The following is a 114,356-nucleotide window of genomic DNA, read 5'->3' on the forward strand; positions in this document are numbered from 1 at the left end:
CGTTGAGCGAGATCATCAGCGAGGCGTTGGTGCTCTCCGAGCTGCCGGCCACGGCAGTGCAGGTCGTCGCCACCACGGACCGCGCCGCGGTCGGCGAGCTGATCGCGATGCCGGAATTCGTCGATGTGATCATCCCGCGCGGTGGCAAGAGCCTCATCTCGCGTATCTCGCGTGATGCACGCGTGCCAGTCATCAAGCACCTCGATGGCATCTGCCACGTCTATATCGATGCCACGGCAGACCTGGCGATGGCGGTCCGGATCGCCGAGAACGCCAAGACCCATCGCTATGGCACCTGCAACACCATGGAGACCCTGCTGGTCGATGCGCCGGTTGCCGCCGAGGTCCTGCCGCGTATCGCCGAGCGTCTGGCGGCACATGAGGTCGAGATTCGCGGTTGCGAGCGTACTTGCGAAGTGCTGCCGCAGGCCGTGGCTGCCAATGCAGAAGACTGGGATACCGAATATCTCGCGCCGATTCTGGCGGTTCGCGTCGTGGATGGCGTCGACGAGGCGATGGCGCATATCGAGCGTCACAGCTCCGGGCACACCGAGGCCATCATCACCGAGAACTATGCGCTGGCGCGCCGCTTCATGGCGGAGGTCGATTCCAGCTCGGTGATGGTCAACGCCTCCACCCGCTTCGCCGATGGCTTCGAATATGGCCTGGGTGCCGAGATCGGCATCTCCACCGACAAGCTGCATGCGCGTGGCCCGGTCGGGCTTGAGGGCCTGACGACCCGCAAGTACATCGTGTTCGGTGATGGGCAGATTCGCCAGTGAAGGATCAGGTCTCACCCGCCGATGATCAGGTCACGCCCGAGCAGACCTTGACGAACGAGAAGGCCCTGTCGCCCGAGGCGCTGGAGGACACCCAGCGTCCCTTGAACGCTGATGGTCTCGCGCAGGAGCGTGAGGCCGTGCATCACGGCACCGAGTCGTCACATGACTCGCGCTCAAGGACTGATGCATCAGCGGAGCCGGGCTTCGAGGGCTGCCTCGGCCCGGTACCGCGTGTCGCCATGCTCGGTGGTACCTTCGATCCCATCCATCACGGCCATCTGCGCAGTGCCATCGAGCTGCGCGAAGCGTTGGGGCTGGACCATGTGCTGCTGGTGCCTTCGCATCAGCCGCCGCATCGCGCCGCGCCCGGCGTCAGCAGTGACCAGCGGCTGGCGATGCTGGAAGCCGCGATAGAGGCAGAGCCAGGCCTCAAGGCGGATGGGCGTGAGCTGCTGCGCGATGGGCCTTCCTACAGTGCCGACACCCTGGCCAGTCTACGCGCCGAATACGGCCCGCAGGCGCGGCTGGTGATGGCCATCGGCCATGACGCCTTCCTCAAGCTCGGGGAGTGGCATGCCGCCGATCGTCTGTTCGATGACGCCCATGTGGTGGTGATCGAGCGGCCGGACCATGATGCACCGCTGCCCCGGGCGCTCGAAGCGTTGATCCAGGGGCGCGAGGTCGACTCGGTGGCGGCCTTGATGGCGCGCCCGGGTGGCCACCTGTTGCGCCTGTCGCTGCCGACACGCATGGCCATCAGCGCCACCTTCGTGCGCGAGCGTCTCGCGCTGGGTGACAGCGTGCGCTACCTGCTGCCGGAAGCGGTGATCCGTCATATCGAGGCGCATGGCCTCTACTGTCCGTCATCGAGCTGAGCCCATCATCGAGCTGAGCGTTGTGGCTCTGAACGTCCTGTCGCGTGCGAGCGTGGCATCATGAGAGGGGCGTCACTGCCGCGATCCCGCATCGCCGTGCGTGGCGCCCCTTTGGCGAGTAAATGACGATGCCCATAGGCGCGCGCATCGCCAACGGGTAGAATGCGCCCCCTGCCGAACAAACTCCCGAGGAATCATGCAGACCGAAGCTCTTAAAAACCTGGTTGTCGACGCCCTTGAAGAACTCAAGGCCCAGGAAATCAGCGAGATCAATGTCTCCAAGCTGACCAGCGTCACCGATGTGATGGTGATCGCGACCGGTACGTCCAGCCGCCATATCTCCGCGCTGGCCAACAACGTGCAGGTCACCGTGAAAGAAGCCGGCTTCAAGCCGTTGGGCTGTGAAGGCGACAACGGCTCCGACTGGGTGCTGCTGGATCTGGGCGATGTCGTCGTCCACGTCATGCTGGCCGAAACCCGTGCCCTGTACGACCTCGAGCGTCTGTGGAGCGATCTGCCCCGCGAAACGCGTGAAGAGTACGAGCAGAGCCACTGATCCTGCCAGCCTGACCCGACGGGTTGCTCGTCGGGGCACGCCAACCGCGCGTTACGTCCTTGCCGGTCGCGATGTCGCGGGCAGGGAGTATCCGATGGAAGGACTGCGGGTTCGCCGGTCGTTCTGACACAGCACGGGACAGGACATGAAGATCCGAGTTTTGGCGGTCGGGCAGAAGATGCCGGACTGGGTGGAGAAGGGTAGCCGGGAATATCTCAAGCGCATGCCGCGGGATTTTTCGCTTGAGTTCATCGAACTGGCGCCCGGCAATCGCGGCAAGAATGCGGACATCGCCCGTGCCATGGCCAGTGAAGGCGATCGGATGCTTGAAAAACTCAAGGGAAATGAACATGTTGTCGCCCTTGATGTCCTAGGTAAGGCTTGGAGCACCGAGCAGCTTGCCCAGCATGCCGATGATTGGCGGCTGGGAGGGCGAGACGTGGCCATCCTCATCGGTGGCCCGGATGGGCTCGACCCACGTCTGCTGGCACGTGCCGATCAGCGCTGGTCGCTCTCGGCACTGACGCTGCCGCACCCTCTGGTGCGCATCGTGCTGGCGGAACAGCTTTACCGCGCCTGGACATTGCTGGTCGGGCACCCCTATCACCGGTAAGCGCCTGCCGCTTGCGACACGACACTGGTTGCGAGACCCGCCATGCGCCAACGCCGGGCGACGATAAAGAATCCTCAACAGGAAGTGCGGATCTTTCGCCTTCGCAGCATCGTGGCTGCCGGCCTCGTGCTGGTGCTGGCCGGATGTCTGCTGGCGCGGCTGCTCTTCCTGCAGGTCGTGGAACACGACATCTATACGACGCGCTCGGACAAGAACCGCGTGCGTGTCGAGCCCTTGCCGCCTACGCGTGGCTTGATCTATGACCGCAATGGTCAGCTGCTCGCCGAAAACCGCCCCAACTACAATCTCACCATCGTGCGCGAACGCGCCGGTGATCTCGAGACGACGCTTGAACGCCTGGTCGAGATTCTCGATCTGCCACCCGATGAGGTCGAAGACTTCAAGGAACGCTCGCGTCAGCGTCAACGTCCCTATCAGCCTGCCCTGTTGATGAGTGAATTGAGCCAGGAGCAGATAGCGCGTCTGGCCGTCAATCGCTATCGCCTGCCCGGCGTCGAGGTCGAGGCGCAGCTGCTGCGCTACTACCCGGACGCCAAGCCGCTGTCGCATACCCTGGGGTACGTGGGGCGCATCAATCAGGCCGAGCTCAAGACTCTCGACAAGGGCAACTATTCGGGCACCCACTTCATCGGCAAGACCGGTATCGAGCGCTTCTATGAAGAGGAGCTGCACGGCCAGGCCGGCCTGCGCAAGGTGGAAACCAATGCGCGGGGTCGCGTGCTGCGTGAGCTGTCGCGGATCGACCCGGTGCCGGGCAAGGACCTGACGCTGACCATCGACCGCGGCCTGCAGGATCTCGCCTATCGGCTGCTCAAGGGGCGGCGTGGTGCCATCGTGGCCATCGAGCCCGAGACGGGTGACATCCTGGCGATGGCCTCCGTGCCGGGCTTCAACTCCAATGAGTTCGTCACCGGCATCAGCGTCAAGAGTTATCGCGCGCTGCAGAATGATATCGACCTGCCGCTGTTCAACCGTGCCATTCGCGGCCAGTACCCGCCGGCCTCGACCGTGAAGCCCTTCATGTCGCTGGCGGGGCTGGAGAACGGTGTCATCACCACCAGCACTTCCTTCTACGATCCCGGCTATTTCCAGCTGCCCAATGACAGCCACAAGTACCGCAACTGGCTGCGCTGGGGGCATGGGCGCGTCAACATGCGGCGTGGCATCGCGGTCTCCAATGACACCTTCTTCTACAACGTTGCCTATCGCCTGGGGATCGACCGCATTAGCGAGTACATGCACAAGTTCGGTTTCGGTGAGCAGACGGCGCTGGACGTGCAGGGCGCGCTGCCCGGTCTGATGCCGTCCAAGGAATGGAAGCGCAATCGCTACGACAAGCCCTGGTACCCCGGCGAGACCATCTCCATCGGTATCGGTCAGGGCTACTGGCTTGCCACACCGTTGCAGCTCGCCTCGGCGGAGGCCGTGCTGGCCAATCGCGGCAGGCACGTGACGCCTCACCTGGCCAAGCGCATCGGCGACGAGACGGTATTGCTGCCCAGAAGCGAGGAAAAACCGGATGTGGTGCTGGACAATCCGGCGTGGTGGGACGATGTCATCGCCGCGCTCGAGGACGTGGTCAGCGGGCGAGAAGGCACGGCGCGCAAGTATGTCGGGCCCGGTCTCAAGTACCGCATGGCCGGCAAGTCCGGTACCGCCCAGGTCTTCACCCTCGGGCAGGACCAGAAATACAACGGCAAGGAGCTCGCGGAGCGTCTGCGTGACCACGCCCTGTTCGCCGCCTTTGCGCCGGTCGAGCACCCGGAGATAGCCGTCTCCGTGGTGATCGAGAACGGCCAGGGCGGCAGCTCCGTGGCGGGTCCGATGGCACGGGCCGTCACCGATTACTGGCTGTTGCCGCGCATTGACCCCGAAGCGCGTGAGGCGGCGCTCACGCTGGCTGCCGCTCTGGCACCGCCGGAGGCACCGGCGGGCGAGGGTGAGCAAGGAGAGAACGATGCCGACTGATTATCAGCGCTCGATGCGTGGTGTAGGTGGGGATCTCAGTCATCGCCGCCGCACCAGTCTATGGGAGCGTATCCACCTCGACCCCTGGCTGCTGCTGCTGCTGTTGGCCGTGCTCGGCTGCGGGCTGATCGTGCTCTATAGCGCCAGCGGTCAGGATATCGATTTCACGCTGCGCCAGGCCTCACGCCAGGCGCTGGCGCTGGTGATCATGATCGGGCTCGCCCAGTTGTCACCCGCGACGCTTTACCGTTGGGCGCCGGTCGCCTATGGCGCTGGCTTCCTGATGCTGGTGGCGGTGGAGGTGCTGGGGGATGTCGGCATGGGCGCCCAGCGCTGGCTGGTCATCCCAGGGGTGGTGCGTTTTCAGCCCTCTGAGCTGATGAAGCTGGCGATGCCGATGATGGTGGCCTGCTGGCTCGGGCAGCGCCCGTTGCCTCCACGCTGGCGAGATCTGGTCATCTGCGCCGTGATCATCGTCGCGCCGGTGCTGCTGATCGCGCGCCAGCCGGACCTCGGCACCTCGTTGCTGGTTGCTGCGGCGGGGGTATTCGTGATCCTGCTGGCGGGGCTTTCCTGGAAGCTGATCGCCTTCTTCGGTGCCTTGATCGCCTCGGCATTGCCGCTTCTGTGGATGGTGATGCACGACTATCAACGCCGCCGTGTGCTGACATTCCTCAATCCGGAGTCTGACCCGCTTGGCGCGGGCTGGAACATCATCCAGTCCAAGACGGCCATCGGCTCGGGCGGCATCTTCGGCAAGGGCTATACCCTGGGGACCCAGTCCCAGCTCGAGTTTCTGCCGGAGCGCCATACCGACTTCATCGTCGCGGTCATCGGGGAGGAGTTCGGGCTGATCGGCATGAGTTTCTTCCTGGGGCTCTATGTGCTGATCGTGCTGCGCGGGCTGGTGATGTCCAACAATGGCCAGGACAGTTTTGCACGGCTGACGGGGGGCGCGATCATCCTGACGTTCTTCGTCTACGTCTTCGTCAACATCGGCATGGTATCGGGTATCTTGCCGGTCGTTGGCGTCCCGTTGCCGCTGGTCAGTTATGGTGGGACCTCCAGCGTGACCTTGCTGGCAGGCTTCGGTATTCTCATGAGCATTCATACCCACCGGCGCCTATTGTCGCGATGACGTGACGGCCAGTTGCCGAGTGGCAAGGACATTCGCGAGCCCAAGCTCGCAGACAGGCAAGGAGAGAGTCGATGACGGTGATCAATGCGTGTGGGCAACGTCTCAAGCACTGGGGCGCAGCCCTGGTGATGGTGGCACCGCTGCTGGGAATGTCAGGCGTGGCCAAGGCGGCGCCTGATGGCTTCGCCCCGGCGACTCACCCGGAAACGGCCAGGCTGGTCGACGAGCTGGTGGCCAAGGGGCTGGATCGCGATCGTGTGACCGAGCTGATGAATCAGGCCGATTACAGCCAGAAAGTTCTGGATGCCATGTCGCGTCCGGCGGAAGGTCATCTGCGCTGGGACCAGTACCGCGCCATCTTCATGAAGCAATCGCGCATCGAAGCCGGTGTGAAGTTCATCGCCGAGCATCGTGAGACCTTCGATCGTGCCCAGGCCGAGTATGGTGTGCCGCCGGAAGTCATCGCCGCCATCATCGGTGTCGAGACCTTCTTCGGCAAGCACACCGGGACTCACCGCGTGATCGATTCACTGTCCACGCTGGCCTTCGATCACCCGCGTCGCGGCAAGTTCTTCCGTGGCGAGCTGGCAGCCTTCCTGCAGCTGACGATAGAGCAGGGCATCGACCCGCTCTCCATCAAGGGCTCCTACGCCGGTGCGATGGGCTATCCGCAGTTCATCCCGACCAGCTATCAGGCCTATGCGGTCGATTTCGATGGCGATGGCGTGCGTGATCTGTGGCATAACCCGGTCGATGCCATCGGCAGCGTCGGCAACTACTTCGCGCGTCATGGCTGGAAGGCCGGTGCGCCGGTGGTCAGCGCCGCGGACGGCCCCGGGACGCCACCGTCCTCCGTCACCTTCAACAAGACGAAAAAGCCGTACATGAGCGTTTCCGCGCTCGAGGCGGCCGGCGTCCAGGTGGCAGACGACGTGGCCGGCAATACCCAGGTGATCCCGTTGGCGCTGGACCTGAAACAGGGCTACCGCTACGCCGTCGGCTACGACAACTTCTACGTCATCACGCGCTACAACCACAGTCACATGTACGCGATGGCCGTGGATGAGCTCTCCCGTGCGATCAAGCGTCGTCTCGAGGACGGAGGTGCGGGATGAGCTGGTCACGCGCGCTACCGCTGACCCTCGCGCTTGCCCTGCTGGCTGGCTGTGCCAGCAGTGGGGGCGGCACCCAGGTCAGTGATGGTGCCTCGGCGAGCACCGGCAAGAAGGCGGGCAAGAACAGCCGCTACGAGTTGGACAGCGATGCCTATCCCGATGATGCGCCGGATGTCTCGGCGGTGCCCGATGAGGTACCACGTGTCGAACCCTATACCCGCAGCGGCAATCGCAGCGAGTATGAGGTATGGGGCAAGACCTATCGCGTGATGGATGACCCGCGCGGTTACGTGGCCGAGGGCACTGCTTCCTGGTATGGCAAGAAGTTTCATGGCTACGCCACCGCCAGTGGCGAGATCTATGACATGTACACCATGACGGCGGCTCACAAGTCGCTGCCATTGCCGACCTATGCGCGTGTCACCAATCTGGACAACGGCAAGCAGGTCATCGTCAAGGTCAACGACCGTGGCCCCTTCCATGAAGATCGTCTGATCGATCTGTCCTACAGCGCGGCGTGGCGCCTGGACATGCTGGGTCATGGCACTGGGCACGTGCGTGTCGAGACCCTCGATGCCACGACCTGGAAGCCGGGCCCGAGCCCGACCCAGGGCACGGCAGAGTCCGAGCGTCTGCTGGCGCGCAGCCAGGCGGTACGCCGCGAACAGGGCATTGCCGGACTTGACGCGATGGAGGCAACCGGCGGTTCCGTGGCCTCGAGCGCTTCCGGCGCGAGCGTTGCCGCCAAGCCCGTGGTAGCCTCTGCTGCGCCGAGCAGCACGCCCTCAGTGGCGAGCGGGGAAGCCACCTTCCTGCAGGTCGCGGCGGTCAGTGATCTGAGCAAGGCCGACAGCATTCGTGCCAGTGTCAGCTCCCGTCTGGGGCGACCGACTCGCGTGCTGGGTAGCGGCGACCTCTACAAGGTTCAGGTCGGTCCGCTGGAAGACAGTGTCCGTATTGAATCGCTCAAGTCGGCGCTGGCCGATGCTGGCTATGCCGGGGCCTTCAGCGTCACGGCAGAGCGATAAGGGCCGCAGGCCCGTTTTCATCCATCATGCGCTTCGTGAAGAGGCGCAACATGGCCGAGGCGCAAGCCTCGGCTTATGCATGAGTGTCAAAGAGATTCCAACATGTCCCTGAAAGCCCGACTTCTTCCTCTTCGGCGTCGATTCTCCGCGCTGATGGCGGCCAGCGGCATTGCGCTGTTCGCAGGCGTTGCCGCCACCCCGGCCCATGCCATCGAGACGGATACCCTGATTCCGGCGGCGCCGCAGCTGGCGGCGTCTTCCTGGATCCTGATGGACGCCAATTCCGGGCGCATCCTGGTCGAGCACAACGCCGACAAGCGCCTGCCGCCGGCCAGCCTGACCAAGATGATGACGGCCTACCTGGTCGAGAGCGAGATGGACGACGGCAAGCTGAGCCCGGACGAGAAGGTCCGCATCAGCGTCAATGCCTGGAAGACGGGCGGCTCGCGCATGTTCATCCGCGAAGGCACCAGCGTTACCGTCGATGACCTGCTTCACGGTGTCATCATCCAGTCCGGCAACGACGCCAGCGTCGCGCTGGCCGAGCGCATCGGCGGCAGCGAAGGTTCCTTCGCCGACCTGATGAACCAGCACGCCAAGCGTCTGGGCATGAAGAACACCCACTACATGAACGCCACTGGCCTTCCGCACGCGGAGCATTACTCCACGGCCCACGACCTGGCGATTCTGGCGCGCCGCATCATCAAGGACTACCCGGATCACTACGAGATCTACTCCCAGAAGTACTTCACCTGGAATGGTATCAAGCAGCCGAACCGCAACAAGCTGCTGTGGCGTGACAAGGATGTCGATGGCCTGAAGACCGGCCACACCGAAGAAGCCGGCTACTGCCTGGTGGCATCCGCCAGGAAGGAAGATACTCGCCTGATCAGTGTCGTGATGGGCACCAAGTCCGAAGAGGCGCGTGCGCAGGAATCCCAGAAGCTTCTGACCTATGGCTTCCGCTACTTCGAGAGCAAGAAGCTCTATGACAAGGGCGCGGTGCTCAATCAGGCGCGTGTCTGGGGTGGCGAGAAGGACCAGGTGCGTCTGGGCATGGCTCAGGACGTCTTCCTGACCGTACCGAGTGGCCAGGCTGACAAGCTGACCGCGCGTCTTGATCTCAAGGACACCATCAAGGCTCCGGTCCAGGCCGGCGAGCAGTACGGTACCCTGCAGATCAAGCTGGACGACAAGGTGCTGGCCGAAGAACCGCTGGTCGCACTGGAACCGGTGGAGCAGGGCGGCCTGTTCAAGCGTCTGTGGGATGCCCTGATGCTGTTCTTCCACGGCCTGTTCAACTGAGTCAGTTCTTGGCTGTGTGACGTGACGCAGCCGAAGGCATGATTCAGTGATGGCAGTGGGACGCGCGTGCTGGCGGTGCCAGGCGCGCGCCCCTGAATATCGCGGTCGTGTACTCAACAAAGGGCGATCCGGCTGACGGATCGCCCTTTGTTGAGTAGAATGGTCGGAAATAGAGTTACCTGAAGGGCTATCCCCATGGCCAAGACGCCAACAGCTGGTGGGCAGACGCCCCCGATGATTGAATTCCCGTGTGATTTCTCCCTCAAGATCGTCGGCACCGCCGCAGAAGATCTCGTCGAGGTGGTCTGCAATATCCTGGAAGTGCATGCGCCGGGCTTCGATGCGACAGCCATCACCTGGCAGGACAGCAAGAACGGCAACTACCGCAGCATCCGAGTGGTGATCCGTGCCACCGGTACCGATCAGCTGGATGCGCTGCACCGTGACCTCAAGGCCACCGGTCGCATCCACATGGTGCTGTGATCCAGGCATGAAACGCTGGATTTCCTTGTCTTGCGCCTTGATGACAGGAGCGCATGCATGAACACGATTCACGTCTACCACCTCGGCCTCAAGGCCTATGATGAGGTGTGGTCGGCCATGCGCCACTTCACCGATACGCGTGCGGCCGATGCGCCGGACGAGCTGTGGGTGGTGGAGCACCCGCCGGTCTTTACCCAGGGCCAGGCGGGCAAGCCGGAGCATCTGTTGATGCCGGGCGACATTCCGGTGGTGCAGACCGACCGTGGCGGCCAGGTGACCTATCATGGGCCCGGCCAGCTGGTGCTCTACCCGCTGCTCAACGTCAAGCGAGGCGGCATCGGCGTTCGCCAGCTGGTGACGGCGCTGGAAGAAACGGTAGTGGCAGCGATGGCCGAGCATGGCATCGAGGCCTATCCGCGTCCGGACGCGCCAGGCGTCTATGTGAAGAAGGCGGCGCAGCGTGGTGATGACCCGCGTCGTTCGATGGAAGAGGCCAAGATCGCCTCGCTGGGACTGCGCATCCGGCGTGGTTGCAGCTTCCACGGCGTGGCGATCAATCTGGACATGGACCTCGCGCCCTTCGGGCGCATCAATCCCTGCGGCTATGCCGGCATGGCGATGACCCAGCTGCGCGATCTCGTTCGCGCACCGGTGGATCTCGCCAGCGAGCGTGACCGCCTGGTGCGTTGTCTGGGCGCAAGCCTGGGCGATGTGACCCTGACTCCGGTGAGCGGCCTGCCCGCGGCACTGGCTGACATTTCTCGAACAGCAGGACAGAACTGATGACCGAGACCATCGCTACCACGAAGCCCGCTCCCTCCGCTGCTCCTGCCCGTAAGGAGCGTGGCGTGAAGCTGCGCGGCGCCGAGAAGGTTGCCCGCATTCCGGTCAAGGTGATTCCCACCGAGACCTTGCCCAAGAAGCCGGACTGGCTGCGTGTGCGCATGCCGGCCTCGCCGGAAGTCACCCGCATCAAGCAGACGCTGCGCAAGCACGGTCTGCATACGGTCTGTGAGGAAGCCTCCTGCCCGAACCTGGGTGAGTGCTTCAGCGGCGGTACCGCCACCTTCATGATCATGGGGGATATCTGCACCCGTCGTTGCCCGTTCTGTGATGTGGCGCACGGTCGTCCCAACGCATTGAACGCCGACGAGCCGCGCGAGCTGGCCGAAGCCATCGCCGAGATGCGCCTGAATTACGTCGTCGTGACCTCCGTCGACCGTGATGACCTGCGCGATGGTGGCTCCAACCACATCGCCGAGTGTATCCGCGAGATCCGCGAGAAGTGCGACGGCACCGAGATCGAAGTGCTGGTGCCTGACTTCCGTGGTCGCATGCAGGTCGCGCTGGATGTGCTCGAGCAGACGCCGCCGGACGTCTTCAACCACAACCTGGAAACCGTGCCGAGCCTTTACCGTCGCGTGCGTCCGGGCGCCGACTACCAGTGGTCACTTGATCTGCTCAAGGGCTACAAGGAGCGTCGTCCGGAAGTGAAGACCAAGTCCGGTCTGATGCTGGGGGTCGGCGAGACTGACGAGCAGGTGCTCGAAGTCATGCAGGACCTGCGCAACCACGGTGTCGACATGCTGACCCTGGGTCAGTACATGCAGCCGTCGCGCAACCACCTACCCATCGACCGCTGGGTGCACCCGGACACCTTCGATTGGCTCGGCCAGAAGGCGCGCGAGATGGGCTTCTCGCATGTCGCCTCCGGCCCGCTGGTGCGCTCTTCCTACCACGCCGACAAGCAGGCGCACGGTGTGGAAGTGAAGTAAGTCGCACTGCTGACATGCCGTCAGTTGTCTGAACGAAAAAACCGCCATGGAGCTTGTCTCCATGGCGGTTTTTTCATGTGGCCTGCGCCATCAGGACGCTATGTTCATTGCTCGGTTGCCAGCGGCAGGCAGGCCACGCTGTGCCCGGGGATGGGCTCCATCGGCGCGCTGAAGTGAGCATTGAGCTCCGGCAGCAGCTCGCGCACGAAGCGCAGGAACAGCTCGGTGACCGGCGTGGGGTAGCGGTCCTTGGGATAGACGGTGCACCAGCTGCGCCTGAGCGGGAAGCCCGGCAGCGAGGGGGAGGCCAGCAGGCCTGAGGCCAGCTCGAGCTGAACCGACAGTCGCGGCAGGATCGCCACGCCCAGGTGCGCCATCACGCCTTGCTTGATGGCCTCATTGGAGCCCAACTCCAGCGTATGACGCAGCGAGACACGCTCGCGTGCGGCGAACTCCTCGAAGGCGGTGCGCGTGCCCGAACCGGGTTCACGCATCAGCATGTAGTACTGCGCGAGGTCTTCCAGGGTGATGCCCTTGACATCCAGCAGCGGATGACCGGGCCAGACGACGGGGATCAGCTCGTTGTCGAGAATCGGCATGAAGGCCAGATTGGCGTCATCCGGCACCATGCCCATGATCACGAGATCATCGCGCCGCTCGGCGAGGCGCTCGAGCGCTTGACCGCGATTGCAGACGCGCAGGCGCACCGACACTTCCGGATACCGCGCCCGAAAGCGCGCCAGAATATGCGGCACCACGTACTGTGCGGTGGACACGGCCGCCAGGTTGAGCTCGCCGCGGATGGTGCCGGCGATCTCCGACAGCTCCATCTGCAGGCTCGAGACCTCGCCGAAGATCGACTGCACCGAGTTTGCCAGGGCGTCAGCCGCCGGCAGGATATGCAGCGTCTTGCCGGCATATTTGAACAGCGATTGCTCGAGTGCCTGCTCCAATTGACGAATCTGGGCACTGACGGCGGGTTGCGTCAGGCCAAGTTGCTCGGCCGCACGGGAGTAGGACTGCTGGCGATGAACCGCTTGGAACACCTGTAACTGTCTGAAAGTTAAGCGATTCAACAAGTTTGGACGCGACATGACACACCCAGTCATAAGGTTTTACTTATAGATTGGCAAAAAAATATCAACTTTTCTATTGGTCTCTCGCTGGGTAGCGTGGAACGCATGCTACCTCGTGTCTGTCAGCGCCGTTGTCGCGTCTGGCGGTCAATGACAAGCGCACGACCAGAGCACCACAACAAGATCACGCGTCACGTCCGGGAGAGTCACCATGTTTCGCAAGTTGCTGATTGCCAACCGAGGGGAAATCGCAGTGCGCATTGTACGCGCCTGTGCCGAGATGGACATCCGCTCAGTCGCTGTCTACACCGAACCTGACCGTTTCTCCTTGCACGTCAAACGCGCCGATGAAGCGCATTTCATCGGCGAAGACCCGCTGGCCGGCTATCTGGATGCCCGCCGCCTGGTCGATCTCGCGCGCGAGACCGGCTGTGACGCCATCCATCCGGGCTATGGATTCCTGTCGGAGAACGCCGAATTCGCGGCCATCTGTGAAGCGGCGGGAATCGCCTTCGTAGGGCCGGCCAGCAGTGTCATCGCTCGCATGGGCGACAAGACACAGGCCCGCGATGCCATGAAGGCGGCCGGCGTGCCGGTGACACCGGGCTCGGCCGGCAATCTGGCCGATGTCGAGGAGGCGCTGAGTGTCGCCGAGCAGGTCGGCTACCCCGTCATGCTCAAGGCTACCTCAGGCGGTGGGGGACGCGGTATCCGGCGTTGTGATGATGCTCATCAGCTCGAGCAGGCCTGGGGGCGCGTGATCTCGGAAGCCACCAAGGCCTTCGGCAGTGCCGATGTGTTCCTCGAGCGCTGCGTGGTCGACCCGCTGCATATCGAGGTGCAGATCCTCGCTGACAATCACGACAACGTGATTCATCTGTTCGAGCGTGACTGCTCCATCCAGCGTCGCAACCAGAAGCTGATCGAGATCGCCCCCAGTCCGCAGCTGACACCGGAGCAGCGCTCCTACGTCGGCGAGATGGCAGTACGTGCCGCCCGCGCCGTCGGCTATCGCAACGCCGGTACCGTGGAGTTTCTGGTCAAGGGCAACGAGATCTACTTCATGGAGATGAACACTCGCGTGCAGGTGGAGCACACCATCAGCGAGGCCATCACCGGCGTGGACATCGTGCGCGAGCAGATCCGCATCGCCTGGGGCCACAAGCTGGCCTTCCGTCAGGAAGACATTCGCCATCACGGCTATGCGATCCAGTTCCGCATCAATGCCGAGGACCCCAAGAACGACTTCCTGCCAAGTTTCGGGCGCATCACTCGCTACTACGCGCCGGGCGGGCCTGGCGTGCGTACCGATACCGCGATCTATACCGGCTACACCATCCCGCCGTATTTCGATTCCATGTGTCTGAAGCTCATCGTGTGGGGGCTGACCTGGGAAGAGGTCATCAATCGTGGCTCACGTGCCCTCAATGACATGCGTCTGCAGGGCGTCAAGACCACGGCGCCTTACTATCAGGAAATCCTCAAGCACCCTGATTTCCGCAACGCACACTTCGATACCGGCTTCGTGGCCGCCCACCCGGAATTGACCCAGTACTCGGTCAAGCGCCTGCCGGAACAGACGGCGCTGGCGATCGCGGCGGCCATCGCGGCCCACGCCGGACTCTGATGCACACCTGATGCTCCTGATGCCGTGAATCTTCCCTGATCTTCACCCGGTTCACGTAGCCAACAATTAGAAGGACCCCAGACATGACAGCTGCAACTCCCAACACCAGCGCCATCGATCACTTTGATCGCGTCAAGGTCACCGAAGTCGTGCTGCGCGACGGCCACCAGTCGTTGATCGCGACCCGCATGCGCACCGAGGACATGCTGCCGATCGCCGCGCGTCTCGATCAGGCCGGCTTCTACAGTCTCGAAGTGTGGGGCGGCGCGACCTTCGATGCCTGTGTGCGTTTTTTGAAGGAAGACCCCTGGGCGCGTCTGAAGGCGCTCAAGGAAGCCATGCCCAATACCCCGCTGCAGATGCTGCTGCGCGGCCAGAACCTGCTCGGCTATCGTCACTACGCCGATGATGTGGTGGAGGCCTTCGTCGAGCGCGCTGCGGCAGGTGGCATCGATATCTTCCGAGTCTTCGATGCCTTGAATGACCTGCGCAACATGGAAACCGCCATGCGCGCGGTCAAGAAAGCCGGCAAGCACGCCCAGGGCACCATCTGCTACACCGTGAGCCCGGTGCATACGCTGGAAATGTATGTCGAGCAGGCGCGCAAGCTGGTCGCGATGGGGGCCGACTCCATCGCCATCAAGGACATGGCCGGCCTGCTGACGCCGTACGCCACCTATGATCTGGTCAGCGCGCTGGTCGAGGCGGTCGAGGTGCCGATCCACCTGCACAGCCACGCCACGGCGGGCCTGGCGCCGCAGTGCCAGATCAAGGCTGTCGAGGCGGGCTGTCGTCACATCGACACCTGCATCTCGGCCTTCGCCGGCGGCACCAGCCATCCGGCCACCGAATCCTTCGTGGCCTCGCTGCGCGGCACCCAATGGGATACCGGCCTTGAGCTGGAGTCGCTGCGTGAGATCGGTGATTACTTCCACGAGGTGCGCAGCAAGTACTCAGCCTTCGAGAGCGAATTCACCCGCGAGGATGTCTCGGTCCAGATCAGTCAGATCCCCGGCGGCATGATGTCCAACCTGGCCAGCCAGCTGAAGGAGCAGAACGCCCTGGAGCGCATCCGCGAGGTCTTCGATGAGATCCCGCGTGTGCGTGCCGATCTCGGCTATCCGCCGCTGGTTACCCCGACCTCGCAGATCGTCGGCACCCAGGCGGTACTCAACGTGCTGACCGGCGAGCGCTACAAGAGCATCACCAACGAGGTGAAGCGTTATCTGCAGGGCGGCTATGGTCAGGCGCCGGCACCGGTCAACGAAGAGGTCCGCTCGCGTGCCATCGGTAATGCGCCGGTGGAAGTCGGGCGCCCGGCCGACCTGCTCTCCCCGGAGATGACGCGTCTCACCGAGGAGCTGGGCGAGCTGGCCGAGTCCCCCGAGGACGTGCTGACCTTCGCCATGTTCCCGGAGCTGGGACGTGACTTCCTCAACGAGCGCCGCGCCGGCACGCTCACACCGGAAATCATCCCCCAGGGCGAGGCGGAGCGCCCGGTGACCTCTGGCGTGCCGACCGAATTCGTCATCGACGTGCACGGCGAGTCCTACGCGGTGCAGATCACCGGCGTCGGCGGCGCCAAAGGCAGCAAGCGTCACGTCTATCTGACCCTGGACGGCATGCCGGAAGAGGTGGTGTTCGAGGCCAAGGACGATTACGTGGCGGGCGGCCAGAGCGGCGGACGTGCCAGCGCCTCGGCGCCGGGCCATGTCACCACCGCGATGCCGGGAAACATCGTCGAGGTGCTGGTCGCGGTCGGTGACAGCGTCACCGCGGGCCAGTCGGTGCTGATCAGTGAGGCGATGAAGATGGAGACCGAGATCGCCGCGCGTGTCGACGGTACCGTCAAGGCCATTCATGTCGCGCGTGGCGATCGTGTCACGCCGGGGGAAGTGCTGATCGAGATCGCGTGATGCCAGCGGCGGCGAGGTTGCAATATCTGGCCGCCGTCACCATCTGACAGCTATACGATCACCAAGGGCGGCCGGGCACCTTCGAGGCTCTGCCGTCCTTTCCTTTGCAAGGACCAACATGACAACACATTTCGAGCAGGTCCCCGGCCTGAGTGAGCAGATCGACCCGGCCACCCGTGGCTACGTCTTCAACCAGACCATGTTGCGCATCAAGGACCCCGAGCGCAGCCTGGATTTCTACACCCGCGTGCTGGGCATGCGTCTGGTGCGCAAGCTCGACTTCCCGGAAATGCAGTTCAGCCTCTATTTCCTCGCCTATCTGGATGACGACCAGGCCAGTGAAGTGCCCAGTGATGATCTGAAGCGCACCACCTACACCTTCGGGCGTGAGGCGATGCTGGAGCTGACCCATAACTGGGGCACCGAGAATGACCCGGACTTTGCCTACCATGACGGCAACGCCCAGCCGCAGGGCTTCGGCCATATCGGGGTCAGCGTGCCGGATGTCTACGCGGCTGCCGAGCGTTTCGAGTCGCTGGGCGTCGAGTTCGTCAAGCGCCCCGACGATGGCAAGATGAAGGGTCTGGCCTTCGTGAAGGACCCCGATGGCTACTGGATCGAGATCCTGCGCGCCGATACCTTCGAGCGTCAGGCCAACGGCGAAGCCTGAGGCAGGCGGCCGCTGTAAACAACCGCCACCACCGGCATGCCCGGGGTGGCGGTTTTTCGTTCATCCGACACCCCGCGTTGCAGGGGTATCGGCGGCACTCGCTTGCTGCAATGATAGTGTCTGACTGACACTCGCAAGGCGCTCATTATTGATGGCCCTTGAGGTCGATCGCCCATGATGAAAGAGGAGATAGCCATGTCGGAGAATGCACAGCGGTTGAGCGGCAAGGTGGCGGTAGTCAGTGGGGCTTCACGCGGGATCGGCGCCGGGATCGCGCAGCGCCTGGCGGCGGACGGCGCTCACGTCATCGTCAACTATCGCAGCGACAGTGATGGTGCCTTGCAGGTCGTGACGGATATCGAGTCGCGGGGCGGCAAGGCGGTCGCCGTTCAGGCCGATGTCGGTGTCAGCAACGACGCGGCACAATTGTTCACCGAAGCCCAGCGCGTGTACGGCGGGGTGGACATCCTGGTCAACAATGCCGGCATGAGCATCTACAAGCCCATCGCCGATTTCACGGATGACGACTTCGCCAACCTGATGCAGGCCAATCTGACCGGTTCCTTCAATCTGATGCGTGAGGCGGCGCGGCATCTGCGTGATGGCGGGCGCGTGATCAACATGTCCACTTCGGTGACGCGGCAGATGTTCGCGACCTATGGCCCCTATGCGGCTTCCAAGGCCGCAGTGGACCAGCTGACGCGGGTGCTGGCGAAGGAAGTCGGCGAGCGAGGCATCACGGTCAATGCCGTGGCGCCGGGCCCGACGGACACCGGCCTGTTTCGTCATGGCAAGAGTGAAGAGACCATCGAGCGCCTCAAGGGCATGGCGGCGCTGGGGCGCATTGCGGACCCGCAGGATGTCGCAGCCGTGGTGGCCTGGCTTGCCAGTGAAGATGCCGGCTGGGTGAGTGGCCAGGTCATCGGTGCCAATGGCGGCTTTGCCTGAGGTCGCTGAGGTGGGTTTTGCCTAACACCGCCCATGTTTGCGGCTATGCTGTTGTCAGGATGAGGTTTGTTCAGACATTGGCATGAGGGGCTGGTATGAAGGTGACAGCTAGCGAAGTCCACGGCGATATCTCGCCGCAGGGCGTGATCCCGGCTCCCGATGGTTTGCGCGTGGGCTATCCCGGGCACCTTGGGGGGTACTCGCGCGAGTGCGCGCTCAAGCTCTATGCCAACGACGCCCAGCTCAAGGCTTACGCAGGCATCGACGAAGTCATCAGGGCGCTGGCGGAAGGCGAGATCGATACCGCCGTGGTGCCCTGGTCGCGTGGGCATCAGCGTCCGGTGCGCACCACGCATCAGGCGCTGGCATTCTGGACGGGCATCTGCGTCGAGCGGCGCGTCTTCCGTGCCATCAGTCTCAGTCTGCTGGGGCCGCCCGGGGCTTCACCGTCAGCAGTGAGGCGTATCGTGGCGCGTGAGGCCCTGTTTGAAGAGTGCGATGCCTGGCTGCAGCAGAACCTGCCGGAGGTCGAGCGGGTGGAGTGTCTGCACATGGCGGATGCACTGGACATGGCAGAAGGTCGCAGCGATACGCTGGCCATCGCGCCGCCATCACTGGCGCGCCGCCCGGGGCTTGTGTGCCTCGCGCAGCGCATCGAGGATGATCCCGGGCGAGTCGCGCAATTCGCGGTACTGAGGCGTGATCACGCACGGGTGCGCGGCCAGTGCTTTTCCTGTGAGACCACGGTGGATGAAGGGCAGGGCAACGCCATGCTGTCCGGGGCCAGCGAGCCTACCGGGTGAGGGTCGCCGCTCGGCCCTGAGTTCCGTTATGCTGAAGGCCATTCGTCATCAGAGGCCTTTGCATGGTGTCTTCCGACCAGCGCTCATCCGCTCCCTCCGTATCCTCAGCATCCTCTATATCAGAGACGCAGGGCGCCGTGGCTTCATCCAATGTCGCGGCGTCCTGCGTGGTGCAACGCATTCCTGCCACTCCCGCCGAGTGGATCACCCCCGGTGAACTTGATGCCCGCCTGCCGGTGCGGCCGGCCGTGGTGCTGGTCTCGCTGTCGACGGCCGGGCTGATCATCGTCGATGAGATCAATGGCTTCTGTCAGGTCGCAGGAGGCGCTCTGGCGCCTCAGGCGACCAATGCTCAGGTCAGCAGGATGATCGCACTCAGTGATACGCTGGCGCGGACCTTCAGTGAGCGCAGACGCCCCATACTGGCCTTCATCGATTCCCACGCGCCGGGCAAGCCGGAGCCGCCTTATCCCGCCCATTGTGAGCAGGGCAGCGGCGAGGATGAGCTGGTGGCGGAACTTGCCTGGCTGGAGGAGGAGCCGCAGGCCACGCTGGTGCGCAAGGACTGCATCAATGGCTATGTCGGCGCGATTGATCCCCATACCCAGGTCAATGCGCTGCAGGATTGGGTGAGCGACGAAGGGCTGGAAACCCTGGTCGTGGTAGGCATCTGCACCGATATCTGCGTGATGGACCTGGTATTGACGTTGCTGTCGGCGCGCAATCACGGCCTGCTGGGCAAGGTGCGTGACATCATGGTGCTGGAGCCCGGCTGTGCCACCTACGACCTACCGGCCCAAGTGGTTGAACAGCTCGGGCTTCCCGATACGGCGACGCATCCCCAGGCAGACAGTCATCACATCGGGCTTTACTGCATGGCGTCGCGCGGTGCGGTCATCGCCAGTCAGCTTGAGCTGACCTCTTGAGCAGATGTCGTGGGCTGCTGTCATGGGTTGAGCCGCATCTCTCGAAAAGTGTCGCCGCACAGAGGAATAGACGAATAGAAGGGTAGGCGAATAGAGAGATATTGAAGAGAGAGGAGGGCGACGCCAGGAAGGCGAAATTTCGCCACATGTCGCGCAGGCAATACCGCCCGTCTGCGCAAAAGGTAGTTTGATTACAACATCTGGCCATGAAAACGCCGCCTCTCTTGCGAGCAGGCGGCGTTTTCATGGGGCGACAGCCAGCGTCATTCAGGCGCGGGTGCTGACCCAGTCATTGGCGTCCGGCACGGCCACTTCGACTTCCTCGGAGATCAACTTCGAGTGGAAGAGGAAGTCCGCGCTGGCCGCATTGCTGGCGACCGGCACGTTCCACAATGCCGCCAGGCGCAGCAGCGCCTTGACGTCAGGATCGTGCGGCATCGGCGCGAAGGGGTCCCACAGGAAGACCAGCAGGTCCAGATTGCCTTCGGCGATACGCGCGCCGATCTGCTGATCACCGCCCAGCGGGCCGCTCAGCAGGCCCTCGACCTCGAGGCCCAGCTCCTTGCTGATGCGGCGGGCAGTCGTGCCCGTGCCCAGCAGCTGGTGACGGGACAGCTCATCGCGCCAGCGATTGGCCCACGCCAGTATTTCATCCTTCTTGCCATCGTGCGCCACCAGCGCAATGCGCTTGCGTGCTGGCAGGGTGCGCCGTGCCTGGCGCTTGGGTCGTTGTTCGCTCATTCCCTGGCCTCCTGAGGATGGGGCAATGTCGCTGGCCTCCCGCCCCGAAAGGCCTGGGGCGGGAGGCCAGCGAGGCCGATCAGTCGATGGTGCTGCCGACAGTGACGATCTTCATGGTGTTGGTGCCGCCATGTGCGTTCATCTGGTCGCCACGGGTCAGGATCACCAGGTCACCGCGAGTCGCGATGCCGCGAGCTTCCAGTTCCGCGATGGCGCGGCGGTTGATTTCCGCCGCCGGCAATTCGCTGGAATCGAAGGGCAGTGACACCACGCCACGGTAGAGCGCCATGCGACGCTGGGTCTTCTGATCCTGTGCCAGGCCGACGATTGGCAGGCCGGAGCGGATGCGCGAGGCGATCAGCGGGGTATAGCCGGATTCCGTCATGCACACGATGGCCACGACACCGGTCAGGTGGTTGGCGGCATACATCGCGGACAGCGCGATGGTCTCGTCGGTCTTGCTGAAGCCTTCGTGGATGCGGTGCTGGGATTCCTGCGCGGCACGCTCACGTTCGGCACCCAGGCAGACGCGATCCATGGTCTCGATGGTCTCGACCGGGAAGTCGCCAGCGGCGGTCTCGGCCGACAGCATCACGGCGTCGGTGCCGTCGAGCACGGCATTGGCGACGTCGAAGACTTCTGCGCGGGTCGGCAGCGGCGCGCTGATCATGGATTCCATCATCTGGGTGGCCGTGATGACCACGCGGTTGAGGCTGCGCGCGCGGCGGATCATGCGCTTCTGCACACCGATCAGCTGAGCATCGCCAATCTCGACGCCCAGATCGCCACGCGCCACCATCACGCCTTCACTGGCGAGGATGATGCCATCCAGCACGGCGTCGTCGGCGACGGCTTCGGCGCGCTCGACCTTGGCGATCAGGCCGATGTCACGGCCTTCCTCGCCCAGCAGTTCACGTGCCAGCTGCATGTCGGCGCCGCTGCGCGGGAAGGACACGGCCAGATAGTCGACACCGATATCGATGGCGGTCTTCAGATCAGCCTTGTCCTTGTCGGTCAGGGCTTCGGCAGACAGGCCACCGCCTTGCTTGTTGATGCCCTTGTTGTTGGACAGCTTGCCGCCGACCTTGACGGTGGTGTGGATCTCGTTGCCCTTGAGCTCATTGACCTCGAGCACCACACGGCCATCGTCGAGCAGTAGCACGTCGCCCGTGGCAACGTCATCGGCCAGTTCCTGGTAGTCACAGCCGACGCGCTCGGCGGTGCCTTCATCTCGGCCCAGGCCGATATCGAGGATGAACGACTGGCCTTCGCTCAGCTTGACGGCGGTATCCTTGAAGCGCGCGATGCGGATTTTCGGACCCTGCAGGTCGCCCAGCACGGCGACGCTGCGGCCCTGGGCGGCGGCGGCCTGGCGTACGGCCTCGGCGCGCATGCGGTGATCTTCGGGGCTACCGTGGGAGAAGTTGAGGCGTACCACATCGACTCCGGCACGAATCATCGCGTCGAGCACACCCGGCTTGTCACTGGCAGGGCCGAGAGTGGCGACAATCTTGGTGCGGCGGATCGGGCCGTTGAACGCGTGCGGCATGAAAGCATACTCCTTGAACACTGGCGTGATGGACTGGCTGAAAACGCAAACCAGGTTGTTGTCATTTTACTACATTGAAGGCTGAAAGGGAGCCTGTCGAGTATCGTCGGCTGTCGTTGTCCATTCTCGTGATCACGATCGGGACTGCAAGGGGGGCGTGAAGTCTGCCGAGAGATTGTTGCGAATACGTTGCCGTGGGTACGCGGACACGGGCTGGGGCCTAAGGGTCTGTCGCGCTACGTCATGCGGGGCGGCCCGCCATTTCGACGCCTGACAGCCAGGCGACGCAGGCTCTGCGGCAGCGTCGTGGTGACCGCCCCGTCACGCCAATGTCCGCTGGCTGGCTTTCACTGACAGCCATTCCAGTGCTACCTATATAGTGGCAATACCCTGCTGAGCGAAATTTCCGCTCATCGGCCCAACGCAGGCCCCTGTACCGGACCCGTTGACCGCGGTCATGTGCTGGTGACCTATGCTCAAACCCGGCTCGGAGGCCGGATTGCCCGCGACCACATGCCTGACGGCTGTCGATGTCATTCGGCGCAAGCCGCATGCTGACGTGGCGGGTGGCAGGGCATGTCTCGAGGCTGTCGCAGAGGCACCCTGTCGAGCCGTCCCGTCGAGGCGTCAGTCTCAACATTGCTGGTCAGCGCTGAAATGCTGGGGTAGGGTAGGCGCATTTTTCGGCTGGGACAAAACCCAGCGCGACGAGTCATTCGCCGGCGCAATCAGCGCCGGCCAGGAGATGCGAGCAACCATGGGCAAGTCACTGGTGATCGTCGAGTCGCCTGCCAAGGCCAAGACCATCAACAAGTATCTCGGCAACGACTTCGTGGTGAAGTCGAGTGTCGGGCACATCCGCGACCTGCCGACCAGCGGTAGCGGCAAGCAGGCCACCGACCCCAAGGAACGTGCCCGTCAGGCGGCGGAGACTCGCAAGATGTCGCCCGAGGCCAAGGCGGCTCACAAGGCACAGAAGGCCAAGACCCAGTTGATCCGCCGCATGGGGGTCGACCCGGAGAATGGCTGGGAGGCGCATTATGAGATCCTGCCCGGCAAGGAGAAGGTCGTTTCCGAGCTGACGCGTCTGGCCGAGAAGGCCGACACCATCTATCTCGCGACGGATCTTGACCGCGAAGGTGAGGCGATTGCCTGGCACCTGCGCGAGACCATCGGTGGCGACGATTCGCGTTACAAGCGCGTGGTGTTCAACGAGATCACCAAGAAGGCGATCACGGCAGCCTTCGATGAGCCGGGTGAGCTGAAGATGGACCGCGTGCATGCCCAGCAGGCGCGCCGCTATCTGGATCGCGTCGTGGGCTTCATGGTCTCGCCGCTGCTGTGGGCCAAGGTCGCCCGTGGTCTGTCCGCCGGTCGTGTGCAGTCGGTCGCCGTGCGTCTGATCGTCGAGCGCGAGCGCGAGATCCGCGCCTTCATCCCCGAAGAGTTCTGGGATGTCCACGCTGAGCTGGCCGCCGCCAGTGGTGAGGCGATCCGTTTCGAGCTGGCACGTCAGGATGGCAAGGCCTTCCGTCCGACCAGCGAGAAGGAGACGATGGATCGCATCGCGGCGCTGCGCACCGCCAGACTCGCGATCACCAATCGTGAAGACAAGCCGACGCGCTCCAAGCCGAACGCGCCATTCATCACCTCCACCCTGCAGCAGGCGGCCAGTGGTCGTCTCGGCTTCTCGGTCAAGAAGACCATGATGATGGCCCAGCGTCTCTACGAGGCGGGTTACATCACCTACATGCGTACTGACTCGACCAATCTGTCGGCGGACGCGGTGGCCACGGCGCGCGACTTCATCAGCGAAGAATACGGCAGCAACTACCTTCCTGAAGCGGCCAACGTCTACTCCAGCAAGGAAGGCGCCCAGGAAGCGCACGAAGCGATTCGTCCTTCCGAAGTGTCGCGCCGTGCGACGGATCTCGTCGGCATGGAGCGTGACGCCGAGCGTCTGTATGAGCTGATCTGGCGCCAGTTCGTGGCCTGTCAGATGCTGCCGGCCGAATACCTGTCGTCCACGCTGACCATCGAAGTGGATGGCTATGAGCTGCGCGCCAAGGGCCGTGTGCTCAAGTTCGACGGCTACACGCGTGTCATGAAGCCGATGGGCAAGAAGGAAGAGGACCAGTCGCTGCCGGATCTTGCCATCGGCGAGAAGCTGGACCTGGTCGAGCTGCAGCCGCTGCAACACTTCACCAAGCCCACGGCGCGTTACACCGAGGCCAGCCTAGTCAAGGAGCTGGAAAAGCGTGGTATCGGTCGTCCGTCCACCTATGCCGCCATCATCTCCACCATCCAGGACCGTGGCTACGTGGCGCTGGAAAACCGCCGCTTCTATGCCGAGAAACTGGGCGACATCGTCACCGATCGCCTCAGCGAGTCCTTCAAGGATTTGATGGACTTCGGCTTCACGGCGCGCATGGAAGACTACCTCGATGAGGTGGCCAACGGCGGGCGCAACTGGCGCGAGCTGCTGGACACCTTCTACGCCGAGTTCAAGGCCGAGCTGGACCACGCCCAGTCCGAAGAGGGCATGCGTCCGAACCAGCCGGTGCCGACGGACATCGCCTGCCCGACCTGCGGGCGTGAGATGCAGATCCGTACCGCCTCGACCGGGGTGTTCCTGGGCTGTTCCGGCTACAACCTGCCGCCCAAGGAGCGCTGCAAGACCACCATCGATCTGCTGCCGGGCGATGAGGCCGTGGCGGCCGATGCCGGTGAAGATGCCGAGACGGATGCGCTGCGCGCCAAGCGTCGCTGCCCGATCTGTGCCACCGCGATGGACAGCTACCTGATCGATGAGCAGCGCAAGCTGCACGTCTGCGGCAATAGCCCGGACTGTGTCGGTCACGAGGTCGAGGAAGGTCAGTTCCGCATCAAGGGCTACGATGGCCCGGTGATCGAGTGCGACAAGTGCGGTTCCGACATGCAGCTCAAGACCGGGCGTTTCGGCAAGTACTTCGGCTGCACCAACGAGAATTGCAAGAATACCCGCAAGCTGCTCAAGTCCGGTGAAGTGGCGCCGCCGAAGATGGACCCGATTCCGATGCCGGAACTTGCCTGCGTCAAGGTCGAGGACCACTACGTGCTGCGCGACGGCGCCAGTGGCCTGTTCCTGGCGGCCAGCCAGTTCCCCAAGAATCGCGAGACGCGCCCGCCGCTGGTCAAGGAGCTCAAGGCGCACGCCGACGAGTTGCCGGAGAAGTATCACTTCATTCTCGAGGCCCCGGATCAGGACCCGGATGGACGTCCTGCACAGATTCGCTTCTCGCGCAAGGTCAAGGCTCAGTACGTCATGACCGATGAAGATGGCAAGGCGACCGGCTGGAAGGCGACCTACGACAACGGCCGCTGGGTCGTCGAGGACAAGCGCAAGGGAGCCAAGAGCTGATGAGCCAGCGTGCCCGTACCAATCAGCTGCTGTATCAGGCCGAGTTGCTGCTGGCCCAGTCAGCGGTCTCTGGCGACGATGAGCATGCCGTGGCGCGTCGCATGGCCGGTGAAGAGGGCGCGCTCGCCCTGCTGGAGCTGGCGCTGGCCTCATTGCTGGAAGAGTGTGCCGTGACGGCGCGCTGGCCGCAGGGGAGCTGGCGCGAGCGCCTGGCCACACCACCGACGCCCATTGCCGAGGTCGAGCAGCTGCGCAGCCTGCTGGAACGTCCTGACAGCTGGTTGTCTGAGCTGATCGCGGATGTGACCCGTCTGCATGAAGAGGGTGGCGTCGCTCGCCGCGAGGAATCGCGTTCGCGGGGTGATGGTCTGATCATCGCGGCAGCCTCGAGCGACTCGCTGGCCGAGCGTCTCAGCGCCGCCATCACGGCATTCAAGGCGCTGCTGCCGCAGCTGCGCGAGTCGAGCGTCGAGTGGTAGGTCAAGGCGCTGATATGGCGCTGCACGCTGGTGATGACTGGCGCATGGCGATCGGGTGACGTTTCGCCTTCACGGGTGCTAGACTGATCGCATTGTGGCAAGCCCTGCACTCTCCGGTACGACCATGGCTCTGGCTGTGGTCGTACTTTTTTCTGCGTCGCTGATGGCAACGCGGTGCCGGGCTTGCCAGCCGTCGCGCTGACGATTACAACGACGCCGGTATCTCACGAGGTGCCGTGCAGGAGGAATGACGTGTCCGATCCCGCCGTACTTGAAATTGTGCAAATGGAAGATGGTGAAGTGATTCTGCGCGCCGCGGAAAGCGAAGGTGAGCCGCTGCTCAGCATTCGCATTTCAGACGAGGCCGCTGATCTGCTGCGTGACAATCGTTTCGAGGTCGCGCGTGAGATGATCGACCACGCCATCACCCGGACTCGCCTCTGGGATGGCGAAGAAGACGAGGATGAGCAGTCAGAAGGCATCGTGCACTGATGCATCGCTCGCGCTTCGCGCACAAAAAACCCGCCTCGAGGCGGGTTTTTTGTGCAATGCGTACGGCTTTCCTGTTGCCCAGGGCTCTGCGAGAAAAGCTCTGCGAGAAAAGCCCTGATGGAAAAGTGCTGCTGGGCAACGCTAGGTTGCTCAAAGTGCAGCTGGTCAAGACCTCAGTGCAGGCCACCATCGCGGATGACACCTACCCCGAGGCCCTCGATCTCCAGGCTGTCCGTGCGCAGGTCGACCTTGATCGGTGAGAAGTCCTCGTTTTCGGCTTCCAGCCACACATAGTGCCCGTCACGGCGGAAGCGCTTGACGGTGACTTCATCTCCCAGGCGTGCCACCACGATCTGCCCGTCACGCACGCTGGTGGTGCGATGCACGGCCAGCAGGTCGCCTTCCAGAATTCCCACATCCTTCATCGACACGCCGCGCACACGCAGCAGGTAGTCGGCAGCCGGCGAGAAGTAGTCGCTCGGCAGCGGGCAGTGACGGTCGATATGCTCGCTGGCAAGAATCGGGCTGCCGGCGGCCACTTCCCCGATCACCGGCAGACCATCGTTGGCGCTGTCGTCGACGTCAGCCAGCGACGGCACGCGAATGCCGCGTGAGGTGCCCGGCACCATCTCGATGGCGCCCTTGCGCTTGAGGGCACGCAGATGCTCCTCGGCGGCATTCGGCGAGCGGAAGCCCAGCGCCTGGGCGATTTCGGCCCGCGTCGGCGGGTAGCCAGAGGACTTGATGGTCTTGATGATGAAGTCGAAGACATCCTGCTGGCGCGGAGTAAGCGGCTGGGTCATGGCATTGCCTTTGGCCTGGGCGGCATCTTGAGCTGACGGCACGGGGTGTGCATCCATACAACTGTCATTGTATCCAGTCATGGCAGTCATGCAAGGCATCGTGGCTTGTGTGGAGGCCTCAAAGGGCAGGTAGTCGTCGAGATATCGCTGTCTGCCGACTTGGCTTGTCGATATCCAAGGCAAGCTGTCGAGAGGGCAATCCGGTGTGGCCCTGCGGGGTGGTCTGTCACCGAGCACGGCGAGTCCTTGAATCGGAACGGTCTGCATTGAAGGAATATCAGGCTCGACTAAACCTTTGGCGTTTGAAACGCGAGAGAATTGTCAGTCGTGACATGGCGCGCTAGAATCAAAGTGTTTCAAACGAATGTTCGCCGATGGCAGGGCTCGGATGTGTCGTACTCACGTGTGTCGTGAACAAACGAGCCGATATGGTACGTGGCCTTCCGGTGTACCTGCACCACCTCATGAGAGAGTCGCCGCGCGGCGCTTGCGTCGTGACCTACGACTCCAGTCCTCTTCTACCTGACAAGGGTTCCGCCCATGGCCCAGACCGATACCGTTACCCGCATCCTCGATACTGCCGAGGTGCTGTTCGCCGAGCGTGGTTTCGCCGAGACCTCACTGCGCAACATCACCAGCAAGGCCAAGGTCAATCTGGCGGCGGTGAACTACCACTTCGGGTCCAAGAAATCGCTGATCCAGGCGGTCTTCGCGCGCTATCTCGATCCGTTCAGCGAGCGTTTCCACGCGGCGCTCGACAGTGTCGAGCAGCAATACGCCGGGCGTCAGGTGCCGCTTGAGGTCCTGCTGGAGGTGATGGCGCGTACCGTGCTGGAGGTGCCGGCCGAGCGCAACAGCCTGCGCACCTTCATGCGCCTGCTCGGGCTTGCCTACACTCAGGGTCAGGGCCATATGCGGCGCTATATCCGCGAGCATTACGGCACGGTCTTCAGCCGCTTCGCCGAGCTTCTGAAGCTTGCGACCCCTGATCTGCCGGACAACGAGCGCTTCTGGCGCCTGCACTTCATGCTCGGTAGCGTGATCTTCACCTTCTCGGGCCTGGATGCACTGCGGGATATCGAGGAGGCCGAGTATGGCCATCACACCACGGTGCGTGAGCTGATCCAGCACATGCGTCCGGTGGTGGTCGCGGCGATGGCAGCGCCGTTGCCGGCCTCGCTCGGGGATGGTGAGGCGGTCACCCAGGCGGCCAGCTGATGGCCTGCTGGGTAGCGGTGGATCTCTCGCGCCAGAGCCTTGAGATACGTAATGACGCGCCGAGTGGCAGTCGTGATGCGCCGCCCTGCGCGGCTGCCCCTGACGCGCTGGTGCACGCCTGCGCGATCTCCAGCGGCCTCAACGGTATCGGCGAGCTCGATGGCAGCGGTTGCACGCCAACCGGCTGGCATGTGATTCGTGCCGCCATCGGGGCGGGCAATCCGCGTGGCGCCGTCTATCGCGGACGGCGCTTCACGGGCGAGGTATTCACCCCCGAGCTTGCCGAGGAGCATCCAGAGCGTGACTGGATCCTGACGCGCATTCTATGGCTCAGTGGCCGCGAGCCGGGCATCAATCGCGGTCGCAATGCCCGCGGTGAGCGGGTCGATAGCCTGCGCCGCTACATCTATTTTCATGGCACGCCCAGCACGGAGCCCATGGGGATAGCGGCGTCCCACGGCTGCATTCGCTTGCGCGATGATGACCTGCTGCGACTCTTTGCCGAGGCTGTGCCAGGCACTCCGGTGCTGCTGCATCCCTGAAGGCGTTGGTGTACGAGTCTGATACCCTCCATGAGCTGCCGCCGGAACCTGGGTGACAGCCCCTTGCCGGGGCGCAGCTGGCCGCGACTGTTCGATAGGGGTTCAGTCGGCTAGAATTGCGCCTTTCCTCGCGCTGGCAGCCTGATTCATCGTGTTTCTTCCAGGCTGCCGAGCCCCGTAAAAGACATGAAGTCCCGGCGGTCGTGAATCCTCTCTTCACGGGATATCACTGCCGCAGGCCATGGACAGGAAGGATGACATGACACAGCCACTGGGCTCCGTAATGGTCGATGTTGCGGGGCTGACCCTCGCCCGCGACGAACGTGAACTGCTGGCACGCCCTGCCGTCGGGGGCGTCATCCTGTTTGCGCGCAACTGTGCCTCTCCCGAGCAGGTACTGGAGCTGAGCCGCGAGATTCGCAGCGTCAATCCCCACCTGCTGATCGCCATCGATCAGGAAGGCGGGCGCGTCCAGCGCCTGCGCGAGGGCGTGACACGCCTGCCGTCGATGCGCAGCCTGGCGCAATGCTGTCTCGGGCGTGACTGTGATGGCTGCGGCGAAGACGCCCAGGCCGCAGGCCTGGGTCTGGCACGCGATGCCGGCTGGCTGCTGGGCATGGAAATGGCAGCCATCGGCTGTGATATCACCTTTGCGCCGGTACTGGATATCGATGTGGCGGGCTCGACCATCATTGGCGATCGCAGCTTCGGCGCCACGCCGGAAGACGTCATCGCGGTGGGCGGTGCCTTCATCGACGGGCTGCAGGAGGCGGGCATGTCCGCCGTCGGCAAGCACTACCCGGGGCATGGTGGCATCTCGGCAGATACCCACCTGGAGCGCGTGGTCGACCCGCGTCCGTTCCGCGAGCTGCGCGAGCATGATCTCAAGCCCTTCGCGGCCCTCGCCGAGCGCCTGGGCGGCGTGATGCCGGCGCATGTGGTCTATCCGGATTTCGATGCACGTCCCGCGGGCTTCTCGCCCAGCTGGTTGGGCCTGCTGCGCGAAGAGTTCGGCTTCAAGGGCGCCATCTTCTCCGATGATCTCGGCATGGCGGCGGCCGTCGCGGAAGGCAGCCCGGCAGAGCGTGCGCGCCTGGCGCTGGACGCTGGCTGCGACATGGCGCTGGTCTGCAATGACCCCGCCGCCGCGCGCGAAGTGCTCGACAGCCTCGATGATGATGAGCAGCGCCACCGAGGCAAGCGCCAGGCGCGACTGCGCTATGCACGGGCTCGCCCGACGCTTGATGGTCTGGTGGGGCTGTCACGCTGGCGGCGCACCCACGCGCGGCTCGAATCGATGGCGGCCAGTCAGGCATCACAGCAGGTCGCCATGCCTTCGGGCACGCTAGGCAGCACCGAGGCGTCTGATGCACGGTCGGCCTCTGAGTCCGGTAACGCGTAATAATCAGGCACGCGGTGCCTTTTTCGAGTCGAAGACTGGCAAGGAATTCCCATGGCTGAGCAATCCGCCACCGAGGCTGCTGCCGACAAACTGGCAGCGCCTGCCGAAGAGATGATCAATCAATGGGTCGAGCCGCTGCGGCAATGGGTCGAGCAGACCTTTGGCCTGCCGCTGTGGGGCATCAATCTCGCTCTGCTGCTGCTGGCGGTGCTGTTGCTGCACCTCATCGAGCGAGTGGTGCTCACCCGTCTGGCGGCGCATGCCGAGAAGAGTCGCAACCTGTGGGATGACGCCCTGGTACATGGCCTGCGTCATCCCTTGTCATTCTGGCTCTACAGCATGGGGGGGTTGCTGGCGCTCGGCATCATCGCCGGCCAGTTCAGCCTCGGCGAGGCCGAGAATTACCTGGGCACGGCGCGCCAGATCGTGACCCTGCTGGCGCTGGCCTGGGCGTTGATCCGCATGGTCAAGCGCTTCGAGGCGCTGCGCACCATGCCGCCGCCCGGCACCAACGTCAACGCGATGGATGCCACCACGGCCTCGGCGATCAGCAAGCTGCTGCGTGCGGTCGTGGTCGTGCTGGTGGGGCTGGCCATCCTGCAGAATCTCGGCGTCTCGCTGTCCGGGGTGCTGGCCTTCGGCGGTGTCGGCGGTATCGCGGTCGGCTTTGCGGCGCGGGATCTGCTGGCCAACTTCTTCGGCGCCCTGATGATCCATCTCGACCGGCCCTTCAAGGTCGGCGACTGGATCCGATCACCGGACCGCGAGATCGAGGGCACCGTCGAGGATATCGGTTGGCGCCTGACGCGCATCCGCACCTTCGACATGCGGCCCCTCTACGTGCCGAACGCCATCTTCACCAGCATCTCGGTGGAGAATCCGTCACGCATGTACAATCGCCGCATCTTCGAGACCGTGGGGCTGCGCTATGAGGATGCCGCCCAGATCGGCCCCATCGTTGCCGCGGTACGCGAGATGCTGGAAGGCCATGACGAGATCGACCAGACGCGCACCCAGATCGTGAACTTCACCACCTACGGTGAGCACTCGCTGAATTTCTTCGTCTATGTCTTCACGCGCACCACCGACTGGGTGAAGTACCACGCGATCAAGCAGGATGTCCTGCTCAAGGTGCACGACATCATCCGTGAGCATGATGCCCAGGTGGCGCTGCCTGGCCAGCGTCTGCATTTTGCCGATGTGCTGTCCTTCGAAGGGCACAACCATGAACACGACGCCGAGGCAGAGCATGCCGCGGCGTCATCAGACACGCAGACGCGCGGGTCCCGCCGCCGTTCTGATTCAACCGCCGCTGCTACATCCTCCTCTGCGCCCGTCCGGCGTGGAGATGAGGCCAGTGACACCCAGGAAACTCCCGATGCTGACTCCGACGCCTGAGACCCTCACCGCCCTGCATGACGAAATGCGTGAGGTGATGGACAATGCCGATTGCCTGATCCCGCAAGCTGACCTTGAAGTGGCACTCGACCGCATGGCCGTTGAGCTGACGGAACGCCTCGGCGATCGCATGCCGATCTTCTATTGCGTGATGAACGGCGGGCTGATCACCGCCGGCCAGCTGTTGACCCGCCTCGACTTCCCGCTGGAAGTCGATTATCTGCACGCCACTCGCTACCGTGGCGCGATGCGCGGCGGCGAGCTGTTCTGGCGCGTCAACCCGGAGCTGCCGATGGCCGGTCGCGACGTGGTGATCGTCGATGACATTCTCGATGAAGGCGGCACCCTGGCCGCGATCCTCGAGTATTGCCGTGAAGCCGGTGCGCGCAGCGTGTCCAGCTGTGTGCTGGTCGACAAGAAGCATGACCGCAAGGCCTACCCGGGCTTCAAGGCCGACTTCTGTGGCCTCGACGTCGAAGACCGCTTCCTGTTCGGCTTCGGCATGGACTACAAGGGCTACTGGCGTAACGCGCCGGGCATCTATGCGCCCAAGGGGCTGTAGCCCAGGGGCTGTAAGCCAAGTGTCTGTGACATGAGTCGCCGGATGGCAGTCGCCATCGCCTGCTGTCATCGCCATCACTTGCACTAGGCATCGTCACCGCTGGCACTCTTCACCACCCGCCCGGGCAACCGCGGCGGGTGGTGTCGTTTCCGGGGCCTTTTCTGTTCTCCTGGTGCAGAGCATGACGATTGTGCTTGTCGTTGTCGGTCGGCTCGGAGTAGCGTTCGCTGAGGGTCGGAGTGTCCGGTCCCGGGAGATTCCTGCACACGGGTGACAAGGAGGCGGGCGATGCTGGCGGTGATCGGTGGCACGGGGTTCGGTAGTTGGTCAGACATGGAAGTGCTAAAGCGCGGCGGGCAGGAAACGCCTCTCGGGGCGGCATCCTGTGGCGTCGTGGAAGGGTGTCTGAATGGGCAATCGCTGCTGTTTCTGGCGCGTCATGGTCAACCACACAAGGTGCCGCCGCACCGCATCAACTATCGCGCCAATTTATGGGCGCTCAAGCAGGCGGGTGCGACCCACGTGGTGGGGGTCAACTGTGTGTCCGGCATCGACCCGACGCTGGCCCCGGGCACGCTGGTGGTGCCGGACCAGTTGATCGATTACACCACCGGCCGTGAGGGGTCGTTCTTCGATGGGCGTTTCAAGCCGTTCCAGCATGTGTCGTTCGCCTGGCCGTACCACCGGGTCTGGCGTGAGGAGCTGCATGCGGCGGCGGCCGATGCGGGCCTGCCTCTCACGGCCGGCGGGGTGCTGGGCGTGGTGCAGGGGCCGCGGCTGGAAACGGCCGCCGAGATCCGCCTGATGGCCCGTGATGGCAATACCCTGGTCGGCATGACGGGCATGCCCGAGGCCGTGCTGGCACGCGAGCTCGAGATGGAATACGCCAGCCTGTGTCTGGTGATCAGCCATGCCGCGGGCGTCGGTGAAGAGGAGCCGACCCGTGCGGGCACGGAATCCGTGATCGTGGCCGGCATGCCGAGGGTGCAGTGCTTGCTGGCAGCGCTGTTGGCGCGCCGTGCCTGAGCTATTTGACCTCAGGAGGAGCGTGGGGGATGCGGTGGTTCAGGTAGGGGAGTGAAGAGGGTTTAGAGCAGGTAGTGGGTATGCTTGCACGAAATAACGGCCTGCATTCGCGATGCAGGCCGTTTTCATTTTTCGTTCAAGCTCTAGCTCACGCTCACGTGCATGCCCAGGCGCCTGACAGCGCAGGGCGCGTCAGGCCGCCTTGGTCTTGGCGTTGAGCAGGTCCAGCAAGGTCTCGCAGAAGCTGAAGCGCTTCTCGGCGTCATCCATGTCGGTGGCGAAGCGCAGCGTGTCGGCGCCTTCCAGCTTGTAGACGTCTGACTGGCGCTGGATCAGGTTGACCAGTGTCAGCGGATCGACCGGCGTCTGGGCGCCGAAGATGATGCGACCACGCCCGGCGCCAGCTTCCAGCTTGATGATGCCCAGCGCCTGGGCGCGCTGGCGCAGCTGGGTCTGGCGGAACAGGGTCTTGACCGGTTCCGGCAGCAGGCCGAAGCGGTCGATCATCTCGACCTGCAGCTCGCGCAGGTCGCTTGCGTTCTCGGCGTTGCTGATGCGCTTGTACATCATCAGGCGCTGCTGGACGTCGTGCAGATAATCGGCCGGAATCAGTGCCGGCAGGTTAAGGCTGACCTCGACGCCTTCATCCAGTGGCGACTCGATATTGGGCGTCTTGCCCGCCTTGATGGCCTTCACGGCGCGATCCAGCATCTCCATGTACAGCGAGTAGCCGATGGTTTCCATCTGCCCGGACTGCTCGTCACCCAACAGCTCACCCGCGCCGCGGATCTCCATGTCATGGGAGGCCAGCGTGAAGCCGGCACCGAGGTCCTGGGATTCGCTGATCGCCTCCAGACGCTTGACCGCATCGCGGGTCATCGCCTTGGGATGCGGGGTCAGCAGGTAGGCATAGGCCTGGTGATGCGAGCGCCCGACCCGGCCGCGCAGCTGGTGCAGCTGGGCCAGGCCGAACTTGTCGGCGCGCTCGATGATGATGGTGTTGGCGCTCGGAATGTCGATGCCGGTCTCGATGATGGTCGAGCACACCAGCACGTTGAAGCGTTTGTGATAGAAGTCCGACATGCGCCGCTCCAGGCTGCGCTCCGGCAGCTGGCCGTGGGCGACGCCGACATTGGCCTCAGGCACCAGCTCCGCGATGCGGGCGGCGCTCTCCTCGATGGTCTTGACCTCATTGTGCAGCACGTAGACCTGCCCGCCGCGCAACAGCTCACGCAGGATGGCTTCCTTTACCACACCGTCGTTGCGCTGCTGGACGAAGGTCTTCACCGACAGGCGGCGCGCCGGTGGCGTGGCGATGATGGACAGGTCGCGAATGCCGCTCATCGCCATGTTCAGCGTGCGTGGTATCGGCGTGGCGGTCAGGGTCAGGATGTCGACCTCGGCGCGCAGGCTCTTGAGGCGTTCCTTCTGGGAGACGCCGAAGCGGTGCTCCTCATCGATGATCAGCAGCCCCATGTTGGGCAGTTCCAGCGACTTGGAAAGCAGCTTGTGGGTGCCGATCACGATATCGGTCTGGCCGCCCTTGATGCGCTCGAGAGAGGTTTCCTGGCCCTTGCCGCTGGTGAAGCGCGACAGCAGGGAGATCTCCACCGCGGTGTCGGCGAAGCGATCGCGGAAGTTGTCGTAGTGCTGCTGGGCGAGCAGAGTGGTGGGCACCAGCACCACTACCTGACGGCCGGAGTTGACGGCCAGGAAGGCGGCACGCATCGCGACCTCGGTCTTGCCGAAGCCGACATCGCCACATACCACGCGGTCCATCGGCTGGGGTGCGCACATGTCCTGGATCACCGCGCCGATGGTCTGTGCCTGGTCCGGGGTTTCCTCAAAGGGGAAGCTGGCCGCGAAGCGTGCGTAGTCCTCGGCGGGGAAGTCGCAGGCATGGCCGACACGCGCCTCGCGGCGTGCATAGACGTCCAGCAGCTCGGCGGCGGTATCGCGAATCTTCTCGGCCGCCTTGCGCTTGGCCTTCTCCCACTGCTCGGAGCCCAGCTTGTGCAGCGGCGCCAGCTCGTCACTGGCGCCGGAATAGCGCGAGATCAGATGCAGGCTGTCCACCGGCACGTAGAGCTTGGCGCCATCGGCGTATTCGAGCGCGAGGAACTCGGCCTCCTGACCACCGGCGTTGATGGTTTCCAGTCCCAGATAGCGGCCGACGCCATGGGTGTGGTGAACCACCGGTGCGCCTTCACGCAGCTCCGAGAGGTGGCGCACGGCCAGCTCGTTGTCATCGGTGGCGCGCGCCTGGCGGCGGCTCTGTCGTACCACTTCGCCGTAGAGCTCGGTCTCGGTGATGACCACCAGCCCCTTGTGGCTGTCGGTATCATCGCTAGACAGGGCATCTTCTGTCTGCGCACTGGCCACCCAGGTGCCATGCGTCAGGCCACCGACGGTCAGGCCGACGGCGGCTGGACTGTCCACGAAGTGCTCGAAACTTGCGAAGTCATCCAGGCTACGCAGCCCGAAGCCACGCAGCAGCGGGGTGAGCTGCTCCTCGACGACTTCGCGGCGACCCTGGGTCTCGGCGACGAACAGCACGCGCTGGGCATGTCTGCCGTTCAGGCGTTGCTTCAGGAAGCTGGCCAGGGCCTGAGTCGGGTCGGCGCTGCGCGCATCGATGGCCAGGCTCGGCAGTGTCTGGTGACCGAATTCGATGGCGTGGGCATTGGGCTCGCGTACCAGCTCGATGCGTTCGTGCTGCTTGATCTGGCCCAGCAGCTCATTGACCGGCACGAAGGCCCGGTGCGGTGGCAGCAGCGGGCGTGTCGGATCGACGCCCAGATTGGCGTAGCGGGTGGTGATGGCGTCCCAGTGGCTCTCGGCCGCCTCGCGTACCCCGGGCAGCATGGCGATGCGCAGTTCATCGCCCATGTGATCGAACAGCGTCGCGGTCTCGTCGAAGAACAGTGGCAGATACTGCTCGAGCCCCGGCGAGGGGATGCCCTTGATGGCGTCGTTGTAGAGAATGCACTGGCGAGGGTCGACATCGAACAGCGTCTCGAAGCCCTCGCGGAAGCAGGCAATGGCGCCACGCGTCAGCGGGTATTCATGCGCGGGCAGAATCTCGATCGCCTCGACCTTGTTGCCACTGCGCTGGGTGTCAGGGTCGAAGGCCCGCAGGGTGTCGATCTCGTCATCGAACAGATCGATGCGCAGTGGTTGCTCGCTGCCCATGGGGAACAGGTCGATCAGCGCGCCGCGCAATGCATATTCGCCTGGCTCATAGACCGTCTCCACTGCACGATACCCGGCCCGCGACAGGCGTGAGCGGAAGTCTTCGCGATTGAGGATGTCGCCCTTGGCGAGACTGAAAACCTGGCCTGCGATGTAATCCACCGGCGCGAGGCGCTGCATCAGCGTGTTGACCGGCACCGGCACGATGGCGCGACGGCTGGTCTGCAGGGTGCGCAGGGTACGCAGCCGCTCCGAGACGATGTCCTGATGTGGCGAGAAGCTGTCGTAGGGCAGCGTTTCCCAATCGGGGAAGGGCAGCAGGCGCTCGGGGTGGCGCGTATAGAAGCGCAGGTCGGCTTCCAGGCGCTGGGCGCTGGCAGTGTCCGGTGTGATGACCATCAGCGGCGCTTCATCGGCATCGGCCAGGCGCGCCAGCGCCAGCGCCGCGGCGCTGGGGTCATTGAGCATCCAGAAGGTGGTTTCGCGGCGCGAGCGCGGCAACGGGGGCGTCAGCGGGGTCTCGAACATGGGCTCTGGTGTCTTGTGTCCTGGGCTTGGGCGCAACGCCTTGTGGCGTTCACGGCACGGGATGACGTCACGGGCAGGGCCCGAGTGAATAAGGTGCTGGGTCAGTCGCTCACGGTGAGCGGCCCACGCAGGCAGATGACGCTGAGCGACTCATGGACGCAAGGTAGTCTCTCGAGTGCATGGCACACCGGTGAGCACACGGCGCGCACATGAGTGCACGACACGCTCAAGAGAGCGACAAGGCAGGCGCGATGCCTCGGCTTGCAGGCGAGCTTCACCGCAAGCTGTCGCAGCGCAAGGCGCTGAAGCGTCATTCCTCGCCATGAAAGGAGTCGCGCTTGATCATAGCAAGTCAGTCGCTACATGGGGGCAAGTGATCCTCTTTTCAGCACCGTTGACACCGATGGCCGAGCGCGGGATGGGGGAGGGCTTTTGTAGTCAAATCGTTGATTCTGTAGCACTACTACCCTGCGTGCGACCATCCTTTCATTGTGGTGCATAGCCGCGTTACGCATACTCAGCTGGCCTTGTCCGGCGTCGCCAGACGATCGGTGACGACCATCATTATTTGCCCGCACGTGAGAGGATGCACCCGTGAGCCAAGAGAATCTCGAAGCCTGTTTCAAGCAGTGGCAGGACAATGAAGCCCTCGCGGAGCAGATGATCCCGCTACTGGGAGATCTCTACCGCCGCTTCAATGTCGTGCCCTCCATCTACGGGCGTTCGCTGATCAATCGTTCGATGGTGCGCATCCTCAAGAACCACCGTTGGGTCCGCAAGGCCGAAGGCGTCGAGCTGTCAGTGGAAGACACCTTCCCGCTGGTGCGTGCGATGATCGAGCTCAACCTGGGCCCGGCCCACGTCGATATCGGCAAGCTGGCCGTCGCTTTCAAGCGCTCTGACGAGACGGACATCACCGCCTTCCTCAAGCGTGAGCTGGCCGACATCGTCGGTGGCTATGTCGAGGGCGGCATGGGCGGCGATCCGAAGGATGTCGTCCTGTATGGCTTCGGGCGCATCGGTCGTCTGTTGGCGCGCATCATGATCGAGAAGGCCGGCGGCGGTAACCTGCTGCGTCTGCGTGCCATCGTGGTGCGTGGCAGCAAGGATGATCTGGAAAAGCGGGCCAGCCTGCTGCGTCGCGACTCGGTGCACGGTCCTTTCGAGGGCAGCATCACCGTCGATGAGGAAAACTCGGCGCTGATCGTCAACGGCAACTACATCAAGATCATCTACGCCAATTCGCCCACCGAGATCGATTACACCGCGCACGGCATCGACAACGCCATCGTGGTCGACAACACCGGCAAGTGGCGCGATGAAGCTGGCCTGGGGCAGCACCTGGAGTGCAAGGGCGTGGCCAAGGTGCTGCTGACGGCACCGGGCAAGGGCGATCTGAAGAACATCGTCTACGGCGTCAACCATACCGACATCAGCGATGATGACCGCATCATCTCCGCGGCTTCCTGTACCACCAACGCCATCGTGCCGGTGCTGAAGGTGCTGCACGACGAGTACGGCGTCAGCCAGGGCCACGTCGAGACGGTGCACTCCTACACCAACGACCAGAACCTGATCGACAACTTCCACAGTGGTGATCGTCGTGGCCGTGCCGCGGCGCTCAACATGGTGTTGACCGAGACCGGTGCCGCCAAGGCCGTCGCCAAGGCGCTGCCGGAACTTTCCGGCAAGTTGACCGGCAACGCGATCCGCGTGCCGACGCCCAATGTCTCGATGGCGATCCTCAACCTGACGCTGAACACCGCAAGCGACGCCGAGCGCATGAACGACTTCCTGCGCACCGCCTCGCTGCATTCCTCGCTGCAGAAGCAGATCGACTACGTCGATTCCTGTGAAGTGGTGTCGTCGGACTTCGTCGGCAACCGCCATTCCGGCATCGTCGACGGCCAGGCAACCATCGTCACCGACAAGCAGGCCGTCGTGTACGTGTGGTACGACAACGAGTTCGGTTACAGCTGTCAGGTGGTGCGTATTCTGCAGCACATGTCCAACGTGCGTTTCAGCTACTTTCCGACGCGCTGAGTCAATGCGCCGCGTCTGTGGCGTGACTGACGGAAAATTGAAATAAATACCTGCTGTTACAACGCCCCCGCCCTCACTGATGGCGGGGGCGTTGGCGCTTTTGGCGTGTGCTCCACTTTAGTGTCGTATGGTCTTTCCGGCCTCGCATCTTTATAATGAGCCGGATTTTTTTGGGCCGGTCCAATCTCTGGGCTACACCTCCAACCGTCTGATAAGAAAAGCATTCACATTGCCTGATACGCGAAAATCGCGAGGTTGCCTGGTCAATTATCGGCCTCGAGGCGTATCTACGATGGGTGATCTTTCCTGAACAACATCAGATCCGACAATTGGGCGAGTCTATGATCGAAGTCAAACGTGGCCTGGATCTCCCCATCGCCGGGGCGCCGGAGCAGCGTATCGAGGATGCGCAGCCCGTTCGTCGCGTAGCGATCCTGGGTGTTGACTACGTCGGCATGAAGCCGACGATGGAAGTCCGCGAAGGGGACAAGGTGAAGCAGGGGCAACTCCTGTTCACCGACAAGAAGACCCCGGGCGTCCGTTACACCGCGCCTGCTGCCGGCACTGTGGTCGAGATCAATCGTGGCGAGAAGCGCAAGCTTCTGTCCGTGGTCATCGAGATCGACGCGCAGGGCGAAACTGTGGAATTCACTGCACATGGCGACGCCGCCATTGCAGGTCTCGAACGTCAGGTCGTGGTCGACCAGCTGGTCGAGTCCGGCCTGTGGACGGCGCTGCGTACCCGCCCGTTCTCGCGCGTGCCGGCACTGGATGCCAAGCCGGCAGCCATCTTCGTCACCGCCATCGATACCCATCCGCTGTCCGCGGATCCGGCCGTGGTGCTCAAGGGCCAGGAAGCCGCTTTCCGTCAGGGCCTCGTCGCACTGACGCGTCTGACCGAAGGCAAGGTGTTCCTGTGCCAGGCACCGGGTGCTGATATTCCGGGTGGCGACGTTTCCGGTGTGGTCAGCGAGTCCTTCAAGGGCCCGCACCCGGCAGGCCTGCCGGGCACGCACATCCACCACCTCGCACCGGTCAGCCTGCAACGTCAGGTCTGGCATGTCGGTTATCAGGATGTGGTCGCCATCGGTACGCTGCTGGCGGAAGGTCGCCTGGACACCACACGCGTCATCGCCGTCGGTGGCCCGCGTGCCACCAAGCCGCGTCTGCTGCGCACCCGTCTGGGCGCCAGCACCGAAGAGCTGCTCAAGGGCGAAGTCGAACAGCCGGAAGACACGCGTGTCATCTCCGGTTCGGTGTTCTCCGGCCTGACCTGCGAAGGGGCGCTGCGTTTCGTCAGCCGCTACCACAATCAGGTGAGCCTGCTCGAGGAAGGCAACAAGCGTGCCTTCATGGGCTGGCTGTCGATGGGCGCCAAGCGTCACTCGGTGCTGGGTATCTACCTGTCGAAGCTGACCGGTCTGACCGATTACCGCCCGAACACCTCCACCAACGGCTCCGAGCGTGCCATGGTGCCGGTGGGCGCGTACGAGGCGGTCATGCCGCTGGACATTCTGCCGACGCAGCTGCTGCGTTCGCTGATCGTGGGTGATATCGAGACCGGCATGCAGCTCGGCTGCCTGGAGCTTGATGAAGAGGACCTCGCGCTGTGCACCTACGTGTGCCCGGGCAAGTACGAGTACGGTCCCATCCTGCGTGACAACCTCACCACGATCGAGAAAGAGGTCTGATGATGGGCATTCGACAGACTCTGGATAACCTGGAGCCGCACTTCCACAAAGGTGGCAAGTACGAGAAGTTCTACGCGCTCTACGAAGCCGTGGACACCATTTTCTATGCGCCGGCGAGCGTCACGCGCAGCACCACCCACGTGCGCGATGGCATCGACCTGAAGCGCATCATGATCACGGTCTGGATGTGTACCTTCCCGGCCATGTTCTTCGGCATGTACAACGCCGGTCTGCAGGCCAACGAGGCCATCGCTGGCGGGTACAGCGCGCTGGGCGGCTGGCGTGAAGCCATCGTCATGCTGCTGGCGGGCAGCCACGATGCCGGCAGCGTATGGGCCAACTTCATCCTTGGCGCCACCTACTTCCTGCCCATCTATCTGGTGACCTTCGCGGTCGGCGGGTTCTGGGAAGTGCTGTTCGCGATGCGTCGCGGCCACGAGGTCAACGAAGGCTTCTTCGTCACCTCGGTGCTGTTCGCCCTGACACTGCCGGCGACCATTCCGCTGTGGCAGGTCGCGCTCGGTATCACCTTCGGTGTGGTGATCGGCAAGGAAGTCTTCGGTGGTACCGGCAAGAACTTCCTCAACCCGGCACTGTCCGGTCGTGCCTTCCTGTACTTCGCCTACCCGGCCAGCATTTCCGGCGACGCGGTATGGGTACCGGCAGACGGCTTCACCGGTGCTACCGCGCTCTCCACTGCCGCGCAGGACGGCATGGGTGCCCTGATGCAGCAGATGAGCTGGACCGACGCCTTCCTCGGCTTCATTCCGGGCTCGGTGGGTGAGGTCTCCACACTGGCGATCTTCCTCGGTGCTGCAGTGCTGCTGTGGACGCGCATCGCCTCGTGGCGAATCATGCTGGGCGTCCTGCTGGGCATGATCGCGACCTCGGCGCTGTTCAATGCCATTGGCAGCGACACCAATGCCATGTTCGAGATGCCGTGGTACTGGCACATGGTCATCGGCGGCTTCGCCTTCGGTATGGTCTTCATGGCCACCGACCCGGTTTCCGCGTCCATGACCAACAAGGGCAAGCTGGTATTCGGTGCACTGATCGGCGTGATGACCGTGCTGATCCGTGTCGCCAACCCGGCCTTCCCGGAGGGCATCATGCTGGCGATCCTGTTCGCCAACCTGTTCGCTCCGCTGATCGACCACTTCGTCGTGCAGGCCAACATCAAGCGCCGCTTCAAGCGCGAGACTGCCGGCATCGCGAACGAGGAGACCGTCTGACATGGCCAGCAACAACTCCATCAAGAAAACCCTCGGCGTCGCGCTCGGGCTGTGCATCGTCTGCTCGGTGGTGGTTTCCACCGCAGCGGTCGTGCTGCGCCCGATGCAGATGACCAATGCCGAGCTGGACCGCAAGAGCAACATCCTCGCGGTCGCCGAGCTGCTGCAACCGGGTGAGGACATCGGTCAGCAGTTCCGTGACAAGGTCACCGCCAAGGTGGTGGACCTGGATACCGGTGAATACGTCGACGACATCGACCCGGAGAAGTACGACCAGGCCAAGATGTCCAAGGACCCGGCCACCTCACGCACCCTGTCCGGTGACGAAGACCTGCCGGGCATCAAGCGTCGTGAGCAGTACTCCGTGGTCTATCTGGTCGGCGATGTCGAGCAGCCGGACGAGATCATCGTTCCGGTGCGCGGCAACGGCCTGTGGTCAATGATGTACGGCTATCTGGCACTGAAGGGTGACGGCAACACCGTGGTCGGTCTCTCCTTCTACCAGCAGGGCGAAACTCCGGGGCTTGGCGGCGAAGTCGACAATCCGAAGTGGAAGGCCCAGTGGGATGGCAAGAAGATCTATCCCGAAGGCAGCATGGACCCGGAAGTGCACCTGAAGAAGGGCGGCGTGAATCCGTCTTCTCCGGATGCCAAGTACCAGGTCGATGCGCTGTCAGGGGCTACCCTGACCAGTAACGGCGTGACCAACCTGTTGCAGTTCTGGATGGGTGAGAATGGCTTCGCCAAGTACCTGACCCAGTTCCGTGACGTCAAAGGAGCGTAATGATGGCAGCCGAAACTCCTAAAGGTGTCCTGACGACGCCGATCTTCAAGAACAATCCCATCGCGCTGCAGATCCTTGGTATCTGCTCCGCGCTGGCGGTGACCAACTCGATGAACACCGCCCTGATCATGGGTATCGCGGTGTGCCTGGTGACAGCGTTCTCCAGCATGTTCATCTCGTTGATCCGCAATCACATCCCGTCGTCCATCCGTATCATCGTGCAGATGACGATCATTGCCTCGCTGGTCATCGTGGTCGACCAGTCGCTGAAGGCCTTCGCCTTCGAGACGTCCAAGCAGCTGTCGGTCTTCGTCGGCCTGATCATCACCAACTGCATCGTGATGGGTCGCGCTGAAGCCTACGCCATGCAGAATGGCCCGACGATGAGCTTCATCGACGGTATCGGCAACGGTCTCGGCTACACCGTGATCCTGCTGGTGGTCGGCTTCGTGCGTGAGCTGTTCGGTTCCGGCTCCCTGTTCGGCGTGACCATCCTGCAGACCGTCAACGACGGTGGCTGGTACATCCCGAACGGCCTGATGCTGCTGCCGCCGTCCGCGTTCTTCGTCATCGGTCTGTTCATCTGGGTGCTGCGCAGCATCTACCCGGAGCAGGTCGAGAAGGCGGAGTACAAGATTACCGCCAACACCAAGATCAAGGAGGCTGTGTAACATGTTCGAACACTATCTGAGCCTGTTCATCAAGGCCGTGTTCGTCGAGAACATGGCACTGGCCTTCTTCCTGGGCATGTGTACCTTCCTGGCGGTGTCCAAGAAGATCCAGTCCGCGATCGGTCTGGGCGTGGCCGTCATCGTCGTGCTGGCGGTGACCGTTCCGGTCAACAACCTGATCCTGAACTACCTGCTGCGTGAAGGCGCGCTGACCTGGACGGGTCTGGAAGGGGCGGAGAGCATCGACCTGTCCTTCCTGGGCTACCTGTCCTACATCGGTGTCATCGCGGCGATCGTCCAGATCCTCGAGATGTTCCTCGACAAGTTCGTGCCGGCGCTCTACAACGCGCTGGGCGTGTTCCTGCCGTTGATCACGGTCAACTGCGCAATCCTCGGTGCGGCCCTGTTCATGGTACAGCGTGACTACACCTTCGGTGAGTCCGTCATCTATGGCGTGGGTGCCGGCTTCGGTTGGGCACTGGCCATCGCTGCACTGGCCGGTATTCGCGAGAAGCTCAAGTACTCTGACGTGCCGGCTGGCCTGCAGGGCCTGGGCATCACCTTCATCACCGTTGGCCTGATGTCACTGGGCTTCATGTCCTTCTCCGGCGTCCAGCTGTAACGCAACCGAGCATAAGGAAATCGAAATGGTAGATACCTCCATCATCGTGCTCGGCGTCGTCATGTTCACCGTGGTCGTTATCGGCCTGGTGCTCGTGATTCTCGCGGCACGCAGCAAGCTGGTCTCGAGTGGTGACGTCCAGATCGAGATCAACAACGACCCCGCCAACACCCTGACGACCCAGGCCGGCGGCAAGTTGCTGCAGACCCTGGCCGCCAATGGCATCTTCCTGTCCTCCGCCTGTGGTGGTGGTGGATCCTGTGCTCAGTGCAAGTGCCGGATCTCGGAAGGCGGCGGTTCCATCCTGCCGACTGAAGAGTCCCACTTCACCATGGGTGAGAAGAAGGAAGGCTGGCGCCTGTCGTGCCAGGTCCCGGTCAAGCAGGACATGAAGATCGAAGTGCCGGAAGAGATCTTCGGCGTGAAGAAGTGGGAGACCACCGTCACCGCCAACCCGAACGTCGCGACCTTCATCAAGGAGCTGAATCTGCAGCTGCCGGAAGGCGAGGAAGTCAACTTCCGCGCCGGTGGTTACGTGCAGCTGGAAGCGCCGGCCTACGACATCAAGTTCTCCGACTTCGACATCGAAGAAGAGTATCGTGGTGACTGGGAGAAGTTCGGTCTGTTCAACGTTCAGCACAAGAACGAAGAGCCGGTCATCCGCGCTTACTCCATGGCGAACTATCCGGAAGAGTACGGCATCCTGAAGTTCAACATCCGTATCGCCACTCCGCCGCCGAATTCCCAGCATCCGCCGGGTCTGATGTCCACCTACGTCTTCTCGCTGAAGCCGGGTGACAAGGTGACCGTGATGGGGCCGTTCGGTGAGTTCTTCGCCAAGGACACCGACGCCGAGATGGTCTTCATCGGTGGTGGTGCCGGCATGGCGCCGATGCGTAGCCATATCTTCGATCAGCTCAAGCGTCTGAATTCCAAGCGCAAGATGTCGTTCTGGTACGGTGCGCGCTCCATGCGCGAGTCGTTCTACAACGAGGAATACGACAAGCTGGCCGAAGAGAACGAGAACTTCGAATGGCACCTGGCGCTGTCCGATCCGCAGCCTGAGGACAACTGGGAAGGCCCGACAGGCTTCATCCACAACGTCCTGTACGAAAACTACCTCAAGGACCATCCGGCGCCTGAGGATTGCGAGTACTACATGTGCGGGCCGCCCATGATGAACGCCGCCGTCGTCAAGATGCTCACCGACATGGGTGTAGAGCCGGAGAACATCCTGCTCGATGACTTCGGTGGTTGATCGATGATGTCACGCGTCGCAAGACGACTGGCAGGGCCGGCCCTCATGGGGCTGGCCCTGCTGGTTGCAGGCTGTGAAAATTCCAGCAACCCTGAGTTGCATCGCTTCGCCGGCCCCATCTTCGGCACCGGGTTCCATGTCACGGTGGCGGCGGACCTGGACGCCGATGAGGTGGCATCGCTCAAGCAGGCGAGCCTCGAGGCGCTCGACAAGGTCGACTGGCAGATGTCGACCTACAAGGACGCCTCGGAGCTCTCGAAGCTGAATCAGGCGCCGCTGGATACGCCGGTCACGCTATCGGATGGCCTGGCGCAGGTGCTGGCCGAGTCGCAGGATATCGGCAAGCGCTCCGACGGGGCCTTCGATATCACCGTCGGCCCGGCCGTCAATCTGTGGGGCTTCGGTCCGGATGAGCGTCTTGACAAGGCACCGAGCGATGAACAGATCGCGCAGGCGCTCGAGAAGGTCGATCATCTGGCGCTGGAGCTCGATGGCAATACGGTGATCAAGCGCAAGCCGGTGTATGCCGACCTGTCGGGTATCGCCAAGGGCTATGGAGTGGACCGGGTCGCCGATGTGCTCGAGGCCAATGGCATCGAGAACTATCTGGTCGAAGTCGGGGGCGAGATCCGCGTCAAGGGTGAGAAACCCGGCCACAAGCCGTGGCGAATCGCCATCGAAGCGCCGAAGTCCTTCGAGCGCTCGGTGCAGCGGATCATCGATCCCGGCAACGCTGCGGTTGCCACCTCCGGTGATTACCGCAACTATTTCGAGCAGGACGGCGTACGTTACTCGCACACGATCGATCCACGTACCGGGCGACCGATCCAGCACAGTCTGGCCTCGGTCACCGTGATCACGCCGGATTGCGCGAGTGCGGACGCTTGGGCCACGGCACTCAACGTGCTGGGTGCCGAGAAGGCAATGACGATCGCAGATCGTGAGAACATTGCCGCCTATTTCATTGTCAAAACGGATGATGGCTTCAAACAGTCCTGGAGTCCGGCATTCGCGCCCTACCTGAAGGACGCGCCGGCGACAGGCGACACGAAGCCCGCAGATGAAGCCGGTGCCTGACTCTGGTACCGAGAGCCGGTCTGCCGAGAGGCAGCCGGTCGGGCTTTTTCATCTGCCATCTGGCGAGACACGCCTCCGACAGGGTCGGTCGCTCGGATTGCATGGCATCTTCTGGGTGCTGTCCTGAATGATCCACAGGATCGACAGGGTGCAAGCTGCGCCGTGCTGACCCGCTCGAGAGGTTCACAATGGGGCCATGCCCCGGGAGGAATGACATGACGATCTGGTTACTGGTATTCGCCGCGATGTTGCTGCTGATTGGCGTGATGGCCGTCGGTGTCCTGATGGGCCGCAAGCCGATCGCCGGCTCCTGCGGTGGTCTCAACAACCTCGGCCTCAAGGATGGCTGTGACATCTGTGGCGGCAAGGACGAGGAATGCGAGAAGGAGCAGGATCGCCAGCGTCTGATGGCAGAGAGTGGCGGCAAGCCGGCCAGCGATCTGGCCTACGACGCCGCACGTCGCTGATTTCTGCTCTGATGGCTCAGAGCCCGCCGGCCGCAAGGCCTGCTACCGGCCCTGACATGGCAGTGTCACCGCGAGGTGAGACCGTACGTGTCAGGGCCGGTCTACGAACAATCAAGGAGCAAAGCGAGTCTCATGGCAGTCTATAACTACGATGTCGTCGTGATCGGTACCGGCCCGGCAGGGGAAAGCGCGGCAGTCAACGCGGCCAAGCATGGCAAGCGTGTCGCCGTGATCGAGGCTCAGTCTTCCGTGGGCGGCAACTGTACCCACAAGGGCACCATCCCTTCCAAGGCGCTGCGCCACGCGGTCAAGCAGATCATCGAGTTCAACACCAATCGCATGTTCCGCGATATCGGCGAGCCGCGCTGGTTCTCCTTCCCCAAGGTACTGGAGCGTTCACGCCGCACCATCGAGCAGCAGGTCGAGATGCGTACGCGCTTCTACGCCCGCAATCGCATCGATGTATTCTTCGGTACCGCCCGCTTCAAGGACGAGCACACCGTCGTGGTGCGCGATGCCCATGAAGGGGTCGAGGAGCTGCATGCGGAGAAGGTCGTGATCGCCACCGGCTCACGTCCTTACCGCCCGGCGGACGTCAACTTCCGCCACCCGCGCATCTACTGCTCCGATACCATCCTGGGCCTGTCGCACACACCGCGCACGCTGATCATCTACGGCGCCGGTGTCATCGGCTCCGAATACGCCTCGATCTTCTCCGGCCTTGGCGTCAAGGTCGACCTGATCGATACGCGTGATCGTCTGCTGTCCTTCCTGGATAACGAGATTTCCGACGCGTTGTCCTATCACCTGCGCAACAACGGCGTGCTGGTGCGTCACAACGAGGAATACGATCGCATCGAGGGCGACGAGTCCGGCGTGGTCGTACACCTCAAGTCCGGCAAGAAGCTGCGTGCAGACGCCTTCCTGTGGGCCAACGGTCGTACCGGCAACACCGACAGCCTCGGTCTCGAGAATGTCGGTCTGCAGGCCAACGGCCGCGGTCAGCTGACCGTCGATGATCAGTACCGCACCGAGCTGGACCACGTCTATGCGGTGGGCGATGTGATCGGCTGGCCGAGCCTGGCATCTGCCGCCTACGATCAGGGCCGCTTCGCGTCGGCCAACCTGCTGGGGGAAGAGTTCAAGTTCGTCAATGAGGTGCCGACCGGCATCTACACCATCCCCGAGATCAGCTCGGTGGGGCGTGGCGAGTCCGAACTGACCGAGGCGCGCATCCCCTACGAAGTGGGGCAGGCGTTCTTCAAGGACACCGCCCGCGCCCAGATCACCGGCGATACCGTCGGCATGCTCAAGATCCTGTTCCATCGCGATACGCTGGAAATTCTCGGCATCCACTGCTTCGGTGACCAGGCCTCCGAGATCGTGCACATCGGTCAGGCCATCATGCAGCAGAAGGGGGAGGCGAATACGCTCAAGTACTTCGTCAACACCACCTTCAACTACCCGACCATGGCGGAAGCCTACCGGGTCGCGGCCATGAACGGACTCAACCGTCTGTTCTGAGCGGCGCGGGCCTCGCGCCCGCTGACTTGAAGGCATACCACAAGGCCCCGACATCATTGATGTCGGGGCCTTGTGGTTGTCGGGCTCCCAATTGAGCAACCTTGTTGATGAGCCTTGAGGAAATGACGCATGCAGGATGATTCACGGCAACACGACACTCGGCAGTCGGGCACGCAGTCACGCGAGACACTGCAGGATGATCCGACCTCGGACCTGACGCTGCGGCTTGGCCATGAGGAGTTGATCATCCATCGCCGTTATGAGCTGGCCAGCATCATCAATGAGCTGGTGCTGGGCCTGCTGTTCACGATCGGCAGCGTGTGCTTCTTCTGGGAAGAGTGGATGACGCTGGGCATCTGGCTGTTCGTGATCGGCTCGCTGCAGCTGACGCTCAAGCCGGTGATTCGCCTGGCGCGCCGCATGCACCTCAAGCGGATGCCCGAATCGGCGCTGGACCTCTAGCGGGCGTCTTCACGGCCTGGCTGTCTCTCCGGCTCTCTTGCTCCAGGGATCAGCGATAGCGATGCACGCGCAGACTCTTGAGGAAGGGCGTGTCCTCGATGCGTACGTCACCGCGGCGGGCGCGTGTGCGCTCGGTGGGCGGCGTCGGGCTTGGCTGATTGAGTGCAGGCAGACGCAGGTCATCATGCGGCAGGAACAGCGGCAGAGAGACATTCAGCGCGCGGCGTGTGCGTAGCTCGCCGTCTTCGCGCATCACCGGCTCACGATAGAACAGGTTGGCTCGCATCAGCGGTGCCTGGGGCTGGATGCGGGCCAGAATCTCATCCGATGGCAGGCCAGCCAGCAGCTTGAGCTGCAGGCGTACGTGCTCGGCCTCGGTATCCAGTTTCATCAGCAAGGCTTCACACTCCGCCACGCTGACGCGCTGGATCGAGCGTCCGGAGCTGTACCAGGCGAAGCGCACCCGCGCCACCGGCGCTTCTGCCACCGGCACCCGCCGCCAGCACTGCTTGAGATGCAGTCGCGCCAGGCCATCGCCCCTCAGGTGCTGATTCAGCCCCGGGTGGCGGAAGGGCAGTATCGCCTTCAGTTCGGCCAGTTGGTCGGGATATTTCTCGCGCAGCTCGGCGAAGAGCTCCGCCAGTTGCTCCTTGGCCGCGTTGAGTGCCGCGACGCGCTCGATCACCGTCGGGCCTGCGGCGACCACGCCCAGGTAAGGGCGGGTGACTCGGCCGTCCTGGCCATCCTGATACCATACATCCTGCAACGCCTGGCTGAGCCATTCGCTATCGGCACTGACGCCATCCAGTCGCCAGAGTGGCGAATTCTCTTCTCTGACCGCGGTGATGACCTGATCGGCGGCGCTGATCTGCGTATCGAAGGCCGCTTCTATTCTGGCCATCAACTGGTATTCGGGCATGCTCTGCGTCCTGATTGCAGCAAGGGAGACGTGATTTTTTATCGCGTTATCTTGTTTAGCCTAGCGTGACCGGGATGGCAAGTCAGGCCACGGCGGCATGCGGGGACCAGAAGAGGGGCTCCGAGAGACTGAATCACCCGGGGTGGCGGGCGGAAGAGGCCGGCTACGCCGACAGATCGAAACAGAAGAGGGCGCCTCGCTGGGCGCCCTCCTGTCTCTGCGGGTCTGTATGATCTCGACAGCGCGTTGTTGTCAGGCCGGCAAAGCCCGATGGGCTCAGCGGTCGCGATAGCGCTCGGTGAGATCACCGTAGGCATCGATGCGACGATCGCGCAGGTAAGGCCAGATGCGGCGCACGTCCTCGCCACGCGCCAGGTCCAGCTCGACCAGCAGCTCCTCGGGCCCGGTGCCGCCATGCGCCAGCAGCTCGCCCTGGGGGCCGCAGATGAAGCTGCCGCCCCAGAAGTGGATGCCTTCGCTGGCAGGCGTCGGGTCCGCTTCATGACCGACGCGGTTGGCGACGATCACCGGCACGCCATTGGCGACGCCGTGGCTGCGCTGGATCAGGGTCCAGGCATCCTTCTGGCGTGTCTGCTCGGCTTCATCGTCGCGCGGGTCCCAGCCGATGGCGGTGGGGTAGAGCAGCATCTCGGCACCGGCCAGCGCCATCAGGCGTGCGCCTTCGGGATACCACTGGTCCCAGCAGACCTGCACGCCCAGACGGCCGACCGAGGTGTCGATGGGCTCGAAGCCGCGGCGCGGGGACTGTGCGCTGGGCGCATCGCCCGGCGTGAAGTAGAACTTCTCGTAGAAGCCGGGGTCATCCGGAATGTGCATCTTGCGGAAGGTGCCGACCAGGCCAGCGGCCTTGTCGAGCACCACGGCGGTATTGTGATACACGCCCGCCGCGCGGCGCTCGAAGATGGAGCCGACGATCACCAGGCCGAGTTCGGCGGCCAGCCCGGCCAGACGCTGGGTGGTCGGGCCGTCGAGGGGTTCGGCGAGATCGAAGATCTCGGTGTCTTCGGTCTGGCAGAAGTAGTGGCTGGCATGCAGCTCCTGCAGCATCACAAGCTCAGCGCCATCGGCGGCAAGGCGACGAATGGCGGCTTCGCTGGCCGCCAGACTTGTATCCTTGTCGGGCCAGCCCTGTTGCTGGACGACACCGACCTTGAGTGTACGGCGGGAAGCAGTCATCACAGTGCTCCTTGAGAGGTGTTCGAGGTGGCCAGCGTGCCCTTGGGCAGTTGCATGGTCATGCAGTGCAGGCTGCCATGCTGGCGAATCACGGCGCGGCAATCGACCGGAATGATGTCACGCTTGGGGAAGGCGCTGGCGAGGGCCTTGAGAGCGATCATGTCGTGACGATCGGCGTAGGTCGGCACCAGCACGGCCCCATTGATGATCAGGAAGTTGGCGTAGGTCGCCGGCAGACGATGGCTGTCGTCCGGATCGAAGCAGGCATCCGGCCACGGCAGCGGCACCAGGAAGTACGGGTCGCCGTTGGCATCGCGCAGTGCTTCAAGCTCGGCTTCCATCGCCTTGAGCGCCGGGTAATGCGGGTCGTCGCGATCATCGCAGCGGACATAGGCGATGGTGCGCGGGTCGCAGAAGCGCGCCAGGGTGTCGACATGGCTGTCGGTGTCATCGCCTTCCAGATGGCCATTGGCGAGCCACAGCACGCGTTTGACCCCGAAATCGGCCTTGAGTTGCGCCTCGACCTGGGCGCGGCTCAGGCCGGCATTGCGGTTGTCGTTGAGCAGGCAGGCCTCGGTGGTCAGCAGGGTGCCCTGACCGTCGCTCTCGATGCCGCCGCCTTCCAGAATGAAGTCGCGACTTTCCACCGGGCTTGCGTAAGCCCCCTGCGCGGCGAGGGCGCGGGTCAGGGCATTGTCGCGGGCGGCCTCGAACTTGCCGCCCCAGCCGGTGAAGGTGTAGTCGAGCAGCACCGGCTGGCCATCACGTTCGATGGTGATGGGGCCATGGTCGCGCGTCCAGGTGTCATCCAGCGGCGCCACGAAAAGATGCAGGCGCTCGGCGGGCACGCCGAAACCGGCGAAGCGTGCGGCAAGGCGCTCGCGGGTGGCGTCATCGCTGACGCTGATCAGTACGTGCTGATAGCGGCTGATGGCGATCACCATGGCCTCGCAGGTGGCTTCGATGCTCTCGAGCATCTCGCTCCAGTCACTGTGCGGGCTGGGCCAGCTGAGCTGGATGGCGTCCTGCGGGTGCCATTCGGCGAGCAGACGGGTGGCCATGGGCATCTCCCTGATGAAGAGGTAACGATAAAGGCGCAAGCCGCAATGCCGCGGACTCGGCGCGCGATGATAGCAGAGCCATGCGCCGACGCTAGCCCTGTGGTGCCTGACTTACACATGTCTTGCCATGCTGGCGGTTCATGTTGGCCACAGACGAAGGCTGGCAAACTGCGTTCGAATATGGCTCCATGCGCCGAGCCTGCGGAATGCGTATCATGGCCCGCGACCCTGACCCAAGGAATCGACTTCGATGCTGCTGGATCGCCTACCCTTTCTGATCGGCCTGCGCTATACCCGCGCCAAGCGCCGTAACCATTTCATTTCCTTCATTTCCTTGACCTCGATGCTGGGGCTGTCGCTGGGTGTCGCCGTGCTGATTCTGGTGCTGTCGGTGATGAACGGCTTCGACCACGAGCTGCGCACCCGCGTGCTGGGCATGGTGCCGCATGTGCGCGTCGAGGCGCGTGACAGCGTCACCGACTGGGAGACGCTGGCCGGCAAGCTGCGCGAGAAGCCGCATGTCGTCGGTGCGGCACCCTATATCGAGCAGCAGGGCATGTTCACCACCAACGGCCGCAACAAGGGTGCGTTGGTCACCGGTATCGATCCGTCCGCGGAGGACCAGGTCTCTATCATCAGCGAGCACATGGTGCAGGGCAGCCTGGCGGATCTCACGCCCGGCAGCTGGGGCATCGTGATGGGCGAGCTGCTGGCGCGCAATCTGGGCGTCGGCGTGGGGGACCGCGTCACGCTCTTGGTGCCCGAGGCCTCCATCACGCCGGGAGGCATCTTCCCGCGTCTCAAGCGCTTCACGGTGACCGGTATCTTCAAGGTCGGTGCGGACGTCGATGCCAGCCTTGCCTACACCGATATCTCGGACATGGCCAAGCTGGCACGCTTCAATGAGGGTGACGTCCAGGGGGTGCGCCTGAAGCTCGATGACCTGTTCAGCGCCGATCAGGTCACGCGTGACATCGTCAGCCAGCTGGGGCCGCAGTATCGCGGCATGGACTGGAAGCGTACCCACGGCAACCTGTTCGCCGCCATCCAGATGGAGAAGAACATGATCGGCCTGCTGCTGATGGTGATCGTCGCCGTCGCGGCTTTCAACATCGTCTCGACACTGGTGATGATGGTGACGGACAAGCACGCCGACATCGCCATCCTGCGTACCCTCGGGGCCAGGCCCGGTTCCATCATGGGCATCTTCATCGTGCAGGGGCTGACCATCGGCGTGTTGGGCATCATCATCGGCGCCATCGCCGGGGTGGCGCTGGCGCTGAGCGTCTCCGACATCATCGCCTGGGTGCAGTCGACCTTCGGTATCCAGTTCCTGGACCCCAACGTCTACTTCATCAGCTATCTGCCATCGCGCCTCGAGATGAGCGACATGGGCATCATCATCGGCTCCGCGCTGGTGCTGAGCTTCCTGTCGACGCTGTATCCGGCCTGGCGCGCCTCGCGCATCCAGCCGGCGGAGGTGCTGCGCTATGAGTAATCCGTCGACACCGTCTGATGCATCCATCCGTTCCGCTGCTGGAGACACCGCCATGCCGACGCCGGCTTCTGACACTCACGCGCCGGGTCAGGCCCACGGCAAGCCGATGCTGATCTGTGAGCGCCTGAGCCGCAGTTACGATGAGGGCCCGCGAGAGGTGCAGGTCCTCGACGAGCTGGAGCTGCGCGTGCATGCCGGCGAACGGGTCGCCGTGGTCGGCAGCTCCGGCTCCGGCAAGACCACGCTGCTCAATCTGCTCGGTGGACTGGACCATCCCACCCAGGGCATCGTGAAGGTGGCCGGCCAGCGCCTGTCCGAACTCAGCGAGTCGGCGCTGGGCAGCTTCCGCAATCAGCACATCGGCTTCGTGTATCAGTTCCACCATCTGCTGGCGGAATTCAGTGCCGAAGAGAACGTGGCGATGCCGTTGATCATCCGTGGCCACAAGCGTTCCGAGGCTGCCGTCAAGGCGCGCAAGCTGCTGGAGCGGGTCGGCATGGCGCCGCGCGCCGATCACAAGCCGGGCGAGCTGTCCGGGGGGGAGCGCCAGCGCGTCGCCATCGCGCGTGCGCTGGTGACGGACCCGAGTCTGGTGCTGATGGATGAGCCGACCGGCAACCTGGATCAGACCACGGCGGCGCGCATTCTCGAGCTGATGGATGACATCGCGCGTGAAGCGCAGGCGGCCTTCATCATCGTGACCCACGACAACGGTCTGGCCGCGCACCAGCACCGTGTGCTGCGCCTGGACGGCGGCAAGCTGCACGAGGGCTGAATCGAGCCGCTGCCTGATTCACGCTAGCCAGAAAGCCAAACGCCCCGCCATCTCTCGATGGCGGGGCGTTTTTCATGCGTGTCTGTCGGCAGCGTTCAGAGCTTGTCCGTGTCCTGCGCAGCGTTCTGGCGTGACGACTGCTCCTTGCTGCAACGCCTGGCGGCCAGGCGCGCCTTGCGGCGGCTGCGCCAGTTGCGCACTACCTGATAGCGCCACAAGAGGCGGACCAGCATGTTGGCCAGCAGTGCGAGGACGACGGCGCTGACCAGCGAGCCCAGCGCCAGGGCGGGCAGGATGTCTTCCAGCTGGTTGGCGAACCAGGCCGCGGAGACCTGTTCCGGCATCACGCGTGCGGGCGTGTCGAGCATCCAGGCGCCCACGCGGTAGGTGGCGTAGTAGACCACCGGCATGGTCAGCGGGTTGGTCACCCACACCAGCCCTACCGACAGCGCGAGATTGCAGCGCAGAGCCCAGGCGCCGAAGGCGGCCACCACCATCTGGAAGGGAATCGGCAGCAGCGCACAGAACAGCCCCACCATGCAGGCATTGGCCACGGTGCGTCGCGACAACGCCCACAGTGCGGGATCGGCGATCAGGTGATGCATGAAGCGCAGCGACTTCTTGCGCTTGAGCGCATCCGGTTCCGGCAGGAGCCGCTTGAGTAGACGACGAGGCATGACTTGGCCATTTGGCATTCAACGCCGGCCATTATCCATACATGGCTGCAGGACTGCCATGCTGACTGCGCAGTTATCCGGTTCGTGATCTGCAACCCGCGTGTCTCGATTCGACACTGAGCGCAGCAAAGCCCGCGCCATGCCTGACGGGCTGAGCCATGGGTGACCTTGCAAGAGGCCAGAAACATGTCAGGCGCCACCGTGAATAAATCGTCCCATCCCGCTCGATTGTGGCTGTCACCGGCCTCGCTGGCCCAGCAGCTGGCGGGACTGGTGGCGGGGATCTGGCTGTCACGTCAGGGTGAGTGGGGCGCGGATTGGCAATCACGCTCATCGGCAGGGTTCGGCGCGCAAGAGGGCGGGGCGCACGGCTGGGCCGCCTTCATGACGCTGAGCGACAACCTGCTGTTGCTCGCCTTGCTGCTCTGCTGGCTGATGGTAGCCGGGGCCTTGGCAGCCACGCTCACTCGTGCTTTTCCGCATCCAGCTCCCGGTGCCGAGTCACGCCGCTCTCGGCTCGGAGTCTTGAGCCTGCGACTGTCGGCAGCGCTGGGGTTCGGACTGGTGATTGGCCTTCATCAGCAGCCGCTGGTGATGGCTGAGGCGCTTACACGGCAGGAGCTGTGGCTGGAAGGCCAGGTCGAACAGGTCAATCGCGCACTGCCGACGCCTGATGACTCGGTGCGCCTGGTGTTGCGTGTCTCGCGCTGTGGTCTCTTCCAGCCGACGGGGGAGCCCGCCGCTGATGCCGGGCGTCAGGCAGCCTGTCAGCGGCTGGTGGATCAGCGGGTCCAGCTTCGACGTTACTGGCCACGCAAGCTGCCCCGCAATGTCGCGACACGCGAGGCGCTGGCGACTCCCTGGCAGGCCGGTGAGCGTTGGCGCATGGTCGTGCGTCTGGTGCCGCCTCATGGTGCCAGCAACCCTGCCTTCGGGCGCTCAGCGAGCCCAGCGGAGTTTGACCGTGTCGCCTGGCTATGGCGTGAAGGTATCGTTGCGACGGGTTACGTGCGCCAACTGTCCCTTGCGCAGCGCCTGGCGCCGCCAGGCGGGCTGGCAGCACTGCGCCTTCATGCCGAGCAGGCTCTGTGGCAGCGCTGCGGCGAAGGCGGGGCGCTGGTCGACTGGCCGGACTCGCCCTGTCGATGGCTGGCGGCATTGACGCTGGGCAAGGTCTCGGCGCTGACCCATGACGACTGGGACACGCTGAACGCCACGGGACTGACGCATCTGGTGGTGGTGTCGGGGCTGCATGTCGGCCTGATGGCCAGCCTGGTGCTGGGGCTGAGTTTCGGCGTGCTGCGCCTCTGGCGCCCGGGCGGGTGGCGATTCAGCGTCGCGCCCTGGTGGCTTGCCTGTCTGGCGGCCTGGAGTTTCGCCTTGCTGGCAGGCCTGGCGCCTCCGGCCCTGCGTGCCGCCTTGATGGTGATGGTCGGGCTCTGGATGGCCAGTGGTCGCAGCGGTCTGGGTGTCTGGCAGGTCTGGATGCTGGCGCTGATTCTGGTGCTGGGTCTGGACCCGCTGGCGCTATGGCGCCCGGGCACCTGGTTGTCATTCATCGCCGTGGCGGTGTTGCTGCTGGCCTGGCAGGGCCGCTCGCGTCCGCTGGGATTGCGCGGCTGGTGTCTGGCCACGTTGCGCAGCCAGTGGCTGCTGACGCTGGTCATGGGGGCGGCCCTGTTGCTTTCACGCGGCCAGTTGTCCTGGCTTTCGCTGCCGATGAATCTGGTGATGGCGCTCCTGGTGACGCTATTGATCGTGCCGATTGGCATGCTGGGCTGGGGGCTTGCGGGGCTCGAGCAGCTGTTGCTGTTCACGGGACTTGTCCCGTCATGGCTCGCGGCGATGCTCGCCGACGGTGTATTCAGCAGTCGTCTATGGCAGCTGCTGGCGCAGGGCATGGCGCAGACGATGGAGGTATTGTCCTCGCTGGCATCGACGCAAGGGCGCTGGCCACAGGTGCCTATGGCGGCGGGCCAGACAGACACTACTCCCTCGGCCTTGATTCAGACGCTCGCGGTCATGGCCCTGTTGGGTGCCTGGCTGGCGGAGGGTGTGCCGGGCCTGGATGGCCGTCTGAAACGCCTGTGTGGCAGCGTGGCGCTCTGCTGGGGGCTGACGCTGGCGGCGCTGGCCTCGCCGTGGTCACCGCCTGCGTTGGCCACCGTCACGCGCGCGACAGAAGCCGCTTCGGTCTCGCCCCGGGCGCCCGCGCTCAGTCTGACGGTACACGATGTCGGGCAGGGGCTGGCACTGTCGCTGCGCAGTCATCTGGCGCCGAGCGCAAGCGAGTCGACAGGTGGGTCACGGCAGATGCCGAAGTACTGGCGTTATGACCTGGGGGCGGCGTCGCGCAATACCGGCGCCCGCTTGCCGGGGGCGCCATTCGTGGCGGGAGAACCCATCGGCGTGATCATGAGTCACGGGGATGGCGATCACGCCGGCGGTCTGCAGGCCTTGTCTGCCGAGGAGATCGCCGCCCTGTGGGTGCCGGCCGGGCAGCGGGCGCGACTGGAGCGTCAGGTAAGCTGGCTCGATGAGGTGGCGATGCGGGAGTGTGTCGCCGGGCGCAGCATCACCCTCGGTCAGCTGCAGGGCCGCCCCGTACGTCTCGAGATGCTGTGGCCGCCAGCAGGGTTGACGACTCGACGTGACAACGCGCACTCCTGCGTGGTCTTGATAGCACATGGCGCGCGCCCACTGGCGTTGCTGACCGGCGATATCGGCCAGCAGCAGGAGCGCGAGTTGCAGGAGACGCTGCGCCAGCGCCTGGCCGGGCGCGGCTTGCCGTTGCTGGTGGTCGCACATCACGGCAGCCGCACCAGCAGTGGTGATGCCTGGCTTGAAAGCCTGGCGGCACGTCACGCGATTGTCAGCGCCGGTCGCTACAATCCGCATGGCCACCCGCATCCGGACGTGGTGGAGCGTCTGGCGCGTCATGTCGAGTGCCTCTGGCATGTCGGGCTGGATGGCGCCTTGTACTGGGAGTGGTCGCCGCAGGGGGAGCGGCTGCAACCAGCGCGCAGGGCTGGCGGTATCGGAGTGAGGTGCCTTGGGGTAAAATCCGCTGAATGATCAGATGCATGGCGGTTTCAAACGGCCTGCGCGACAGGGATGGCGCGTGACATCTGACACGACAACAATGGTGCCCGAAGAGGCATCGAGACCAAGGGAGAGGTCACATGCTGGAAGCCTTGTACGCAGGGGGAGTCTTGATGCTCCCCATCCTCGGATGTTCCGTCGTGGCACTGGCCATCATCCTCGAGCGCCTGTGGACGCTGCGTCGTCGACGCATCGCGCCGAAGGGGCTGGGACAGCAAGTGTGTGAACTGATCAGCCAGGGGCAGGTCAATGTCTATTGGCTGGAGAGTCATTCGCCGCTGGGCAACGTGCTGGCGGCGGGGCTGCGCAATGCGCGCCTGGGCAATGAGCAGGTCCGCGCGCGCATGCAGGAGTCGGCCGTGGCCGTCATCCATGACATGGAGCGCTTCCTGAGTCCGCTGGGCACCATCGCCGCCATCACGCCGCTTTTGGGGCTCTTGGGCACGGTGGTCGGCATGATCGACGTCTTTGCCGTGATCGTCGATGCAGGTAGCGCCGAGCGAGCCCAGGAGCTGGCCGGCGGGATATCCCAGGCGCTGGTGACGACGGCGTCCGGTTTGACGGTGGCGATTCCGGCACTGATGTTCCATCGCTATTTCCAGCGCTGTGTCGAGGACATCACCGTCAACATGGAGGAGCAGGCAGGGCAGGTGGTGGAGTATATCTCGCACCACCAGGGCGAGCTCGGGCTGGCCGAGAGCCATGACGGCATCGACCGTCGCCCGGGCCAGCGCCCCGGCCAGGTGCCGGAGCCCCATGAGCGACTGCCGGAAGACCTGCCGGCCTACATGCGTCGTGACGCCGATGACCCCTATGGTGGCGATGATGGCAAGGGGGCAGGTGCCGGGAGGCCGTCATGAGGTTTCCGCGTCGCCAGCGTGAGTCAGTGGAGGTCAATCTCACCCCGCTGATCGACGTGGTGTTCCTGCTGCTGATCTTCTTCATGGTCTCGACCACCTTCGATAGCCGTCGAGCGCTGGACCTCATCCTGCCGCAGTCCAGTCAGGCCAGCACGGTAGAGCAGGCGCCCTTGATCCTGAGCATCGGGGCGGCAGGCGATTTTACGCTCGGCGAGGCAAGCCTCGGCGAGGATGAACTGGGAGCGCAACTTGCGCAGTACAAGGACCAGGCAGATCGCTTCGGGTTGATCCTCGAAGCCGATGGCCGCACGCCCCACGCCAAGGTGGTCACGGCGCTGGACGCCGCCGCTGAAGTGGGTATCACCCGTGTGCGCATCAGTACGCGTATCGGGACGGAATCATCATCACCGGATGCCCCATGAGGGCGCCGCCCAAGTCTATGGAGACCCCGTGAGTCGCGACTCCACCTGGATTCATTACCGCCGCTTGCTCGGCTATGTTCGCCCGTACTGGAAGATGTTTCTGGCCGCTATCGTCGGCTATATCATCTACGGTGCCTCGAGTACGGCGCTGGCCGAGATGATGAAGCGTCTGATCGACGGCATCCAGAATCCTGATGCCCAGTTCAGGTTGTTCCTGCCGCTGTTCGTGATCGGCATGTTCGCCGTGCGCGGTGTCGGCACCTTCCTGGGCACCTACTGCATGAGTGATGTGGCACGCAACGTGGTGCACACCCTGCGTACCACGGTGTTCAACCACATGCTGCACCTGCCGGGGCGCTATTTCGACGAGAACTCCACCGGCCATCTCATCACTCGCGTCACCTACCATGTCGAGCAGATCACCGGCGCGGCCACCAAGGCGCTGACCATCATCATGCGCGAAGGCTTCTTCGTGCTCGGCCTGCTGGGTTATCTGTTCTGGACCAACTGGAAGCTGACACTGGTGTTCATCGCGGTCACGCCGCTGATCGGCTGGGTGGTCAGCTATGCCAGCAAGCGCTTTCGCAAGCTCTCCAAGCGTATCCAAGGCTCGATGGGCGAGGTGACCCACGTGGCCTCCGAGGCGCTGTCCGGTCATCGTGTCGTGCGTACCCACGGTGCCGAGGATTACGAGAAGGCACGCTTCGCGGCGGTCAGTGATTACAACCGCGAGCAGAAGATGAAGGAAGCGCTGACCAAGGCCACCGCCACGCCGGTCATCCAGCTGTTGATCGCCGTGGCGCTTGCCACGCTGGTATGGCTGGCGATGGCGCCGGAACTGATGGCCGGCATGAGCGCCGGCGAGTTCGTCGGCTTCATCACCGCCGCTTCGATGATGGCCAAGCCGGTTCGCCAGTTGACCGAAGTCAACGGCGAGATCCAGAAGGGCATGGCGGCCTCGGAAGAACTGTTCGGTCTGCTGGATACGCCGGCAGAGCCGGACAACGGCACCCTGGTGCCCGAGGGGCGTCTCGAGGGCCGTGTACGCTTCGACAATGTCCACTTCCGCTATGCAGATCATCAGCCGGAGGTGCTCAAGGGCATCGATCTGGAGGTGAAGCCGGGACAGATGGTCGCCATCGTCGGGCGCTCGGGGTCGGGCAAGTCGACATTGATGAGCCTGTTGCCGCGCTTCTATGCGCCGACCACCGGCCGCCTCCTGATCGACGATGTCGCCATCGAGGACTACAAGCTGCGTCCGATGCGTCAGCAGATCGCGCTGGTCTCGCAGAACGTCACCCTGTTCAATGCCGACCTGACCGCCAACATCGCCTATGGCACCGATGAGGTCGACAAGGCGCGGGTGGAAGAGGCGGCGCGTGCGGCCTATGCCCACGAATTCATCGAGCGCATGAGTGAAGGCTACGACACCATCGTCGGCGACAATGGCGTGATGCTCTCCGGTGGTCAGCGTCAGCGTATCGCCATCGCACGTGCCATCTACAAGGACTCACCGATTCTGGTGCTGGATGAGGCCACCTCGGCGCTGGATACCGAATCCGAACGCTATATCCAGCGCGCGCTGGAAGAAGTGTGTCAGGGCCGGACGACCTTCGTGATCGCTCACCGTCTGTCCACCATCGAGAAGGCGGACCGCATCCTGGTGATGGATGATGGAGAGATCATCGAAGACGGCACCCACGAATCATTGATTGCTCAGGAAGGTGCTTATGCCGCGCTGCATCGCATCCAGTTCCGGGAGACGGCGGACGCATGAGTGAACGACTGGTAGACGCCTGGTATCGCGGCGCCGGCTGGCTGCACCTGTTGCGCCCGCTGGAACATGTCTACAGGAATGTGGTGGCGCGCAAGCGCAACGCCTATCTCACCGGCAAGCGTGAGGTCTGGAAGGCGCCGGTGCCGGTGATCGTGATCGGCAACATCACCGTCGGTGGCACCGGCAAGTCGCCGCTGGTCGCCTGGCTGGGGCGCTGGTTGAGCGAGCAGGGCTGGCGCCCGGGCATCATCTCGCGCGGCTACGGCGGGCATTCGCCGCGCTATCCCCTCTACGTGCAGGCCGATACCGACCCTCAGCATGCTGGCGATGAGCCGGTGATGCTGGCCCAGCAGACCGGCCTGCCGGTGGCGGTCGACCCGGATCGCCCGAGCGCGGCGCGGCGCCTGATTGCCGCGGGCTGCGACATCCTGCTCTCCGATGATGGCCTTCAGCACCATGCGCTGGGGCGCGATATCGAGCTGGTGGTCGTGGACGGTGAGCGTGCCTTCGGCAATCAGCGCTGCCTGCCCGCCGGGCCGCTGCGTGAGCCATTATCGCGTCTCGCCAGTGTCGATGCGGTGATCTCCAACGGGGTCATCGACTGCTCGCGTCTGCCGGTGGAATCGCATTGCATGAAGCTGACGCCGGTCCATTGGCGCCACCTGATCGACGACGTGCGCTATCCTGCCCACCAGCTGCCGTTCAGCGGTCAGGTGCATGCGTTGGCCGGTATCGGCAATCCGCAGCGCTTCTTCCGCACCCTGACCAATCTCGGTGTCGAGCATCTGCCGCGCCCGCTGGCGGACCACCATCGTTTCACGCCGACGGATCTGCGTTTTTCCGACAATCTGCCCGTGGTGATGACCGCCAAGGACGCCGTCAAGTGTCGCAGCTTCGCCAATGAGCGCTGCTGGGCGCTGGATGTCGAGGCGCGTCCGGACCAGGCGCTGGTGGACTGGCTCGCCAAACGCCTTGAGGCGCTCTGAGTGCTTGATCGCTGAATTTTCTTTCTTTTCTGCTGTTATTCCGGAGATGTCTCGATGGACAAGGAACTGCTCGCGCTACTGGTTTGCCCGCTGTGTCAGGCCAAGCTGACCTATGATGCGGCGAATGCCGAGCTCAAGTGCTTCTACGATGGCCTCGCCTATCCGGTACGCGACGGCATTCCCGTCATGCTGGAAGAAGAAGCGCGCCAGATGGATGCCGATGAGAAGCTCAAGGGGAGCCGCGGCTGATGAGTGACCTTCTGCAGCAGGGGCAGGCAGACGACAGCCGTTCAGAGGGCGAGTCCGGCTTTGTGGTCGTGATTCCGGCGCGCTTCAACTCCTCACGCCTGCCGGGCAAGCCCCTGGCGGACATTCATGGCCAGCCGATGATCGAGCACGTCTGGCGCAATGCCTGCGCCAGTCAGGCCAGCCGGGTCGTGATCGCCACCGATGACGAGCGCATCCGTGAGGCCTGTGAAGGCTTCGGGGCCGAGGTGGTGATGACGCGTGCCGATCATCCCAGCGGGACGGACCGCCTTGCCGAGGTGGTCACGCTGCTGGCGCTGGCCCCCGAGACCCTGGTGGTCAACGTCCAGGGCGATGAGCCGTTGCTGCCGGCGGCGCTGATCGATCAGGTGGCGGTACGTCTCGAGGAAGACGCGGGTGCCTCGATCGCCACGCTGGCGGAGTCGATCGCCAGCGTCGACAGCCTGTTCAATCCCAATGTGGTCAAGGTGGTGCGTGACCTGCGTGGGCGTGCCCTGTACTTCTCGCGTGCGCCTATCCCATGGGACCGCGAGCACTTCACCACGCCACCGGACATGCTGGCCACCGATTCCTGGCTGCGCCATATCGGCCTCTACGCCTATCGTGCCAGCTTCCTGACCGATTACGTCGACTGGCTGCCGGCCCCGCTGGAGCAGCTCGAACAGCTCGAGCAGCTGCGTGCGCTGCATCATGGCCATGCCATCCAGGTGGCCATTGCCTGCACGGCGCATCCGGCCGGTGTCGATACGCCGGAGGATCTCGAGCGCGTGCGTGACTGGCTGGCGCAAGCAGCGGCAGACAGCGAGAGCGGAGAGGCCTGATGAGCGAGCTTCTTGAGCAACTGGCCCAGCGTCAGGCGCCATTGGAGCGCATCCTGATGGTGTGCCTGGGCAATATCTGCCGCTCACCGAGTGCCGAAGGCGTGTTGCGTGCGGCGTTGACGCGCCATGGCCTGGATCAGGTCGTCACGGTGGACAGTTGCGGCACCAGTGACTGGCATGTCGGCGGTCAGCCTGACTCGCGGGCCATCGCGCATGCGGCCAAGCGCGGACACGACATCAGCACGCTGCGTGCTCGTCAGTTGTGCGAGCAGGACTTTCACGACTTCGATCTGATTCTGGTGATGGACGACGCCAATCTTGCCGATACCCGTGCCTTGGCTGCGCGCAGCAACAGTGGTGATCAGGCGCTGATCGGTCGCCTGCTGGATCTGCTACCGACCCCGCTGCCCGCGCTGGCAGCGGGCAGTCGTGAGGTGCCGGACCCCTACACCGGGGGCTCCGATGCCTTCGAGCGTGTGCTGGATCTGATCGATGTGGCCTGTGAGGCACTCATTGCGGCACTGCCTGCGGCGACCACGGCGCGGGCGCGCTCATGACTCAGGTATCCAGTGATCAGAACGCTGGCGACACCTCGCAACGTGAGGGTGTGGCGCTGGATGGCTGCAATACGCTGGGCTTCTCGGCGCGCGCCCGCGCCCTGAGCGAGCCACACACCGTCGAGGCGGCCAGGGCACAGGTGCTGGCCTCCCGGCAGGCTGGAGAGCGTCTGGTGGTGATCGGCGGCGGCAGCAATCTGGTATTGCTGCCGTGGCTGGATGCCCATGTCATGCGTCCGGCCTTTGACGGGGTCACCATCACGCCGGCAGAAGATGGCCTGACGGCCACGGTCTCCGTCGAGGCCGGCAAGCGCTGGCATGCCCTGGTGATGGAGCTGGCCGCCGCCGGCTGGTGGGGCTATGAAAATCTGGCGCTGATTCCCGGTTGCTGCGGTGCGGCGCCTATCCAGAATATCGGCGCCTATGGCGTCGAGCTGGCAGACCACTTGCTGCGCCTGGAAGTCATGTCGCTGGAAGATGGCAGTTGCCGCTGGATGAATCGTGAGGAATGCGAGTTCGGTTATCGCGACAGCATCTTCAAGCGCGCGCTTGAGCATCGCGTGCTGATCACGCGTCTGGAGTTGAAGGTATCGCGCCAGGCGGCGCCCCGGCTCGGTTATGGCGACCTCGCCCAGCGCGTCAGTGCGGCGCTGCCACAAGGGGAGGAGGTGACGCCGTTGCAGGTCGCCCGGGCGGTGATTGCCACGCGCAGTGAGAAGTTGCCCGACCCCGCGCAACTGGGCAATGCCGGCAGTTTCTTCAAGAATCCGCAGCTTCCCCAGTCTGAGGCCCAGGTGTTGTTGTCTCGCTTCCCGAGCTTGCCGCATTACCCGCAGGCCGATGGCAGCATCAAGCTGGCAGCAGGCTGGCTGATCGATCAATGTGGTCTCAAGGGCGCGCGCAGAGGCCATGTCGGCGTGCATGCTCAGCAGGCGCTGGTGCTGGTGCACTTCGGCGAGGGGGCCGTCACGGAGCTGCTGGCACTGGCGCAGGAGGTGCGCGAGGCCGTCCACACCCGCTTCGGTGTCTGGCTCGAGCAGGAGCCGCGCGAGCTGGGGATGATGCCTGAAGGGTGATGCCCGAGGACTGAGGCCCAGCATCGTGTACACTGCGCTATACGCCGAAAACAAGAACGCCCCGCAGGCAAGCCTGCGGGGCGTTCTTGTTTTCAGTACTAGACCCTGTCTTGCTGCCTTTCTGGCGCCCCCTTCAGCGCTTGTGGCTGAAAGGGGCAGCAGAGTGACGGCAGGGGCAGGGCGCCAGCCTCAGGTCTCAGTGTGACGTGTTGCTGTCATCCTGAGCGGTCGTGTCCTGAGTCTCTGCGCTGGCCTGTTGTGCAGCAGCACGCTCGGCAGCTTCACGCTCACGACGACGCACTTCGCGCGGATCGTTGTAGGCGCGTTCGCCACGGCGACGGCGGGTCTCGGTGGCTGGCTGCGTGCTGTCCTGCTGCACGCCTTCTGCCGCTGTCGTCTCACCTTGCTCGCTCGGTGCCTGCTTCTGCTCGCTGTCAGCGACTTCCACCGTGGAGGTGTCGTCGCTCACGGCTTGCGCCACGGCGACATTGTCGTGACGCTCAGCAGTCGCGAACGTTGCCTCGGCCGGGGCGTTCTCGACGCTGGCGCTGACGTTGACAGCGCTTTCGGCACCTTCAGCAGCATCAGTAGAGCCGTCAGCGTTTGCAGAGCCGTCAGCTGATAGAGAGCCCTCAGCGTTTGCAGAGCCTTCAGCTGATTGAGAGCCTTCAGTAGCATCAGCGACAGTATCTGCGGTGCGCTCAGTGCTGACGGCAGGCTCAATCTCAGGGCTGGCCACGTCAGCGTTTTGCGTCACCTTCGCCTCGCTGGTCTCAGTCTGCTGAGGAGCCTCTTCGCGCGCGGCCTCCTGTATAGGCTGTTCAGCGGCGGCTGCTTCCACGGCAGGTTCTTCCACCACAGGCTGCGCAGGCTGGCTGGCAGTGTCGGCTTCAGCGGCGACCGCTTCCTCTGCTTCAGCAACAGGTGCCTGAGCTGCGGTCTGCTCGGCAGCTTGTGCTTCGGCGGCCGGTGCCTGAACGCTTTGTTCGGCGACGGCTGGTGCTTCAGGCATAGCGGCTTCGCTGGTCACGCTTTCCTTCAGCGACTGCTCATCGGCTGCGGCTTCTGGTGCGACTTCTGCAGCGGTGACGGCCGGCGTGTCGACGGCGTCGTCAGCTGCGCTGGCCTGCGGCTGGTGCACGCTTGGCTGCTGGACGGCGTGTTGCTCAGTGCGCTGGGCGGCGTGCTGCTCAGTCTTCTGCGCCTGGTGAGCGCCAGTGGCAGGCGCTTCGGACGCCTCTTCGACAGGTGCTTCGATCGGCGCTTCGGCGACCGGCTCGACCACTTCCGCTGGCTCAGGCTCAGACGCTTGCGCGTCGGATGCCGCTGACTCAGGGGCTACCGTCTCTTTCAGCGTCTCGTTGCTCGGCTCGCTGACTTCCGCTGCGGCGACTGCCGTGAGGTCTTCGCTGGCAGACTGCTCGGCGGTGGTCGGTGCGTCCTGTGTCGCGGTGCTGTCTTCACCCTGCGGAGCACTGGTGTCAGCCTGCGGAGCGCTTTCCTTGCCTTGCGGTGCATTGGCTTCGCCCTGCGGAGCAGCGGTAGTGGCGTTGACGACTTCGGCACCTTCCTCGGCAATGGCCGGTACCGCAGCGGCTGCCGAAGCAGCGGCTACCGGAGCAGCGGCTGCCTGCGGGCCTGCCGGCGTCATGGCCTTGAGCGATTTCTGCTCTTCGACCGCCTGCGGGTTCAGAGCGTGCTGGCGGCTGCGCACACGCGGGTTGTTGCGTGTCTGCTGGCCTTCACTGCTGACCTGCTGTTCCTCTTGCTCGGCCTGTTCGGCTGCCTTGATGGACTCGCGTGCCTGCTTGCTGTCGACCTGTTCGGCCTTGTCGGTCTTGGCCGGCTTTTCACCACGTGCCGGCTTGTCGCTGCGCTTGCCGGAATCGCGCTTGCTGGCGTTGTCGGCCTTGGCGTTCTGGCTGTCGCTGCTCCTGGCTTCGGCTTTCGGGCTGTTGTCAGCCTGCGACGTCTGTTCCGGCTCGGCCTGCGGCTTGCTGTCGTTGGTGACGATTTCCTGCTGGCTATCCTGACGCGACTCGTTGGACTTGCGGCGGTTGTTACGGTCGTTGCGCTGGCGGCGCTTGTTGTTGCGGCCATCGCTCTGGCTGCTGCTGTCAGCGTCGTTGTTGCGTGACGCGTTGTCATTGCGACGACGGGAGTCCTTGCGGTTGTCATCACGCTCGTTGCCACGGCCGTCATTGCTGCGGTCGTTGTTGCGATCATTTTTGCGATCATCGCTACGTTCAGCGTTACGGCCATTGCGGGAATCGTTGCGAGCCGCTGCCGGAGCGCTGGCTTCACTGACGGTCTCGCGACGCTCGCGGGCCTTTTCCAGTGCCTTGCGGGCTTCGCTGGACTTGGCCGGCACGGCGGTGTCGCTGTCATTGCCCAGCAGGCGGCTGAAGCCTCGGGCCAGGCGCGACAGCAGGCCGCCACCGGTGGCCGGAGCGGCAGTCCTGGCGGGAGTCTGGGCTGAAGATTGCGCCACGACTTCCTGCTTGCTGGCCTGAGCGCGGGTGTCATTGCCCTGGCTCGAACGGTTGCCCTGACGGTTGTCATTGCGCGAGCTCTGACGGCTGTCGTTGCGGCCTTCGCTGCGAGTGTCGTTACGAGACTCCTGGCGGTTGCGGCCGTTGCTGCTGCCGTTGCCGTTGCGACGACGATTGCCGTTGTTCTTGCCGTTGCCGTTGCGGCTATCGCTGTCATTGCTGCTGTCAGCAGTCTCGGCCACTGCGGCAGGCGCTTCCGGTGCGGCAACCGGGGCAGGCGTGGTGTGGGACACGCTCTTGACGGCTGCTTCAGTGCGTGCTGGCGGCTTGTCGAAGTTCGGATCCGGTTCCTTGCCGACTTCGGTCTCGACGGACAGCTCGAAGCTGGACTTGTCGGCACCGTCTTCATCGACGTGGTCATCACGCAGACGCACGACTTCGTAGTGCGGCGTGTCGAGCTCCGGGTTCGGCAGCAGCACGACATTCACGCCCTGACGACGTTCGATGTCGAACAGCGTGGCGCGCTTCTCGTTGAGCAGGTAGGTCGCGACCGGCACCGGCAGGATGGCGCGGATCTGCGAGCTGCGCTCCTTCATGGCCTCTTCTTCGATCAGGCGCATGATGGAGAGCGCCATGGAGCGCACGTCACGGATGGTGCCCTGGCCGTCACAGCGCGGGCAGACCACGCCGCTGGTCTCGCCCAGTGACGGACGCAGACGCTGGCGCGACATTTCCATCAGGCCGAAACGTGAGATGCGACCGATCTGGACACGAGCGCGGTCGATCTTGAGTGCGTCGCGCACACGATTCTCGACTTCACGCTGGTTGCGTGCCGGCGTCATGTCGATGAAATCGATCACCACCAGGCCGCCGATATCGCGCAGACGCAGCTGGCGGGCGATCTCGTCGGAGGCCTCCAGGTTGGTCTGCAGCGCGGTTTCCTCGATATCACTGCCGCGGGTGGCGCGAGCGGAGTTGATGTCGATGGAAACGAGGGCTTCGGTGTGGTCGATGACGATGGCGCCACCGGAGGGCAGCTTCACTTCACGCTGGTAGGCGGTCTCGATCTGGGATTCGATCTGGAAGCGCGAGAACAGCGGCACGTCGTCTTCGTAGAGCTTGATCTTCTGCTGATAGCTCGGCATGACCTGACGCACGAAAGACAGCGCTTCCTCCTGGACTTCCGGAGAGTCGATCAGCACCTCACCGATGTCATTGCGCAGGTAATCGCGCATGGCACGGATGATGACGTTGGATTCACGGTAGATCAGGAAGGGGGCAGGGCGACTGGAGGCGGCCTTGGTCACCGCGTCCCACACCTGGGCCAGGTAGTCGAGGTCCCACTGCAGTTCTTCGGCGCTCTTGCCGATGCCGGCGGTGCGCACGATGACGCCCATCTTGTCCGGCAGGGTCAGGCTGTTCATCGCTTCCTTCAGCTGAGCGCGCTCTTCGCCCTCGATGCGGCGGGAGATACCACCGGCACGCGGGTTGTTGGGCATCAGCACGAGGAAGCGGCCGGCCAGACTGATGAAGGTGGTCAGGGCGGCGCCCTTGTTGCCACGTTCTTCCTTGTCGACCTGGACGATGACTTCCTGGCCTTCCTTGAGTACTTCACGAATGTTGGGGCGGCCCTGACCGGGGTCCTTGGAGAAGTACTCGCGGGAGATTTCCTTGAGCGGCAGGAAACCGTGGCGTTCGGCGCCGAAGTCGACGAAGCAGGCTTCGAGGCTGGGCTCGATGCGGGTGATCTTGCCGCGGTAGATATTGGCTTTCTTCTGTTCGCGGGCGCCGGACTCGATGTCGAGATCGTAAAGGCGTTGTCCGTCGACCAGTGCGACGCGCAGCTCTTCCGGCTGGGTCGCGTTGATGAGCATCCGTTTCATGTCGTCTCGCTAGACTGGGCGTGCCGAAGGGCAGCCGCATTGTGCGTCGGCGACGAGGAACCGTTTTCCGCTTCGTGTTGTGCTCAGCGCATGTCGTGGAATGCGTTTTTCGCATGCAGGCAAGTCCGTGACGGGCCACATGCGGCATGATCATGTTGAGTACTTGGAAGAGGCAGGACGTGTTGCGGGGATTTGTACTCCTCCGGCCCTGCGGTCTCTTCCCTAACACCTGGCATTTGCCGATTCATCGACGCCGGCCTTCGGCACGGATATCGAATGATTACCCGGGCTTCATGCCCGAGCGGTCTTGTGTCGTTGGCCCATGAATGACTGGGCATCTTGCTGTCTTGCCTGCGCAGGCGGCTTTCGGGCTCTCGCGACATCATCTCGTGGAGTCTGCAACGAAGGCTCGAAGGGCGATTGCGCTGCGGCGCGCGGCGTCATGCGTTCCGCGCCCGCTGATATCGTCATCAGGTCCTGTGAGACCTGAGCGACATCGATGTTTTGCGTCAGCTGTTGGTCCGGCCATTGGCCGCGAATGACTGTCCTTGGGGCTGCCTTCGCAGCCTGTGATTGACAGGTGCGATGCGCGGGACAGCACGCTACCGACAGGGTAGATGACAACAGGGTGCTTGCGTGACCTGCACGGTGCTGATGTCGGTGCGCGTTGCTTCATTGCGGGCCATCTGACCCTCTCCGCCGGCGTGAAGCACCTTGTTGAAGTGCCGGGTGCGCCGTTTTTCCGGCCGCTGTGACAGGGCTGCGGAGACGATGATCGGGCATATAGAGAAGGCCCATCTCACTGCGCTCGAATATACCAGTAAAGGTATGTACCAGCAATTCAGCTGCCAGATCAAACGCTTCGCTACATCGCCCGAGATACGAGGCCCGGCGAGCCGCGGATGAGAGCGGTATGTGGCACGATGATTCCCCATTGGTCGCATGACACCGTAGAATGGCCGGTCTGAGTGCGCCCCAGGCGCACGGCAACAAGATGAGCAGGCCGCGCGAAGGCGGGGCCGGAAAGGAGTGCGACATGGCCGAAGGCCAATCAGTCCAGTGGATCGAGGTTGCCCCGGAATTGGCCGGGCAGCGCATCGACAACTTTCTGCGAACCCGCCTCAAGGGCGCACCCAAGGCGTTGATCTATCGCATCGTGCGCAAGGGTGAAGTGCGCGTGAACAAGAAGCGCATCAAGGTCGATTACCGCCTGCAGGCGGGAGACCTGGTGCGGGTACCACCGCTGCGCCTATCGCCGGAAGCCGCCGTGCAGGAAGTCAGTGACAATCTGCGCGAGGTGCTGGCGGGCTGCATCGTGCACGAGACGGATGACTTCATGGTCATCAACAAGCCCTCGGGGCTTGCCGTGCACGGCGGCAGTGGCGTCAAGATCGGCCTTATCGAGGCCATGCGCCAGATTCGCGCCGACCTGCCGTTCCTGGAGCTGGTGCACCGCCTGGACCGTGATACCTCCGGCTGCATTCTGCTGGCCAAGTCGCGGGCTGCGCTGTTGCAGCTCAATGCCGACCTCAAGGCCCACAAGATGACCAAGCTGTATCTGGCGCTGGTCGAGGGGCGCTGGGATTCACGTCGCGATTACGTCAATGCGCCGCTGGAGCGCTATGACGGCGGCAATGGTGAGCGTCGGGTGCGCGTCGATGAGTCCGGCAAGACGGCCAGCACCCGTTACGCGGTGCGTGAAGCCTATCCGAGCATGACGCTGGTCGAGGCCGAGCCGATCACCGGGCGTACCCACCAGATCCGCGTGCACTCGGTGCATGCCGGGCATCCGCTGCTCGGTGATACCAAGTACGGCACCGAGCGCGGCAATGCCCTGGCGAAGAAGGTCGGGCTGGAACGTCTGTTCCTGCATGCCGCCCAGCTCAGCTTTCCTGACCCGATCGACGGGCGAACCGTCACCGTGCGCGCACCACTGGACAAGCGGATGAAGCGCGTTCTTGCCACTGCCAGAGAGCTGGGAGCTCGTCATGACTGATCTCACGGCAGGACTGCTGCAACCGCGCTATCGCCTGGTCATCTTCGATTGGGATGGCACCCTGATGGATTCCGAGGCGCGTATCGTCGACTGTCTGCAGGCGGCCTCATTGGCGACGGGCATGGGTGAGCTGCCTGCCCATGCCGCGCGCGACATCATCGGTCTCGGGCTTCCCGAAGCCATGGCACGCCTGTTCCCGGGGGCGACGGCCGAGCAGTGCGAGGCGCTGGTGGCGGCTTACAAGGCGCATTTCGTGGCGGTCGATACCACGCCGCTGGATTTCTTCCCCGGTGTCGAGGCCGGCATCCAGCGTCTGCGTCGCCATCCCGAGCAGCTACTGGCCGTCGCGACGGGCAAGAGCCGCCGCGGGCTGGACCGCATGTTTACGGCCCATGACTGTGGTGACTGGTTCCATGCCTCGCGCACCGCGGACCTGACGCTGTCCAAGCCGCATCCCCGCATGCTCGAGGAATTGCTGGCCGAGCTGAACGTTGAGGCGCATGAGGCGCTGATGGTCGGCGATACCGAATATGATCTGGAAATGGCGCGTGCCCTTGGCATGCACAGTGTCGGTGTCGACTACGGCGTACACAGTGTGCCGCGTCTTGAGGCCTGTGCGCCGCAGCGCATCGTCTCGCATTTCGACGAATTGATGGATTGGCTGTACGTGGCCAGGTAATGGTCGCGATCGCCCAGCACAGGAGCAGCAATCGATGAGTGACAGGCCGCATGACCCCTGGCGTGAAGGCGCGGGTGGCAAGGACGAGAGCGAAGCGGGCTTGAGCGGGCAGGGCATGAGTGGGCAGGGCATGAGTGGACAGAGCGCGGCTGCCGCCCCCGAGCGAGAGGTGGACTGGCAGGCGCGCGAGCGCACCGCGCAGCTCGAGATGATGGACCGCTGGGTGCAGGGCGTGGTCACCGAGCAGCGTCGTTCGCGGCGCTGGAAGCTGTTCTTCCGCTTCCTGTTCGCCTTGCTGTTCATCGCCTCGATCGCGACCTCGGTGACTCTGTTCACGCTCGGCAGCCAGCCAGCGGCGCTGCCCGGCGAGCAGCATCTTGGCGTGGTGCGCGTGAAGGGCGTGATCGAAGCGGACGGTGAAGCCAATGCCGAACGCATCATCAAGGGGCTGCGTGCGGCCTGGGAGTCACCGGCCTCCGTGGCCGTGGTGCTCGACATCAACTCGCCCGGTGGCAGTCCGGTGCAGTCCCAGCGCGTCTATGACGAGCTGATGCGGTTGCGTGAGCGGGGCGATAAGCCGGTGATCGCGGTGATTGAAGACCTCGGCGCCAGTGGTGCTTATTACATGGCGGCCGGCGCCGGCGAGATCATCGCGGCACCCTCGAGCCTGGTGGGCTCCATCGGCGTGATTTCCTCAAGCTTCGGGCTCAAGGGGCCGATGGAGAAGCTGGATATCGAGCGTCGCGTGTTCACGGCGGGAGACAACAAGGCGTTTCTTGATCCGTTCTCGGAAATCTCGCCGGACCAGCGTGCCTTCTGGCAGAGCGTGCTGGCCACGACGCATCAGCAGTTCATCGCAGCGGTCAAGGCCGGGCGTGGTGAGCGCCTCAAGGATGACCCCGAACTGTTCTCGGGGCTGATCTGGACCGGCGAGCAGGCCCGGGGGCTGGGGCTGGTCGATCGTACCGGTACGCTGGAAGAGCTGGCGACTGAGCTGACGCCAGAGGCGGAATTGCACGATTACACGCCGCGTCAGGACCCCTTCGAGCGCTTCACGCGGCGCTTCGCCGGTGTGATGGCCAGTGCGATGGGGCTCGAGACGACGGTATCGCCGGTCAGTTACCGCCTGCCCTGGTAGGCGAGCCAGGGCCGCAGCCCTCGTCGGTCGGGGCTGCGGTGTCTCTCAGGGGCGCGGCGCATCCAGCAGAGGGTTGACGCCGGCTTCACGCAGCAGTTCGCACAGGCGAATCAGCGGCAGTCCGATCAGGCTGTTGGGGTCACGCCCCTCGAGACGCTCGAAGAGCGTGATGCCCAGGCCTTCCATGCGGAAGCTGCCGGCGCTGTCGAGGGGACGTTCGCGCTCGACGTAGCGCTCGATCTCGGCGCTGGTCAGGGAGCGGAAGACGACTTCGTAGTCTTCATGACAGACCCAGTGACGCGCGGAGTGCGTGTCGATCAGCGCCAGGCCGGTCACGAAGCGCACGCGACGTCCGGAAAAGCGCGCCAGCTGGGCGCGTGCGGCTGACAGGCCCGCCGGCTTGCCCAGTATCTCGCCTTCGAAGACGGCGACCTGGTCGCTGCCGATGATCAGGTGATGGGAGTAGGCATCCGCCACGGCGTCGGCCTTGCCGAGTGCCAGGCGATGGACCAGTGTCTCGGCACTTTCTCCGTGGCGCGGCGTCTCATCGATGCTGGGGGCTGTCCAGGTGAAGGGCAGCCCGAGGCGTTCAAGCAGTTCACGACGCCAGCGTGAGCTGGACGCCAGGACCAGTGGAGTCATCATGGCTCTCCCGTCGGGGCGCGTTGCGAGCATTGGCTGGGCGGCGCGCGGCAAGTATTTGAAAAACAAGGGTGGCAGGATGCCGTAAATCCTCTCGGCATTGAAGCGTCAGGCGCGTACAATCGCGCGCTGGACGTGTAGCCCAGTGTCAGTTGCCGCATATCGACGTGAAAGCGTGATGGTGAGGGGGCTGGCAAAAGCAACAAGTTGCTCATGCATTTTGACACCGGGAGGGGGAATCCCTATTATGGCGCGCCTATGTTGACCACAAGACTGCCGACCAAGGTCGAGCCCTACCGGCTGGCGTCAGCGGGTAAACGCCTTGAAGGCGTGATTCCACTGGCGAACATGCCCCGTGTTGTTGAGGCCATCGGTGCTCAGGAAGGGGATGTCAGCGTCTCCATGACCTTTGATATCGACACTCAACGTCGCAGCTTCATCGAAGGCTCCATCGCCTTCGAGGCAAGTCTGCTATGCCAACGTTGTCTGGGACCCACCGAGCCGGAGCCGCTTTCCAGCGAGTTTCTGCTGGGTCTGGTGACCAGTGATGCGCTGGCGGCGCAGCTGCCCGGTGAGTACGAGCCGGTAGTGGTGGAAAACGAACAGCTGGATCTCCTGACAGTGATCGAGGATGAAGTGCTCCTGGTCCTGCCGCAGGTGGTCTACCACGAGGAGGCCGATTGTGCCGTCTCTCGCGACCAGCTGGCCAGCGGTGTGGAACCCGAGGCCTCGGACGCACCCGCTGTGAATCCATTCAGTGTGCTTCGCACCCTGAAGGACAAGCACTGAACTCAATTTGTCGACAAGATTGGAGTAATCCCCATGGCAGTTCAGCAGAACCGCAAAACTCGTTCCAAGCGTGGCATGCGTCGTAGCCACGATGCCCTGACTGCACCGACCCTGTCCCAGGACAAGGAAACCGGTACAGTTCACCTGCGTCACCACGTCTCTGCCGACGGTTTCTACCGTGGCCGCAAAGTCGTTGATGCATAAGGCATTGATGCAGCGCGCGGCGTAACGCCGTGCGTATCGCCATCGATACGATGGGCGGGGACTTCGGTCCCCGCGCTACGTTACGGGGCACGGCCAGTGCGCTGTTGCGAGACTCGCAACTCAGCGCCATCCTGGTCGGCCCGCAGCATCTACTGGATGCCGAGTTAGACTCCCTCCCTGCTTCACTCTCCCGTGTTCGTGATCGCCTTCAGACACTCGCTGTCGACGGTATTGTCGCGTCTGATGCTCGCCCGTCCCGCGTCTTGCGCAGCCGCGAGCCCAGCAGCATGTCTCAGGCCCTGGGCCTGGTGGCGAAGGGCCAGGCGGATGCCTGTGTCAGTGCCGGCAATACCGGCGCCCTGATGGCGCTGGGCATGCGTGAAGTGGGAAGAGTGGAAGGGGTGGAGCGACCTGCCATCTGTGCCGCGGTGCCCACGCGTGGCCCACGCGCCTGCAGCCTGCTGGATCTCGGCGCCAACGTCGATGTCGCACCGCACCACCTGCTGACGTTCGCCCGCATGGGGGCGATGCGCAGTCGCCTCATCGACGCGGTCGAGTGTCCACGAGTGGGGCTGCTCAACGTGGGAGTCGAGTCGGTCAAGGGGACTGCGCAGGTGCAGGAAGCGCACGCCCTGCTGGCTGGCAGTGAGTCGGATTTCGACTACCTTGGCTTTGTCGAGGGCGGCGACCTCTTCTCCGGCGAGGTGGATGTGGTGGTCTGTGACGGCTTCGTCGGCAATGTCGTGCTCAAGAGCAGTGAAGGACTTGCGCAGATGCTGTCGGCACAGCTGGGGGCGACCTTGGCGGCCAGCTGGTGCACGCGCCTGATGGCTTGGCTGGCGCGTCCGGCGCTGACACGACTCTCGCGTGAGCTTGACCCGGTGCGCTACAACGGCGCCAGCCTGCTGGGCCTGGCGAACGTGGTGGTGAAAAGCCACGGCGGCGCGGCGGCGGAAGGCTTTGCCTTTGCCGTCACGCGCGCGGCCAGCGAGGCTCGCGAGCAGTTGCCCTCCCGCCTGGCGCAGGCCCTGGAAGGCACATACTCACGCTGAATGAGTAAATTGGTCTGATTTGTTCCTGTTGGGGTCGAGCTTCGGCGCACACGGTGCGACAATGCCAGCGCTTCGCGGCCGGGCGGTGAAGGCGGACGGGAATCAGGGGCAGGCAGCCCGCACAGGAAGTCCTCCGCAGGACAGCAGCATGATGTAAATGACAGGAAGCAGGTTTTCCCCTGGCAGAAGCGTGAGACACGGCAGTGATCGTCTCGCTTGCGAGCCAGTGGAAATCGGGTTTCTTGACCCGTGTCAGTCCCACCTGAACAGATGGAAATGGTGACAGCAATGACAGATTCCCTGGCCCTCATCTTCCCGGGACAGGGCTCCCAGCAGGTCGGCATGCTGCGGGAGCTGGCGGAGCGCTATAGCGTGGTCCGCACCACCTTCGAGGAAGCCTCTGACGCGCTGGGGCGCGATCTCTGGCACCTGACACAGGAAGGCCCGGCGGAGGAGCTCAATCGTACCGAGCTGACCCAGCCGGCGCTTCTGACCGCCAGTGTCGCCATCTGGCGCGTCTGGCAGGAGCTGGAAGGCCCGCGCCCGGCGCGCATGGCAGGTCACTCCCTGGGTGAATACAGCGCCATGGTCTGCGCTGGCGTGATCGGCTTCGCCGAGGGCGTCAAGCTGGTCAATCTGCGCGGCGAAGCCATGCAGACTGCCGTGCCGCAGGGCCAGGGCGCGATGGCGGCCATTCTCGGTCTCGAGAATGCCCAGGTCGAAGCCGCCTGTGCCAGCGCAGCGCAGGGTGAAGTGGTCGCGGCAGTCAACTACAATGCGCCGGGACAGGTCGTCATCGCCGGTGGTACTGCTGCCGTCGAGCGTGCCATCGCGGCATGTCAGGAAGCGGGGGCCAAGCGCGCCATGCCGCTGCCGGTGTCAGTGCCATCGCATTGTGATCTGATGCGTCCGGCGGCCGACAAGCTGGCAGAGGCGATGAATGCCATCGATTTCCGTGCGCCGCGCTATACCGTCATCCAGAACGTCGATGCCAAGGCACATGACGATGTCGAGACACTGCGTCAGCGTCTGATCGAGCAGCTCTATCAGCCGGTGCGCTGGACCGACTGCGTCAATGCCATGTTCGACAGTGGCGCGCGCAGCTTCATCGAATGCGGCCCGGGCAAGGTGTTGACCGGCCTTGGCAAGCGCATTCAGCGTCAGGCACGTGGCCTGGCCGTGAATGATCCGGATAGCCTGGAAGCGGCGCTGGAACTTGCCCGCGAGACCGCTGCCGAACAGAATCAGTAAGCTCGTGGCTGGCCCATCAGGCCGGCCATGTGACTTGGATCAGCCAACTCAGGACTCAAGATGACGAGCGAACGCAGAATCGCACTGGTGACCGGTGCCAGTCGTGGCATCGGCCAAGCCATCTCCCGTGAACTCGGCCGTCAGGGCCGTATCGTGATCGGTACCGCCACCAGCGAGAAAGGAGCAGCGGCCATTGGCGCTGACCTCGAGGCGCACGGTATCGAAGGCGCGGGCATGCTGCTCAACGTCACCGATCAGGACAGCGTCGACGCCGTGATCAAGGAAATCGGCGAGCGCTTCGGCGCCCCGACCATTCTGGTCAACAATGCCGGCATCACGCGTGACAACCTGTTGATGCGTTTGAAGGAAGACGATTGGGACGCGGTGCTCGACACCAATCTCAAGTCGGTCTTCCGTGTCAGCAAGAGCTGCCTGCGCGGCATGACCAAGGCGCGCTTCGGCCGCATCGTCAACATCTCGTCCGTGGTCGCGACCATGGGCAATCTCGGTCAGGTCAACTATGCTGCCGCCAAGGCAGGCATGGAAGGCTTTGCCCGCTCGCTGGCGCGCGAAGTCGCGTCACGCAATATTACCGTCAACTCAGTGGCGCCGGGCTTCATTGCCACTGACATGACTGAAGCATTGCCGGAGGCGCAGCACGAAGCGTTGCTCGGCAACATCCCGCTGGCGCGCCTTGGCCAGCCGGAAGAGATTGCTGCGGCAGTCGGCTTCCTGACCAGTGATGCAGCAGGCTACATTACCGGTGAGACGTTGCAGGTGAACGGTGGCATGAACATGCGCTGAACCCCACGCAGGGACGTGGTTGCGTCCTTTTGGGGTGGCCTATAAACTACGCCCAGCTTTTTCGAGCTGCGGATTCCGTACCACTAGGAGTGATTGTTAAATGAGCACCATTGAAGAACGCGTCAAGAAGGTTGTGGCTGAGCGCCTGAACGCCAAAGAAGAAGAAATCCAGAACTCTTCCTCTTTCACTGAAGACCTGGGCGCCGATTCCCTGGACACCGTCGAGCTGGTGATGGCTCTGGAAGAGGAATTCGATACTGAAATTCCTGACGAAGAAGCAGAGAAGATCACCACCGTGCAGGAAGCTATCGATTACATCGTCAACCACCAGTAAGGTGTGTTGAAGCGATCACGGAGCAACCTGTTGCTCATGGTCGTGATGCAATTGTCTGTACGTTCAAGAGCCGCACTGTTCCTCAGTGCGGCTCTTGTCGTTCAGGGGTATGCTGCGCAATACCGCGCCGAAAGAGCGTGAATTGCATGGTGGTAGGCGGTGGGCTTCGTGACAAATGCCCCCTTGTGGCAAGTGTCGGAATTCCTTCGTGAAAGTGGCCAGAAAAGCGCTTGAAAACCGACTGCCCACGCATGGCCAGGTTTCTGTATAATGCGCTCAATTACCGTCCGGGCGTCCATGGCCCTGGCGTGCCAATTCGATAGTTTTGGAGGAGACACGATGCCTCGCAGAAGGGTAGTGGTAACAGGTCTTGGCCTGGTGACCCCGGTCGGGAATACCGTCGAGGAAAGCTGGAGCAACATCAAGGCGGGCAAGAGTGGCATCGCGGCCATCGAGCATTTCGATGTCAGCGGTTTCAATACCCGTTTCGGTGGCTCCATCAAGGACTTCGATGTGAGTCAGTACCTGAACCCGAAAGAGGCCCGCAAGATGGACCTCTTCATCCAATACGGTATCGCGGCGGCCCACCAGGCCATCACCGACTCCGGCATTGAATGCACCGAAGACAACGCCGAGCGTATCGGTGTCGCCATCGGTTCCGGTATCGGCGGCCTGCCGATGATCGAGCACAACCACAAGGCGCTGGAGAAGGGCGGTGCGCGTCGCATCTCGCCGTTCTTCGTGCCGGGCTCCATCATCAACATGATCTCCGGCAATCTGGCGATCCAGTTCGGTTATCGTGGTCCGAACATCGCGATCACCACCGCCTGTACCACCGGGACGCACAACATCGGTTACAGCGCACGCACCATCGCCTATGGTGATGCCGACGTGATGGTGGCCGGTGGTGCCGAGATGGCGACCACGCCGCTGGGCCTGGGTGGCTTCTCCGCGGCGCGTGCGCTGTCGACCCGCAACGATGATCCGCAGGCGGCCAGCCGTCCGTGGGACCGCGACCGCGATGGCTTCGTGCTGTCCGACGGCGCCGGTGTCGTCGTGCTGGAAGAGTACGAGCATGCCAAGGCACGTGGTGCGACCATCTACGCCGAGGTGCTCGGGTTCGGCATGTCCGATGACGCTCACCACATGACGGCGCCGCCCGAAGACGGCCGTGGTGCGGCCGCGTCGATGCGCAACGCCATCCGTGACGCCAAGCTCGAGCCGAGCCAGATCGACTACATCAATGCCCATGGCACCTCCACCAATGCCGGCGACAAGGCAGAAAGTCTCGCCGTCGAATCGGTACTGGGTGATGCGGCACGTGATGTGGCGGTCAGCTCCACCAAGTCGATGATCGGTCACCTGCTGGGTGCTGCCGGTGCGGTCGAGGCCGTGTTCTGCGTGCTGGCGATGCGTGACCAGATCGCGCCGCCGACCATCAACCTGGACAACCCGGCCGAGGGCTGCAATCTCGATTACGTGCCGAACGTCGCACGTGACATGAAGATCGAGTACACCCTGTCCAACTCGTTCGGTTTCGGTGGCACCAACGGCTCGCTGGTGTTCGGCAAGCTCAAGGATTGATCACACGCTTTCGTGTTCTCTCTCCTCAGACGCGCTCCCATCCGGGGGCGCGTTTGTCTGTGGGGCGTCACCTCTGCCTTGCGTGTCGTGTCCGCAACCGTTCTCTGGAGGGCTGTATCGATGACGACTGATGCCTCTGGCAACGAGAGCTCAGATGACCGGGCCTCTGATGAAAAAAGCGCTGACGACAAGCACTCCCTTGCGGCGCTAGCTGCCGATCTGCCCAGTGATGACCGCGGCCTCGCCTATGGCGAGGGCGTGTTCGAGACGATTCTGGTGCGTGATGGCCAACCGCAGCTGTGGTCCTGGCATGAGGCGCGCCTGACGCGCGGTTGTCAGCGTCTGGGAATTGCGGCGCCTTCGTCAGCTGAGCTGGCGAGCTGTCTGGCGGTCTGTCAGGGCGAGGGGCTGGAAGTGCTCAAGCTGATTGTCACCGGCGGCTCCGGTGGGCGGGGCTACAGAGCACCTGAGTCACCGGAGGCACGCTTGCGGGCACGCGCGACGCCTTTTGCGGTCAATCAGCAGGCGCGGCGTGGTATCACGGCGCGGGTCTGCGAGCTGCGTGTGGCCGAGCAACCGGCACTGGCCGGGCTCAAGCACCTCAACCGGCTCGAGAACGTGCTGGCGCGCCGCGAGTGGAGTGACACGGCCATCAGCGAAGGCCTGTTGCTCAATGCGCAGGGCGAGCTGGTTGAAGCCACCAGCATGAATCTGGCCTGGTATCATGACGGGCGCTGGTTCACGCCGTGTCTTGATCGTGCCGGTGTCGAGGGCACGCTGCTGGCGGCGCTTGAGGCCGAGATGACTTTCGTGCGAGTCCGTGAGGGGCTTGAGTCACTCGCATGGGCCGAGCAGGTCGTCGTCATGAATTCCGTGCAGGGCGTCTGGCCACTGCGCACCTTGCTCAAGCCCGATGGCGCGATTCTGGCTGAGTGGAAGGATGCGGCGCATCCGGCGCTGGACGAGTTGAATCACACTGTCGCGCGCTTGCTGGGCGAGCCCGCGAACTGACGGAAGACGACGAGCGTCAGCAGGCATGCCTGTGCGGTCGTCGCCTTCGCCATGAAGACTGGAAACCTGATTATGCGAGTGTTCAAGATCCTCCTGATGCTGGTAGTGCTGGCCGTGGCTGCGGGTTTGGTGGGCTTTCGTTATTGGCAGGCGCAGTTGCTGTCACCGTTGGCGATCGAGAAGGAACAGCTGTTCGAGGTACCCAAGGGCGCCAGTCTGACCAGGGTCGTGGGCGAGCTCGAGTCACAGGGCATCATCGAAGCGAGCTGGCCGTACAAGGTATGGTCGCGCCTCGAGCCTGAGGCCGTCAATGGTCTGCGCGCCGGTGAATTCCGTCTCACGCCGGGCTTGAACGGTCGTGAGCTGGTGGCGCTGCTGTCCAGTGACGATGTGGTCAGCTATACCTTGACCGTGCCGGAGGGTTGGACCTTCGCCCAGATGCGCACAGCCATGGATGCCTCGCCCAAGCTTGAGCACACGACTCGCGACATGAGTGATGAAGAGCTGATGGCGGCTGTCGGTGCAGAGGGCGAGAAGCCGGAAGGGCGCTTCTTCCCGGACACCTACCGCTATCACAAGGGCGTCAGCGACCTCTCGCTCTACAAGCAGGCCTATGCCCGCATGAACAGGACGCTGGAGGAAGTCTGGGCCGGGCGAGACGACGACCTGCCGATCACCAGCGCCTACGAGGCGCTGATCATGGCGTCACTGATCGAGCGCGAGACCGGCGCGCCGGAAGAGCGCGACGAGATCGCCGGCGTCTTCAAGCGTCGCATGGAGCGCGGCATGCGCCTGCAGACCGACCCGACCGTCATCTATGGCCTGGGCAAGGACTATGATGGCTCGCTGTCGCGCGCCGACCTGCGCAAGCCGACGCCCTGGAATACCTACGTGATCACCGGCCTGCCGCCGACGCCGATCGCGATGCCCGGGCGCGCCGCGCTGGAAGCGGCGGTGCATCCCAAGGAGGGCGATACCTACTACTTCGTCGCCAAGGGTGAGGGCAAGCATCATTTCTCGCGCACGCTGCGCGAGCACAACAATGCCGTGCGCCGTTATATTCTCAATCGGTAATGCGTGGCGAATGAGCTGAAACCCGTGTGGCGAACAGGTCTGCCATGCGCTGCACGGGGCTGTCGTCGCGAGTCATCTGCTGTCTGAATCAGGAAACATCATGTCTTCACGTCCGAGCGCATCAAGCACGACGTCTTCTCGCCGCGCCGCCAGCGCGGCGGCCACCCAGGCTTCGCCTGCAGGTCGCTTCATCACCTTGGAAGGCGGTGAAGGCGTCGGCAAGAGCACCAATGTCGCCTTCGTGGTCGCCGAGCTAGAGGCGCATGGCCTCGAGGTCGTGCGCACGCGTGAGCCGGGTGGCAGCGAGCGAGCGGAAGCCATTCGCCAGTTGCTGCTGGACCCGGCGCCGGCCGAGTCGCTGAGTGATGATGCCGAACTGCTGTTGATGTTCGCCGCGCGTGCCCAGCATCTGGCCGCGACCATTCGCCCGGCGTTGGCGCGCGGTGCCTGGGTGGTGTGCGATCGTTTCACCGACGCGACCTTTGCCTACCAGGGCGGTGGCCGCAACCTGCCGCTGGCGGATATCTCCACGTTGGAATCCCTCGTGCAGAAAGGCCTGCAGCCGGACCTGACCCTGCTGCTGGACATGCCGGTCGAGGCGGCACGTGGCCGTCTGGCCGCTCGCCGCGCCGAGACCGGCGAAGGCGCCGACCGCATCGAGCAGGAAGCCGAGCAGTTCTTCGAGGCGGTGCGTGTCGGCTATCACATGCGTCGTGACGCCGACCCCGAGCGCTTTGCCACCATCGATGCCGGTCAGTCGCTTGAAGCCGTGCAGGCCGATATCGCGGTGGTGCTGGCGGCTCGCGTGGCGGCCTGGCAGGCGGACACTCCCAAGGATGTGCAGCCATGAGTGCTTCAGACGTCAGCAATGGTGTCACGCTTTCGAGCTTCTCGCCGCTGCCGTGGCAGCACTCGCTGTGGCAACACTTCACCGCGGTGCATGACAACGGTCGCCTGCCGCATGCGGTGATGCTCAGCGGACCGTCGGGGCTTGGCAAGCATGAGCTGGCCGATGCGATGATCGCTCGCGTGTTGTGTCGTACCGCCCAGGGCAAGCCCGGCGCAGCGGCCTGCGGTGAATGTCATGGCTGCCATATGCTGGCGGCCGGGCATCACCCTGATCTGATGGCGGTCGCGCCGCAGGATGTCGGCAAGATGATCCGCATCGACCCGATCCGTGAGGTCAACCGCTTCGTCTCCCAGACGGCCCAGCAGGGCGGCTACCGCGTCATTCGTCTGCAACCGGCGGAGTCGATGAACATCGCCTCGGCCAACGCCTTGCTCAAGAGCCTCGAGGAACCCGGCGCCAATACGCTGTTCATTCTGCTCAGTGACATGCCGTCGCGGGTGCTGCCGACCATCCGCTCGCGCTGTCAGCAATGGCCGCTGGTGATACCGCCGGCCGAAGAGAGCCTGCCATGGCTCACGCAGCAGCTGGGCGAGGATGCTCAGGCCCTGCTGCGCATGGCAGGCGGTCTGCCGCAGCTGGCGGTGCGTCTTGGCGAGGCGGAGCAGCGTCAGCTGCGTCAGGCCTTGCGCGAACTGTTCGATGCGTTGGTACGTGGTGGCGAACCGGTGGCAGAGGCGTGGCGACTGGAGCGCCAACCGCTGGCGCAGGTGCTGTGGTACGGTATTGCCTGGCTGGAAGACCTGATTCGCATGGGCCTGTCCGGCAATGCCGGCGACCTGCGTGACCCAAGTCTCGAGCCGCTGCTGAGACAGGCGGTCAAGAATGGGCGCACCCAGGACTGGTTCAAGCTGCTGGATTTCGCGCGCGAGCAGCGCCGCCTGCTGGCTGCGGGCGGCAACCCCAACCCTCAGCTGGTGCTGGAGGCCTGGCTGGTGCGTTGGGCCGCCTTGCTGCGCTCCTGAATGCGCAGCTGGCTTTTTCTGGCGTAAAGGCCCGAATGAAGGTCTGAGCTTCTGGTGTGAAGGCCCAAGTGAAGGTCGGAGCGAAGAGCTGAGGAAGGGGCTGAGCAAAGGCCCGCGTGGAAAGCCATGAGGCTGCGTGAGGCAAGGCGGGCAGGCTAGACTGAAGCCGACAGGCCGCTTGCTCGCCTTGCGTCAGATAACACAGGCAATGGCCGAAGAATACGCATTGATTCGTAGCGTGAGCCCTCATGTGGGCGTTGACGCTCGTCACGGGACTGCATGTGCCGGGAAACCGGCCGGAGGTGAAGGATGAATACCGCTCCACAGCAAGGCCAGAAGGCGCTCTCGCTGACCATTCGTGATCAGAAGACCCTGCTGGCCGCCTACATGTCGACCCTCGTGCGCGGCGGCATCTTCGTGCCGACCACCGAGCGCTACACCATGGGCCAGGAGGTCTATCTGCTGCTGACCCTGCCTGAGGAATCCGAGCGCATCCCGGTCACCGGGCGCGTGGTATGGATCTCCCCGCAGGGCGTCAGTGGCCGGCGCACTGCCGGGATCGGCATCCACTTCAGTGAAGAGGACCGCCAGGTGCGCGATCATATCGAGAACCACCTGGCCGGCATGCTCGGCAAGGGGCACGCGACCTATACGCTGTAGCGCGAGCGCAGCGTCGCTTCATCATCTCGACCGGCAGTGCCATGGGCGCCCGCCGGTCGAGCACGTTTTTCGCCGCGCTTCGCGTGGCCATCAGTAGTGAGAGTTCCCGGATGTTTGTCGATTCGCATTGCCACCTTGATCGTCTGAAACTGGAAGAGCACGGCGGCAGCCTCGAGGCTGTGCTGGACGCCGCGCGCGCCCGTCACGTGCACCAGTTTCTCGCCATTGCCGTCACGCTCGACGATGTGCCCGAGATCTCGGCCATCGCCCAGCAGCATGAGGATGTGGTGATTTCCGCCGGTGTGCATCCGCTGCATCAGGTCGACCCGGAACCCACGGTCGAGGACATCAAGAAGTGCGCCGAGCGCTTCGGCGCGGTGGCCATCGGCGAGACCGGCCTCGACTATCACTACGAGAGCGTCAGCCGCGAGCTGCAGTACGAGCGCTTCACGCGCCATCTGATCGCCGCGCGTGAGCTCGAGCTGCCGGTGATCATCCACACCCGTGAGGCGCGGGAAGACACCCTGGCGCTGATCAAGCAGCACACGGACCCCGCTGTCGGTGGCGTGCTGCACTGCTTCACCGAAGATCTCGACATGGCGCGCATCGCGGTGGGTCACGGCTTCATGGTCTCCATCTCCGGTATCGTCACCTTCCGCAACGCCGAACACGTCCGCGAGCTGGCGCGCGCCATCCCGCTGGACCGCCTGCTGATCGAGACCGACAGCCCCTATCTGGCGCCGGTACCGTACCGTGGTACCTCCAATGTGCCGGGCAATGTGGTCGAGGTCGCCGAATGCATCGCCGCCGAGCGCGGCATCACCGTCGATGAGCTGGCGATGCAGACCACCGCCAACTTCTATCGCCTGTTCCGTGCCGCTGCGCCGGAAGCGCCGGACAACGTTCGCGAAGCGCTGGCCAGCAGCGGTATGCTCATCGATTGAGCGTGGTATCCCGCATGATCTGACCACCAGGGAGGGAATGTCATGAATCCAGCCGCAATCCTCACCCAGCTGGGCGACAAGGCCACCAGCGGCAAGGCATTGCCGCCGGTGGATCAATGGCACCCGGCGCATTGTGGCGAGATGGACCTCGTCATCTGCGCCGATGGGCGCTGGATGCACGAGGGCACGCCCATCGGCCGTGCGCGACTGGTGCACATGCTGTCACGTGTCCTGCGCCGCGAGCCCGATGGCAGCTACTGCCTGGTCACGCCGGCGGAGAAGGTCACCATCCAAGTCGAGGACCGCCCCTTCCTGGCGGTGAACTGCTCCCGCGCCGAGAGTGATTCTGTGCAGACTGAGCTTGGACAGACTGGGCTTGGACAGACTGGGCTTGGACAGACTGAGCTTGGACAGACAGAGCCTCAGCCGGACGTCTGGCAACTGGTCACCGATCAGGGCGATGTCGTACGACTGGAAGGGGAGGCCTGCCTGACGTTGAGCGAGACGCCGGACGGCCTGTGGTTGCCGGAAGTGCCGGTGCGCTTCGGCCTTGCCGCGCGCCTGCACCGCAATCTCTACTATCGGCTGCTCGAGAGCGCCGAGACGCACGAGCAGGAAGACGGCAGCCTGACACTCGGCTTCATGAGCGGCGGGCGCTTCCAGATTCTGGGACAGCTGGCGGCCGATGAGGTCGAGGCCTGAACCTGTCTGAGCTTGTCTGAACTTGTTTGAGCCTGCCGCCTTCTGCTCTCTCTTCCGTATGCCCCTCACGTTCTGCTTCGTCCCTTTTCTCTCGCCGTCAGCCATTGCAGGTCTTCATGTCGTCACCACTTCCTCCCATCGAGCCCGACAGCACCGCAACCTCCGGGCCAGACGTTGCAGCATCGCCACTGGCGCTGGCCGTCGATCAGCTGACGCAACGGCTGACGGATCAGCAGCGCGCCGTGGTGGCGCATCGTGGGAGGCATGCGCGGGTGGCGGCGGTGGCGGGCTCCGGCAAGACCACGACGCTGGTGGCGCGGGTGCTGAGCCTGCTGGCGGAAGGCATTCCGGCGCAGCGGATTCTGGTGCTGATGTTCAACCGCTCGGCGCGCGAGGACTTCGTCGCCAAGCTGGCGCAGTCGGCCCCGCCGGGCACACGGCTGCCCGATATCCGCACCTTCCACTCCATCGGCCATCGCCTGACCACCACTCTGGTACGCTGGGGCAGCCTCGAGCCGCGCGAGCTCATCCAGCAGGACTGGGCGCTGGAGCGTCTGCTCAAGCAGGCCGCCCAGCGTGCGCTGGGCGATGCCGATCGCGCCGATCGTGAGGCAGCGCTGGAAGGCGAGCGCCTCGAAGCGCTCGCCCAGTTCTGTGATCTGGTCAAGGCCGAGATGTGCGAGCCGACGCTGCTGTACGAGCGCATGAACCTCGGCGAGCACACCGGCCACTTTGTCGAGTCCTTTACCCAGCTTGAACAGCTGCTCGAGCAGTACGGCCAGATGACCTATGCCGACCTGCTCTACCGTCCGCTGCGTCAGCTGGAGAGGGAGCCCGAGACCCGCGCGCGCATCCAGGGGCACCTGCAGCACGTGATCATCGATGAGTATCAGGACATCAATGAGGCGCAGCAGCGCATGCTGGCGCTGCTGGCGGGTGTACCGTCCAGCAAGTCGCCGTCCGGCGAGGCGTCGCCCGACGAAGCTTCCTCGCCCGGCGAAGCGTCGCCCGCAGCCTCCGGCGCCATGGCAGAAGTCATGGCCGTGGGGGATGCCAACCAGTGCATCTACGAGTGGCGTGGCGCGCGGCCTGACTACATGCTGACGCGCTTTGCCGAGAGCTTTGCCGCGCCGCTGGATTTCCCGCTCAGCTACACCTTCCGTCACGGTCATCGTCTGGCGCTGGCGGCCAATCACGCCATCGCCGCCAATGCGCGCCGCCCGGACCAGCTGTGCCTGGCTGCGCCCGGTACGCCGGCGACGCGCTTGTTCGAAGGTCAGGGCGCCGCCAGTTTGGTCGCGGCGCTCACGGCCTGGCGAGAGTCAGGGCGCAGTGGCGCCGAGGCCGCCGTGCTGGTGCGCAGTTGGGCGCTGTCGGTGCCGGTGCAGTTGCAGCTGCTCAAGGCCGGCATTCCCTTCCGGCTGGGGCAGGGGGATCGCTTCGTGTTCCGTCTGCCGCTGGTGCAGGCGCTGGCGGGTTATCTGGAGCTGGCACGTGATGCCACGCGTCTGCGCGACCCGGCGCACCTGCTGCTGCTGTTCACCCAGCCCACCGCCTTCGTCGCGCGCGAGCGCCTCGAGCGCCTGTGCCAGCAACTGGCCGACAGCCAGCGCTGGCCACGCAAGGAAGACCCTATTCTCGAGGGGCTCAAGCCGCTGCAACGCCGCAACCTGCACAAGCGCTGGAAGCTGTTGTGTGATCTGCCTTCGCTGGGTGACTGGGCGCCCGCGCGGCTGCTGCGTCATGTGGTCGATGAGCTGGAGGCCGACAAGGTGCTGCGCCGCGCCGCGGCCCGGCGTGACAAGGGCGAGGAGGATGTGCGCCTGCTGGATGTGCTGATCGAGCAGGCAGGGGAGCTTGCCAATGACCCCGATGCCTTCATCAATCTTTTGCGCAACCCGGTCGAGGACGCCGCCGACGGCGTGCTGATCACCACGGTGCACGGGGCCAAGGGGCTGGAGTGGCCGCTGGTGGGGCTGTGGGGCATGAACGAGGAAGACTTCCCGGCCTACTCGCGCGACAACCCGCTGTCGCCGGAGCGCCTCGAGGAGGAGCGTCGGCTGTGCTACGTCGGCGTGACGCGTGCCCGCGAGCAGCTGCACCTGTGGCGCGACGGTGGCACGCATACGCCAAGCCGCTTCCTGGCGGAGCTGTGTGTGGAGGACTGCACCCGCCTCGGCGACTGGATTCACGGTGCCGGCAAGCGCGCCAGGCTCGCCCGTCAGCAGGCCGAGGGTGGTGATGAGGCCGCCCGCGAGTCAGCGACCGGAAGCGACGAGCGCCTGCGTGTGGCGGCGCCGGCGCTTGGCGAGGCCTATCTGGCGCGGCTGCCTCTGGCACGTCACGGCATCACGCCGCCGACGCTGGAAGCGCTGCCGAAGAAGGTCGCCAGGTCCCCGGGCAGGTCGGCCAGCAAGTCGACTGCGCAAGGCCAGTCCAGCTCGGGCGGCACCCATGCTCGCGGCGCTCGTCAGAGCAATCGCTCTCCACGCGGCGAGCCGGCGGTGCTGCGACGCGTCGGTGATTGGGAAGTCGGTCAGCGCTTGCGTCACGAGAGCTTCGGGGAGGGGGTGATCGAAGAGGTCTCCGGCAATGAGGCCAATCCGCTGATCGAGGTGCGCTTCGACGATGGCAACAAGCGCCGCCTGATCGCCACGCGTGCCCCGCTGACAGCCTTGTGACCCTTGTGTCCCTTGTGACAATGGACTTGAGACTCGGGCGACAAGGCCGCGCGATTGCCAAGCCTTGCGCCGAGCACCATCATGCCTGCAGCGTATCTTCGTCTGCCCGAAAAGGAGTTCCCATGGCTCAGTATCCTGATCCTGCCGCATTGGCGGCAGCCTCCGTCTCCGCCTCATCGCTGCTGGTGCCGGACCAGCGCCAGGCGCCCCTGATCGATGCCAGCCAGCTGGTGACCCAGCTGGCGATGGCGGGCCTCAAGTCCCCCGTGGTGCTGGATTGCCGTGCGCGTCTCGACGATGGGGAAGCCGGCGAGCGTCTGTGGCGTGAAGGCCATCTGCCGGGTGCCATCCATGTCGATATGGACCGCGATCTGTCGGCCGCTGTGCGCGAGGACGGCGTGGGCGGGCGGCATCCGCTGCCGTCACATCAGGCGACGGCCGAGCTGTTCCGCCGCCTCGGCATCACGCCCGAGCAACAGGTGGTGGTCTATGACGACATGGGCGGGCAGATGGCGGCGGCGCGGCTGTGGTGGATGCTGACCTGGGCCGGGCATCCGGATGTGCGGGTGCTGGATGGCGGCATCCAGGCCTGGAATCAGGCCATGGGCGAGCTCAAACGTGCGCCTGCCCAACCGGTGGCCCCCACACCGAGCGACTGGCACCCGAGCTTTGATGACAGCCTGCTGGTCAGCGCCCAGGAGGTGGCCGCCACGGATGACAGCTTGCTGGACGCCCGAGGCGAGGCGCGTTTTCGCGGTGAGCAGGAGCCGGTCGATCCGGTGGCAGGCCACATTCCCGGCGCATTCTGCCGACCGACCCCCAGCAATCTCGAGGCCAATGGTCGCTTCAAGGACCGCATGAGCCTGGTGCGTGAATTGCGCAGCCTGTTGCCGGCAGAGAGTGGGGTGATCGCCTACTGTGGTTCCGGCATCAGTGCCTGTCAGAACATCCTGGCCTTCGCGATTGCGGGGCTGCCGCTGCCGCGCCTGTATGCCGGCTCCTGGAGTGACTGGACCAGTGATCCCGCACGTCCGGTTGCCACCGGTGAGGCCAGCGAGAAGTAGTCGCAAGCGCCAGCGCGATGAGGGCTGCTCAGACATGACAACGCCCGCCAGAGGTTTCTCTGGCGGGCGTTGTCGTTCGTGGGGCGCTTTGTCTGACTCTTCGCGTGCGTGCGTGCGTGCGTGCTTACGCTTGCGTCTTGGGCTCGGCGGTGGGCTTGCGTGAATCGAAGCGCTCCAGCAGGGCGGCGTTGGCGCAGTTGCCCATCACGTTGAGGGCGGTGCGCAGGCCATCGGTGAAGCGGTCCACCCCGGCGACCACGGCCACGCCTTCCAGCGGCAGACCTGCCGCACCCAGCACGGTGGTCATCGCGACCAGACCCGCACCCGGCACGCCAGCCGTCGAGAAGCTGACCAGCAGGCCGGTGGTGAACACGGTGATCACCAGCGAGGTGGTGACATCGATGCCGAACAGCTGCGCCACGAACAGCGCATTGAAGCCCTGCAGCACGGCGGCACCATCGCGCTTGAGGGCAGTCCCGAAGGGCAGCGCGAAGCTGGCCAGGGGTTCATTCATGCCGTAATCACGGGCATTGCCCAGCGCCAGCGGCAGGGTCGCGCCGGAGCTTGCGGTACCGAAGGCGAAGCCCAGGCTCTGGCCGAAGTGGCGCACGAAGGCCAACGGGCGGGCACCGGTGACGGCCAGCAGCACCAGATAGAGCAGCGCCATCAGCGTAAGCGCGATGATCAGGCCGATCACGTACATGCCCAGGCGCATCAGCAGGTCCAGCCCCTGGGTGGCGATCACCGAGGTGATCAGTGCGAAGACCCCCACCGGCGCCAGCTTGAGCACGAAGGACAGTACCTTGAGGCTGACGGTGTAACCGCTCTCGATCACGCGATGCAGCGGCGCGCTTTCCTCTGGCAGGGCGCGCATTGCCAGCCCGATCAGGGCGGCCGCGAAGATGACCTGCAGCACGCCGCCGCCACCCAGCGCGGTGAAGGGGTTGTTGGGCACCAGGCCCACCAGCCACTGGGCGATGCTGTCAGCGTTGCGGCCTTCAGGCGCCGAATCCACCAGACTCTCGGCGCCGCTGCCCGGCGTCAGCCAATGCGCAACCAGCATGCCCAGCGTCAGCGCCACGGCGCTGGTGACCACATAGCTGCCCAGCAGGCGCCCGGCATGGCGCCCGACATCGGCGCCGCCTTCGCGGTTGGTCAGGCTCATGATCAGGGCGCCGAACACCATCGGCACCACCACGAATTGCAGCAGGCGCAGGAAGATCTGGCCCACCGGTGTCAGCAGGTGGCTGTCGAGCCAGGCAACGCTGCCCTCGGGCAGAGCGCCTGCCCCGGCGTTCAGGGCAAGGCCGCTGAGAATGCCCAGCCCCAGGGCGAGCAGTATCTGGCGTGTGACGGACATGATGGCTCCGAAGCGATGGCATGAGTCTGAATTCGAGGGAGGCTAATGTGCTACCGGGAAGCTGTTATATCAACAATCGCTTTGAGAATGTTTTGGAATAACACAAGAAGCGCTTAAGGAGTGAAAGGCGTTCGCGCCCGCGGCGCTGGGAGATATTGAGGGCCAGACACGACAACGCCGCCACGGCAGGGCCGCGGCGGCGTTGTCAGCTGGCGGGCAGCAGAGGCTTACATGTTGGGGTAGTTGGGGCCACCGCCGCCTTCCGGCGCGACCCAGGTGATGTTCTGCGCCGGGTCCTTGATGTCACAGGTCTTGCAGTGCACGCAGTTCTGGAAGTTGATCTGGAACTGCGGCTCTCCGGCCTCCTCGATGATCTCGTAAACCCCGGCCGGGCAGTAGCGCTGGGCGGGCTCGGCGTAGCGCGGCAGGTTGTCACGCACCGGCAGTTCCGGGTCGGACAGGCGCAGGTGACACGGCTGGTCTTCCTCGTGATTGGTGTTGGAGAGGAACACCGAGGACAGCTTGTCGAAGGACAGCTTGCCGTCCGGCTTGGGGTACTCGATCTTTGTGCACTCAGCCGCCGGGCGCATGCGTGCGTAGTCCGGCGTGGTGTCATGCAGGGTCGGCAGGCGGCCACCCGTCAGCTGGTCGAGGAAGTTGTAGGCGCCACCGAGGAAGGTGCCGTACTTGTGCATGGCCGGGCCGAAGCTGCGCGAGGCATCCAGCTCCTCATAGGCCCAGCTGTCCTTGAAGCGCTTGCCGAAGTCGACCAGGTCTTCACCGCCTTCGTCTCCCCCCTTGATGGCGTCGAACACGCTTTCCGCCGCCAGCATGCCGGACTTCATCGCGGTATGCAGACCCTTGATCTTGGCGAAGTTGAGGGTACCGGCGTCACAGCCGATCAGCAGACCACCCGGGAAGCTCATCTTCGGCAGGCAGTTGAGGCCGCCCTTGGCGATGGCGCGCGCCCCGTAGGAGACCCGCTTGCCGCCCTCGAGATGGCGGGCCAGGGTCGGGTGCTGCTTCATGCGCTGGAATTCATCGAAGGGCGACAGGTACGGATTGTCGTAGGCGAGATCGACGATCAGGCCCACCACCACCTGCTGGTCATCGGTGTGATAGAGGAAGAAGCCGCCTTCGGCGTTGCCCTTGAGCGGCCAGCCGCTGCCATGCACCACCAGCCCCGGCTGGTGCTGTTCGGCGGGCACATCCCACAGCTCCTTCAGGCCGATGCCGTAATGCTGGGCATCCGCTTCGCTATCGAGCGAGAAGCGCGAGATCAGCTGCTTGCCCAGGTGGCCACGGCAGCCCTCGGCGAACAGGGTGTACTTGCCGCGCAGCTCCATGCCCGGCATGTGGCCATCCTTTTCGCTGCCATCGGCAGCCACGCCCATGTCACCGACCACGATGCCGCGCACCGTGCCATCCTCACCATGCAGCACTTCCTGGGCGGCGAAGCCCGGGAAGATCTCGACGCCCAGCTCCTCGGCCTGCTCGCCCAGCCAGCGCGTCAGGTTGCCGGCGCTGATGATGTAGTTGCCGTCGTTGTGCATGGTCCTGGGGACCAGTGCATTGGGGATGACCTGCGCTTTCTGGTCATCCTTGAGCAGCACGACCTCGTCACGGGTGACGGCCGTCTTGAGCGGGGCGCCGCGCTCGGCCCAGTCGGGGAACAGCTCGGTCAGTGCGCGCGGTTCGAGCACGGCGCCGGACAGGATGTGTGCGCCGACTTCAGAGCCTTTCTCGACCACGCAGACCGTCAGCTCCTTCTCGGCCGCGTTGGCCTGCTGCATCAGTCGGCAGGCCGCCGCCAGGCCGGAAGGGCCGGCACCGACGATGACCACGTCGAAATCCATGAATTCGCGTTCCATGACCCGTCTCCTCAATCTTTGCGCCGTCAGGGCCCCGCGGATCCGGCGGGGCGGGCGTGTCACGAACGACCATGGCCGTTCGCTGGGCAGTGAACCTCCGACGTGGCGTGCGTCAGGGCACGGCTCGCCGGAGTGAAAATAGGGGGCGACTCACGCTGGCGCGCCATGTCCTGCACGGACGTTTGGCCGCTCGACACGAGGCGCTGGCGCGAAGCAGCCGCATAGCATGCCGCAACAGTAGCATTTAAAACGACCGTTTGTTTATTATGCTTGGGTCTGACGTAATAGCCACCGGGGGCGTTGCAGGGAATCGCCCGATGGGTTTCACGCCCGGGCGTGTTGAGAGTGATTGTCAGGTTTGACCCCGGCAGCCAATTCTGCGCAAGATGCCCGCATGAGAATGGCGGCTCCCGGACAGTGAAAACCACGCCGGTCTGGCTGACTTCATCCTTCGGGTGCCAGCGGATATCGTGGCGAGACACTTGTCACCACGGTCATCTGTGAAAGATATTCACCTATCAAACGCTTGCATGAATCGAGTGCTGGCGGCCTCACGGTCACTGGTACTCCATGAGAAATCAGCGAGGACACCATGAAAGTACTCGTCGCGGTGAAACGCGTCATCGATTACAACGTCAAGATTCGCGTCAAGGCTGACCAGTCTGACGTCGATCTGACCAACGTCAAGATGGCCATGAACCCCTTCTGCGAGATCGCCGTGGAAGAAGCGGTACGCCTGAAGGAAAAGGGCGTGGCGACCGAAGTCGTGGCCGTCACCATCGGCCCGAAGGCCGCCCAGGAGCAGCTGCGTACCGCGCTGGCGCTGGGCGCCGATCGCGCCGTGCAGGTGATGACCGATGATGCCGTCGACTCGCTGGCCGTGGCCAAGCTGCTGGCCAAGGTGGTCGAGGAGGAACAGCCCGGGCTGGTGATTCTCGGCAAGCAGTCCATCGATGCCGACAACAACCAGACCGGCCAGATGCTGGCGGCACTCACCGGCATGGGGCAGGGCACCTTCGCCTCCGAGGTGGTGGTCGATGGCGAGAGCGTCAACGTCACCCGCGAGATCGATGGTGGTCTGCAGACCGTCAAGCTGAACCTGCCGGCGGTGGTCACCACTGACCTGCGCCTCAACGAGCCGCGCTACGCCAAGCTGCCGGACATCATGAAGGCCAAGAAGAAGCCGCTGGACGTCAAGACGCCGGAAGAGCTGGGTGTCTCCACGGCCTCCAAGGTGTCGCTGGTCAAGGTCACGCCGCCGGCCGAGCGTCAGGGCGGCATCAAGGTCGGCTCCGTCGATGAGCTGGTGGACAAACTCAAGAATGAAGCAAAGGTGATCTCATGAGCATTCTCGTCATTGCCGATCATCATGATGGCCAGCTGACCAGCAGCACCGCGAGTGTCGTGGCAGCTGCAACCGCCATCGGTGGCGATATCGACGTGCTGGTCGCCGGTGAGGGCGTAGGCGCCGTCGCCGAGCAGGCCGCCAGGCTTGCCGGTATCGCGCGTGTCCGTGTCGCCGACAATGCCGTCTACGCCCATCAGCTGGCCGAGAATCTGTCGGCACTGGTCGTGGCGCTGGCTGATGACTACAGCCACGTACTGTCCAGCGCCTCCACCACCGCCAAGAACTTCATGCCGCGTGTCGCGGCACTGAAGGACGTGGCGCAGATCTCCGAGATCATCGCCGTCGAGAGCGCCGATACCTTCCAGCGCCCGATCTACGCCGGCAACGCCATCGCCACCGTCAAGAGCGACGATGTGCTCAAGGTCATCACCGTGCGTGCCACCGGCTTCGATCCGGTCGCGCTCGACGGACAGGCGGCCATCGAGGCCGTGGATGTGGTCGAGGAGGCAGGCGTCTCGAGCTTCGTCGAGGAAACCCTGGCCGAAAGCGAGCGCCCTGAGCTTGGCTCCGCCAAGGTGGTGATCTCCGGTGGCCGCGGCATGGGCAACGGTGAGAACTTCGCGCTGCTCAACGGTATCGCCGACAAGCTGGGCGCCGCCATCGGTGCCTCGCGCGCTGCCGTCGATGCCGGCTTCGTGCCCAACGACATGCAGGTCGGCCAGACCGGCAAGATCGTCGCGCCGGATCTCTACATCGCCGTCGGCATCTCCGGGGCGATCCAGCACCTGGCGGGGATGAAGGACTCCAAGGTCATCGTCGCGATCAACAAGGACGATGAAGCGCCGATCTTCCAGGTCGCGGATTACGGCCTGGTCGGCGATCTGTTCGAGGTGCTGCCGGAGCTGGAAGGCAAGCTCTGAGCCACGCCCCGCAAGGCTGAGCCCGAGACACCGCAAGGTGCCCTGGCCAACCAACGCGACCCGCTTCGGTGGGTCGCGTTTTTTTGTGTCTGCGGGCAAGGGTCGGGACAGGTCAGGAATGTGCGCTTGAAGAGAGAAGTGCAACGCGGCATTGCAGATATCAGGGCCTGCTGAGGGAGTAGAGCGAGTCAAGATCAATTGATAATTGTTCTTGTTTGTAATACCGTCCATGCCAGTGATTTGCATTTCCACTCGGAAGCCACTATCGGCCTGGCAGGCGACCGAGGATGCAACCAAGCCTAGTTCTTCAGGAGATGTCCGTGCGGCGTTCGACTTCTTTCCCCTTCCCGTGCGTGCGAGCCCTTGGCGGCCTGCTCCCGGCGCTGGTGCTGCTTGCACCGCTGACAGCTACCGCATTGCCGGCGCATGCCGAGACACTGCGTGACAGTGCCGCCACTCATCAGGAAACCCAGCGTGAGCTGCAGGCGCGCATCGACGCCGCCGATGACGAGACGCGTGCGCTGCTGGTGCGCCTGCGCGAAGCGCGTCAGGAAGCCGCGCGTCTGGAAAGCTACACCGCGGAACTGACGCCGCTGAATGCTGACCGCGCGGCGCGAATCGAGCGCCAGCGTAGGGCGCTGGAGAATCTCGAGGCCACGCGCGAGTCGCTGCCGGGTCTGCTGCGTCAGCAGGTCGAGGAGCTTGAGGACTTCATCGAGCAGGATCTGCCGTTTCTCAAGGACGAGCGTCTTGCGCGCGTCCAGCGTCTGCGTGACAACCTCTCCAATGCCAGCCTGAGCAATGATGAGCGCCTCGATCAGCTGCTCAACGCCTGGCAGCAGGAGCTGAGTTACGGTCAGGGCTTCGATACCTGGCGCGCAGGGCTTGTCGGCGGGGAAGACACCGAGGTGCAGTATCTGCGTGTCGGCCGCGTCGGTCTCTATTACCTGACGCTGGACGGTCAGCATGGTGGCGCCTGGCAGGCCAGAAATGGCAGCTGGCAGGTGCTGGATGACAGCGGCCTGGAGGCGCTGCGCAAGGGCATCAGCATGGCGCGTGACCAGCAGGCACCGTCACTGGTGACCCTGCCGCTGTCGGTGCCGGTCGAGGACGTCGAGCTGGCCCCGAAGGGGCGCCTGTCGCAGTCCGCGCTCAAGAGCGCCGATCAGGCTGCCGCGGCAGTCACCAGCACACGCACCACCACTACCCGTACCGCGCAGGAGTCCAGCTGATGGCGACGAATTCACAAGCGCCACGTGCGTCTCTGTCACGCCTGCTGCTGACGGCCGGCGCCCTGGGGCTGCTGACGTTGTCATCTCCCGCCGTGCTGGCGGTGACCGGCAGTGCCGAGCAGTCATTGAGCGTCGAGCAGTTCGAGCAGGCCGCCAGTCAGGCCGAAGGCCGCGATCAGGCGCGTCTCGATACCCTGTTGTCGGATCGCGAGGCACTGCAAGCGGCGGTCAGCGAGGCCGAGGCGCGGCGTGACAGCCTGCGCGAGACGCGCGCGACCCTCGAGGCCGAAGCGCAGGAGCAACAGGCGACTCTCAGCGGTCTGGACGAAGAGCGCCAGGCCCAGCAGGGCGATCTCGGCCAGGTGTTCGAGGTGGCGCGCAAGCATGCACGTGAGACGCGTGAAGCACTGGCGGGCAACTGGCTGCTGGTCGGCGGCCAGGCGCGTCTGCCGGACCTGGGACCGCGCGACGAGGTGCCGGGCCGCGAGCGACTCGCCGCCCTGACCGCGGACATCCGCAGCATCGCCACCGAAAGTGGTCGCGCACTGCGCTTCCAGGCACCGCTGGCCGGGCCTGATGGCAGCATCAAGCCGCGTGAGATCGTGCGCGTCGGCGAGCAGATGGCCTTCAGTGGTCGTCACCTGCTGGCGCCGCTGTCGGAAGACAAGGCCGTGGATGGCCCCTCGGCGCTGGACACCCTCGGCCTTGCGGGTACCACACCGCTGCGCATTCGCAAGCAGCTGGCGGCCTTTGATGCCGGCGACAGTGATCGCCTGAGCTTCGACCCCACCGGTGGCGATGTTACCCAGGCACTGGCGCGGGCACCGCGTCTCGGTGAGCGCCTCAAGCAAGGCGGCGCCGTCGGTTATGTCATCGTCGGTCTTGGTGGGCTGGGCCTGATCATCGCGTTGATCCAGCTGGTGCGTCTGTCGCTGACCCGCCGGGCGGTCAAGCGTCAGGAGGCCGACCTGAGCCAGCTCAGTGACGACAACCCGCTGGGCCGTGTGCTGCATCGCTTTGAAGGCATGCGCCATGATCACGAGCCTGAAGCGCTCGAAGCCCGTCTCGACGAGGCGTTGCTGGCCGAGCAGCCCAGGCTCGAGCGTGGGCAGGCGCTGGTCAAGCTGCTGGCTGCCATCGCGCCGCTGCTGGGTCTGCTGGGTACCGTGACCGGCATGATCGGCACCTTCCAGTCGATCACCGTCTTCGGTACCGGCGACCCCAAATTGATGGCCGGCGGTATCTCCCAGGCGCTGGTGACCACCGTGCTGGGTCTGGTGACCGCCGTGCCGCTGCTGTTTGCCCAGACCGGGCTTTCCAGCCTGTCCAAGGGCCTGATGGGCCGCCTCGAGGGCCGCGCCAGTGCCCGTCTGGCCGACCACCTCGAGAAGCGCGCTCCGAGCAAGGCTGCCAGCGCGGCGGCGCGTCAGCGGGATACCGAGCATGCCTGATTCGTTGGCTGCCTCTTCCCTGCTGAGCGGTGGCTTCGCGCCAGTGATGCGGCTGGTGGAAAGCGGTGGCCCGCTGATCGTGGTGATCTGCCTGATCGCCATGGTGCTGTTCGGGCTGGCGCTGGAGCGCGGCCTCTACTGGCGGCTCGTGCATCGTCCGGCGCGTCAGCAGTTGATCCACGACTGGGTGGCGCGCAGCGAGCACCACAGCTGGTCGGCGCTCACCCATCGCGAAGTGCTGACCCGTGAGCTGCTGTCACGTCTGCGCGCGCCGCTGCCGTGGCTAAAGCTGCTGGTGCTGATCTGCCCGCTGGCCGGCCTGTTGGGCACCGTGACCGGCATGATCCATGTCTTTGATTCGTTGGCGATCGCCGGCACCGGCCAGGCGCGTGCCATGGCCGACGGTGTGGCTCGCGCCACGCTGCCGACGCTGGCCGGCATGGCGGTCGCGGTGGTGGGCCTGATGTTCGTCACGCGCTTCGAGCGCGTGGTGCGTCGTGAAGACCAGCGCCTGCACGACCGTCTGGCGCGCGCCGTCGACGATGCACGTTCCGGCATGTCCGCTGCGAACGGCTTTGATTACTCCTCTGATACAAGCGAGACACCACATGCGTAGACGTCGCATGGAGGCCGCGGAAGACAGCGGCGAGATCAATCTGACGCCGATGCTGGATGTCGTCTTCATCATGTTGATCTTCTTCATCGTCACCACCAGCTTCGTCAAGGAGTCCGGGGTCGAGATCCAGCGTCCGGAAGCCTCCAACGCCACGGCGCGCCCTGACGCGGCGGTCATGGTCGCCATCACCGCCGAGGGTGCGGTGTGGGTCGACGGCAAGCCGGTGGATGCCCATCGTGTCGGCGACGCCGTGGCCGATCTTGCCGATGGTCAGCCGGTGGTGATTCAGGCTGATAGTCGCTCACAGACCGGCCTACTGGTCGAGACGATGGATGCGCTGCGCAACGCGGGTGTGCAGGACATCGCGGTCGCCGCCTCGAAGGGCGAATGACATGACGCGACGCCTGTATGCCAATCGACTCGTCGGGCTTGTCGGCGGCGCCTTGCTGGCGCTGGTGCTGTTCTATGCGCTGGCGCTGCTGGTCGCGCCGCCGGTGAACGACACGCCGCCACCGGAGCCGCTATCGGTCTCCACCGTTCAGGCGCCTGAAGAGGCACCGGAGCCTGCACCGGCGGCGAGTGAAAGTCTGCCCACGCCGCCGGCCGAGCCACCACCGCCACCCAAGGCAGCGCCGATGCCGGCACCCAAGGCGACAAGCCCGGTGGCGATTCCCGAGGTCAAGACGCCATTGCCGCCGACGCCAGAGCTGACCATGGATGACAGCCTGCCGCCGCTGGAAGTCGAGCGTCCGCCCAAACCGACCCCCAAGCCGAAACCGACGCCCAAGCCAGCACCCAAGGCCAAGCCAGAACCCAAGGCGGTCGCCAGGCAGGCCGAGGCCTCTTCATCGGCGCAGTCGGCGTCTGACACGTCATCACAGGCCGCGGCGAAGCCGTCAAAGCCCAAGGCAGCCCCGGCGGCACAGGGTGGTTCACCGCGACCCACCGTGCGCACTGCTCCCGAATATCCGAGTCGTGCGCGTCGCCGCGGCATCGAGGGCTTCGTCGAGGTGGCGTTCGTGATTCGCCCGGACGGCAATGTCGATGGCGGCTCGCTGCGGGTGGTGCGTGCCGAGCCGTCGGGCGTGTTTGACAGGGCGGCGATGAAGGCGATCGCGCGCTGGGAATTCCCGGCCGCGGGCAATGCGCGCCAGGCGCGCCAGCGGCTCGAGTTCCAGTTGCGTTGAGGCAACCCATGACCCCATGGCGCGGGCTTTCATCGGGTGTCTGATGTGTGTCATATGTCGTCATCTCTGATGCCGTGGACTTATCGGCAATGCGCCGAGTCATGGCAGCGGATGAACGCAAGAGGAAAGACTCATGGTAGCGAAATCCACACCGCCGCAGGACGCCGACAGTGCTGAGCGATCGCGAGGCCTGATGGCGCGGGCGCGCCAGCTGCTGGCACGCGGCGGGCGCCGACTCACCCGCGTGACGCTGGTCTCGACCTGCCTGATGCTGATGATGGAAGTCGGTGGCATCAGTGCGGCCCATGCGGCGACCCGCGTTTCCGCCGAAGTGGCGGGGCAGTTGCGCACGCTGCAGTCACGGCTGGATGAAGGCGATTATGACGCGGTTGGCGAGCGCGCCGAACGTGAGGCCAAGCGCCAGCGCGGCGAGGTGCGTGCGCTGTATCTGTCATTGGCGGCCAGTGCGCGAGCGCGCCAGGGCGATCAGGCCCAGGCGGCGCGTCTGTATGCCGAGGCGCGTCGCCTGCCGGGCGTCAATGCCTCCCAGGCTCGCGAGTGGCTGCGTCGTGAAGCGATGCTGCGCCTGCGCGCCGGGGAGCGCGATAGCGGTATCGCTCGCCTGGCGGAATATCTGCACGGCGGCTCGGCAAGTGCCGAGGACCTGTGGCTCGCAGTCAGTCTTGAAGCCAATCGAGGTGACTGGGCGCGCGCCGAGGACTGGCTTGAGCGTGCCAGCAAGGCGAGTGCGCCGAGCGGTGATCGCCTGAAGCTGGCCGTCAGTGTCTATCAGCAGACCGGCCGCCATGGCGCGGCGGTGGCGCTGGTCGAGCAGGGACTGGGCGAGTCACGTGACCCACAGGACTGGCAGCGTGCCGTGGCGCTCTATCAGCGCCTCAACCAGAACACCCGCGCCGCCAGTACCTGGGAAGCGGCGTGGGCGGCGGGGATCGTCAGCGGCAGCGACGCCTACCAGCAGCGGATCGACCTCCAGCTTGCGGCCGGTGCGCCGGCGCGGGCGGCGGAGCTGATCGAGGCGGGGCTCTCGAAATCCGCGACACCCGAGGGGCAGCCGCTGCTTGACGATACCCCGGCGCTGCGTCGCCAGCTGGCGCAGGCCTGGACGGCGGCGCGCGATGTCGAGCATGCGCTCAAGGCATGGGCAGCCGTCTCGCAGCAGAGTCAGTCACTCGAGGATGCCCGGCAGTATGCCGAGCTTGCCTATGATTGGGGCCGCTGGGAAACGGCCCAGCAGGCGCTGGCCGCGGCCGGTGAGCGTGGCGATGACTCGGCGCGTCATTGGCTGCTCTCCGGCGTGGTCGCCAGTCAGCTGGAGCAGTTCGACCCTGCGCGTGAAGCCTTCAAGAAGGCTCAGGCGCGTGGCGCCGAAGGAGCCGATGCCTGGCTGAAGTCCGTCGCGCAACGCTGATGACGTGAGGCGCTGGCGATCCAGCGCTGTCTGAGCATCACTGCAACGAAAACGCCGCCTTTCCTGATCGTCCTGAGACGGGAAAGGCGGCGTTTGAGTGTCTGGCGATCGCGTTCGCGCTGGTGTCGCTCAGCGTATCAGCCGATATCGGTCCACACTGGGGCGTGATCTGACGGCTTTTCCATGCCGCGCAGCGCGTAGTCGATACCGGAATCCTTGATCAGCGGGGTCAGGCCGGGGCTGGTCATGATCAGGTCGATGCGAAGGCCGCGCCTGGGCTCACGCTCGAAGCCGCGTGAGCGGTAGTCGAACCAGCTGAACTGGTCGTCGACTTCCGGGTGCACGTGGCGGAAGCTGTCGGTCAGCCCCCAGGCGTAGAGGCGCTCCATCCACTCGCGCTCGATGGGCTGGAAACTGGTCTTGCCTTCGCGCAGCCAGCGCTTGCGGTTGGGCTCGCCGATGCCGATGTCGCGGTCGGTGGCCGAGATGTTGTAGTCGCCCATCACCACCACATGCTGCTCGGGCTGGTGGTCTTCTTCCAGCAGGCGGAACAGCTGTTGATAGAAGCGCGTCTTGTAGGGGAACTTCACCGGGTGCTCGATATTCTCGCCCTGGGGGAAGTAGCCGTTGTAGACGATCAGCGGCTCGCCGTTCGGGCCGTCGATCTCGACGCCGATCATGCGCTTCTGGGCATCCTCGCCGTCATCCGGCATGCCGTAGTGCACCTTCTTCGGCACCTGACGTGTCAGCATCGCGACGCCGTAGTGGCCCTTCTGGCCGTGCCACACCACGTGATAGCCCAGCGCCTCGATGTGCGCGTGGGGAAATTCACTGTCCTGCACCTTGGTTTCCTGCAGGCCAATGACTTCCGGCTGGTGCGCTTCTATCAGCGCTTCCAGCTGATGCGGGCGGGCACGGATGCCGTTGATGTTGAAGGAAATCAGACGCATCACGCTTGGCCTCCACCATCATCCTTGGAGGAGCTGTCTTCCTTTGCCGGTGTCTCAGGGTGCAGCGGCAACAGCGGCGCGGCGTTCATGCGCTCCAGCTTGGCGGCAGCCTGGGACTTGCGCTGGTCCTTCTTCTTGGCCACGTAACGCGGGCCGGAATGCACCTGGTCCGGGTTCTCGGCGCGCCACTTCTTGAAGTCTTTGCGGCGGCCGGTACGAATCTGCACCTTGTCGGCGATGGAACGGCTCTTCTTTCTACGTGTCATCTTCGGGCTTTCCTGTTCGGTGTCGGCAGTCGCCAGCCTTGAGTCGCACGGCAAGGCCGCGGCACGCGGGCAACCGCATCAGTTGACGGTCATTCTACCAGCCTGCGTGGGGCGGGTGCCATGAGGGGCGTCGTGGTGAGAAGCATCGCGTGTCGTGCACACGAGGTTGTCTCGTATCGAGTGCGTCATGATGCAGGGGCGCGAAGACGCCGGCGGGCTGGTACAATATCTCGGCGTTATCGTCGCTGCCCGCAGGTGAAGTGCGTGGCTGGCCGCTTGAACCGGCGCCTTGTGCCTCATGCACGATGGCGGGTCGCCTGCCCCTCGGGGCGCGCTTCCCCTCACGCATGTCAGAGACAACGGCTTGCCGGATGCGCCAGTCTTGCTGCCATTGCCCGTGCCAGCGACATGCAACATGCAATATATGAGTGTTACCTGAATGACTCTGGCAGGTACGCCGCCCCGGCCCACACAGTAAGACAGACGGGCGACGGCGAACTGTCGCGTGGCGTGGCCAAGGTTGCCCGGCAACCCGATGCCTGCCCGATGAAGAAGCCCTTTCGACCGACACGCAGTATCGGCCGTCCTTGTGGCGACCCATGAGCCTGTCCGTTGCGTGAGCCCGGCGATGACATGACCGGTGCCACGTGAGCAGACCCTCATGGCAGACGTCCGCTCCAGTCCCTTGCCGAACATTCGGGCAGGGGAGTGCTGGATGCGTGAATCCGTCAAGAACAGGCGAGAGCATTCGTGCCCTTCTGCACCCGAGGCCTGCGTGGCCTCGAAGACGCACACCCAGGGGGGGTGCCGCAGAAGTGCAGGGAATGGCTCCCAATCCGGTAAAGGCGCATGCAGCCCGAGACTACCGCGCATCAGGCGCGAGTCAGGCGAACCAGGTGAGACGACTGGGCATGACGAACCAGCCGGGTGTGGCCTGTCACGGCGAGATTCCGAGAACGACCCGCGCCTGTCGCATATGAACCCTTGAGAAGAACGGATTACATGAGCGAGACGGATCAGACCCAGCCAGCCGCTGAGCAGACTCAGCAAGAGCCGCAGGACCCGAACCAGAAGCCGAGAAAGCCCAAGCGTCGTCGTCGCAAGCCGCGCCGCTCCCAGTCCAAGTGGAACCTCGATCAGTTCCCGGTCGCGCCGGTCGCCGGTCAGTGGCGCTTCCATGATTTCGATCTGCCGCTGCCGCTGATGCGTGCCATCCAGAAGGCCGGTTTTGAATACTGCACCCCGATCCAGGCCCAGACCTTCGAGAAGGCACTGCTGGGGGGTGACGTGGTCGGCCGTGCCCAGACTGGCAGCGGCAAGACCGCCGCCTTCCTGATCGCCACCCTGACCTACTTCCTGGAAGAGAAGGCGCCGGAAGGCCAGAAGCCGGGTGCACCGCGTGCCGTCATCATCGCGCCGACCCGTGAGCTTGCGCTGCAGATAGAGAAGGACGCCAAGGCGTTCTCCGAATTCGCGCGCATCTCGGTGGCCTGCGTGGTGGGTGGCATGGACTACCAGAAGCAGCGTGAACGCCTCGAGCGCAAGGTCGACCTGCTGGTTGCAACGCCAGGCCGACTGCTCGATTTCCACACCAAGCGCGATGTCGATCTCTCCGAGACCGAGGTGCTGGTGGTCGACGAAGCGGACCGCATGCTGTCGATGGGCTTCATTCCTGACGTCAAGCGCATCATCCGCGCCACGCCACGTCCCGAAGAGCGCCAGACGCTGCTGTTCTCCGCCGAGTTGTCTTCCGATGTGCTGGGGCTGGCCGAGCAGTGGACGCATGAGGCGACTCAGGTCGCGGTCGAGCACGAAGCGACGGCTGCCATCGCGGCGGACAACGACGCCGTGCAGACCTACACCGTGAGCGATGATGACAAGCTGCGTCTGTTGATCAATCTGGTGAATCAGGGTGAGATGGAGCGCTCCGTGGTCTTCGGCAACAGTCGTGGGCTGGTGCGCAAGATCAACGCCGCGCTCAAGGAGGCCGGTATCGAATCGGCGGTGATGTCCGGCGCCGAGACCCAGACCGAGCGCCTGGAAGCCCATGAGGCCTTCCGCAACGGCAAGCTCAAGGTGCTGGTGGTCAGCGATGTCGCCGGGCGTGGCTTCGCACTCGAAGACGCGACCCATGCGATCAACTTCACGCTGCCGGAAGTGCCGGAAGACTACGTTCACCGTGCAAGCTTCAGCGAAGTGACCTTGATCAGCTTCGTCGGTGAGGAAGATGTCTTCTCGCTGCCGGAGATCGAGGACTACCTGCAGGAAACGCTTCCGCGTCAGCAGCCGCCTCAGGGCCTGCTGTAACACCTGCTTGCACCTGGCCGGTCGCGAGAAGGTGGCCGGTCGCGCACGGCAGTCGAGGTAGATGGCAGTAGCACGCAAAGACGGCGGACAGCTCAGGCTGTTCGCCGTCTTGCGCTCCATGACCCACCGGGTTGACGAGAAGCGAGCTGACGGCAAGTGATCTTCTGGCAAGCGGCCAGTCGCCAGTTGTTGTTGACCGTGACCGGCTGTCGTGGGGCAGGGGGGGGATGGCCAGTTGAGGAGAGAGACACGCAATGCTGGAAGATAGCCTCAAGGGCGAGATTCAGGGCGCCTATCGCAAGTTGCTCGAGGGTCTTGAGCTGACGCCGCGCTATGGGCAGCGGCTGATGATCGCCGAGATCGCGCGCACCCTGGGCAACATCGAGCAGAATCCGGAAGGCTATCGCCTCGGCAACGAGCATGTCTGCGTGCTGGAGGCCGGTACCGGTACCGGCAAGACGCTGGCCTATCTGCTCTCCGCGCTGCCGGTGGCCAAGGCGCGCGGCAAGCGGCTGGTGGTCTCGACCGCGACCATCGCGCTGCAGGAACAGGTCATGCATCAAGACCTGCCGGCGCTCAAGAAGCATTCGGGGCTGAACTTCGACTATGCGCTGGCCAAGGGCCGTCGCCGTTATCTGTGCGTGCAGAAGCTGGATCAGGCGCTGGAAGGTGTCGAGGACAACCCGACCATGGCGCTGTTCGAGCGCGACATGATTGCCAGTGATGGCGGCGGCTTCGTGGAGCTGGCCGGCAAGATGGCCGAGGACTATGCCAGCGGCGAGTGGGCGGGGGACCGCGACAGCTGGCCGTTGCAGGTCGAGGACCGCGACTGGGCGCGTCTGACCACTGACCATCGTCAGTGTACCAACCGCCGCTGCAGCCACTTCTCGGCGTGTGCCTTCTTCCGTGCGCGTCGTCAGCTGGAGCAGGCCGACATCATCGTCGCCAACCATGACCTGGTGCTGGCGGACCTCTCGCTGGGCGGCGGCCTGGTATTGCCATCGCCCAGCGACTGCATCTACGTCTTCGACGAAGCACACCATCTGCCCGACAAGGCGCTGGATCATTTCCATCATCGCACGCCGATCAATCAGACGCTGCGCTGGCTGGGCAACCTCAAGAAGTCGCTCACCGAGCTGAATGCGGCGCTGGGCAGTCAGCCGACCATCGGCCGCCTGCTGGCACGCATGCCCGAGTTGCTGGCGGATATCGAACCGCGTCTGGGCGAGGTGTTCGGGCTGGGGCATCAGCTGGCGGATCTGCCCAATGGGGCCGGCGAGGACGTCACCAATCATCGCTTCGAGCGCGGTCAGGCACCGGAGGCGCTCAAGGAGCTGGGCCACAACCTGCTCAAGGGCTTCGCGGAGCTGTCGCGGGCGCTGGAGCAGATCGCCGACATCCTGCGTGAGAGCCTGGACCCGGAGAAGGCCACCGGCTTGCCCAAGGAGAATGCCGAGGACTGGCTGCCGCTGGTGGCCCTGCTGCACGGACGTGCGCTGGAAGCCCATGCGCTGTGGGAGGCCATCGGCCTGAGTGATCCTGCCGATGGGCCGCCGCATGCGCGCTGGCTGACCTTCGAGCGCTTCAATGGCGAGCCGGAGATGACCGTCTCGGCAAGCCCGGTGTCGGCCGCGGAAACGCTGGCACGCCATCTGTGGGGCGCCTGTTTCGGCGCGGTGCTGACGTCGGCGACCCTGACGGCGCTCAATCGTTTCGAGCGCCTGCAGGAGCGCGCAGGCCTGGCCAATCGCTATCGCTATCAGCGTCTGCCCAGCCCGTTCGATTATGGCAAGGCGGTACTGGCCATTCCGCGTGAGGCGGTGGAGCCGTCGCCGCCCGGCCCGCACGAGCAGGCGATCGTCAACTTCGTCAATGCGCTGGATGTACGCGAGGCGGTGCTGGTGCTGTTCAGTTCGCGCAAGCAGCTGGCGGCGGTCAACAAGGCGCTGGACGGCGAGACCCGCAAGCGGGTACTGGCGCAGAGTCGTCTGCCCAAGCACGAGCTGCTCAGTCAGCACCGCAAGGCGGTGGATGGCGGGCGCGGCAGCATCATCTTCGGGCTGGCGAGCTTCGCCGAGGGTATTGACCTGCCCGGCAAGTATCTGACCCACGTGGTAATCACGCGGCTGCCGTTCGCGGTGCCGGATGACCCGGTCGGTGCGACGCTGGCGGAGTGGATCGAGTCGCGGGGCGGCAACCCGTTCATGCGTATCGCGGTGCCGGATGTCTCCATCAAGCTGGTGCAGGCCTGCGGGCGCCTGATCCGCAAGGAAGCCGATGAAGGGCGTATCACGATTCTGGATCGACGCATCCTCACCAAGCGTTACGGTCAGCAGTTGATCGAGGCGCTGCCGCCCTTCGTGCGCGAGATCGATGGCGTGCGCCAGAATTGATGGGCCAGAACTGATGGATCAGGGCTGAACGCTCAGAGCTGATTCGTCAGCTGCCCAGGCAGTAGCCATGAAAAAGCCCCGCCAATCGGCGGGGCTTTTTCAGGACTAGACACCCAATGCTGCCAGTCTGAAGCCAGTGGCCTCAGGTTTCTGGCTCAGGCTTCTGGCTCAGGCTTCGGCAGGCTGCTGGAGGCGAGCGCGCAGTGCGTCCTTGAGCTTGGCGTCCATGGTCTTGAAGGTGTCTTCGGTGGTCGCCCAGTCGATGCAGGCATCGGTGATGGAAACGCCGTATTCCATCTTGCTGCGGTCGGCATTGATCTTCTGTGCGCCCCAGTTGATGTGCGACTCGACCATCAGGCCCATGATGGAGCGATTGCCCTCGAGGATCTGCTGGGTGACGTTCTCCAGCACCAGCGGCTGCAGGCCCGGGTCCTTGTTGGAGTTGGCGTGGGAGCAGTCGACCATCAAGTTGGCGGTGACGCCGGCCTTGGCCAGTTCCTGCTCGGCCAGCGCGACGCTGACGCTGTCGTAGTTCGGCTTGCCGTTGCCGCCACGCAGCACGACGTGGCCGTAGGCGTTGCCACGGGTGCGGATGATCGCGACCTGGCCGGCCTGGTTGATGCCCAAGAAGTTATGGCCGTGGGACACGGACTGCAGGGCATTGACGGCGACATCCAGCGAGCCATCGGTGCCGTTCTTGAAGCCGACCGGGCACGACAGGCCAGAGGCCATCTCGCGGTGGGTCTGGGATTCGGTGGTGCGGGCGCCGATGGCGGACCAGCTGATGCAGTCCTGCAGGTACTGCGGAGAGATCGGGTCGAGGGCTTCGGTGGCCAGCGGCAGGCCCATCTCGGCCAGCTCGACCAGCAGGCCGCGCGCGATGTGCAGGCCTTCCTCGATCTCGAAGGTGTCATTGAGGTGCGGGTCGTTGATCAGGCCTTTCCAGCCGACGGTGGTACGCGGCTTCTCGAAGTAGACGCGCATCACGATATAGAGGCTGTCCTTCACTTCTTCGGCCAGCACCTTCAGGCGGCGCGCGTAATCACGGGCGGCGTCCAGGTCATGGATGGAGCAGGGGCCGACCACGACCAGCAGGCGCGGGTCTTCACCGTCCAGAATGCGCTGGATGGTGCGACGGCCTTCGATGACGGTCTCTTCGGCCTTGGCGGTCAGCGGGATGTCCTGCTTGAGCGCTTCGGGGGTGATCAGCACGTCCTGAGACAGGACGTTGAGGTTGTTGACGTGTTGTTCTGACATGACAGTGTCCTGAGCGGTGTGCGGTCTGCATGGCGGCTGGCAGAGTCAGACGGGCGTCTTTGCGCCCGCCATCCGTGTTGTGCGTACTGAATGACGCCCATGGTATCTGCTGCATGCCGGCTTGTCAGCGTCCTTGGGTCAAATTTAATCAACTGTCAAGTTGACTGGCGCTGACTTGAGGCTCGTGTGAATCAAGATGAGCGTAAATCGTAAAGAAATCGTTACGCTTTGACGTGTCAGCGTCGCCAAACGCTGTCATGACGGGAGTGAACACGCAAAACCTGAGGCTTTGACGGCATGGCGTCTTGCCGTACAAATGATAAACAGGAACACTGTGCGTTGATTTTGGTCGCGTCAGCGGGCCGCCGGGCGCTTTTTCGCCCCGCGCCAGGCATCGCATCCATCACAACGAATATCAAAGGGGCCGGATAACGCATGCGCGAGTCGCAATTCCTGTCAGGTGCTGATGCCCCGGGGATTCCTGATGTGGAGTCCGCAAGCGGTGCCTCCACTCCCGCGGAGGGAGCGAGTGAATGAGTGTCAATGAAACGGACCAGCAGTTGGTCGAGCGCGCCCAGAAAGGGGATAACCGCGCCTTTGATCTGCTGGTCAGGAAATATCAGCACAAGATTCTCGGCCTGATCAGCCGTTACGTACACGATCATTCAGAAGTTCAGGATGTCGCCCAGGAAGCCTTCATCAAGGCCTATCGTGCGTTGCCCAACTTCCGGGCCGAGAGCGCCTTCTACACCTGGATGTACCGGATCGCCATCAATACGGCCAAGAATCATCTGGTCTCGCGTGGCCGTCGTCCGCCCGGCACCGACATGGATGTCGGCGATGCCGAGGTGGTTGATCAATCCGGTCGCCTGTCGGACATCGAGACGCCGGAAGCTGCCATGGCGCGTGATGAGCTGGAGAGGGTCGTATTCGAGGCCATCGAGAAGCTGCCCGAAGATCTGCGCACTGCCATCACGCTGCGCGAGTTCGATGGTCTGTCCTATGAGGATATCGCCGAAGTGATGCAGTGCCCGGTGGGCACGGTACGTTCGCGTATCTTCCGGGCACGTGAAGCGGTCGACAAGGCGATTCAGGGGCTGGTCAGTCCCGCCTCGGCGGCGTCTGCCGTCGAGTGACGTCGCTGTTCTGCGTCGCCCCTGTGAGAGAAGAGCCACAAAAATCTTGTTGATTAAATCCAATCAACTCAGTGGCTTGGCGAAATCTTGCATCTAAAGTGAATGTTTTCTGAATGAATGGCGGAACAATCCGTGCAGCGCGTGTTCTTATTGTTCAGTAGTCATGTAGCTCAGCGACTGCGTGCATGAGCGCTGGAAGGCGAGTGGCGAGGGGCAGGGCGCGAAAGCCCCTCTTCCACGGCGCAGTAACGCTGTTTGCCGTTGGTCTGCTCGGGCCATCAGCCGCCATGGTGAATGACGCCATTTGTTGCCAGGAGAGCAGATTGAAGTCGTCGTTCAATCTGACGAGTGTGAGGGTATTTACGCATGAATCTGAAGACCACCGAATCCGTGAAGGAGTCGCTGTCCGCGCTGATGGATGCGGAGGGTGACGAGCTGGATCTGCGTCGTGTCCTCAAGGGGCTCGATGAGTCTCCTGAGGCTGCAGACACCTGGCGCCGCTATCACCTTGCGCGCAGTGCCATGCATCGTGAGCGGGAAAGCACCTTCACTCTGGATATCGCGTCGGCGGTCAGCGCTGAGGTAGAGCTGATCTCTCGCGAGGCTCCTGCGAGCGCACCGCCCGTGGCCGAGCGTCGCAGCCTGTTCTCCTTTGCCGGTTCCGCGGCCATCGCGGCAGGCGTGGCGGTGATGGTGATCACCGGCGTGCAGGTCTTCAATGGCGGTGACAATGGGGTGCCCGGCGGCGTGAACAGCGGTGCAGAGCTTGCCAGTGGTTCTTCCGCCAATCAGGGCGGTTCAGCCATCCAGGGCGGTACCGTACGTCAGGTCAGCCAGCCGTCGGTGAATGCCGAGGCGTCTCAGTGGGTACAGCCCGGCACCAACAGCGGCTTGATGCAGGTCGGCGTGACGCCCTCCAGCTCGCGCCCGATGTTCATGGCGCCGCAGAATGGCAGCTACGACTCCGGCATGTCGTCCAGCAATGTCGCCGCGGCGGATCTCGCCCAGCGTCGTCTGCTCGAGGCCTACCTGAGCCAGCATTCCTCGCGTGGCCCGGTGCCGGAGCGCAGTGAGTGGATCAGCCTGCAGGATGTTGCCCAGTAACATTTTCTGGATGACTGGCTTGCGCTGGCGTCATTGCCAAGCCAGAGGAAAGCAGCAGGGATGGACAAGAAAAGAGGGGCAGCCAATGGCTGCCCCTCTTTTCTTGTCTGTATATCCTAGTTGCGCCCACATGAGCTGGTCGCGTCCGGCCAGCGCCGTCACTCGCCGGTGTGACCACGCTCGGCCTCAGTCATGCAGATAGCGATCTGCCGTCTGGATGTAGAGCGCCTCGACCTTGGCGCGTGCCCAGGGCGTGCGGCGCAGGAACTTGAGGCTCGAGTTGATGCTCGGGTCGCTGAGGAAGCAGTTGATGGGAATCAGCTCGCCCAGGGTCTCGAAGCCGTAGTGGTCCACCAGCCAGGTCAGCAGTGCCTTGAGGGTGACGCCGTGCAGCGGGTCCAGGCGGGAAGTGGATGGGGGGCGTCGCTCATGCGGGCTCCTGTTGATGGTATCGTGGGCGCTTGTCGGGCCTGAGGCGCGTGAAGTGCCGCCGTGAATGACGCTATTCTACGCGTATGTGTCGCCAGTGCGCGGCGAGTTTTTGCAGGAGTCAGCAAGATGATGCAGGAAGAGGGGCAGGTCACGGGGCATGGCAAGGAAGGCGTCTGGGTCGAGACCCAGCGTCGCTCCACCTGTGGTGCCTGCAATGCACGCAGTAGCTGTGGCAGCGGCCTGTTGAGCCAGTTTTCCCGTCGCAAGCCGCATCGCGTGCTGATCCATGTGCCGGCAGGCGAAGACTTGCCGATGGTGGGCGAGCGGGTGGTGATCGGCATCGATGAGTCGGCGTTTCTGCGCAGTGCGGGCCTGCTGTATGGCCTGCCGCTGGTCAGCGGCATGCTGGGGGGGATCGTGGCCGAGCAGCTGGCGGGCGCCGGCACCCTGGCGGTGCCGTTGGGCTTCGCGCTCTCGTTGGCGGCGGGCCTGATGGCCGTGCGCTGGCATGCCGCGCGCCCTGAGCGCCAGGCGCTCTATCGACCGCGCTTGATGCGTCGTCTCGGCATGGATGCGATGGCGATCAAGGCGCTGTAGTCGTCGTGCTCAAATGATGACGTGCTCAAGTGATAGCGGTAATCGATTCTCCCGGTAGATAGGGAAATGACTTGCGTAGTCGGCAGGTGGCGTCGTCAGCCTGCATCGGGCTGGCATCGGTACCTGTCGGATGTTGGCGACGCATGGTTGCGTCCAACGCGGCACCAATCGCTGAACTTCAACGACGCTTCGACGTCAATGAGAAGGACGCCGCCAGCGATGTGACGCTGCCATCGTCAGTAGTTGCGTGATTGCACGCCTGATAACAAGTGATGACAGGACGTACCAGGAGCCGCACTGATGAAATCCCTTTCCCGCCTGATGGTACCTGCTCTGGCCATGGCTGCCCTGATGGGCTCCCAGCTGGTCCAGGCTCGTGAATTGCCCGACTTCACCCAGCTGGTCAAGGACTCGGCGCCCGCGGTGGTCAATATCGCGACCACCACCGAGATCCAGCGCAGCTCGGGGCCGGTGTTCCGAGGGCCCAATGGCGAAGAGATGCCCGAATTCTTCAAGCGCTTCTTCGGTGATCAGCTGCCCGGCCCGGGCCGCGGGGGTATCGAGAAGCGCTCCAGTCTCGGGTCTGGCTTCATCATCTCCGATGATGGCTACATCATGACCAATGCCCATGTCATCGACGGTGCCGATGAGGTGATGGTGCGCCTCAATGATCGTCGCGAACTCAAGGCGCAGGTAGTCGGTGAGGACAAGAAGACCGATATCGCGCTGCTCAAGGTCAAGGCGGAAGACCTGCCGACCTTGCCGATGGGCGACAGCGATGCGCTGGAAGTCGGTGAATGGGTGGCCGCGATCGGCTCACCGTTCGGCTTCGATCATTCCGTCACCGCCGGCATCGTCAGCGCCATCGATCGCACCCTGCCGTCGGACGCCTATGTGCCGTTCATCCAGACGGATGTGGCGATCAACCCGGGCAACTCCGGTGGGCCGCTGTTCGATCTCGATGGCGATGTGGTGGGCATCAATTCCCAGATCTATACCCGCTCTGGCGGCTTCATGGGCGTGAGCTTCGCGATTCCGATCAATGTGGCGATGGATGTCGCCGACAAGCTCAAGACCGATGGGCGCGTGGACCGCGGCTGGCTGGGCGTCGTCATTCAGCCGGTCTCCAAGGATCTGGCCGAATCCTTCGGGCTGGACCGTGCGCGTGGTGCGCTGATCGCCGATCTTGATCCGGATGGCCCTGCTGCCGCTGCTGGCCTCAAGAGTGGTGACATCATCACCGACGTCGATGGCAAGGCGGTCGAGAGCTCGGCTTACCTGCCACGCATGGTCGGTGCCAGCTCGCCGGGCGATTCGCTCAAGCTCTCCATCCTGCGCGATGGCAAGAGTCAGACGTTGACTGCCAAGGTCGGCCATTGGCCGGGCAGTGAGCAGGCGCATGCCGGCAAGGCCAGTGATGACAAGCAGGGGCTGGGTGTTGCGGTGACAGAGCTCGACAAGGCCAGCTTGAACGAGCTCAATCTCGATCACGGGGTGCGCGTGATGGAAGTCGACCCGCAGGGCGTGGCTGCCGAGGCAGGCATCAGCGCTGGCGATGTGCTGGTCGAGCTCAACCAGCAGCCGTTGACCAGCGTGCAGGCGTTGCGCGATGTGGTCGCCAAGCTCCCGACCAACCGTCCGGTCTCGCTGCGCCTGGTGCGCAACGGTCGCCCGTTGTACATCGCACTGCGCATGCGTGCCGACAGCGACAAGTGATCCAGCCAGCGTCTGGGAATAGTGACGAGGACTGGATTGACGAGCGCGCAGGCAACAGAAGGTGACCGCCACCGGCATGTAGGCGGTCACTCCGGTAGCAGACGGGGCGTACGGGCGACTGTGCGCCCCGTCTGCTACCGGGCGGTCCTGCGTTCACCCGAGTTCAGGCGAGCTGTGATAGGACTCGGACGGGCGCAAAAGGCAACGCCTTCTATCATCGCTTGTGGTCGGACTGTACAATGCGTGCAATTCGATTTCCGTCGTCTCCCGTGTTGGCCGTGTGATTTTCACGGAGACGGGCACAAATACAGAGCAGTGATCCATGACCGAACGCGTAACGCCGCCGTCCTTGAAGCATATCCGCAACTTCTCAATCATCGCCCACATCGACCACGGCAAGTCCACGCTGGCTGACCGCATCATCCAGCTGTGCGAAGGCTTGAGCGACCGTGAGCTCAAGGAGCAGGTGCTTGACTCGATGGACATCGAGCGTGAGCGCGGCATCACCATCAAGGCGCAGTCGGTGACCCTCGACTATCACGCTGACGATGGCAACACCTATCAGCTGAACTTCATCGATACACCGGGGCACGTCGACTTCTCCTATGAAGTCTCGCGCTCGCTGTATGCCTGTGAAGGGGCGTTGCTGGTGGTCGATGCCGGCCAGGGTGTCGAAGCCCAGTCGGTGGCCAACTGCTACACCGCCATCGAGCAGGGCCTCGAGGTGCTGCCGGTCCTCAACAAGATGGATCTGCCGCAGGCGGACCCGGAGAAGGTCTCCCAGGAGATCGAGGAGATCATCGGTCTGGACGCGACGGATGCCTGTCAGGTGTCCGCCAAGTCCGGCATGGGCATGGAGGCGCTGCTCGAGCGTCTGGTGCGTGACATTCCGCCCCCCAAGGGAGATCCGGAAGCGCCGCTGCAGGCGCTGATCATCGATTCCTGGTTCGACAACTACCTCGGCGTCGTCTCGCTGGTACGTATCTTCGATGGCACCCTGAAGAAGGGTGAGAAGATCCGTCTGAAGTCCACTGGCCGTGACTGGGAGACCGGCGCGATCGGTATCTTCACGCCCAAGCGCAAGGAGACCGGCGTGTTGCGCGCCGGCGAGGTCGGCTTCATCGTCGCCGGTATCAAGGACATCT

General features: G+C 64.0%; 100 protein-coding genes (2 of these 100 only partly in view). 83 read left to right on the forward strand and 17 right to left on the reverse strand.

Annotated features, from left to right (window positions below; all coding sequences use genetic code 11):
• The 12 genes from AC5WNI_RS04190 to lipA all read left to right on the forward strand — a co-directional run.
• Positions 1-782 carry the 3' portion of a glutamate-5-semialdehyde dehydrogenase gene (locus AC5WNI_RS04190; protein ID WP_175088243.1) on the forward strand. 502 nt of this gene lie to the left of the window's left edge, so the window shows 782 of its 1,284 coding nt (coding positions 503-1,284); its start codon lies off the left edge, out of view; the stop codon is at positions 780-782.
• Between the two features lie 239 nt (positions 783-1,021).
• Entirely contained in the window at positions 1,022-1,657 is a 636-nt protein-coding gene (gene nadD, locus AC5WNI_RS04195) for a nicotinate-nucleotide adenylyltransferase (RefSeq protein ID WP_175088380.1), read from the forward strand.
• A gap of 196 nt (positions 1,658-1,853) precedes the next feature.
• Positions 1,854-2,213 carry a ribosome silencing factor gene (gene rsfS, locus AC5WNI_RS04200; protein WP_495928780.1) on the forward strand — a complete coding sequence of 120 codons (360 nt, stop codon included), beginning with the start codon at positions 1,854-1,856 and terminating at the stop codon, positions 2,211-2,213.
• A 145-nt stretch (positions 2,214-2,358) separates the two neighbouring features.
• The gene (gene rlmH / locus AC5WNI_RS04205) at positions 2,359-2,826 is read left to right on the forward strand and encodes a 23S rRNA (pseudouridine(1915)-N(3))-methyltransferase RlmH (RefSeq protein ID WP_043331959.1); all 468 of its coding nucleotides are present in this window, start codon (positions 2,359-2,361) and stop codon (positions 2,824-2,826) included.
• A gap of 42 nt (positions 2,827-2,868) precedes the next feature.
• Positions 2,869-4,815, forward strand: coding sequence for a penicillin-binding protein 2 (gene mrdA, locus AC5WNI_RS04210; protein WP_175088241.1), 1,947 nt, complete (start codon positions 2,869-2,871; stop codon positions 4,813-4,815).
• Entirely contained in the window at positions 4,805-5,953 is a 1,149-nt protein-coding gene (gene rodA, locus AC5WNI_RS04215; protein WP_175088240.1) for a rod shape-determining protein RodA, read from the forward strand. The genes mrdA and rodA overlap by 11 nt, the downstream gene beginning before the upstream one ends.
• A gap of 71 nt (positions 5,954-6,024) precedes the next feature.
• A complete protein-coding gene (gene mltB / locus AC5WNI_RS04220) occupies positions 6,025-7,068 on the forward strand; it encodes a lytic murein transglycosylase B (protein ID WP_495928783.1) in 1,044 nt (347 codons plus the stop codon).
• Entirely contained in the window at positions 7,065-8,096 is a 1,032-nt protein-coding gene (locus AC5WNI_RS04225) for a septal ring lytic transglycosylase RlpA family protein (protein ID WP_285460154.1), read from the forward strand. The genes mltB and AC5WNI_RS04225 overlap by 4 nt, the downstream gene beginning before the upstream one ends.
• Positions 8,097-8,198: 102 nt before the next feature.
• Positions 8,199-9,401 carry a D-alanyl-D-alanine carboxypeptidase family protein gene (locus AC5WNI_RS04230; RefSeq protein ID WP_254626941.1) on the forward strand — a complete coding sequence of 401 codons (1,203 nt, stop codon included), beginning with the start codon at positions 8,199-8,201 and terminating at the stop codon, positions 9,399-9,401.
• A gap of 195 nt (positions 9,402-9,596) precedes the next feature.
• Entirely contained in the window at positions 9,597-9,884 is a 288-nt protein-coding gene (locus AC5WNI_RS04235; RefSeq protein WP_495928785.1) for an HP0495 family protein, read from the forward strand.
• 57 nt (positions 9,885-9,941) lie between these two features.
• A complete protein-coding gene (gene lipB / locus AC5WNI_RS04240; RefSeq protein WP_175088237.1) occupies positions 9,942-10,667 on the forward strand; it encodes a lipoyl(octanoyl) transferase LipB in 726 nt (241 codons plus the stop codon).
• Positions 10,667-11,659 carry a lipoyl synthase gene (lipA, locus tag AC5WNI_RS04245; protein WP_052384342.1) on the forward strand — a complete coding sequence of 331 codons (993 nt, stop codon included), beginning with the start codon at positions 10,667-10,669 and terminating at the stop codon, positions 11,657-11,659. Before lipB ends, lipA begins: the two co-directional genes overlap by 1 nt.
• Positions 11,660-11,763: 104 nt before the next feature.
• On the opposite strand, the gene AC5WNI_RS04250 is transcribed toward lipA, so the two are convergent.
• Complete coding sequence (locus AC5WNI_RS04250) at positions 11,764-12,753, reverse strand: LysR family transcriptional regulator (RefSeq protein WP_495928787.1); 990 nt, start codon at positions 12,751-12,753, stop codon at positions 11,764-11,766.
• Between the two features lie 193 nt (positions 12,754-12,946).
• Between AC5WNI_RS04250 and AC5WNI_RS04255 the strand changes: the two genes are divergently transcribed.
• The 6 genes from AC5WNI_RS04255 (at position 12,947) to AC5WNI_RS04280 (ending at position 19,625) form a co-directional block, all read left to right on the forward strand.
• On the forward strand, positions 12,947-14,362 hold the full coding sequence (locus AC5WNI_RS04255) for an acetyl-CoA carboxylase biotin carboxylase subunit (protein ID WP_043331944.1): 1,416 nt from the start codon (positions 12,947-12,949) through the stop codon (positions 14,360-14,362).
• A gap of 83 nt (positions 14,363-14,445) precedes the next feature.
• A complete protein-coding gene (gene oadA / locus AC5WNI_RS04260) occupies positions 14,446-16,278 on the forward strand; it encodes a sodium-extruding oxaloacetate decarboxylase subunit alpha (protein WP_175088236.1) in 1,833 nt (610 codons plus the stop codon).
• A 118-nt stretch (positions 16,279-16,396) separates the two neighbouring features.
• Entirely contained in the window at positions 16,397-16,948 is a 552-nt protein-coding gene (gloA, locus tag AC5WNI_RS04265) for a lactoylglutathione lyase (protein WP_175088235.1), read from the forward strand.
• A gap of 195 nt (positions 16,949-17,143) precedes the next feature.
• Entirely contained in the window at positions 17,144-17,896 is a 753-nt protein-coding gene (locus tag AC5WNI_RS04270; RefSeq protein WP_175088234.1) for an SDR family oxidoreductase, read from the forward strand.
• A 95-nt stretch (positions 17,897-17,991) separates the two neighbouring features.
• Positions 17,992-18,699: a prephenate dehydratase domain-containing protein gene (locus AC5WNI_RS04275; protein ID WP_175088233.1), complete on the forward strand. Its 708-nt coding sequence runs from the start codon at positions 17,992-17,994 to the stop codon at positions 18,697-18,699.
• 137 nt (positions 18,700-18,836) lie between these two features.
• Positions 18,837-19,625 carry an isochorismatase family protein gene (locus AC5WNI_RS04280; protein ID WP_495928789.1) on the forward strand — a complete coding sequence of 263 codons (789 nt, stop codon included), beginning with the start codon at positions 18,837-18,839 and terminating at the stop codon, positions 19,623-19,625.
• A 267-nt stretch (positions 19,626-19,892) separates the two neighbouring features.
• Here the strand turns inward: AC5WNI_RS04280 and AC5WNI_RS04285 are convergent, their stop codons facing one another.
• Positions 19,893-20,366: a methylglyoxal synthase gene (locus tag AC5WNI_RS04285; RefSeq protein ID WP_175088231.1), complete on the reverse strand. Its 474-nt coding sequence runs from the start codon at positions 20,364-20,366 to the stop codon at positions 19,893-19,895.
• A 79-nt stretch (positions 20,367-20,445) separates the two neighbouring features.
• Positions 20,446-21,915, reverse strand: a complete 1,470-nt coding sequence (pyk, locus tag AC5WNI_RS04290) for a pyruvate kinase (RefSeq protein ID WP_285460158.1) — start codon at positions 21,913-21,915, stop codon at positions 20,446-20,448.
• A gap of 757 nt (positions 21,916-22,672) precedes the next feature.
• On the opposite strand from pyk, the gene topA reads away from it, so the two are divergent.
• The 3 genes from topA (at position 22,673) to AC5WNI_RS04305 (ending at position 26,286) form a co-directional block, all read left to right on the forward strand.
• Complete coding sequence (gene topA / locus AC5WNI_RS04295; RefSeq protein ID WP_285460159.1) at positions 22,673-25,315, forward strand: type I DNA topoisomerase; 2,643 nt, start codon at positions 22,673-22,675, stop codon at positions 25,313-25,315.
• Complete coding sequence (locus tag AC5WNI_RS04300) at positions 25,315-25,794, forward strand: DUF6586 family protein (protein WP_175088228.1); 480 nt, start codon at positions 25,315-25,317, stop codon at positions 25,792-25,794. Before topA ends, AC5WNI_RS04300 begins: the two co-directional genes overlap by 1 nt.
• Positions 25,795-26,046: 252 nt before the next feature.
• The gene (locus AC5WNI_RS04305) at positions 26,047-26,286 is read left to right on the forward strand and encodes a hypothetical protein (RefSeq protein ID WP_052384340.1); all 240 of its coding nucleotides are present in this window, start codon (positions 26,047-26,049) and stop codon (positions 26,284-26,286) included.
• A 173-nt stretch (positions 26,287-26,459) separates the two neighbouring features.
• On the opposite strand, the gene lexA is transcribed toward AC5WNI_RS04305, so the two are convergent.
• Positions 26,460-27,089 carry a transcriptional repressor LexA gene (gene lexA / locus AC5WNI_RS04310; protein WP_166019261.1) on the reverse strand — a complete coding sequence of 210 codons (630 nt, stop codon included), beginning with the start codon at positions 27,087-27,089 and terminating at the stop codon, positions 26,460-26,462.
• Between the two features lie 540 nt (positions 27,090-27,629).
• On the opposite strand from lexA, the gene AC5WNI_RS04315 reads away from it, so the two are divergent.
• The 6 genes from AC5WNI_RS04315 to AC5WNI_RS04340 all read left to right on the forward strand — a co-directional run bounded on the left by AC5WNI_RS04315 (position 27,630) and on the right by AC5WNI_RS04340 (position 33,237).
• A complete protein-coding gene (locus AC5WNI_RS04315) occupies positions 27,630-28,307 on the forward strand; it encodes a TetR/AcrR family transcriptional regulator (protein WP_043331928.1) in 678 nt (225 codons plus the stop codon).
• The gene (locus AC5WNI_RS04320; protein WP_175088226.1) at positions 28,307-28,849 is read left to right on the forward strand and encodes a L,D-transpeptidase; all 543 of its coding nucleotides are present in this window, start codon (positions 28,307-28,309) and stop codon (positions 28,847-28,849) included. The genes AC5WNI_RS04315 and AC5WNI_RS04320 overlap by 1 nt, the downstream gene beginning before the upstream one ends.
• 259 nt (positions 28,850-29,108) lie before the next feature.
• Entirely contained in the window at positions 29,109-30,251 is a 1,143-nt protein-coding gene (gene nagZ / locus AC5WNI_RS04325) for a beta-N-acetylhexosaminidase (RefSeq protein ID WP_495928790.1), read from the forward strand.
• 51 nt (positions 30,252-30,302) lie between these two features.
• Positions 30,303-31,649: a mechanosensitive ion channel family protein gene (locus AC5WNI_RS04330; RefSeq protein ID WP_495928792.1), complete on the forward strand. Its 1,347-nt coding sequence runs from the start codon at positions 30,303-30,305 to the stop codon at positions 31,647-31,649.
• Positions 31,630-32,211 (forward strand): hypoxanthine-guanine phosphoribosyltransferase, encoded by a 582-nt coding sequence (locus AC5WNI_RS04335; protein ID WP_043331927.1) that lies wholly within the window; start codon positions 31,630-31,632, stop codon positions 32,209-32,211. Before AC5WNI_RS04330 ends, AC5WNI_RS04335 begins: the two co-directional genes overlap by 20 nt.
• 288 nt (positions 32,212-32,499) lie before the next feature.
• Positions 32,500-33,237: an S-methyl-5'-thioinosine phosphorylase gene (locus AC5WNI_RS04340; protein ID WP_495928795.1), complete on the forward strand. Its 738-nt coding sequence runs from the start codon at positions 32,500-32,502 to the stop codon at positions 33,235-33,237.
• A gap of 192 nt (positions 33,238-33,429) precedes the next feature.
• On the opposite strand, the gene mfd is transcribed toward AC5WNI_RS04340, so the two are convergent.
• Positions 33,430-36,957 carry a transcription-repair coupling factor gene (gene mfd / locus AC5WNI_RS04345; RefSeq protein WP_495928797.1) on the reverse strand — a complete coding sequence of 1,176 codons (3,528 nt, stop codon included), beginning with the start codon at positions 36,955-36,957 and terminating at the stop codon, positions 33,430-33,432.
• Between the two features lie 594 nt (positions 36,958-37,551).
• Here mfd and AC5WNI_RS04350 point away from each other — a divergent pair.
• The 11 genes from AC5WNI_RS04350 to AC5WNI_RS04400 all read left to right on the forward strand — a co-directional run bounded on the left by AC5WNI_RS04350 (position 37,552) and on the right by AC5WNI_RS04400 (position 48,788).
• Positions 37,552-39,000, forward strand: a complete 1,449-nt coding sequence (locus tag AC5WNI_RS04350; RefSeq protein WP_043331922.1) for a glyceraldehyde-3-phosphate dehydrogenase — start codon at positions 37,552-37,554, stop codon at positions 38,998-39,000.
• A gap of 341 nt (positions 39,001-39,341) precedes the next feature.
• On the forward strand, positions 39,342-40,691 hold the full coding sequence (locus AC5WNI_RS04355) for a Na(+)-translocating NADH-quinone reductase subunit A (RefSeq protein ID WP_495928799.1): 1,350 nt from the start codon (positions 39,342-39,344) through the stop codon (positions 40,689-40,691).
• Positions 40,691-41,923 carry an NADH:ubiquinone reductase (Na(+)-transporting) subunit B gene (locus AC5WNI_RS04360; RefSeq protein ID WP_495928801.1) on the forward strand — a complete coding sequence of 411 codons (1,233 nt, stop codon included), beginning with the start codon at positions 40,691-40,693 and terminating at the stop codon, positions 41,921-41,923. The genes AC5WNI_RS04355 and AC5WNI_RS04360 overlap by 1 nt, the downstream gene beginning before the upstream one ends.
• Before the next feature lies 1 nt (position 41,924).
• The gene (locus AC5WNI_RS04365; protein WP_175088221.1) at positions 41,925-42,707 is read left to right on the forward strand and encodes a Na(+)-translocating NADH-quinone reductase subunit C; all 783 of its coding nucleotides are present in this window, start codon (positions 41,925-41,927) and stop codon (positions 42,705-42,707) included.
• Between the two features lie 2 nt (positions 42,708-42,709).
• On the forward strand, positions 42,710-43,378 hold the full coding sequence (locus tag AC5WNI_RS04370; RefSeq protein WP_043331917.1) for an NADH:ubiquinone reductase (Na(+)-transporting) subunit D: 669 nt from the start codon (positions 42,710-42,712) through the stop codon (positions 43,376-43,378).
• Position 43,379: 1 nt separating this feature from the next.
• On the forward strand, positions 43,380-44,000 hold the full coding sequence (gene nqrE / locus AC5WNI_RS04375; RefSeq protein WP_043331916.1) for an NADH:ubiquinone reductase (Na(+)-transporting) subunit E: 621 nt from the start codon (positions 43,380-43,382) through the stop codon (positions 43,998-44,000).
• Between the two features lie 25 nt (positions 44,001-44,025).
• On the forward strand, positions 44,026-45,258 hold the full coding sequence (gene nqrF / locus AC5WNI_RS04380; RefSeq protein ID WP_043331915.1) for an NADH:ubiquinone reductase (Na(+)-transporting) subunit F: 1,233 nt from the start codon (positions 44,026-44,028) through the stop codon (positions 45,256-45,258).
• A gap of 3 nt (positions 45,259-45,261) precedes the next feature.
• Complete coding sequence (locus AC5WNI_RS04385; RefSeq protein WP_254626939.1) at positions 45,262-46,335, forward strand: FAD:protein FMN transferase; 1,074 nt, start codon at positions 45,262-45,264, stop codon at positions 46,333-46,335.
• A gap of 215 nt (positions 46,336-46,550) precedes the next feature.
• A complete protein-coding gene (gene nqrM, locus AC5WNI_RS04390; RefSeq protein WP_043331913.1) occupies positions 46,551-46,802 on the forward strand; it encodes a (Na+)-NQR maturation NqrM in 252 nt (83 codons plus the stop codon).
• Between the two features lie 132 nt (positions 46,803-46,934).
• Positions 46,935-48,326: a Si-specific NAD(P)(+) transhydrogenase gene (gene sthA / locus AC5WNI_RS04395; protein WP_043331912.1), complete on the forward strand. Its 1,392-nt coding sequence runs from the start codon at positions 46,935-46,937 to the stop codon at positions 48,324-48,326.
• A 129-nt stretch (positions 48,327-48,455) separates the two neighbouring features.
• Positions 48,456-48,788, forward strand: a complete 333-nt coding sequence (locus tag AC5WNI_RS04400) for a YrhK family protein (RefSeq protein WP_175088219.1) — start codon at positions 48,456-48,458, stop codon at positions 48,786-48,788.
• Positions 48,789-48,837: 49 nt separating this feature from the next.
• Here the strand turns inward: AC5WNI_RS04400 and AC5WNI_RS04405 are convergent, their stop codons facing one another.
• The 3 genes from AC5WNI_RS04405 to AC5WNI_RS04415 form a co-directional block, all read right to left on the reverse strand.
• Positions 48,838-49,707 carry a DNA replication terminus site-binding protein gene (locus tag AC5WNI_RS04405; RefSeq protein ID WP_043331911.1) on the reverse strand — a complete coding sequence of 290 codons (870 nt, stop codon included), beginning with the start codon at positions 49,705-49,707 and terminating at the stop codon, positions 48,838-48,840.
• 276 nt (positions 49,708-49,983) lie between these two features.
• Entirely contained in the window at positions 49,984-50,904 is a 921-nt protein-coding gene (locus AC5WNI_RS04410; RefSeq protein WP_495928805.1) for a carbon-nitrogen hydrolase, read from the reverse strand.
• Positions 50,904-51,965, reverse strand: coding sequence for an agmatine deiminase family protein (locus AC5WNI_RS04415; protein WP_107335343.1), 1,062 nt, complete (start codon positions 51,963-51,965; stop codon positions 50,904-50,906). The genes AC5WNI_RS04410 and AC5WNI_RS04415 overlap by 1 nt, the downstream gene beginning before the upstream one ends.
• A gap of 253 nt (positions 51,966-52,218) precedes the next feature.
• Here AC5WNI_RS04415 and AC5WNI_RS04420 point away from each other — a divergent pair, with 253 nt between their 5' ends.
• Positions 52,219-53,463 carry a lipoprotein-releasing ABC transporter permease subunit gene (locus AC5WNI_RS04420; RefSeq protein WP_175088376.1) on the forward strand — a complete coding sequence of 415 codons (1,245 nt, stop codon included), beginning with the start codon at positions 52,219-52,221 and terminating at the stop codon, positions 53,461-53,463.
• A 52-nt stretch (positions 53,464-53,515) separates the two neighbouring features.
• Positions 53,516-54,238, forward strand: coding sequence for an ABC transporter ATP-binding protein (locus AC5WNI_RS04425; RefSeq protein ID WP_495928807.1), 723 nt, complete (start codon positions 53,516-53,518; stop codon positions 54,236-54,238).
• A gap of 95 nt (positions 54,239-54,333) precedes the next feature.
• Here the strand turns inward: AC5WNI_RS04425 and AC5WNI_RS04430 are convergent, their stop codons facing one another.
• Positions 54,334-54,915 (reverse strand): DUF2062 domain-containing protein, encoded by a 582-nt coding sequence (locus tag AC5WNI_RS04430; protein ID WP_495928808.1) that lies wholly within the window; start codon positions 54,913-54,915, stop codon positions 54,334-54,336.
• A gap of 201 nt (positions 54,916-55,116) precedes the next feature.
• On the opposite strand from AC5WNI_RS04430, the gene AC5WNI_RS04435 reads away from it, so the two are divergent.
• From AC5WNI_RS04435 to murB, 9 genes are all read left to right on the forward strand, one after another.
• Positions 55,117-57,990 (forward strand): ComEC/Rec2 family competence protein, encoded by a 2,874-nt coding sequence (locus AC5WNI_RS04435; protein ID WP_495928810.1) that lies wholly within the window; start codon positions 55,117-55,119, stop codon positions 57,988-57,990.
• A gap of 107 nt (positions 57,991-58,097) precedes the next feature.
• Entirely contained in the window at positions 58,098-58,877 is a 780-nt protein-coding gene (locus AC5WNI_RS04440) for a MotA/TolQ/ExbB proton channel family protein (protein ID WP_082388116.1), read from the forward strand.
• Positions 58,874-59,299 (forward strand): ExbD/TolR family protein, encoded by a 426-nt coding sequence (locus tag AC5WNI_RS04445; protein ID WP_175088212.1) that lies wholly within the window; start codon positions 58,874-58,876, stop codon positions 59,297-59,299. Before AC5WNI_RS04440 ends, AC5WNI_RS04445 begins: the two co-directional genes overlap by 4 nt.
• A 28-nt stretch (positions 59,300-59,327) precedes the next feature.
• Entirely contained in the window at positions 59,328-61,076 is a 1,749-nt protein-coding gene (gene msbA, locus AC5WNI_RS04450) for a lipid A export permease/ATP-binding protein MsbA (protein ID WP_282627807.1), read from the forward strand.
• Positions 61,073-62,062, forward strand: a complete 990-nt coding sequence (lpxK, locus tag AC5WNI_RS04455; RefSeq protein ID WP_175088210.1) for a tetraacyldisaccharide 4'-kinase — start codon at positions 61,073-61,075, stop codon at positions 62,060-62,062. Before msbA ends, lpxK begins: the two co-directional genes overlap by 4 nt.
• Positions 62,063-62,116: 54 nt before the next feature.
• The gene (locus AC5WNI_RS04460) at positions 62,117-62,311 is read left to right on the forward strand and encodes a Trm112 family protein (protein WP_043331901.1); all 195 of its coding nucleotides are present in this window, start codon (positions 62,117-62,119) and stop codon (positions 62,309-62,311) included.
• Positions 62,311-63,150: a 3-deoxy-manno-octulosonate cytidylyltransferase gene (kdsB, locus tag AC5WNI_RS04465; RefSeq protein ID WP_285460170.1), complete on the forward strand. Its 840-nt coding sequence runs from the start codon at positions 62,311-62,313 to the stop codon at positions 63,148-63,150. Before AC5WNI_RS04460 ends, kdsB begins: the two co-directional genes overlap by 1 nt.
• On the forward strand, positions 63,150-63,707 hold the full coding sequence (locus tag AC5WNI_RS04470) for a low molecular weight protein-tyrosine-phosphatase (protein ID WP_285460171.1): 558 nt from the start codon (positions 63,150-63,152) through the stop codon (positions 63,705-63,707). The genes kdsB and AC5WNI_RS04470 overlap by 1 nt, the downstream gene beginning before the upstream one ends.
• The gene (gene murB, locus AC5WNI_RS04475) at positions 63,704-64,783 is read left to right on the forward strand and encodes a UDP-N-acetylmuramate dehydrogenase (RefSeq protein ID WP_285460172.1); all 1,080 of its coding nucleotides are present in this window, start codon (positions 63,704-63,706) and stop codon (positions 64,781-64,783) included. Before AC5WNI_RS04470 ends, murB begins: the two co-directional genes overlap by 4 nt.
• A 196-nt stretch (positions 64,784-64,979) precedes the next feature.
• On the opposite strand, the gene rne is transcribed toward murB, so the two are convergent.
• The gene (gene rne, locus AC5WNI_RS04480; protein ID WP_495928813.1) at positions 64,980-69,158 is read right to left on the reverse strand and encodes a ribonuclease E; all 4,179 of its coding nucleotides are present in this window, start codon (positions 69,156-69,158) and stop codon (positions 64,980-64,982) included.
• A gap of 1,036 nt (positions 69,159-70,194) precedes the next feature.
• On the opposite strand from rne, the gene rluC reads away from it, so the two are divergent.
• From rluC to AC5WNI_RS04495, 3 genes are read left to right on the forward strand one after another with little or no spacing between them, the layout of a single operon-like run.
• Positions 70,195-71,154, forward strand: a complete 960-nt coding sequence (gene rluC / locus AC5WNI_RS04485) for a 23S rRNA pseudouridine(955/2504/2580) synthase RluC (RefSeq protein ID WP_285460174.1) — start codon at positions 70,195-70,197, stop codon at positions 71,152-71,154.
• Complete coding sequence (locus AC5WNI_RS04490) at positions 71,147-71,833, forward strand: HAD-IA family hydrolase (protein WP_495928814.1); 687 nt, start codon at positions 71,147-71,149, stop codon at positions 71,831-71,833. The genes rluC and AC5WNI_RS04490 overlap by 8 nt, the downstream gene beginning before the upstream one ends.
• A 34-nt stretch (positions 71,834-71,867) precedes the next feature.
• Positions 71,868-72,971, forward strand: a complete 1,104-nt coding sequence (locus AC5WNI_RS04495) for a S49 family peptidase (RefSeq protein WP_495928815.1) — start codon at positions 71,868-71,870, stop codon at positions 72,969-72,971.
• 45 nt (positions 72,972-73,016) lie between these two features.
• Here AC5WNI_RS04495 and AC5WNI_RS04500 read toward each other — a convergent pair whose 3' ends face one another.
• Positions 73,017-73,613, reverse strand: coding sequence for a Maf family protein (locus AC5WNI_RS04500; RefSeq protein ID WP_285460177.1), 597 nt, complete (start codon positions 73,611-73,613; stop codon positions 73,017-73,019).
• 258 nt (positions 73,614-73,871) lie between these two features.
• On the opposite strand from AC5WNI_RS04500, the gene AC5WNI_RS04505 reads away from it, so the two are divergent.
• The 16 genes from AC5WNI_RS04505 (at position 73,872) to AC5WNI_RS04580 (ending at position 89,639) form a co-directional block, all read left to right on the forward strand.
• Positions 73,872-74,402, forward strand: coding sequence for a YceD family protein (locus tag AC5WNI_RS04505; RefSeq protein ID WP_107335333.1), 531 nt, complete (start codon positions 73,872-73,874; stop codon positions 74,400-74,402).
• Positions 74,403-74,435: 33 nt separating this feature from the next.
• Positions 74,436-74,606 (forward strand): 50S ribosomal protein L32, encoded by a 171-nt coding sequence (gene rpmF, locus AC5WNI_RS04510; RefSeq protein ID WP_065392644.1) that lies wholly within the window; start codon positions 74,436-74,438, stop codon positions 74,604-74,606.
• A gap of 29 nt (positions 74,607-74,635) precedes the next feature.
• Positions 74,636-75,658, forward strand: coding sequence for a phosphate acyltransferase PlsX (gene plsX, locus AC5WNI_RS04515; RefSeq protein ID WP_495928819.1), 1,023 nt, complete (start codon positions 74,636-74,638; stop codon positions 75,656-75,658).
• Between the two features lie 288 nt (positions 75,659-75,946).
• Positions 75,947-76,909 (forward strand): ACP S-malonyltransferase, encoded by a 963-nt coding sequence (fabD, locus tag AC5WNI_RS04520; RefSeq protein ID WP_043331894.1) that lies wholly within the window; start codon positions 75,947-75,949, stop codon positions 76,907-76,909.
• Positions 76,910-76,969: 60 nt separating this feature from the next.
• A complete protein-coding gene (gene fabG, locus AC5WNI_RS04525) occupies positions 76,970-77,713 on the forward strand; it encodes a 3-oxoacyl-ACP reductase FabG (RefSeq protein ID WP_175088200.1) in 744 nt (247 codons plus the stop codon).
• Positions 77,714-77,813: 100 nt separating this feature from the next.
• On the forward strand, positions 77,814-78,047 hold the full coding sequence (gene acpP / locus AC5WNI_RS04530; protein WP_024950601.1) for an acyl carrier protein: 234 nt from the start codon (positions 77,814-77,816) through the stop codon (positions 78,045-78,047).
• Between the two features lie 339 nt (positions 78,048-78,386).
• Positions 78,387-79,631, forward strand: coding sequence for a beta-ketoacyl-ACP synthase II (fabF, locus tag AC5WNI_RS04535; RefSeq protein WP_175088199.1), 1,245 nt, complete (start codon positions 78,387-78,389; stop codon positions 79,629-79,631).
• Between the two features lie 120 nt (positions 79,632-79,751).
• A complete protein-coding gene (pabC, locus tag AC5WNI_RS04540; protein WP_175088198.1) occupies positions 79,752-80,642 on the forward strand; it encodes an aminodeoxychorismate lyase in 891 nt (296 codons plus the stop codon).
• Between the two features lie 72 nt (positions 80,643-80,714).
• Positions 80,715-81,716 carry an endolytic transglycosylase MltG gene (mltG, locus tag AC5WNI_RS04545; protein ID WP_285460180.1) on the forward strand — a complete coding sequence of 334 codons (1,002 nt, stop codon included), beginning with the start codon at positions 80,715-80,717 and terminating at the stop codon, positions 81,714-81,716.
• 100 nt (positions 81,717-81,816) lie between these two features.
• Positions 81,817-82,566, forward strand: coding sequence for a dTMP kinase (gene tmk, locus AC5WNI_RS04550; protein ID WP_495928822.1), 750 nt, complete (start codon positions 81,817-81,819; stop codon positions 82,564-82,566).
• Positions 82,563-83,588 (forward strand): DNA polymerase III subunit delta', encoded by a 1,026-nt coding sequence (locus tag AC5WNI_RS04555; protein WP_175088195.1) that lies wholly within the window; start codon positions 82,563-82,565, stop codon positions 83,586-83,588. The genes tmk and AC5WNI_RS04555 overlap by 4 nt, the downstream gene beginning before the upstream one ends.
• Before the next feature lie 309 nt (positions 83,589-83,897).
• Entirely contained in the window at positions 83,898-84,248 is a 351-nt protein-coding gene (locus AC5WNI_RS04560; protein ID WP_175088194.1) for a PilZ domain-containing protein, read from the forward strand.
• 110 nt (positions 84,249-84,358) lie between these two features.
• Positions 84,359-85,192: a TatD family hydrolase gene (locus AC5WNI_RS04565; RefSeq protein ID WP_043331890.1), complete on the forward strand. Its 834-nt coding sequence runs from the start codon at positions 84,359-84,361 to the stop codon at positions 85,190-85,192.
• Positions 85,193-85,234: 42 nt separating this feature from the next.
• Positions 85,235-85,894: a DUF1285 domain-containing protein gene (locus tag AC5WNI_RS04570; RefSeq protein ID WP_495928825.1), complete on the forward strand. Its 660-nt coding sequence runs from the start codon at positions 85,235-85,237 to the stop codon at positions 85,892-85,894.
• 116 nt (positions 85,895-86,010) lie between these two features.
• A complete protein-coding gene (locus AC5WNI_RS04575) occupies positions 86,011-88,575 on the forward strand; it encodes an ATP-dependent helicase (protein WP_495928826.1) in 2,565 nt (854 codons plus the stop codon).
• Between the two features lie 122 nt (positions 88,576-88,697).
• Positions 88,698-89,639 carry a sulfurtransferase gene (locus AC5WNI_RS04580; RefSeq protein ID WP_495928828.1) on the forward strand — a complete coding sequence of 314 codons (942 nt, stop codon included), beginning with the start codon at positions 88,698-88,700 and terminating at the stop codon, positions 89,637-89,639.
• A 124-nt stretch (positions 89,640-89,763) separates the two neighbouring features.
• On the opposite strand, the gene AC5WNI_RS04585 is transcribed toward AC5WNI_RS04580, so the two are convergent.
• Positions 89,764-90,999 (reverse strand): dicarboxylate/amino acid:cation symporter, encoded by a 1,236-nt coding sequence (locus AC5WNI_RS04585; RefSeq protein WP_495928830.1) that lies wholly within the window; start codon positions 90,997-90,999, stop codon positions 89,764-89,766.
• Positions 91,000-91,226: 227 nt separating this feature from the next.
• Positions 91,227-92,870 (reverse strand): electron transfer flavoprotein-ubiquinone oxidoreductase, encoded by a 1,644-nt coding sequence (locus AC5WNI_RS04590; RefSeq protein WP_285460185.1) that lies wholly within the window; start codon positions 92,868-92,870, stop codon positions 91,227-91,229.
• A 592-nt stretch (positions 92,871-93,462) separates the two neighbouring features.
• Between AC5WNI_RS04590 and AC5WNI_RS04595 the strand changes: the two genes are divergently transcribed.
• The 8 genes from AC5WNI_RS04595 (at position 93,463) to AC5WNI_RS04630 (ending at position 101,053) form a co-directional block, all read left to right on the forward strand.
• Positions 93,463-94,215 (forward strand): electron transfer flavoprotein subunit beta/FixA family protein, encoded by a 753-nt coding sequence (locus AC5WNI_RS04595; RefSeq protein WP_107335326.1) that lies wholly within the window; start codon positions 93,463-93,465, stop codon positions 94,213-94,215.
• Entirely contained in the window at positions 94,212-95,138 is a 927-nt protein-coding gene (locus AC5WNI_RS04600; protein ID WP_285460186.1) for an electron transfer flavoprotein subunit alpha/FixB family protein, read from the forward strand. Before AC5WNI_RS04595 ends, AC5WNI_RS04600 begins: the two co-directional genes overlap by 4 nt.
• A gap of 320 nt (positions 95,139-95,458) precedes the next feature.
• The gene (locus tag AC5WNI_RS04605; RefSeq protein ID WP_495928832.1) at positions 95,459-96,370 is read left to right on the forward strand and encodes a DUF3450 domain-containing protein; all 912 of its coding nucleotides are present in this window, start codon (positions 95,459-95,461) and stop codon (positions 96,368-96,370) included.
• Positions 96,370-97,821 carry a MotA/TolQ/ExbB proton channel family protein gene (locus AC5WNI_RS04610; RefSeq protein WP_495928834.1) on the forward strand — a complete coding sequence of 484 codons (1,452 nt, stop codon included), beginning with the start codon at positions 96,370-96,372 and terminating at the stop codon, positions 97,819-97,821. The genes AC5WNI_RS04605 and AC5WNI_RS04610 overlap by 1 nt, the downstream gene beginning before the upstream one ends.
• A complete protein-coding gene (locus AC5WNI_RS04615; RefSeq protein ID WP_285460189.1) occupies positions 97,814-98,437 on the forward strand; it encodes a MotA/TolQ/ExbB proton channel family protein in 624 nt (207 codons plus the stop codon). Before AC5WNI_RS04610 ends, AC5WNI_RS04615 begins: the two co-directional genes overlap by 8 nt.
• The gene (locus AC5WNI_RS04620; protein WP_043331884.1) at positions 98,430-98,828 is read left to right on the forward strand and encodes an ExbD/TolR family protein; all 399 of its coding nucleotides are present in this window, start codon (positions 98,430-98,432) and stop codon (positions 98,826-98,828) included. The genes AC5WNI_RS04615 and AC5WNI_RS04620 overlap by 8 nt, the downstream gene beginning before the upstream one ends.
• A gap of 1 nt (position 98,829) precedes the next feature.
• Positions 98,830-99,624 carry an energy transducer TonB gene (locus AC5WNI_RS04625; protein WP_175088186.1) on the forward strand — a complete coding sequence of 265 codons (795 nt, stop codon included), beginning with the start codon at positions 98,830-98,832 and terminating at the stop codon, positions 99,622-99,624.
• Between the two features lie 133 nt (positions 99,625-99,757).
• Positions 99,758-101,053: a hypothetical protein gene (locus AC5WNI_RS04630; protein ID WP_175088185.1), complete on the forward strand. Its 1,296-nt coding sequence runs from the start codon at positions 99,758-99,760 to the stop codon at positions 101,051-101,053.
• 137 nt (positions 101,054-101,190) lie between these two features.
• Here the strand turns inward: AC5WNI_RS04630 and xthA are convergent, their stop codons facing one another.
• Positions 101,191-102,003 carry an exodeoxyribonuclease III gene (xthA, locus tag AC5WNI_RS04635; protein WP_175088184.1) on the reverse strand — a complete coding sequence of 271 codons (813 nt, stop codon included), beginning with the start codon at positions 102,001-102,003 and terminating at the stop codon, positions 101,191-101,193.
• On the reverse strand, positions 102,003-102,269 hold the full coding sequence (locus AC5WNI_RS04640; RefSeq protein WP_175088183.1) for a hypothetical protein: 267 nt from the start codon (positions 102,267-102,269) through the stop codon (positions 102,003-102,005). Before AC5WNI_RS04640 ends, xthA begins: the two co-directional genes overlap by 1 nt.
• A 1,002-nt stretch (positions 102,270-103,271) precedes the next feature.
• On the opposite strand from AC5WNI_RS04640, the gene AC5WNI_RS04645 reads away from it, so the two are divergent.
• The gene (locus AC5WNI_RS04645) at positions 103,272-104,576 is read left to right on the forward strand and encodes a DEAD/DEAH box helicase (RefSeq protein ID WP_495928837.1); all 1,305 of its coding nucleotides are present in this window, start codon (positions 103,272-103,274) and stop codon (positions 104,574-104,576) included.
• A gap of 254 nt (positions 104,577-104,830) precedes the next feature.
• Positions 104,831-106,969: an ATP-dependent DNA helicase DinG gene (gene dinG / locus AC5WNI_RS04650; protein ID WP_175088181.1), complete on the forward strand. Its 2,139-nt coding sequence runs from the start codon at positions 104,831-104,833 to the stop codon at positions 106,967-106,969.
• A 168-nt stretch (positions 106,970-107,137) separates the two neighbouring features.
• On the opposite strand, the gene AC5WNI_RS04655 is transcribed toward dinG, so the two are convergent.
• The gene (locus tag AC5WNI_RS04655) at positions 107,138-108,226 is read right to left on the reverse strand and encodes a 3-deoxy-7-phosphoheptulonate synthase (RefSeq protein ID WP_285460192.1); all 1,089 of its coding nucleotides are present in this window, start codon (positions 108,224-108,226) and stop codon (positions 107,138-107,140) included.
• 533 nt (positions 108,227-108,759) lie between these two features.
• Here AC5WNI_RS04655 and rpoE point away from each other — a divergent pair.
• Both rpoE and AC5WNI_RS04665 read left to right on the forward strand, forming a co-directional pair.
• Entirely contained in the window at positions 108,760-109,362 is a 603-nt protein-coding gene (rpoE, locus tag AC5WNI_RS04660; protein ID WP_175088179.1) for an RNA polymerase sigma factor RpoE, read from the forward strand.
• 366 nt (positions 109,363-109,728) lie between these two features.
• Positions 109,729-110,466 carry a sigma-E factor negative regulatory protein gene (locus tag AC5WNI_RS04665; RefSeq protein WP_175088178.1) on the forward strand — a complete coding sequence of 246 codons (738 nt, stop codon included), beginning with the start codon at positions 109,729-109,731 and terminating at the stop codon, positions 110,464-110,466.
• A gap of 186 nt (positions 110,467-110,652) precedes the next feature.
• Here the strand turns inward: AC5WNI_RS04665 and AC5WNI_RS04670 are convergent, their stop codons facing one another.
• Entirely contained in the window at positions 110,653-110,964 is a 312-nt protein-coding gene (locus tag AC5WNI_RS04670) for a VF530 family protein (RefSeq protein WP_495929164.1), read from the reverse strand.
• 60 nt (positions 110,965-111,024) lie between these two features.
• On the opposite strand from AC5WNI_RS04670, the gene AC5WNI_RS04675 reads away from it, so the two are divergent.
• The 3 genes from AC5WNI_RS04675 to lepA all read left to right on the forward strand — a co-directional run.
• On the forward strand, positions 111,025-111,495 hold the full coding sequence (locus tag AC5WNI_RS04675) for a SoxR reducing system RseC family protein (RefSeq protein ID WP_052384327.1): 471 nt from the start codon (positions 111,025-111,027) through the stop codon (positions 111,493-111,495).
• Positions 111,496-111,795: 300 nt separating this feature from the next.
• Positions 111,796-113,211, forward strand: coding sequence for a DegQ family serine endoprotease (locus AC5WNI_RS04680; protein ID WP_175088177.1), 1,416 nt, complete (start codon positions 111,796-111,798; stop codon positions 113,209-113,211).
• 322 nt (positions 113,212-113,533) lie between these two features.
• On the forward strand, positions 113,534-114,356 hold the 5' portion of the coding sequence (gene lepA, locus AC5WNI_RS04685; protein ID WP_175088176.1) for a translation elongation factor 4. The gene runs 998 nt beyond the window's last position; only the first 823 of its 1,821 coding nucleotides appear in the window; its start codon is at positions 113,534-113,536; its stop codon lies beyond the right edge, outside the window.

It is taken from the genome of Cobetia sp. PDI-12MA (genome assembly GCF_059507695.1).

Excerpts from the sequence above, each read along its gene's own strand:
- fabD (WP_043331894.1), top strand. The coding sequence starts at position 75,947 with ATGACAGATTCCCTGGCCCTCATCTTCCCGGGACAGGGCTCCCAGCAG.
- sthA (WP_043331912.1), top strand. The coding sequence starts at position 46,935 with ATGGCAGTCTATAACTACGATGTCGTCGTGATCGGTACCGGCCCGGCA.
- AC5WNI_RS04560 (WP_175088194.1), top strand. The coding sequence starts at position 83,898 with ATGAATACCGCTCCACAGCAAGGCCAGAAGGCGCTCTCGCTGACCATT.
- rsfS (WP_495928780.1), top strand. The coding sequence starts at position 1,854 with ATGCAGACCGAAGCTCTTAAAAACCTGGTTGTCGACGCCCTTGAAGAA.
- AC5WNI_RS04585 (WP_495928830.1), bottom strand. The coding sequence starts at position 90,999 with ATGTCCGTCACACGCCAGATACTGCTCGCCCTGGGGCTGGGCATTCTC.
- AC5WNI_RS04460 (WP_043331901.1), top strand. The coding sequence starts at position 62,117 with ATGGACAAGGAACTGCTCGCGCTACTGGTTTGCCCGCTGTGTCAGGCC.
- AC5WNI_RS04675 (WP_052384327.1), top strand. The coding sequence starts at position 111,025 with ATGATGCAGGAAGAGGGGCAGGTCACGGGGCATGGCAAGGAAGGCGTC.
- rlmH (WP_043331959.1), top strand. The coding sequence starts at position 2,359 with ATGAAGATCCGAGTTTTGGCGGTCGGGCAGAAGATGCCGGACTGGGTG.
- AC5WNI_RS04495 (WP_495928815.1), top strand. The coding sequence starts at position 71,868 with ATGAGTGACAGGCCGCATGACCCCTGGCGTGAAGGCGCGGGTGGCAAG.
- AC5WNI_RS04415 (WP_107335343.1), bottom strand. The coding sequence starts at position 51,965 with ATGGCCACCCGTCTGCTCGCCGAATGGCACCCGCAGGACGCCATCCAG.
- AC5WNI_RS04575 (WP_495928826.1), top strand. The coding sequence starts at position 86,011 with ATGTCGTCACCACTTCCTCCCATCGAGCCCGACAGCACCGCAACCTCC.
- lipB (WP_175088237.1), top strand. The coding sequence starts at position 9,942 with ATGAACACGATTCACGTCTACCACCTCGGCCTCAAGGCCTATGATGAG.
- AC5WNI_RS04365 (WP_175088221.1), top strand. The coding sequence starts at position 41,925 with ATGGCCAGCAACAACTCCATCAAGAAAACCCTCGGCGTCGCGCTCGGG.
- AC5WNI_RS04680 (WP_175088177.1), top strand. The coding sequence starts at position 111,796 with ATGAAATCCCTTTCCCGCCTGATGGTACCTGCTCTGGCCATGGCTGCC.
- AC5WNI_RS04570 (WP_495928825.1), top strand. The coding sequence starts at position 85,235 with ATGAATCCAGCCGCAATCCTCACCCAGCTGGGCGACAAGGCCACCAGC.
- AC5WNI_RS04340 (WP_495928795.1), top strand. The coding sequence starts at position 32,500 with ATGCTGGCGGTGATCGGTGGCACGGGGTTCGGTAGTTGGTCAGACATG.
- nadD (WP_175088380.1), top strand. The coding sequence starts at position 1,022 with ATGCTCGGTGGTACCTTCGATCCCATCCATCACGGCCATCTGCGCAGT.
- lipA (WP_052384342.1), top strand. The coding sequence starts at position 10,667 with ATGACCGAGACCATCGCTACCACGAAGCCCGCTCCCTCCGCTGCTCCT.
- AC5WNI_RS04630 (WP_175088185.1), top strand. The coding sequence starts at position 99,758 with ATGGTAGCGAAATCCACACCGCCGCAGGACGCCGACAGTGCTGAGCGA.
- AC5WNI_RS04580 (WP_495928828.1), top strand. The coding sequence starts at position 88,698 with ATGGCTCAGTATCCTGATCCTGCCGCATTGGCGGCAGCCTCCGTCTCC.
- nqrM (WP_043331913.1), top strand. The coding sequence starts at position 46,551 with ATGACGATCTGGTTACTGGTATTCGCCGCGATGTTGCTGCTGATTGGC.
- rpmF (WP_065392644.1), top strand. The coding sequence starts at position 74,436 with ATGGCAGTTCAGCAGAACCGCAAAACTCGTTCCAAGCGTGGCATGCGT.
- AC5WNI_RS04355 (WP_495928799.1), top strand. The coding sequence starts at position 39,342 with ATGATCGAAGTCAAACGTGGCCTGGATCTCCCCATCGCCGGGGCGCCG.
- dinG (WP_175088181.1), top strand. The coding sequence starts at position 104,831 with ATGCTGGAAGATAGCCTCAAGGGCGAGATTCAGGGCGCCTATCGCAAG.
- AC5WNI_RS04655 (WP_285460192.1), bottom strand. The coding sequence starts at position 108,226 with ATGTCAGAACAACACGTCAACAACCTCAACGTCCTGTCTCAGGACGTG.
- rluC (WP_285460174.1), top strand. The coding sequence starts at position 70,195 with ATGGCCGAAGGCCAATCAGTCCAGTGGATCGAGGTTGCCCCGGAATTG.
- AC5WNI_RS04610 (WP_495928834.1), top strand. The coding sequence starts at position 96,370 with ATGGCGACGAATTCACAAGCGCCACGTGCGTCTCTGTCACGCCTGCTG.
- AC5WNI_RS04625 (WP_175088186.1), top strand. The coding sequence starts at position 98,830 with ATGACGCGACGCCTGTATGCCAATCGACTCGTCGGGCTTGTCGGCGGC.
- AC5WNI_RS04315 (WP_043331928.1), top strand. The coding sequence starts at position 27,630 with ATGGCCCAGACCGATACCGTTACCCGCATCCTCGATACTGCCGAGGTG.
- AC5WNI_RS04250 (WP_495928787.1), bottom strand. The coding sequence starts at position 12,753 with ATGTCGCGTCCAAACTTGTTGAATCGCTTAACTTTCAGACAGTTACAG.
- nqrE (WP_043331916.1), top strand. The coding sequence starts at position 43,380 with ATGTTCGAACACTATCTGAGCCTGTTCATCAAGGCCGTGTTCGTCGAG.
- AC5WNI_RS04400 (WP_175088219.1), top strand. The coding sequence starts at position 48,456 with ATGCAGGATGATTCACGGCAACACGACACTCGGCAGTCGGGCACGCAG.
- mltB (WP_495928783.1), top strand. The coding sequence starts at position 6,025 with ATGACGGTGATCAATGCGTGTGGGCAACGTCTCAAGCACTGGGGCGCA.
- AC5WNI_RS04410 (WP_495928805.1), bottom strand. The coding sequence starts at position 50,904 with ATGACTGCTTCCCGCCGTACACTCAAGGTCGGTGTCGTCCAGCAACAG.
- AC5WNI_RS04360 (WP_495928801.1), top strand. The coding sequence starts at position 40,691 with ATGATGGGCATTCGACAGACTCTGGATAACCTGGAGCCGCACTTCCAC.
- AC5WNI_RS04275 (WP_175088233.1), top strand. The coding sequence starts at position 17,992 with ATGAAGGTGACAGCTAGCGAAGTCCACGGCGATATCTCGCCGCAGGGC.
- AC5WNI_RS04255 (WP_043331944.1), top strand. The coding sequence starts at position 12,947 with ATGTTTCGCAAGTTGCTGATTGCCAACCGAGGGGAAATCGCAGTGCGC.
- AC5WNI_RS04565 (WP_043331890.1), top strand. The coding sequence starts at position 84,359 with ATGTTTGTCGATTCGCATTGCCACCTTGATCGTCTGAAACTGGAAGAG.
- kdsB (WP_285460170.1), top strand. The coding sequence starts at position 62,311 with ATGAGTGACCTTCTGCAGCAGGGGCAGGCAGACGACAGCCGTTCAGAG.
- lexA (WP_166019261.1), bottom strand. The coding sequence starts at position 27,089 with ATGACCCAGCCGCTTACTCCGCGCCAGCAGGATGTCTTCGACTTCATC.
- AC5WNI_RS04645 (WP_495928837.1), top strand. The coding sequence starts at position 103,272 with ATGAGCGAGACGGATCAGACCCAGCCAGCCGCTGAGCAGACTCAGCAA.
- AC5WNI_RS04445 (WP_175088212.1), top strand. The coding sequence starts at position 58,874 with ATGAGGTTTCCGCGTCGCCAGCGTGAGTCAGTGGAGGTCAATCTCACC.
- AC5WNI_RS04330 (WP_495928792.1), top strand. The coding sequence starts at position 30,303 with ATGGCTGAGCAATCCGCCACCGAGGCTGCTGCCGACAAACTGGCAGCG.
- acpP (WP_024950601.1), top strand. The coding sequence starts at position 77,814 with ATGAGCACCATTGAAGAACGCGTCAAGAAGGTTGTGGCTGAGCGCCTG.
- AC5WNI_RS04425 (WP_495928807.1), top strand. The coding sequence starts at position 53,516 with ATGCCGACGCCGGCTTCTGACACTCACGCGCCGGGTCAGGCCCACGGC.
- AC5WNI_RS04235 (WP_495928785.1), top strand. The coding sequence starts at position 9,597 with ATGGCCAAGACGCCAACAGCTGGTGGGCAGACGCCCCCGATGATTGAA.
- fabF (WP_175088199.1), top strand. The coding sequence starts at position 78,387 with ATGCCTCGCAGAAGGGTAGTGGTAACAGGTCTTGGCCTGGTGACCCCG.
- nagZ (WP_495928790.1), top strand. The coding sequence starts at position 29,109 with ATGACACAGCCACTGGGCTCCGTAATGGTCGATGTTGCGGGGCTGACC.
- nqrF (WP_043331915.1), top strand. The coding sequence starts at position 44,026 with ATGGTAGATACCTCCATCATCGTGCTCGGCGTCGTCATGTTCACCGTG.
- AC5WNI_RS04230 (WP_254626941.1), top strand. The coding sequence starts at position 8,199 with ATGTCCCTGAAAGCCCGACTTCTTCCTCTTCGGCGTCGATTCTCCGCG.
- AC5WNI_RS04595 (WP_107335326.1), top strand. The coding sequence starts at position 93,463 with ATGAAAGTACTCGTCGCGGTGAAACGCGTCATCGATTACAACGTCAAG.
- mfd (WP_495928797.1), bottom strand. The coding sequence starts at position 36,957 with ATGTTCGAGACCCCGCTGACGCCCCCGTTGCCGCGCTCGCGCCGCGAA.
- AC5WNI_RS04640 (WP_175088183.1), bottom strand. The coding sequence starts at position 102,269 with ATGACACGTAGAAAGAAGAGCCGTTCCATCGCCGACAAGGTGCAGATT.
- rpoE (WP_175088179.1), top strand. The coding sequence starts at position 108,760 with ATGAGTGTCAATGAAACGGACCAGCAGTTGGTCGAGCGCGCCCAGAAA.
- AC5WNI_RS04470 (WP_285460171.1), top strand. The coding sequence starts at position 63,150 with ATGAGCGAGCTTCTTGAGCAACTGGCCCAGCGTCAGGCGCCATTGGAG.
- AC5WNI_RS04500 (WP_285460177.1), bottom strand. The coding sequence starts at position 73,613 with ATGACTCCACTGGTCCTGGCGTCCAGCTCACGCTGGCGTCGTGAACTG.
- AC5WNI_RS04370 (WP_043331917.1), top strand. The coding sequence starts at position 42,710 with ATGGCAGCCGAAACTCCTAAAGGTGTCCTGACGACGCCGATCTTCAAG.
- tmk (WP_495928822.1), top strand. The coding sequence starts at position 81,817 with ATGTCTTCACGTCCGAGCGCATCAAGCACGACGTCTTCTCGCCGCGCC.
- pyk (WP_285460158.1), bottom strand. The coding sequence starts at position 21,915 with ATGCCGCACGCGTTCAACGGCCCGATCCGCCGCACCAAGATTGTCGCC.
- AC5WNI_RS04600 (WP_285460186.1), top strand. The coding sequence starts at position 94,212 with ATGAGCATTCTCGTCATTGCCGATCATCATGATGGCCAGCTGACCAGC.
- AC5WNI_RS04555 (WP_175088195.1), top strand. The coding sequence starts at position 82,563 with ATGAGTGCTTCAGACGTCAGCAATGGTGTCACGCTTTCGAGCTTCTCG.
- lpxK (WP_175088210.1), top strand. The coding sequence starts at position 61,073 with ATGAGTGAACGACTGGTAGACGCCTGGTATCGCGGCGCCGGCTGGCTG.
- AC5WNI_RS04405 (WP_043331911.1), bottom strand. The coding sequence starts at position 49,707 with ATGCCCGAATACCAGTTGATGGCCAGAATAGAAGCGGCCTTCGATACG.
- rne (WP_495928813.1), bottom strand. The coding sequence starts at position 69,158 with ATGAAACGGATGCTCATCAACGCGACCCAGCCGGAAGAGCTGCGCGTC.
- pabC (WP_175088198.1), top strand. The coding sequence starts at position 79,752 with ATGACGACTGATGCCTCTGGCAACGAGAGCTCAGATGACCGGGCCTCT.
- AC5WNI_RS04590 (WP_285460185.1), bottom strand. The coding sequence starts at position 92,870 with ATGGAACGCGAATTCATGGATTTCGACGTGGTCATCGTCGGTGCCGGC.
- AC5WNI_RS04615 (WP_285460189.1), top strand. The coding sequence starts at position 97,814 with ATGCCTGATTCGTTGGCTGCCTCTTCCCTGCTGAGCGGTGGCTTCGCG.
- AC5WNI_RS04440 (WP_082388116.1), top strand. The coding sequence starts at position 58,098 with ATGCTGGAAGCCTTGTACGCAGGGGGAGTCTTGATGCTCCCCATCCTC.
- AC5WNI_RS04490 (WP_495928814.1), top strand. The coding sequence starts at position 71,147 with ATGACTGATCTCACGGCAGGACTGCTGCAACCGCGCTATCGCCTGGTC.
- oadA (WP_175088236.1), top strand. The coding sequence starts at position 14,446 with ATGACAGCTGCAACTCCCAACACCAGCGCCATCGATCACTTTGATCGC.
- mltG (WP_285460180.1), top strand. The coding sequence starts at position 80,715 with ATGCGAGTGTTCAAGATCCTCCTGATGCTGGTAGTGCTGGCCGTGGCT.
- AC5WNI_RS04335 (WP_043331927.1), top strand. The coding sequence starts at position 31,630 with ATGCTGACTCCGACGCCTGAGACCCTCACCGCCCTGCATGACGAAATG.
- AC5WNI_RS04270 (WP_175088234.1), top strand. The coding sequence starts at position 17,144 with ATGTCGGAGAATGCACAGCGGTTGAGCGGCAAGGTGGCGGTAGTCAGT.
- AC5WNI_RS04430 (WP_495928808.1), bottom strand. The coding sequence starts at position 54,915 with ATGCCTCGTCGTCTACTCAAGCGGCTCCTGCCGGAACCGGATGCGCTC.
- mrdA (WP_175088241.1), top strand. The coding sequence starts at position 2,869 with ATGCGCCAACGCCGGGCGACGATAAAGAATCCTCAACAGGAAGTGCGG.
- xthA (WP_175088184.1), bottom strand. The coding sequence starts at position 102,003 with ATGCGTCTGATTTCCTTCAACATCAACGGCATCCGTGCCCGCCCGCAT.
- AC5WNI_RS04620 (WP_043331884.1), top strand. The coding sequence starts at position 98,430 with ATGCGTAGACGTCGCATGGAGGCCGCGGAAGACAGCGGCGAGATCAAT.
- murB (WP_285460172.1), top strand. The coding sequence starts at position 63,704 with ATGACTCAGGTATCCAGTGATCAGAACGCTGGCGACACCTCGCAACGT.
- AC5WNI_RS04225 (WP_285460154.1), top strand. The coding sequence starts at position 7,065 with ATGAGCTGGTCACGCGCGCTACCGCTGACCCTCGCGCTTGCCCTGCTG.
- topA (WP_285460159.1), top strand. The coding sequence starts at position 22,673 with ATGGGCAAGTCACTGGTGATCGTCGAGTCGCCTGCCAAGGCCAAGACC.
- AC5WNI_RS04385 (WP_254626939.1), top strand. The coding sequence starts at position 45,262 with ATGATGTCACGCGTCGCAAGACGACTGGCAGGGCCGGCCCTCATGGGG.
- AC5WNI_RS04320 (WP_175088226.1), top strand. The coding sequence starts at position 28,307 with ATGGCCTGCTGGGTAGCGGTGGATCTCTCGCGCCAGAGCCTTGAGATA.
- AC5WNI_RS04300 (WP_175088228.1), top strand. The coding sequence starts at position 25,315 with ATGAGCCAGCGTGCCCGTACCAATCAGCTGCTGTATCAGGCCGAGTTG.
- AC5WNI_RS04665 (WP_175088178.1), top strand. The coding sequence starts at position 109,729 with ATGAATCTGAAGACCACCGAATCCGTGAAGGAGTCGCTGTCCGCGCTG.
- AC5WNI_RS04285 (WP_175088231.1), bottom strand. The coding sequence starts at position 20,366 with ATGAGCGAACAACGACCCAAGCGCCAGGCACGGCGCACCCTGCCAGCA.
- rodA (WP_175088240.1), top strand. The coding sequence starts at position 4,805 with ATGCCGACTGATTATCAGCGCTCGATGCGTGGTGTAGGTGGGGATCTC.
- fabG (WP_175088200.1), top strand. The coding sequence starts at position 76,970 with ATGACGAGCGAACGCAGAATCGCACTGGTGACCGGTGCCAGTCGTGGC.
- AC5WNI_RS04505 (WP_107335333.1), top strand. The coding sequence starts at position 73,872 with ATGTTGACCACAAGACTGCCGACCAAGGTCGAGCCCTACCGGCTGGCG.
- gloA (WP_175088235.1), top strand. The coding sequence starts at position 16,397 with ATGACAACACATTTCGAGCAGGTCCCCGGCCTGAGTGAGCAGATCGAC.